This window comes from Sphingobium naphthae, assembly GCF_043589935.1.
Classification (GTDB): Bacteria; Pseudomonadota; Alphaproteobacteria; order Sphingomonadales; family Sphingomonadaceae; genus Sphingobium; species Sphingobium naphthae_A.
In genome coordinates this window covers 1-112,949 of the sequence record NZ_CP171456.1, presented here as the reverse complement: position 1 = coordinate 112,949, position 112,949 = coordinate 1, and the positions used below count along the sequence as shown (strand labels likewise).

Annotated in this window: 106 protein-coding genes and 9 pseudogenes (1 of these 115 running past the window's edge); 38 read left to right on the top strand and 77 right to left on the bottom strand. The window is 63.0% G+C overall.

Annotated features, from left to right (window positions below):
• From ACGGKE_RS17765 to ACGGKE_RS17665, 21 genes and pseudogenes are all read right to left on the bottom strand, one after another.
• On the bottom strand, positions 1–699 hold the 5' portion of the coding sequence (locus tag ACGGKE_RS17765; RefSeq protein ID WP_004212781.1) for a type IV toxin-antitoxin system AbiEi family antitoxin. The gene continues 162 nt to the left of window position 1, outside the view; the window shows 699 of its 861 coding nt (coding positions 1–699); it begins with the start codon at positions 697–699; the stop codon falls past the left edge of the window.
• Between the two features lie 115 nt (positions 700–814).
• A complete protein-coding gene (locus ACGGKE_RS17760) occupies positions 815–1,744 on the bottom strand; it encodes an LPD7 domain-containing protein (protein WP_004212779.1) in 930 nt (309 codons plus the stop codon).
• Positions 1,734–3,731: a type IV secretory system conjugative DNA transfer family protein gene (locus ACGGKE_RS17755; protein WP_394443266.1), complete on the bottom strand. Its 1,998-nt coding sequence runs from the start codon at positions 3,729–3,731 to the stop codon at positions 1,734–1,736. Before ACGGKE_RS17755 ends, ACGGKE_RS17760 begins: the two co-directional genes overlap by 11 nt.
• Complete coding sequence (gene virB11, locus ACGGKE_RS17750) at positions 3,697–4,701, bottom strand: P-type DNA transfer ATPase VirB11 (RefSeq protein WP_137405247.1); 1,005 nt, start codon at positions 4,699–4,701, stop codon at positions 3,697–3,699. Before virB11 ends, ACGGKE_RS17755 begins: the two co-directional genes overlap by 35 nt.
• Complete coding sequence (gene virB10, locus ACGGKE_RS17745; RefSeq protein ID WP_394443154.1) at positions 4,698–5,936, bottom strand: type IV secretion system protein VirB10; 1,239 nt, start codon at positions 5,934–5,936, stop codon at positions 4,698–4,700. Before virB10 ends, virB11 begins: the two co-directional genes overlap by 4 nt.
• A gap of 5 nt (positions 5,937–5,941) precedes the next feature.
• On the bottom strand, positions 5,942–6,772 hold the full coding sequence (gene virB9 / locus ACGGKE_RS17740) for a P-type conjugative transfer protein VirB9 (protein ID WP_037512078.1): 831 nt from the start codon (positions 6,770–6,772) through the stop codon (positions 5,942–5,944).
• Positions 6,773–6,795: 23 nt separating this feature from the next.
• Positions 6,796–7,485 carry a virB8 family protein gene (locus tag ACGGKE_RS17735; protein WP_004212771.1) on the bottom strand — a complete coding sequence of 230 codons (690 nt, stop codon included), beginning with the start codon at positions 7,483–7,485 and terminating at the stop codon, positions 6,796–6,798.
• 2 nt (positions 7,486–7,487) lie between these two features.
• Positions 7,488–7,805, bottom strand: coding sequence for a hypothetical protein (locus tag ACGGKE_RS17730; RefSeq protein WP_004212769.1), 318 nt, complete (start codon positions 7,803–7,805; stop codon positions 7,488–7,490).
• Positions 7,806–7,825: 20 nt separating this feature from the next.
• Positions 7,826–8,770, bottom strand: a complete 945-nt coding sequence (locus ACGGKE_RS17725; protein WP_004212767.1) for a type IV secretion system protein — start codon at positions 8,768–8,770, stop codon at positions 7,826–7,828.
• Positions 8,770–9,015 (bottom strand): EexN family lipoprotein, encoded by a 246-nt coding sequence (locus tag ACGGKE_RS17720; protein WP_080604529.1) that lies wholly within the window; start codon positions 9,013–9,015, stop codon positions 8,770–8,772. Before ACGGKE_RS17720 ends, ACGGKE_RS17725 begins: the two co-directional genes overlap by 1 nt.
• The gene (locus tag ACGGKE_RS17715) at positions 9,012–9,722 is read right to left on the bottom strand and encodes a type IV secretion system protein (RefSeq protein ID WP_004212766.1); all 711 of its coding nucleotides are present in this window, start codon (positions 9,720–9,722) and stop codon (positions 9,012–9,014) included. Before ACGGKE_RS17715 ends, ACGGKE_RS17720 begins: the two co-directional genes overlap by 4 nt.
• A 4-nt stretch (positions 9,723–9,726) precedes the next feature.
• The gene (locus ACGGKE_RS17710) at positions 9,727–12,138 is read right to left on the bottom strand and encodes a VirB4 family type IV secretion/conjugal transfer ATPase (RefSeq protein ID WP_037512064.1); all 2,412 of its coding nucleotides are present in this window, start codon (positions 12,136–12,138) and stop codon (positions 9,727–9,729) included.
• Positions 12,131–12,469, bottom strand: coding sequence for a type IV secretion system protein VirB3 (locus ACGGKE_RS17705; protein ID WP_004212763.1), 339 nt, complete (start codon positions 12,467–12,469; stop codon positions 12,131–12,133). The genes ACGGKE_RS17710 and ACGGKE_RS17705 overlap by 8 nt, the downstream gene beginning before the upstream one ends.
• A gap of 7 nt (positions 12,470–12,476) precedes the next feature.
• On the bottom strand, positions 12,477–12,818 hold the full coding sequence (locus ACGGKE_RS17700; RefSeq protein WP_004212761.1) for a TrbC/VirB2 family protein: 342 nt from the start codon (positions 12,816–12,818) through the stop codon (positions 12,477–12,479).
• Positions 12,815–13,483 carry a lytic transglycosylase domain-containing protein gene (locus tag ACGGKE_RS17695; RefSeq protein ID WP_004212760.1) on the bottom strand — a complete coding sequence of 223 codons (669 nt, stop codon included), beginning with the start codon at positions 13,481–13,483 and terminating at the stop codon, positions 12,815–12,817. The genes ACGGKE_RS17700 and ACGGKE_RS17695 overlap by 4 nt, the downstream gene beginning before the upstream one ends.
• Positions 13,480–13,842, bottom strand: a complete 363-nt coding sequence (locus tag ACGGKE_RS17690) for a hypothetical protein (RefSeq protein ID WP_004212759.1) — start codon at positions 13,840–13,842, stop codon at positions 13,480–13,482. The genes ACGGKE_RS17695 and ACGGKE_RS17690 overlap by 4 nt, the downstream gene beginning before the upstream one ends.
• A gap of 374 nt (positions 13,843–14,216) precedes the next feature.
• Positions 14,217–14,975 carry an autoinducer binding domain-containing protein gene (locus ACGGKE_RS17685; RefSeq protein WP_004212758.1) on the bottom strand — a complete coding sequence of 253 codons (759 nt, stop codon included), beginning with the start codon at positions 14,973–14,975 and terminating at the stop codon, positions 14,217–14,219.
• A 348-nt stretch (positions 14,976–15,323) separates the two neighbouring features.
• On the bottom strand, positions 15,324–16,172 hold the full coding sequence (locus tag ACGGKE_RS17680; RefSeq protein WP_394443147.1) for a quinate/shikimate dehydrogenase (pyrroloquinoline-quinone) domain protein: 849 nt from the start codon (positions 16,170–16,172) through the stop codon (positions 15,324–15,326).
• 180 nt (positions 16,173–16,352) lie between these two features.
• Positions 16,353–16,418 (bottom strand): annotated as a pseudogene (locus ACGGKE_RS17675) (hypothetical protein); the annotation flags it as partial.
• 215 nt (positions 16,419–16,633) lie between these two features.
• Positions 16,634–17,011 carry an autoinducer binding domain-containing protein gene (locus tag ACGGKE_RS17670; protein ID WP_230588645.1) on the bottom strand — a complete coding sequence of 126 codons (378 nt, stop codon included), beginning with the start codon at positions 17,009–17,011 and terminating at the stop codon, positions 16,634–16,636.
• A gap of 13 nt (positions 17,012–17,024) precedes the next feature.
• The gene (locus ACGGKE_RS17665) at positions 17,025–17,786 is read right to left on the bottom strand and encodes a LuxR family transcriptional regulator (RefSeq protein WP_070157583.1); all 762 of its coding nucleotides are present in this window, start codon (positions 17,784–17,786) and stop codon (positions 17,025–17,027) included.
• 221 nt (positions 17,787–18,007) lie between these two features.
• Between ACGGKE_RS17665 and ACGGKE_RS17660 the strand changes: the two genes are divergently transcribed.
• Positions 18,008–18,577, top strand: a complete 570-nt coding sequence (locus ACGGKE_RS17660) for a hypothetical protein (protein WP_004212754.1) — start codon at positions 18,008–18,010, stop codon at positions 18,575–18,577.
• 109 nt (positions 18,578–18,686) lie between these two features.
• Here the strand turns inward: ACGGKE_RS17660 and ACGGKE_RS17655 are convergent, their stop codons facing one another.
• Together ACGGKE_RS17655 and ACGGKE_RS17650 are read right to left on the bottom strand one after the other, a co-directional pair.
• Complete coding sequence (locus ACGGKE_RS17655; protein ID WP_004212753.1) at positions 18,687–19,367, bottom strand: isoprenylcysteine carboxylmethyltransferase family protein; 681 nt, start codon at positions 19,365–19,367, stop codon at positions 18,687–18,689.
• Positions 19,364–19,627 carry a DUF2933 domain-containing protein gene (locus ACGGKE_RS17650; RefSeq protein WP_066861581.1) on the bottom strand — a complete coding sequence of 88 codons (264 nt, stop codon included), beginning with the start codon at positions 19,625–19,627 and terminating at the stop codon, positions 19,364–19,366. The genes ACGGKE_RS17655 and ACGGKE_RS17650 overlap by 4 nt, the downstream gene beginning before the upstream one ends.
• A gap of 252 nt (positions 19,628–19,879) precedes the next feature.
• Between ACGGKE_RS17650 and ACGGKE_RS17645 the strand changes: the two are divergent.
• The 4 genes and pseudogenes from ACGGKE_RS17645 to ACGGKE_RS17630 all read left to right on the top strand — a co-directional run bounded on the left by ACGGKE_RS17645 (position 19,880) and on the right by ACGGKE_RS17630 (position 24,965).
• Positions 19,880–21,327, top strand: a pseudogene (locus ACGGKE_RS17645) (MBL fold metallo-hydrolase RNA specificity domain-containing protein).
• On the top strand, positions 21,324–22,862 hold the full coding sequence (locus tag ACGGKE_RS17640; RefSeq protein ID WP_394443143.1) for a thymidine phosphorylase family protein: 1,539 nt from the start codon (positions 21,324–21,326) through the stop codon (positions 22,860–22,862). Before ACGGKE_RS17645 ends, ACGGKE_RS17640 begins: the two are co-directional and overlap by 4 nt.
• Positions 22,859–23,767: a ribose-phosphate pyrophosphokinase gene (locus ACGGKE_RS17635; RefSeq protein ID WP_004212748.1), complete on the top strand. Its 909-nt coding sequence runs from the start codon at positions 22,859–22,861 to the stop codon at positions 23,765–23,767. The genes ACGGKE_RS17640 and ACGGKE_RS17635 overlap by 4 nt, the downstream gene beginning before the upstream one ends.
• Positions 23,768–24,329: 562 nt before the next feature.
• The gene (locus ACGGKE_RS17630; protein WP_137405242.1) at positions 24,330–24,965 is read left to right on the top strand and encodes a response regulator transcription factor; all 636 of its coding nucleotides are present in this window, start codon (positions 24,330–24,332) and stop codon (positions 24,963–24,965) included.
• Positions 24,966–24,991: 26 nt separating this feature from the next.
• Here the strand turns inward: ACGGKE_RS17630 and cueR are convergent, their stop codons facing one another.
• The 4 genes from cueR to copC form a co-directional block, all read right to left on the bottom strand.
• Positions 24,992–25,390 carry a Cu(I)-responsive transcriptional regulator gene (gene cueR / locus ACGGKE_RS17625; protein ID WP_004212744.1) on the bottom strand — a complete coding sequence of 133 codons (399 nt, stop codon included), beginning with the start codon at positions 25,388–25,390 and terminating at the stop codon, positions 24,992–24,994.
• A complete protein-coding gene (locus ACGGKE_RS17620) occupies positions 25,387–27,744 on the bottom strand; it encodes a heavy metal translocating P-type ATPase (protein ID WP_394443264.1) in 2,358 nt (785 codons plus the stop codon). The genes cueR and ACGGKE_RS17620 overlap by 4 nt, the downstream gene beginning before the upstream one ends.
• A 395-nt stretch (positions 27,745–28,139) precedes the next feature.
• Positions 28,140–29,084: a copper homeostasis membrane protein CopD gene (gene copD / locus ACGGKE_RS17615; RefSeq protein WP_020820523.1), complete on the bottom strand. Its 945-nt coding sequence runs from the start codon at positions 29,082–29,084 to the stop codon at positions 28,140–28,142.
• 4 nt (positions 29,085–29,088) lie between these two features.
• On the bottom strand, positions 29,089–29,466 hold the full coding sequence (gene copC, locus ACGGKE_RS17610) for a copper homeostasis periplasmic binding protein CopC (protein WP_007683372.1): 378 nt from the start codon (positions 29,464–29,466) through the stop codon (positions 29,089–29,091).
• A gap of 133 nt (positions 29,467–29,599) precedes the next feature.
• Between copC and ACGGKE_RS17605 the strand changes: the two genes are divergently transcribed.
• The 9 genes from ACGGKE_RS17605 to ACGGKE_RS17565 all read left to right on the top strand — a co-directional run bounded on the left by ACGGKE_RS17605 (position 29,600) and on the right by ACGGKE_RS17565 (position 37,276).
• The gene (locus tag ACGGKE_RS17605; protein ID WP_004212738.1) at positions 29,600–29,872 is read left to right on the top strand and encodes a hypothetical protein; all 273 of its coding nucleotides are present in this window, start codon (positions 29,600–29,602) and stop codon (positions 29,870–29,872) included.
• Positions 29,872–30,312 carry a periplasmic heavy metal sensor gene (locus ACGGKE_RS17600; protein ID WP_007683368.1) on the top strand — a complete coding sequence of 147 codons (441 nt, stop codon included), beginning with the start codon at positions 29,872–29,874 and terminating at the stop codon, positions 30,310–30,312. Before ACGGKE_RS17605 ends, ACGGKE_RS17600 begins: the two co-directional genes overlap by 1 nt.
• Entirely contained in the window at positions 30,309–30,875 is a 567-nt protein-coding gene (locus ACGGKE_RS17595; RefSeq protein ID WP_007683367.1) for an RNA polymerase sigma factor, read from the top strand. Before ACGGKE_RS17600 ends, ACGGKE_RS17595 begins: the two co-directional genes overlap by 4 nt.
• Before the next feature lie 66 nt (positions 30,876–30,941).
• Positions 30,942–32,867 (top strand): copper resistance system multicopper oxidase, encoded by a 1,926-nt coding sequence (locus tag ACGGKE_RS17590; RefSeq protein WP_007683365.1) that lies wholly within the window; start codon positions 30,942–30,944, stop codon positions 32,865–32,867.
• Positions 32,867–34,015 carry a copper resistance protein B gene (locus tag ACGGKE_RS17585; RefSeq protein WP_020820521.1) on the top strand — a complete coding sequence of 383 codons (1,149 nt, stop codon included), beginning with the start codon at positions 32,867–32,869 and terminating at the stop codon, positions 34,013–34,015. The genes ACGGKE_RS17590 and ACGGKE_RS17585 overlap by 1 nt, the downstream gene beginning before the upstream one ends.
• Before the next feature lie 90 nt (positions 34,016–34,105).
• Positions 34,106–34,579 carry a DUF305 domain-containing protein gene (locus tag ACGGKE_RS17580; protein ID WP_004212732.1) on the top strand — a complete coding sequence of 158 codons (474 nt, stop codon included), beginning with the start codon at positions 34,106–34,108 and terminating at the stop codon, positions 34,577–34,579.
• Positions 34,580–34,638: 59 nt separating this feature from the next.
• Positions 34,639–36,174, top strand: a complete 1,536-nt coding sequence (locus ACGGKE_RS17575; protein ID WP_394443257.1) for a PAS domain S-box protein — start codon at positions 34,639–34,641, stop codon at positions 36,172–36,174.
• Positions 36,164–36,787, top strand: coding sequence for a response regulator transcription factor (locus tag ACGGKE_RS17570; protein WP_007683357.1), 624 nt, complete (start codon positions 36,164–36,166; stop codon positions 36,785–36,787). The genes ACGGKE_RS17575 and ACGGKE_RS17570 overlap by 11 nt, the downstream gene beginning before the upstream one ends.
• Positions 36,788–36,868: 81 nt before the next feature.
• Entirely contained in the window at positions 36,869–37,276 is a 408-nt protein-coding gene (locus ACGGKE_RS17565; protein WP_007683354.1) for a response regulator, read from the top strand.
• 62 nt (positions 37,277–37,338) lie between these two features.
• On the opposite strand, the gene ACGGKE_RS17560 is transcribed toward ACGGKE_RS17565, so the two are convergent.
• The 3 genes from ACGGKE_RS17560 to ACGGKE_RS17550 form a co-directional block, all read right to left on the bottom strand.
• Positions 37,339–37,488, bottom strand: a complete 150-nt coding sequence (locus ACGGKE_RS17560) for a CorA family divalent cation transporter (RefSeq protein WP_226948521.1) — start codon at positions 37,486–37,488, stop codon at positions 37,339–37,341.
• Between the two features lie 27 nt (positions 37,489–37,515).
• Positions 37,516–38,001: a hypothetical protein gene (locus ACGGKE_RS17555; RefSeq protein ID WP_394443254.1), complete on the bottom strand. Its 486-nt coding sequence runs from the start codon at positions 37,999–38,001 to the stop codon at positions 37,516–37,518.
• 250 nt (positions 38,002–38,251) lie between these two features.
• Positions 38,252–39,082, bottom strand: coding sequence for an SDR family oxidoreductase (locus ACGGKE_RS17550; protein ID WP_037479754.1), 831 nt, complete (start codon positions 39,080–39,082; stop codon positions 38,252–38,254).
• 69 nt (positions 39,083–39,151) lie between these two features.
• Here ACGGKE_RS17550 and ACGGKE_RS17545 point away from each other — a divergent pair, with 69 nt between their 5' ends.
• From ACGGKE_RS17545 to istB (ACGGKE_RS17530), 4 genes and pseudogenes are all read left to right on the top strand, one after another.
• A complete protein-coding gene (locus tag ACGGKE_RS17545; protein WP_015449258.1) occupies positions 39,152–39,718 on the top strand; it encodes a TetR family transcriptional regulator in 567 nt (188 codons plus the stop codon).
• Between the two features lie 738 nt (positions 39,719–40,456).
• A pseudogene (locus ACGGKE_RS17540) lies at positions 40,457–42,583 on the top strand (TonB-dependent receptor plug domain-containing protein); the annotation flags it as partial.
• Positions 42,584–42,693: 110 nt separating this feature from the next.
• Complete coding sequence (gene istA, locus ACGGKE_RS17535) at positions 42,694–44,208, top strand: IS21 family transposase (RefSeq protein ID WP_394436753.1); 1,515 nt, start codon at positions 42,694–42,696, stop codon at positions 44,206–44,208.
• Positions 44,195–44,923 carry an IS21-like element helper ATPase IstB gene (gene istB / locus ACGGKE_RS17530; RefSeq protein ID WP_037482228.1) on the top strand — a complete coding sequence of 243 codons (729 nt, stop codon included), beginning with the start codon at positions 44,195–44,197 and terminating at the stop codon, positions 44,921–44,923. The genes istA (ACGGKE_RS17535) and istB (ACGGKE_RS17530) overlap by 14 nt, the downstream gene beginning before the upstream one ends.
• A gap of 173 nt (positions 44,924–45,096) precedes the next feature.
• On the opposite strand, the pseudogene ACGGKE_RS17525 reads toward istB (ACGGKE_RS17530), so the two are convergent.
• The 6 genes and pseudogenes from ACGGKE_RS17525 to ACGGKE_RS17500 all read right to left on the bottom strand — a co-directional run.
• Positions 45,097–45,321: pseudogene (locus ACGGKE_RS17525) on the bottom strand (TetR/AcrR family transcriptional regulator); the annotation flags it as partial.
• 108 nt (positions 45,322–45,429) lie between these two features.
• Positions 45,430–47,919, bottom strand: a complete 2,490-nt coding sequence (locus ACGGKE_RS17520) for a heavy metal translocating P-type ATPase (protein WP_066861548.1) — start codon at positions 47,917–47,919, stop codon at positions 45,430–45,432.
• A 41-nt stretch (positions 47,920–47,960) separates the two neighbouring features.
• A complete protein-coding gene (locus ACGGKE_RS17515; protein ID WP_035219816.1) occupies positions 47,961–49,727 on the bottom strand; it encodes an oleate hydratase in 1,767 nt (588 codons plus the stop codon).
• A 27-nt stretch (positions 49,728–49,754) separates the two neighbouring features.
• Entirely contained in the window at positions 49,755–50,621 is an 867-nt protein-coding gene (locus tag ACGGKE_RS17510; protein WP_394443249.1) for a 3-hydroxyacyl-CoA dehydrogenase, read from the bottom strand.
• Complete coding sequence (locus ACGGKE_RS17505) at positions 50,618–51,046, bottom strand: thioesterase family protein (protein ID WP_066861610.1); 429 nt, start codon at positions 51,044–51,046, stop codon at positions 50,618–50,620. Before ACGGKE_RS17505 ends, ACGGKE_RS17510 begins: the two co-directional genes overlap by 4 nt.
• A gap of 65 nt (positions 51,047–51,111) precedes the next feature.
• A complete protein-coding gene (locus ACGGKE_RS17500) occupies positions 51,112–51,735 on the bottom strand; it encodes a TetR/AcrR family transcriptional regulator (RefSeq protein ID WP_017503240.1) in 624 nt (207 codons plus the stop codon).
• Between the two features lie 155 nt (positions 51,736–51,890).
• Between ACGGKE_RS17500 and ACGGKE_RS17495 the strand changes: the two genes are divergently transcribed.
• The 7 genes from ACGGKE_RS17495 to ACGGKE_RS17465 all read left to right on the top strand — a co-directional run bounded on the left by ACGGKE_RS17495 (position 51,891) and on the right by ACGGKE_RS17465 (position 56,929).
• A complete protein-coding gene (locus ACGGKE_RS17495) occupies positions 51,891–52,979 on the top strand; it encodes a catalase family protein (protein ID WP_026109628.1) in 1,089 nt (362 codons plus the stop codon).
• A gap of 40 nt (positions 52,980–53,019) precedes the next feature.
• On the top strand, positions 53,020–53,631 hold the full coding sequence (locus ACGGKE_RS17490) for a hypothetical protein (RefSeq protein ID WP_017503242.1): 612 nt from the start codon (positions 53,020–53,022) through the stop codon (positions 53,629–53,631).
• 3 nt (positions 53,632–53,634) lie between these two features.
• On the top strand, positions 53,635–55,002 hold the full coding sequence (locus ACGGKE_RS17485) for a Dyp-type peroxidase (protein WP_066861545.1): 1,368 nt from the start codon (positions 53,635–53,637) through the stop codon (positions 55,000–55,002).
• Positions 55,003–55,126: 124 nt separating this feature from the next.
• Positions 55,127–55,465, top strand: a complete 339-nt coding sequence (locus tag ACGGKE_RS17480; protein ID WP_017503244.1) for a hypothetical protein — start codon at positions 55,127–55,129, stop codon at positions 55,463–55,465.
• A 22-nt stretch (positions 55,466–55,487) separates the two neighbouring features.
• On the top strand, positions 55,488–55,829 hold the full coding sequence (locus tag ACGGKE_RS17475; protein ID WP_394443245.1) for a hypothetical protein: 342 nt from the start codon (positions 55,488–55,490) through the stop codon (positions 55,827–55,829).
• Between the two features lie 20 nt (positions 55,830–55,849).
• Positions 55,850–56,284 carry a hypothetical protein gene (locus ACGGKE_RS17470; protein WP_232313827.1) on the top strand — a complete coding sequence of 145 codons (435 nt, stop codon included), beginning with the start codon at positions 55,850–55,852 and terminating at the stop codon, positions 56,282–56,284.
• Positions 56,285–56,395: 111 nt separating this feature from the next.
• A complete protein-coding gene (locus tag ACGGKE_RS17465; RefSeq protein ID WP_084439161.1) occupies positions 56,396–56,929 on the top strand; it encodes an SMI1/KNR4 family protein in 534 nt (177 codons plus the stop codon).
• 62 nt (positions 56,930–56,991) lie between these two features.
• Here ACGGKE_RS17465 and ACGGKE_RS17460 read toward each other — a convergent pair whose 3' ends face one another.
• From ACGGKE_RS17460 to ACGGKE_RS17435, 6 genes and pseudogenes are all read right to left on the bottom strand, one after another.
• Positions 56,992–57,327 carry a BrnA antitoxin family protein gene (locus tag ACGGKE_RS17460; RefSeq protein ID WP_004206995.1) on the bottom strand — a complete coding sequence of 112 codons (336 nt, stop codon included), beginning with the start codon at positions 57,325–57,327 and terminating at the stop codon, positions 56,992–56,994.
• Positions 57,308–57,602: pseudogene (locus ACGGKE_RS17455) on the bottom strand (BrnT family toxin). Before ACGGKE_RS17455 ends, ACGGKE_RS17460 begins: the two are co-directional and overlap by 20 nt.
• A 27-nt stretch (positions 57,603–57,629) precedes the next feature.
• Positions 57,630–58,217, bottom strand: a complete 588-nt coding sequence (locus tag ACGGKE_RS17450) for a recombinase family protein (protein ID WP_394443242.1) — start codon at positions 58,215–58,217, stop codon at positions 57,630–57,632.
• Between the two features lie 429 nt (positions 58,218–58,646).
• On the bottom strand, positions 58,647–59,048 hold the full coding sequence (locus ACGGKE_RS17445; RefSeq protein ID WP_066861607.1) for a DUF2147 domain-containing protein: 402 nt from the start codon (positions 59,046–59,048) through the stop codon (positions 58,647–58,649).
• A 12-nt stretch (positions 59,049–59,060) separates the two neighbouring features.
• Entirely contained in the window at positions 59,061–60,638 is a 1,578-nt protein-coding gene (locus ACGGKE_RS17440) for a GMC family oxidoreductase (RefSeq protein WP_066861536.1), read from the bottom strand.
• A gap of 4 nt (positions 60,639–60,642) precedes the next feature.
• The gene (locus ACGGKE_RS17435) at positions 60,643–62,016 is read right to left on the bottom strand and encodes an aldehyde dehydrogenase family protein (RefSeq protein WP_277788685.1); all 1,374 of its coding nucleotides are present in this window, start codon (positions 62,014–62,016) and stop codon (positions 60,643–60,645) included.
• A gap of 146 nt (positions 62,017–62,162) precedes the next feature.
• Here ACGGKE_RS17435 and ACGGKE_RS17430 point away from each other — a divergent pair, with 146 nt between their 5' ends.
• Positions 62,163–63,122 (top strand): hypothetical protein, encoded by a 960-nt coding sequence (locus ACGGKE_RS17430; RefSeq protein WP_394443238.1) that lies wholly within the window; start codon positions 62,163–62,165, stop codon positions 63,120–63,122.
• On the opposite strand, the pseudogene istB (ACGGKE_RS17425) reads toward ACGGKE_RS17430, so the two are convergent.
• The 3 genes and pseudogenes from istB (ACGGKE_RS17425) to ACGGKE_RS17415 all read right to left on the bottom strand — a co-directional run bounded on the left by istB (ACGGKE_RS17425) (position 63,023) and on the right by ACGGKE_RS17415 (position 66,320).
• Positions 63,023–63,762 (bottom strand): annotated as a pseudogene (gene istB / locus ACGGKE_RS17425) (IS21-like element helper ATPase IstB). The gene ACGGKE_RS17430 and the pseudogene istB (ACGGKE_RS17425) sit on opposite strands and share 100 nt — an antisense overlap.
• Positions 63,763–63,773: 11 nt before the next feature.
• Complete coding sequence (gene istA / locus ACGGKE_RS17420) at positions 63,774–65,303, bottom strand: IS21 family transposase (RefSeq protein ID WP_084439160.1); 1,530 nt, start codon at positions 65,301–65,303, stop codon at positions 63,774–63,776.
• A 117-nt stretch (positions 65,304–65,420) separates the two neighbouring features.
• Complete coding sequence (locus ACGGKE_RS17415) at positions 65,421–66,320, bottom strand: alpha/beta hydrolase family protein (protein WP_394443236.1); 900 nt, start codon at positions 66,318–66,320, stop codon at positions 65,421–65,423.
• Positions 66,321–66,730: 410 nt separating this feature from the next.
• On the opposite strand from ACGGKE_RS17415, the gene ACGGKE_RS17410 reads away from it, so the two are divergent.
• Positions 66,731–67,902, top strand: a protein-coding gene (locus ACGGKE_RS17410; protein WP_394438958.1) for an IS3 family transposase whose coding sequence is annotated in 2 segments (ribosomal slippage) — positions 66,731–66,995 and positions 66,995–67,902 — 1,173 coding nt in all. Because the reading frame shifts where the segments join, the coding sequence is not laid out codon by codon here.
• Positions 67,903–67,920: 18 nt separating this feature from the next.
• Here ACGGKE_RS17410 and acpP read toward each other — a convergent pair.
• The 9 genes from acpP to ACGGKE_RS17365 form a co-directional block, all read right to left on the bottom strand.
• Positions 67,921–68,157: an acyl carrier protein gene (acpP, locus tag ACGGKE_RS17405; RefSeq protein WP_394443234.1), complete on the bottom strand. Its 237-nt coding sequence runs from the start codon at positions 68,155–68,157 to the stop codon at positions 67,921–67,923.
• A 102-nt stretch (positions 68,158–68,259) separates the two neighbouring features.
• Positions 68,260–68,559 carry a polyhydroxyalkanoic acid system family protein gene (locus ACGGKE_RS17400; protein ID WP_004206980.1) on the bottom strand — a complete coding sequence of 100 codons (300 nt, stop codon included), beginning with the start codon at positions 68,557–68,559 and terminating at the stop codon, positions 68,260–68,262.
• Positions 68,560–68,573: 14 nt separating this feature from the next.
• Complete coding sequence (locus tag ACGGKE_RS17395; protein ID WP_004206979.1) at positions 68,574–68,999, bottom strand: PaaI family thioesterase; 426 nt, start codon at positions 68,997–68,999, stop codon at positions 68,574–68,576.
• Between the two features lie 8 nt (positions 69,000–69,007).
• Entirely contained in the window at positions 69,008–69,934 is a 927-nt protein-coding gene (locus tag ACGGKE_RS17390) for an electron transfer flavoprotein subunit alpha/FixB family protein (protein WP_004206978.1), read from the bottom strand.
• A gap of 115 nt (positions 69,935–70,049) precedes the next feature.
• Positions 70,050–70,793 carry an electron transfer flavoprotein subunit beta/FixA family protein gene (locus ACGGKE_RS17385; RefSeq protein ID WP_004206977.1) on the bottom strand — a complete coding sequence of 248 codons (744 nt, stop codon included), beginning with the start codon at positions 70,791–70,793 and terminating at the stop codon, positions 70,050–70,052.
• A 9-nt stretch (positions 70,794–70,802) separates the two neighbouring features.
• Positions 70,803–71,711 (bottom strand): nitronate monooxygenase family protein, encoded by a 909-nt coding sequence (locus ACGGKE_RS17380; protein WP_017503706.1) that lies wholly within the window; start codon positions 71,709–71,711, stop codon positions 70,803–70,805.
• Complete coding sequence (locus ACGGKE_RS17375) at positions 71,708–73,498, bottom strand: acyl-CoA dehydrogenase C-terminal domain-containing protein (RefSeq protein WP_017503705.1); 1,791 nt, start codon at positions 73,496–73,498, stop codon at positions 71,708–71,710. The genes ACGGKE_RS17380 and ACGGKE_RS17375 overlap by 4 nt, the downstream gene beginning before the upstream one ends.
• 45 nt (positions 73,499–73,543) lie before the next feature.
• Entirely contained in the window at positions 73,544–75,895 is a 2,352-nt protein-coding gene (locus tag ACGGKE_RS17370; RefSeq protein WP_394443229.1) for a 3-hydroxyacyl-CoA dehydrogenase NAD-binding domain-containing protein, read from the bottom strand.
• Positions 75,892–77,028, bottom strand: a complete 1,137-nt coding sequence (locus ACGGKE_RS17365; RefSeq protein WP_004206969.1) for a thiolase family protein — start codon at positions 77,026–77,028, stop codon at positions 75,892–75,894. Before ACGGKE_RS17365 ends, ACGGKE_RS17370 begins: the two co-directional genes overlap by 4 nt.
• 282 nt (positions 77,029–77,310) lie before the next feature.
• On the opposite strand from ACGGKE_RS17365, the gene ACGGKE_RS17360 reads away from it, so the two are divergent.
• From ACGGKE_RS17360 to ACGGKE_RS17340, 5 genes are all read left to right on the top strand, one after another.
• Positions 77,311–77,955 (top strand): DUF3422 family protein, encoded by a 645-nt coding sequence (locus tag ACGGKE_RS17360; protein WP_004206967.1) that lies wholly within the window; start codon positions 77,311–77,313, stop codon positions 77,953–77,955.
• 211 nt (positions 77,956–78,166) lie between these two features.
• Complete coding sequence (locus tag ACGGKE_RS17355) at positions 78,167–78,571, top strand: DUF2147 domain-containing protein (RefSeq protein ID WP_026109759.1); 405 nt, start codon at positions 78,167–78,169, stop codon at positions 78,569–78,571.
• Between the two features lie 32 nt (positions 78,572–78,603).
• Positions 78,604–79,911 carry an OmpP1/FadL family transporter gene (locus ACGGKE_RS17350; RefSeq protein ID WP_036526777.1) on the top strand — a complete coding sequence of 436 codons (1,308 nt, stop codon included), beginning with the start codon at positions 78,604–78,606 and terminating at the stop codon, positions 79,909–79,911.
• Complete coding sequence (locus ACGGKE_RS17345; RefSeq protein ID WP_376747075.1) at positions 79,911–81,587, top strand: long-chain fatty acid--CoA ligase; 1,677 nt, start codon at positions 79,911–79,913, stop codon at positions 81,585–81,587. Before ACGGKE_RS17350 ends, ACGGKE_RS17345 begins: the two co-directional genes overlap by 1 nt.
• 81 nt (positions 81,588–81,668) lie before the next feature.
• Positions 81,669–82,139: a MerR family DNA-binding transcriptional regulator gene (locus ACGGKE_RS17340; protein ID WP_017503287.1), complete on the top strand. Its 471-nt coding sequence runs from the start codon at positions 81,669–81,671 to the stop codon at positions 82,137–82,139.
• A 68-nt stretch (positions 82,140–82,207) separates the two neighbouring features.
• Here the strand turns inward: ACGGKE_RS17340 and ACGGKE_RS17335 are convergent.
• Both ACGGKE_RS17335 and ACGGKE_RS17330 read right to left on the bottom strand, forming a co-directional pair.
• Positions 82,208–82,405 (bottom strand): annotated as a pseudogene (locus tag ACGGKE_RS17335) (hypothetical protein); the annotation flags it as partial.
• 62 nt (positions 82,406–82,467) lie between these two features.
• Positions 82,468–83,220, bottom strand: coding sequence for a DUF6796 family protein (locus tag ACGGKE_RS17330; RefSeq protein ID WP_394443225.1), 753 nt, complete (start codon positions 83,218–83,220; stop codon positions 82,468–82,470).
• An 86-nt stretch (positions 83,221–83,306) separates the two neighbouring features.
• Here ACGGKE_RS17330 and ACGGKE_RS17325 point away from each other — a divergent pair.
• Positions 83,307–83,435 (top strand): annotated as a pseudogene (locus ACGGKE_RS17325) (IS110 family transposase); the annotation flags it as partial.
• Between the two features lie 404 nt (positions 83,436–83,839).
• Here ACGGKE_RS17325 and hmpA read toward each other — a convergent pair.
• From hmpA to istA (ACGGKE_RS17295), 6 genes are all read right to left on the bottom strand, one after another.
• Positions 83,840–85,051 (bottom strand): NO-inducible flavohemoprotein, encoded by a 1,212-nt coding sequence (gene hmpA, locus ACGGKE_RS17320; RefSeq protein WP_394443223.1) that lies wholly within the window; start codon positions 85,049–85,051, stop codon positions 83,840–83,842.
• 39 nt (positions 85,052–85,090) lie between these two features.
• Complete coding sequence (locus tag ACGGKE_RS17315) at positions 85,091–85,366, bottom strand: DUF1971 domain-containing protein (protein WP_004206958.1); 276 nt, start codon at positions 85,364–85,366, stop codon at positions 85,091–85,093.
• The gene (locus tag ACGGKE_RS17310; protein WP_017503290.1) at positions 85,359–85,838 is read right to left on the bottom strand and encodes a group III truncated hemoglobin; all 480 of its coding nucleotides are present in this window, start codon (positions 85,836–85,838) and stop codon (positions 85,359–85,361) included. The genes ACGGKE_RS17315 and ACGGKE_RS17310 overlap by 8 nt, the downstream gene beginning before the upstream one ends.
• A 319-nt stretch (positions 85,839–86,157) precedes the next feature.
• On the bottom strand, positions 86,158–87,360 hold the full coding sequence (locus tag ACGGKE_RS17305) for a tyrosine-type recombinase/integrase (RefSeq protein WP_037522307.1): 1,203 nt from the start codon (positions 87,358–87,360) through the stop codon (positions 86,158–86,160).
• Positions 87,361–87,472: 112 nt separating this feature from the next.
• Positions 87,473–88,252 carry an IS21-like element helper ATPase IstB gene (gene istB / locus ACGGKE_RS17300; RefSeq protein WP_228222948.1) on the bottom strand — a complete coding sequence of 260 codons (780 nt, stop codon included), beginning with the start codon at positions 88,250–88,252 and terminating at the stop codon, positions 87,473–87,475.
• Complete coding sequence (gene istA / locus ACGGKE_RS17295; protein WP_394443260.1) at positions 88,242–89,762, bottom strand: IS21 family transposase; 1,521 nt, start codon at positions 89,760–89,762, stop codon at positions 88,242–88,244. Before istA (ACGGKE_RS17295) ends, istB (ACGGKE_RS17300) begins: the two co-directional genes overlap by 11 nt.
• Before the next feature lie 384 nt (positions 89,763–90,146).
• On the opposite strand from istA (ACGGKE_RS17295), the gene ACGGKE_RS17290 reads away from it, so the two are divergent.
• On the top strand, positions 90,147–90,404 hold the full coding sequence (locus ACGGKE_RS17290; RefSeq protein ID WP_394443219.1) for a hypothetical protein: 258 nt from the start codon (positions 90,147–90,149) through the stop codon (positions 90,402–90,404).
• Between the two features lie 212 nt (positions 90,405–90,616).
• Here the strand turns inward: ACGGKE_RS17290 and ACGGKE_RS17285 are convergent, their stop codons facing one another.
• The 10 genes from ACGGKE_RS17285 to ACGGKE_RS17240 form a co-directional block, all read right to left on the bottom strand.
• Positions 90,617–91,846: an NnrS family protein gene (locus ACGGKE_RS17285; RefSeq protein WP_394443217.1), complete on the bottom strand. Its 1,230-nt coding sequence runs from the start codon at positions 91,844–91,846 to the stop codon at positions 90,617–90,619.
• Between the two features lie 564 nt (positions 91,847–92,410).
• A complete protein-coding gene (gene ccoS, locus ACGGKE_RS17280) occupies positions 92,411–92,569 on the bottom strand; it encodes a cbb3-type cytochrome oxidase assembly protein CcoS (protein ID WP_394443215.1) in 159 nt (52 codons plus the stop codon).
• Positions 92,566–94,683: a heavy metal translocating P-type ATPase gene (locus ACGGKE_RS17275; protein WP_394443213.1), complete on the bottom strand. Its 2,118-nt coding sequence runs from the start codon at positions 94,681–94,683 to the stop codon at positions 92,566–92,568. Before ACGGKE_RS17275 ends, ccoS begins: the two co-directional genes overlap by 4 nt.
• Complete coding sequence (locus tag ACGGKE_RS17270; RefSeq protein WP_394443211.1) at positions 94,680–95,123, bottom strand: FixH family protein; 444 nt, start codon at positions 95,121–95,123, stop codon at positions 94,680–94,682. The genes ACGGKE_RS17275 and ACGGKE_RS17270 overlap by 4 nt, the downstream gene beginning before the upstream one ends.
• Positions 95,120–96,661, bottom strand: a complete 1,542-nt coding sequence (locus tag ACGGKE_RS17265) for a 4Fe-4S dicluster domain-containing protein (RefSeq protein WP_394443209.1) — start codon at positions 96,659–96,661, stop codon at positions 95,120–95,122. Before ACGGKE_RS17265 ends, ACGGKE_RS17270 begins: the two co-directional genes overlap by 4 nt.
• Entirely contained in the window at positions 96,648–97,610 is a 963-nt protein-coding gene (gene ccoP, locus ACGGKE_RS17260) for a cytochrome-c oxidase, cbb3-type subunit III (protein ID WP_394443207.1), read from the bottom strand. The genes ACGGKE_RS17265 and ccoP overlap by 14 nt, the downstream gene beginning before the upstream one ends.
• Positions 97,600–97,755: a cbb3-type cytochrome oxidase subunit 3 gene (locus tag ACGGKE_RS17255; protein WP_394443205.1), complete on the bottom strand. Its 156-nt coding sequence runs from the start codon at positions 97,753–97,755 to the stop codon at positions 97,600–97,602. Before ACGGKE_RS17255 ends, ccoP begins: the two co-directional genes overlap by 11 nt.
• Complete coding sequence (ccoO, locus tag ACGGKE_RS17250; protein WP_394443203.1) at positions 97,752–98,489, bottom strand: cytochrome-c oxidase, cbb3-type subunit II; 738 nt, start codon at positions 98,487–98,489, stop codon at positions 97,752–97,754. Before ccoO ends, ACGGKE_RS17255 begins: the two co-directional genes overlap by 4 nt.
• A gap of 13 nt (positions 98,490–98,502) precedes the next feature.
• A complete protein-coding gene (gene ccoN, locus ACGGKE_RS17245; protein WP_394443201.1) occupies positions 98,503–100,164 on the bottom strand; it encodes a cytochrome-c oxidase, cbb3-type subunit I in 1,662 nt (553 codons plus the stop codon).
• 31 nt (positions 100,165–100,195) lie between these two features.
• Positions 100,196–100,495, bottom strand: coding sequence for a hypothetical protein (locus tag ACGGKE_RS17240; RefSeq protein WP_394443199.1), 300 nt, complete (start codon positions 100,493–100,495; stop codon positions 100,196–100,198).
• 624 nt (positions 100,496–101,119) lie between these two features.
• On the opposite strand from ACGGKE_RS17240, the gene ACGGKE_RS17235 reads away from it, so the two are divergent.
• Positions 101,120–101,746 carry an OmpW family protein gene (locus tag ACGGKE_RS17235; RefSeq protein WP_394443197.1) on the top strand — a complete coding sequence of 209 codons (627 nt, stop codon included), beginning with the start codon at positions 101,120–101,122 and terminating at the stop codon, positions 101,744–101,746.
• A gap of 1,127 nt (positions 101,747–102,873) precedes the next feature.
• On the opposite strand, the gene ACGGKE_RS17230 is transcribed toward ACGGKE_RS17235, so the two are convergent.
• Positions 102,874–103,695, bottom strand: coding sequence for a universal stress protein (locus ACGGKE_RS17230; protein ID WP_394443195.1), 822 nt, complete (start codon positions 103,693–103,695; stop codon positions 102,874–102,876).
• Positions 103,696–104,113: 418 nt separating this feature from the next.
• On the opposite strand from ACGGKE_RS17230, the pseudogene ACGGKE_RS17225 reads away from it, so the two are divergent.
• Positions 104,114–106,851, top strand: a pseudogene (locus tag ACGGKE_RS17225) (cation-transporting P-type ATPase).
• Positions 106,852–106,917: 66 nt separating this feature from the next.
• Positions 106,918–107,112, top strand: coding sequence for a hypothetical protein (locus tag ACGGKE_RS17220; RefSeq protein ID WP_394443193.1), 195 nt, complete (start codon positions 106,918–106,920; stop codon positions 107,110–107,112).
• Here ACGGKE_RS17220 and ACGGKE_RS17215 read toward each other — a convergent pair whose 3' ends face one another.
• Complete coding sequence (locus ACGGKE_RS17215; RefSeq protein ID WP_394443191.1) at positions 107,113–108,324, bottom strand: tyrosine-type recombinase/integrase; 1,212 nt, start codon at positions 108,322–108,324, stop codon at positions 107,113–107,115.
• Position 108,325: 1 nt separating this feature from the next.
• Complete coding sequence (locus ACGGKE_RS17210; protein ID WP_394443189.1) at positions 108,326–109,576, bottom strand: hypothetical protein; 1,251 nt, start codon at positions 109,574–109,576, stop codon at positions 108,326–108,328.
• Between the two features lie 382 nt (positions 109,577–109,958).
• On the opposite strand from ACGGKE_RS17210, the gene ACGGKE_RS17205 reads away from it, so the two are divergent.
• Complete coding sequence (locus tag ACGGKE_RS17205; protein WP_230588552.1) at positions 109,959–110,666, top strand: hypothetical protein; 708 nt, start codon at positions 109,959–109,961, stop codon at positions 110,664–110,666.
• Here the strand turns inward: ACGGKE_RS17205 and ACGGKE_RS17200 are convergent.
• Both ACGGKE_RS17200 and ACGGKE_RS17195 read right to left on the bottom strand, forming a co-directional pair.
• Positions 110,660–111,700, bottom strand: coding sequence for a ParB/RepB/Spo0J family partition protein (locus ACGGKE_RS17200; RefSeq protein WP_004212859.1), 1,041 nt, complete (start codon positions 111,698–111,700; stop codon positions 110,660–110,662). The two genes, ACGGKE_RS17205 and ACGGKE_RS17200, sit on opposite strands and share 7 nt — an antisense overlap.
• 46 nt (positions 111,701–111,746) lie before the next feature.
• Entirely contained in the window at positions 111,747–112,949 is a 1,203-nt protein-coding gene (locus ACGGKE_RS17195; protein WP_004212858.1) for an AAA family ATPase, read from the bottom strand.

The following is a 112,949-nucleotide window of genomic DNA, read 5'->3' as shown; positions in this document are numbered from 1 at the left end:
GAAGAACAGGAACAGTCGCTTGGCCCTGATACTCGTGCAGCTTTTCAGCAGGTCCGTCACCAGCCGGGGACGAAGGGTCGTGAGGTTCTCGAAGATCTTGTCGGCATGGTCGAAGGTAAGGCTCGCAGGCACATCGTCCATCAGCTCGATCGTCGCACGCTCGGCGCTGGCGACGCGGAGGAAATGATCCCAGGCTTCGCTGGCCTGTGGCGAGGCCGCCACATCGCCGAGCCGCGTAGTGCCGAGATCGAGGCGGTGCCAGTCGATGCCGAGGTCCGACGCCTCGAACAGCGTGCGTCGGTGCATCACGAGCTGGGCGTTGGTGGACAAGGTCGCGAGCCAGGAAGGGGCTGCATGGTCCGGGTCGTAGAGATGGACCGTCCGTTCCCCGCCGAGCCGGGCGAAATGCCCGAGACCATGGAGCTCGAGAGCGGTTATGCCGCCCACATAGAGTTCGCCGGCTGCGGTCCGCTGCGCCGACATCACTGCCATGTCCCATCGCAGCGATGCTGCGGCACCTTGTGTCGTCGTGCGCCGATAGACCCGGGGCGCGACGCGCTCGAGCCACCCGCGCCGAACATAATCATGGACCGATGTGCGGGCGACGCCCTGCGCCTGCAACCACGCCGAATCCACGAGCAGACCCGGCGGCAACGCCGTGAGAAGCTGGTTCAGAGTCTGGCGCCTTTGTCCGTCCATACCGAACAAATTGCCGTATTTCTGAACCGCTGACAAGGATCAGTTTATAATATCGCGATTTCGTTCGCTTCAGACGAACAGAATGCGCGATTGATGAACCAATCGATACGCAGCGTCAGCGGGCCCGATTGCGTTCCGGCGGTTTATGCTCGCGGCCAGGCCGTACTGTCGCGCCGCGCGCGGGCGCCGCGGCAGGCTCCACGCTTCGCTGCACCGACGGACCCCGATCCCGGACTTCGGCAGGCTTTATGGTGCGCCCCGCTGCGACATGCGCCTGAAGCTGCGCCCGGGCGACCCCCATGACCCGCATGATCGCCTCGGGATTGTCGAACAGGGTGCGCTGCACGACCGCTTCCATGACCCGCAACTGGCTGTCGATCGCGCGATCGTTCGGCAGGCTCCGGTCTGATCCGCGCGGCGGCGCGCGATCCGCCTGACCCTGCGTCGACGACCGGCGGGCCGGCGCGGGGTCTCTGCTCTCGGCGGCATCCCGCGACGTTATCGGCGCGATGCTGTTCTTGCTCGCCTCGCCGCGCACGCGATCAAGCTCCTGCAGGTCGCGCTCATTGGGCTTATAGCCCCGGACTTCGAGGCCGTTTCGCGAAGCCTCGAGCCAGGCTGCCCGACGAAAGGTCTCGGATCCGGTGATATGGATGCGGTCCCATCCACGATGCTGCGCGATCGCCACCATGTCCTTGACGACTTCCTGGCTCTCATTGGCCGTCAGCAGCCGCCGTCCCTGATCGCGAAACGCGGGATCCTTCGCGTCGGCCGAGGTGAAATAGGCCGGATCGCCCGACCATTTCGCCTTGTCGGCATAATAGCGTTTGCGCACTGCCTCGGGCAGATCGCCCGCTACGACCGACGGGGCCGTAGGCGCCTGCCTGGCATCCGCCTTGACGGGAGGTGTCGGGGCAATCGCAATCTCGGGTTCGACAGGGTCCGACCGATCTTTGGTGCCGACCGCCTTGCTCACCGTCTTGTCGTCGATCGCGATGCCGTTTGTTCGGCGCCGCGGCGCGCTCGCCTTGCTCTCAGCGGCCATGATGCTGCCTGCCGTCTGCTAATGTATCCGCCATCTCCTGATCCTCCTCGGGTTCGACCGCCGCGCGCGCCGCCATCGCCATGACGAAGGCCAGCGCGGCTTCTTCGTCGCCCGGCGCCGGCAATTCCTCCAATTCGCCAAGCACGAGCATGTCGTCGGTTATCTCGACCGTGCCCGACAGTTCGTCGGCGCTCAACATTCTGGTCACGACAGGCTCCTTTTCAGCAGGCGGGGCAGATGGGTGCAGAGCGGCGCGCTTGGCTTCGATCGCTTGGGCGAGCACATCCGAGCCCGCGCCGATGATCGCCGCCGCCACGGGTTTGGGCGTCGGCAGGCGAACGAGGCGGGGCGCAACCTTTGGCGGGTCGCAAATCCGATCGGTGAACCGGCGCGACCGGAAAAATTCGATCTTGCGGCCGCGGACTGGCGGAATGCCGCCCCGCAGAAGCAGCAGATCGCCCTTGGGCATCTGCATCAGTTCCTGAGGCATCATCAGCGCGCGGCGCTGGTCGCTCTCCGAAATGCTGCGATTGGCGAGCATCCCGTGGATCGTGCGGCTCTTCGATTTCACGTTCATCGTGAAAAAACCGAGCCGCTCGGACAGTTCATTGGCGACCTTCAGCTCCTTTGGCGTGAAGACCACTTCAAGGCCGCAGTTTGCGATGATCTCATCGGTGACGTCTGGGCCGTAGAGCGCGCGTGGCTGCGAACGGCTCTGGATCACGGGCAGCAGGCGCAGGCCATAGCCTGCCACATAGGAGAAAGCCGACGCTATGACGGGGGCCTTGCCGAGCCGGGCGAACTCATCGAGCAAGACCAGCACTGGCACGTTCCCGCCCGTCGCCGGCAACTCTCGCGTGTTGAGGTCGATCAGCTGCTGGAGGAAGAGATTATAGACCGGCGCGATGCGGTCGATATTGTCCGGCGACACCCCAAGATAGATCGACATGCGCTCCCGGCGAACCTGCCGCAGATCAAAATCGGTCTCCGAGGTCGCGGCATCGACGAACGGGTTGAGCCACAGGTTCAGTTTGGACGTGATCGTCTGCTTGATCCCGGAAAAAGTATTGTCGGACGCGGAGGTGAAATCGCTCAGGGCCGACACACAGGCCTGGCTCAGCCGCTGCCCGCGCTGCTGCGCCTCTTCGACCACCTTGGGCAATTCGACCTTCGGGTCGCCAGTCGTCATGCGGCGGTAGATCTCGCCGATCGTGAAGGGCAAGGCAGGATTGGCGGCGACAAGCGCCCCGACGCCGACAAAGGCGGCGCGCGCTGCCTCGGCCCAGAACGGATCCGCCTTCTCAGGCGACGGGAACAGCATCCCGCCGATCTTCTGGAGTTCGTTGACGACGTCTATGTCGTCGAGCCGATCAATATAGCTCAGCGGATTGTAGCGCGCGGTGCGGCCTTCGGGGTCGAGAGGATCGAACAGGTGGACCGTCTGACCGTGCCGCGCCCGAAAGCCGGCGGTGATCTCCCAATTCTCGCGCTTCACATCGAGCACGACCACGGAGTCTGCCCAGCTGAGCAGATTGGGAATGACGACACCGACACCCTTGCCGGCCCGGGTCGGGGCTTCGAGCAGGACATGCTCGGTCCCGCCGAACACCAGATAGCGACCGCCTTTCTGGCCGACGATGATGCCCGACTTTGCGCGGAGCTGCTCGCGCCTGATCTCGCTTTCGCGCGCAAAGCGCGCCTCACCGTGCAGGGATCGACCGCGCTTGAGAATGACGAGCAGGATGATGAAGGCGATCGCACCGCTCACCATCGCGCCGCGCTGCAGCCAAAGATGGAGAAGCGGGTCGGCGCGATAATACCACAGCCACGACGGCAGTGCCGTCACCTGCATGTTCGGTCCGATCTGCTTCAGCCCGATCAGCGCCACCAATATCGCGCAAAGCGCGCATGCGAGCGCCGCTCCCAACAGAGTGCCGCCGACAAGCGCGACCTTAGTGAGAGGACTGGCTTGCGACAGCCGGGTCAAAATGCACCTCCTCGACTTCGAATTTTCCGTCTCGCTTGCGGGTCTGGACGACGACATCGACCAGCATGCGCAGCAGCCCGCGAATGTCGTCGCGCGCCAGATCGCAACCGCCTTCGGATTCCTTGACGAGCAGGGTCAGCTGCTCGAACGCGCCCATCGCGGACCCAGCGTGGACCGTCGTGATCGAACCTGGGTGACCTGAGTTGACATTGCGCAGGTAGAAGAAGGCGGTGCCGTCACGCAGTTCCTGCAGCAGGATGCGATCGGGGCGCATGCGCAATGCGCTCTCGAGAAGCTGCTTGGGTCCGACCTTGGCCAGCCCCTGTCGCTCGCTCGAATAGACCATGTGGACGACATTGCGGTGGTCGACGACAAGCTCGCGTGTGTCCTCGATCGTCAGCAGACGCTCGTCGCGCGGGATGAGCTGGATCAGCGCCTTGGCAAAGGTGGTCTTCCCCGATCCGGTCGCGCCGCTCACCAGGATATTCTTGCGCGCCGCCACCGCGGTTCTGAAGAAAGCCGGCCAGTCGCCGGCGTCCCGCATCGCGACCATCTTCGCGTCGACGTCGGTCAGACCCCGCGCTGCGGCGCGCGTGCCGGCGAACAGGCCGGCCTGGGCAAGCTGGTCGACTGCAAGGTTCACCCGCGATGGCTTGCGGATGGTGAAGGAGGGCGATCCCGTTGGAGTGACCGAGGGGATCACGATCTGGCAGCGTTCGCCGCCGGGCAGGATCGTCGAGCAGATCGGCGTCTCGGCATTGATGTCCTGGCGCGTGAAGCTGGCCGCCGCGACAGCCAGCGTCGCCAGCCACTCGCTGTCGAGTTCGGCGACATCATGCCAATGCCAGCCGCGATGATCCTCGATGCCGACCTCACCCGGCCGGTTGATGACGAGCTCGGTCACCTCGGCAGGCTCCAGCAGCGGCATGATCGGATTGAGAAAATGCCGGAGGACCGCCGTGTCGCTCATTTCTCGCGCCGCAGCTCGAGATTGTAGACGTCCGCGAAATTCAAATCCTTGGCGACGAAGATGCCGACTTCCTCGCCCTGGTTCTTCTTGAGCACGGGTCGGATGTTGATGCTGTTCTGAAGGGCGATGCTCGCGCCTTCGCTCGGCGCCCGCGTGGTGTTGTTGAAATTATTGTTGCCATTGGCGACCGCCTGGCCGGCGATATAGGCGCCATCGTCGACCAGCGAGAGCAGGAGCGCGCTGCCGAACCGTGCCCAGAAGAAGGTATCGACCGAGCCTGCGATCCCGGCCCGGCCCAATGCGTCCGAACCTGGCGATGCGAGGTCGATGCGCACCCCTTGCGGTGTGACCGCGCGGGTCCACAGCACGAACAGGCGGTTCTGACCTTGCTGGATCCCGCCATGATATTCGCCGACGACCTTGGTGCCCTTTTCCATGAGGACGACGCGCCCATTCTCGGAATAGACATCGCGCGGGATAAGGCACGATGTGTAGCCGGGCTGGGCGGAATTCATCGCTGTCTGAAGAACGCACGGGATCAAGGTGCCGGCGGTGACGAGATAGTTGCGATTAGGCAGCATCGAGGCGCGTGCCTCGCCGATTGGCGAACTTTGCCGAAGCGCATCCAGTGCATTGGGCGCGCCGCGCTGTGGCTGGCCGTCGACATCCTCCCCGGGCGCCATAAGAGAACCCGGCCTGCCACTGCCAGTACCGTCCGGTGCCGACGTCGCGAGCCCCTGGGATCGCCCGCCATAGGCAATCAGTGTCGAGCGCCGGGCCTGTTCGGCGATGTTCTGACGATTGTTCTGCGCCGAAGGCGCAGGCGTAGCGCCAGGCTGCATCGCCGGCACGATCTGCCCGTCGGATCCGACCACCTGGCCATCCGGCCCGGGGTTGAGGACCGGCGCATTGGGATCGGACTGCGGGGCGCCAAGAGGCTTGGGTCGCGCCGCGACCGCGTCATAGGCGACAGTTTCGCGTGCCGACAGGTCCGTGCGCTTGGCGGTGGCTTCGGGCTTCGCCATCAGGTTGGCCGCCGGTTTCCCGCTCGGGCCTGAATTGACCCACAAGATACCGAGCACCATCGCGGTGCCGGCGAAGATTAGCGCGGTGTTGCGCTTCGCCGGCGTCATGCCGCCGATGGGATCGATACCCCGGTCGCGCAGGATCTCGTCGCGCTCGGGCGTAGGATCTCCAGTGATCGGGCGGCGATCGTCCGACGCGGTTTCGTCCATCGCGCTCACTCCTTCGGGTCCTGTACGGTGCGGTCGACATGCGACGATGCCGTGTTGGTGCCGGCGTCGAGACCATAGGGTGTCGGCGCCTGGTTATAGATGCACAGCACCTCGCGATTGCGCCGCAGCCGGAGCTGGGTCGCCACGAGGTGAACGACCACGAATTCATCGCGGACGTCGAACGGGACGAGCGTTTCCGACCCATCCGGGCGCACCATGTAGATGGCGGGAATTTCATGATTGCCCGGGAAGCGGAGCACCGTGAACTTGCCGTTGTCCGAGATCTCGGAGGGCTGCAGCGCGCTTGAGCCCTGGACCTTGTAGTTGAGATTGCGCGGACCTTCGATGACGCCGTGGTCGAGTGCGCCGCGCACTGCGCTTGCCTGCATCGCAGCGACGCGCTGGGCTTCCTGCGCGGCTTGCATCCGGGCTGCGCGTTCCGCCTCATCGCGGGGATAGCGGAAGCGCACCTGGAAGAAGGCATCCGAACTTGCGCTGCTGATCGCGCCGCGCCGGGTGGTCAGCTCGAACGCATAGTTGCGCAGTTCTCCGCCGTGGTTGGTGGTGACGATGAGGTTGGTGGGGCCAGCGCGCTCGCGCGGCTTGAGAAAGAGGATATGTCCGGCAACGGCCACTTCCCATGACACGGTGTCGCCAAGGGCCACATGCTCGATCGTCTCGCCGTCGCCGAGCACGATCTGGGTCGCCGTGCGGAAGGTGCCGACAATCCGGTAGACCTGCGTCTCCTGATAATCGACGAATTTGACCCGCGGGTCGGCCGGTCCGCCGCGAGGTGTGTCCTCGGCCAGAGCGGGCTGGGCACCGAGGAGGCACATTGCTGCAAGGGTCAGGAGCCGCTTCACCGGACCACCTCCGGATCGGCTCGATAATTCTCGACCTGGAAGCCGAGCGGATTGCGATAGCGATCGCCCTCCGCCATCGGGGCATTGGTGTAGCGAAAGGTGATGGTCGCGATCCAGTCGCTGTTCTGGATGTTCGTGTCGGTCTGGACCGTGCGGGTGAACCGGACATTGGCGACGCGGTCGTTGATGAAGCTGATGTTGCGAACACGGGCCTGGACCGTCGCTCCCTTGCCCCATGTCACCTGCGGACTCGACGGGTTGTCGTCGTTGAAAAACCGGCCCCAGCGCTGCTGTTCACCCGGCTCGGACAGGATCGCCACCGCCCGGAAATTCTCTTCGGCCGCCGCCGGCAGCCAGCTCTCGCGTGCCCGGACATATTGTGCGAGGAAGAATTTAGTGACGGCTTCGTCGTAGCGCATCGGCTGCTGGGTGAGGGCCGTCTGCACATCGACCGCGCCCGTCGTCTGGTTGACCCGGATGATATAGGGCATGACCGTCTTGAGCGGCGCGAGGCCTGCCAGCGCCAGTGCCTCGGCCGTGCATGCCAGCAATGCGAGGACGGCGACGCCCCAGGCGATCCGTTCCGAGCGCAGCGACTTGCGCTGACGATCCTGGTCCCATGAGCGTGCATGGCCGAAATAGAGTTCGGCGTCGCTTGCTGGCACGCCCTCGCTTTGACGCCGCATGATCAACAGCTCCCATAAGTGGTGGTCTGATCTCGCGACGAAATCTTGTCGGGCGGCGGCGCGGAGGCTGGGACCGGCGGTGGCGGCGATCCACCGGCCGGCGGTTTGACCTGCGGCACCGGGGGCGGGGCAGGGGGCGCGACGACCGCTGGGACAGGCGAGCCGGGCAGCACGCTGCCGTAGACATTGGCGTCGCGTAGATGCCTGCCGTTGCAGATTGGCAGCTTCTTGGGTCCCGACGCGCCATGTGTGGCCATCGGTGCGACAGCGGCGAGGAGCGCGACGCCCTGGAGGATGCGTGTCGTCAGCGGTTTGGACATTGGCGTATTCCTCATGATCATCATGCGCGGCTCACCGTGCCGCCGCGTTGCGCGGCACGTTCGAGATTGCGGCTGTTTCGGGAGATTCGGCGCTGCTGGAAGGGCGCGGCCATGGTGCTCCACGCCGAACCCGCGAATGCGCCGACACCTGCGGCCGCGCCGCCGGCTATGCCGGTCGCGATCGACGGCGCCTGGAAAAAGAAGATCGTGCCGAGGAAGATATAGACGGCGAACATGATTGCGCCGAGTGCCGCATCGGCCACACCTTCTGAGGAGGTTATGGCGAGTGCGCCGAGATCGGTAATCAGCGCCGTAATTGCGATGATCACTGCCATCAGAACGATGTAGTTAAAAGCCTGCCCCAGCCATCCATGGAAGAAGCGGCGTGTTGTTTCGAATAGAGATAGGGCGATAAATATCGGCCCAAGCGCAACGATGATCGCAAGCGCAACCTTGGCGAATACGGTGATGGAAAACCCAATCGCAGCCGATAGACCGGCCAAAGCCTTCAGGCCTAGACTTAGGGTATAGAGTACAAGTTTATATGGATTAATGTCACTGTATGTCGCGGCTTCGGTCTCAATCCGCGCAATGATCGCATCAGCCTGACCATAATAATCATCAAAGACGTTTCCGACACTGGTCACTGTACGCCCCGCGAGGGCTTGCGAAATAGCGTCGGGCATCCCGTGGAAGAGGGGGTTTGTAATCCATTCCGAATACGCCACGGTCGTGGCCGCGAGGTATAGCAGGCAGAGCTTCACCATTCGGTAGAAGAGTTCGCCCCATGGCTCGCTCACGATCCCGCGCATGACCATGTAGCCGAACAGGGCGATATAGATGACTAGCCCGAGCGCCAGCGGGCCGCGCACGACCTCGATGACGTTGGTCAGGCGCTCGTTGAGGAACAGATCGAGCTTGCCGTCGATGCTAACATAGAGCGTCGTGAAGAGACCGTCCTCCATTACCGAACGTCCGATTTTCCTGGACGAGGCGATAGCGAACGTAGCTTCAAGTCCAAGGTTCTCACGCTTTGAGCGTTCGAGCACTCCTGAGGGTCGGGATGGGTCCCATCTGCGCAACTTTTCAGCACTTCGGCGAGTTCTTCAGGATGCGACTTCAAATATTCCTTTCCCCTTGGAGGCTGCTGGCACGCGAGGAGCAGCATAGGCAGCGACAAGACTACCAAGACGGATGCAAGGGGCTTCATGGCTTGAGGCTCCCGAGCTTTGACGCCAGAATTCTTTCGCTTTCCTGTTGCGACCGAATGTCTTGTTCGGCTCGCTGTCGCATCGCTAGCGCTTGAAGCTGGACGGAATCATTCTGGATATGCGCATTCTCGACACCGACGCGGGCCTGGATATCCATCACATCCTTGGCGTCGGACGCTGAATCGAGCGAAGTGCGCAGCTCCTCCAGACCGGCCGTACGCTGAGCGGTCACACCATAGGCTGCCTCGGCAATAGCCGCATCCCGCGATGCCAGATCCCCATTGCGCAAAATGGTGTCACGGCCGGAGCGCTCGTAAGCGGTCGCATCCGGCCGTAAATCGGGGAGATCGACCCGGTTGGCCGAACGGATGCGGTTGGCCGAGCTGGCAAGACTGCCCAAGCCGCTCATATCCGACGACATCAATCGCTGAATGTCGCGAGCCTCGCTCGGCAGAAGATGCCGGACAGCGTCGGTGCTGAGCGAACTGGCAATCTTGTTGACGTTGGTCAGCTTGTTGACGCTGTCGAACATATCGGTCGCCTGCGCGATCTGCGCCTTGCCCTGCTCGATCATCGCGAGCGTGTTCTTCACGGTCGAAAGGGTCTGGAGGAAGGTGTTGGAATCGTAGACGGGGATGCCCTGAGCGCTGGCCGGGGTGCTCAGCGCCAGCAAACCGCCAATCGCGAGGATCGAAAAAGCTCTCATCTTTCTATCCTTTCCTTCTGTTCGCGGTCGCCCGCTGCTCGTGAAAAATGGGCAACCAACGCGCCGGATCGTCACCATGTTCGCGGCGCACTGCGTCAAGAATTCCAACCGTCGCCGTGGTGCCGGAGAGCACCGCAAGCTCGTCACCAAGACCGGCGAGATCAAGCTCGACGACGATCGAGTCATGGCCTTGTTTGATGAGGAAGCGCCGGCTCTCGGGGATCAGATCGCTGCGGATCAGCTTGAACTCGGCGCGGGTGAGGCCGAGGCCATCGATATAGTCGGACTCCCGGCCATAGGGGTTGGGCAGCAGGATCTTGGTCGCGACCTGTTCCATGATGCTGTGGGAAATGTCGGAGCGCAGCGCGTCGGCCGGGCTTTGCGTGCCGAACACCAGAAAGGCGTTCTGCTTACGGTAGGTTTTCAGACCATCCTGCGCGAACGCGCGGAAGGCTTCATCGCCGAGCGCTTTCCAGAATTCGTCGATGTCGATCACCAGTCTGCGGCCGTCGAGCAGCGCGTCGATGCGGTGGAACATATACATCATGAGCGGCGTGCGGATCTCGGCATTGTCGAGGAAATCAGTCATGTCGAAGCCGATGAACCGCGCTTCGAGCGTCAGTTCGTCTGCGTTATTGTCGAACACCCAGCCCAACGCGCCGCCGCGCGCCCATTTCTCGAGACGCGCGCCGATGCCCTCGGGATCGCGCTGCCCCAGCAATTGCCGCAAGGCGAGGATCGATCGCTCTTCGGGGGGCAATCGGCCGATCGATAGGATGCCATCGTCGATCATGCGCTCCTGCATGACACCGAGCTGGCCACCAACGGGCGTGACCAGTTGGCGTATCAGTCGACCAAGGAACGTGATGTTGCCCGGTGACTGATCGAGCGCACGCAGGGGCGCGAAGCCGGTCGGCACGCCATTGCGCAGGGCAAGATAGGTGCCGCCCGATGCGCGTACATAGATTTCCGCGCCCCGGTCCTTGTCGATAAAGATCTGCTGGGCGCCGGTCTTCTCGAGCTGCGCCATCAGGAAATTCTGCACCACGGTCTTACCGCCACCCGACGGGCCGATGATCAGCGTGTGGCCGAGATCGTTGACGTGGAAATTGAAATAATAGGGCGACTGGGCTGCGGTCTTCATCAGTGCGATCGCAGCGCCCCAATGATTGCCATCGGCCCGACCGGCAGGGAAGGTGTGGAAGGGTGACAGGGCGGCGAAGTTGCGCGACGTGATGGCGGCAGGTCGGGCGCGCCAGGCAAAATTTCCCGGCAACTGCGACCAGAAGGCGGCCTCCAGCGCTGGTCCCTCGCGTGCTGAAACCAGGCCGGCATCGGCCAGCGCGGCGCGCGCCGTCGAGAGATTTTCGGCGAGCCGCTTCTGGTCTTCGCTGAACACGGCGAGCGAGAAGTGATGCTCGCCCAGCACGAACCGATTGCTCTGCAGATCATCGGCGGCATCGGCGAGCTCGAGCGCCTGGCTCGCTGCCGCATCTTCGGTCGATGCCATCTGGTTCTGGCGCCTGCGCAGTCGCTCGGACGCACGCGCCTTGCCCATGAACGCGAAGGACTGGGTGACGACGAACGCGAAATCCTGCGAGAGAAGCGCGTTGACCTGCCCCGGTCGCGTCATGGCCGGATATTCGCGGATACCGAACAGGCCGACGAAGCGGCTATCGGCATGGGCGCGAACCTCGACCGTCTCGCGGCCGAAGATCACCCTTTCGCCGTAGATCGCCGATCCCAGATGACCACGAACAAGCGGGACGCGCGTCGCGCGCCCCATCATGACGAGTTCCAGCACCTCGAGCGGCTGCGAGAACATGAGGCCGCGATGTTCGTACAAACCCAGTCGCTGTGGCCTGCAACGCGCGAGCAGCTTCTCTATATCGCGCGCCTTGTCCTCGAAACGAACGAGCTCGTCCTCGTCGACCTCGGTTCCCTCTTTGCGGGCACTGGACAGGCGACGCAGCAAGACCCCTGTGCGGTCGGCCGAGCCAACGGACGGGCGCATCACCAGCGTCAGATAGAGCTCGTTGACGAACATGCGCTTAGCGGTGACCCGCGCGCGATATTTGGCATCGAGATCGGCGGCGAACGTAGAGCGAAACTCGCCCTCGGGATAGTCGGTGACCGGGCGGCGCACGATATGCGTCCAGATCGCGAGACGATCGTCGGCGATGTTGCGCAACGTCCCGTTGAGCTTCTCATGCCAGTCGTTCAGCTGAGCGGGATCGGCTGTCTCGAAGGCGATGCCGTCCAGCCTGAACATCATCATCAGGTCGCGCCCGTCGAGCGCGATCACCTGCGCATCGACGTGCCGCGCATAAGGCAGATAGCGCGCAGGATCCGCCTCGTTCTTGAGGATGCGCCACGGAGTACGCGCCGCATCGCGCGAGAAGGCACGACTAGCCATGCAGAAAGCCCTTTCGGCGTGCGCCCTGAGTGGGGAGGGGAGAGTAGGAACTGCCACCCCACCAACCGCGGTTGCGGCATCGCGCCTTCGTCATCGTCCAAAGCCACAGCAGCCGGAAGGCATTGGCGTCGTGGCGGACGATCAGGCGGGCGATCGCAAGAAACGCGCCTGCGAGTGCCAAAGCGTAGAGCGGATTGCCGCTTATGATGAGGGTCAGGCAGGATGCGAGTGCGATAGGCAGCGACGCTTCGATCGGAACGCCCATCCACATCGTCGGCCGCGTCACTGCCAGGAAGAGCGTTTCTTCACGCAGCTTGTCGTCGTTGACCATGATGGCCTCACGCACCGCCGGTGATGGTGTCGACGATCCACTGCGCGCTGAACACGATGAAGATGCCGACGATGACGGTGACGAGAAGACCGAGGCTGGCGCGGCCAGTGAAGAACATGAAGCCCACGATGACCACCGCGATCACCGCGATCGTCTTCGCAAACGTGCCGGTCAGCCAGGTCTTGATGTTGTCCGCCATGGAGGTGATGCCGTCGGCGGCCTGCGCATAGGCCGGGTCTGTCAGCACAAGCGAGACGAGAACCGCCGCTAAAAGCAGCGTGAAATACTGGGAGAATGATCGCGCAGACGCGGAGTGCGCAGCAGCAGGCAAGGGCGGTGTGGCGATCATTCGGGCTGTCCTTTCAATGGGGCGGTTTGAGACGAGCCGAACACCATCAGCGTCGCAGTTTGCGCGACGGCCGAGGTGTTCCAGCTTTGATCGGGTGGATCCGCTACTGGCGAGGGGGTAGGAGCCGGGCTCTGTGCCGCTTTCGCTATCGGCGCGTCTGCCATGGCAATGCCTGCACGTTGCCGGATTTGCGGTATGATGCTGCTCGACGAGGCGTAGACCTTGCCGACATAGCCATTGGCAAAACCCTTCCAGCGGTTGCCGGTATTATACATGGACATGGCCGTGGCGATCGCATCCTCGGTGGAGCGGCTGGACTTCGCCACACTGGTGTAATTCTCGGCGAGCACGCGTGCCGATGCGGCGAGGTTTCGGCACGGTTCGAAAGCGTCCTCGATCGACAGGTTCAACGGCTTGAGATTCGCGCTGTTGATCTGGCCAAGGCCGAGATCGATATTGTAGCCGCGCGCGATCAGCGACCGGGCGGACGCGATGGCCGACGCGCGATCGGACACCTTCGGCGCCGCGACGCCCTTGGCGTTCACGCCGATGGCATAGGGATCGAAATGACTTTCGGTGTAAACCAGCGAGACGAGAGTTTCTGCCGCGACCGTGGGCGCGCATTGCCGCGCGAGCGCGACCACGGCTGCAAGCTCGAGCATCATCGGGGCGTCGTTCCCGGTTCGATGGCGGCTTGGGGCAAGCGCTCTATATTGGCGAGCGAGTAGGTCGTCTGGCGGCCGTCGGCGAAGGTCATGACCACGCGGCGTCGCGTCGCCGAGTTGCGATCATAGACCTTGGTCTTGGCAACGCCCCCGCCAGAGCAGCCGGGGAATGAACCGCCCAGGGCAAGTCGTTCCCAGAGCTTCACCATTGGCGGGACGCAAGCACCATATTGCGTCGCCCCGCCGGGGTTTGAGAGGCAAAGCAACACCTGGCAGCCCAGATCATTGGCCTGCGCTGGTGTTGCGGGCATGCACAGTGCCATGGCGGATGCGATGATGGCGTGACGCCTATGCAGCATGCTTGCCTCCATGCCGCTGTCAGTGCAGGGCAAGGACAGCGGCTTATTTGAATGAAAGTCGCGCTACTTTTGAGCCGTTTAGCGCCGTTTGACGCAATCCCCCCACTTAGGGGGAACGAGGTGGCACCTGGCTCTGGTTCATCCGACGGACTGTAGGAAAGCCACAAGGCCGCGCACGACGCATGCCCAGTTGGACCTGACTTTATCGACAGCAGAATTGAGCATTCCGACGAGGGTGAGGGGCCTTCGTCGGCGTAATCATTCAGATGTGGGGGACGCGATGATAGAGGACAGTTACTGCTCGATCAGTCGAGCATCGCTCGCGGCTTCTCGGTGATGACGAGGGGGTAGTGTTCGGGTTGCGACGCTACTGGTTACAGCATTGCGTCGATATTGAGATGCCCGTCTCGCACCGCGCGCAGCACAAGCTGGGTCCGCCGCCGCACACCATAGCGCCGCCGTGCGCCCTCGACATATTCATGCACAGTGTCGCGGCTGAGCCCGAGTATCTGGGCTGCCTCCCAATCGCTTTTACCCTGTCCGACGAGCGCGATGCAGTCGATCTGTCGGGGGCTGAGCGGCACCGGTTCATAGCTCAGACGCTCCTCTCCGAGGATCGCGCGACCGCGATCAAAAGCGATCGTGCCGATCAAGCGGGCGGCAAGAGCATCCTCTCCCGAAATTTCGTCATCGTTTGCGCGTGCAACAGAGAAAAGCGCGTCGGGCTCATCAGCCATGCGGATCGGCATAGTGAAGCCCTGGCGCAGCCCGTGATCGCGCCCCTTTGCCAATGTAGCAATCTGGCGGGTGCTGGGATCGATGAATTCCCCGATCTGGTTCCAGTTCAGCCCGGACGGCGTTTTGCCCACGGCAGCGTGGACCGGATCATCGAGGTAGAGCCTGGTCTCGATCACTTCGTCGAGCCATTTGACAGGATATGTCGTCAGCATCAGCGCATTCTTGCTGCGTTGTACCAGATCGACATTATGCAGGAGGGCAAACCAGCGGAAACCAAAGTCCCTGACAATTGCGTCCACGAGGTTTGAAAGTTGGTCGAGCGTTGTCGCCAGTTTTGAACTCTGCTCGAAGGCGCCGATAGTCGCCAAGCGGCCGATGTCGCGCGTGCCCTGCATGAATTCAGGCTCGACGGACGGATAGACGACGTCTAGCCCAAAATCGGTGAGTTTACTGATATTTGCGATCAGATGCGTGCTGCCTGAGATATTGTGGTGTCAGTCAGGCGATCCGGAAATAGGCTCTCCCTTTCTGAAACAAACAAGCAACACGCGGCGTATTTTTCTGCTGGCTCAGCCACCGCGCTGGAAGCCTGCGTTGGGCCACCAGCCTTGGAGATCCCGGCAGGTTTCACCATCCCCAGCCGTTGACCCTCAACCGGTTCGATAATAACAATTATGTTAAATAAATCAATATGTTAGGTCTGCGGCGGCAATGGCTTTTGCCGCCGCAGACCTTCAAGTGCCTCAGTCCGGCAGCTTGTAGGCGATGACAAGGTCACCGCGGTCAAGCGATTGCCGCGCGCCGCCCGCCGTCACAACGACATATTGCTTCTTCGTCTTTGGAGAGACGAAGGTCATCGGCGTTGCCTGTCCACCAACGGGCATCCGCTTCGCCAGCAGCTCCTTGCCGGTGCGCACGTCGATCGCCCGCAGGTAATAGTCGGTGGTCCCGGTGTAGAAGATCAGGCCCGATCCGGTGGTCAGTGCGCCCGACAGCGTCGGCGTTCCGATCGGGATACGCAGATGCGTCTTGATGCCAAGCGGACCTGTGTCCTGGGTCGTGCCCAAGGGCTTTTGCCAGACGATCGCGCGCGTCTTGAGATCGATATCGATCGCGGTCATGGTCCCGAACGGAGGATTCTGACACGGCACGCCAAGCGGCGACATAAACCCGGTGAGAAGCGCACCGTAGGGCGCACCGGCTTGCGGGTTGATCCCGTCGTGTCCCGCACCACCTTCGACCTTCGGCTCACCCAGGATGCGGTCGGTTTCCGCTCTGGGAACAAGACGCAGGATTTGCGCAAGGCGGATGTCATTCACGATCAGATAGTCGTTGGTGCGATTGACGCTGGCCGACCCCCAATTCATGCCGCCGTAGAAGCCCGGCCACTGCAGCGTGCCTTCGAGCGACGGCGGTGTCATGTCACCTTCATAGCGCAGCTTGCGGAAAGCAACGCGACACCAGAGCTGGTCGAACATGCTCACGCCCCACATCCGGCGCTCGCTCAGAGGATCAGCACCAATGACAGGCATGCCAGTCGAATAAGGCTGGGTCGGCGAATAGCGCTCGCCGGGGATCGAACCCTTGGGCACGCGACGCTCCTCGACCGGCGCTACCGGTCGGCCGGTACGCCGATCGAGGACGAAGATCTGGCCGCGCTTGGTGACCTGGATCAGCGCAGGCGTGGTGCCGCCCTTTCCGTTCGGAATATCGTAAAGCGTAGGCTGAGCGGGGACGTCATAGTCCCAAAGATCATGATGCGTGGTCTGGAAGGCCCACCGTTCACGACCCGTCTTGAGATCGAGAGCAACGACGGAGGACGAACGCGCGTCCTCGATCGCAGTCCGCTCGCCACCCCAGAAGTCCGGCGTGCTGTTGCCCGTCGGCAGGTAGATCAGCCCGAGCTGTTCATCGACCGCTGGTGAGGCCCAGACGTTCGGCGTGCCGCGAGTGTAGGTCTGTCCTTCGGGCGGCTCGCCAGTAATGTTGGGATTGCCAATGTCCGAACGGCAGACTTCGGCTCGTCGCCTAGGATGTTCTCAGTATTTCCAGCTTAGCGTTGTCTGGCGAACAAATCTTGAGGTGAGGCCTCGTAGGCTTCTGCCAGGATCGAGCGATCGGCGGCCGTCAGAGAGATGATCGACTGAACCGCCGACCAGGCAAAGCCCACATTGGTGCGATGGCTGGCGCGGTGGATCGGGTCGCTCGCATAGAGGCGTCTCGCCTGGAAGCGCTCCACCCAGTCTTGCGGATAGTCGACGATGTGGACCGAGCGAACCGCAGGCTTCAGGTCGACATGATGGACCAGGGCATAGTGCCGAAAGCCCATGGCCTTCGTGATTTCGGCCATCAGGTCAGACAAGGCCGTAGCGTCCTTGATCGCGCCAGCGACAGCGCAGAAATCCTGAACTTGCCCAAGCCCGATCATCATATGGCCGGCGAGATCAGAGCAGCGCTTCCATGTTGAGATGACCATCGCGAACCGCGCGCAGCACCAGCTGCGTGCGTCGTCGCACGCCATAACGCCTGCGGGCCGATTCAACATATTCGTGCACGGTGTCGCGGCTGAGGCCGAGGATCTGGCCGATCTCCCAGTCGCTTTTGCCTTGCGCGACGAGCGCGATGCATTCGACCTGGCGAGGGCTGAGAGGGACGCAGGCCAATGGCCCTGCCCTTTCGCCAAGCAGCTCGCGCGCCCGATCATAAGCGACCGAGCCGAGCAGACGGGCGGTCAGAACCTCCTCTGCGCTGAGCGGCTCGTCGCGCGATCGGGCGGCGGTAAAGATCGCCTCGGGTTCCCCCGGGGTCCGGATTGGCAAACTGTAGCCGGACGCAAGGTCATGGTCCCTGGCGCGGTCGAGGATGCTTCGCTGGCGCGGCGTGAGCTCCAGCACGTCGCCGATCCGGTCCCAGGCGAGCCCTGACGGGGTGCGAGCGCAGGCCGCATGGAACGGATCTTCGAGATAATGGCGTTCTTCGAGAACTTCCTCGAGCCAGGCCGATGGATAGGTTGTGAGGAACAGGCTTTGCTCGCCTCCGCGCCGAAGGTCGATATTGTGAAGCAGCGTGAACCAGCGGAAGCCAAGATCGCGCACGGCGGCATCGATCGTGCCATGTAAATCGCCAAGGGTTTCAGCACGCTGACAGTCCGCCGCAAAGCGCGTGAGATCATCAAGGCGGCCGCAGTCTTTTATCCTGTTCGCCATAGGCGACGGAAGCTCGTCCGCGAGGAGACGGCTCGTCCAGACCTAAGCGGCGAGCGCCATGATTATCAGGATGAGTTGAGAACGATTCGCAACAATCTACGATTAGAATGGATCGCCTATGACACTTTATCCGCCGGCAAAGTGTCATAGCTGACAACCCGTCTGCGGCCGCCGATTTGGGATTCACATTGATCCTGCTTTGTGCTTGATTCCATCATGTTATGTTTCATGCAGGCAAGCCTCTTGAACCCTCCATTGGCTGTGATGTCGCGGCCGTGCTCGAGACGCTGGCGACCGTATCGAGCCGGCCCCGTTATGCCTTCATGCTGCTCAACCTGATCGCCCAGGTGGCGGGGCCAGATGGAAGCGCCGGTCCCTGGGTCAGGCGGAACGATGGGCTCGTTTCCCTGCGCGATTGGCTATGCGACGCATTGACCCCGATGGCCCAGCGTGGTCCGCGCAGCATTACGCTGGCCGAGCGGGTCGAGAGCGACCTCGCTAGAAACGGACTGCTCCCCGGCGATCTGGAGAAAAGGCGCGGCGTGATCGCGGAGGAAATGCGGGCACGCATTCGCACAGCCGGCAAGAGTAATCTCAGTCGCGCCGTTTCCGAACTGGTGAATGCAGGCCTGCTCCGCCGACATTATCAGGGCTATCGCGTCGACCATCGGAACCGTGGCGGCCAGCGCCACGCCGTCTATACCTTGATCGGCGATGCTCTGCGTCTAGTGCCGGGCATCAGCTCCACACCGAATCTGCCCGTGCAAGGCGAACTTGCCCTCCCAAGATGATTGCGCAGTCGAACCGGGGTTGCTGCAGTAGTGTGCTGTGAGGTCGGGTAACGATGTCCGAATAATAAGGCCAGTCAGAACGTCAGCATTGACCTTGCCGGCAATTACATCAGCCATTCCCGTCAAAGGATCGCCATGGCCTTCTTCGACGCGAATGGATTGTCAGATTCGGAATGAAGCCGGGCACGCGAGCCATATAATCGCGGTAAACCTCGCCGAAGCTGGCTAGCGCCTCCTTTTCCTCATGCCGAGCCAGCCGAATATACATCACGACGAGCACCGGAAACATAGCAAGGGTCAAAAGGGTCGGCCATTGTAGCAAAAAGCCGAGCATGACGAGAATGAAGCCGACATATTGCGGGTGCCGGATCCGGGCATAAATCCCAGTAAGGGCCAATTGGTGTTTGCGCTGACTCAAGTGAAGGGCCGTCCATGCAACCGAGATCAGCCAGTAACCCACGCCGATCAGCACAAAGCTGGCGATGTGGAATGGACCGTAATGGGGATTAACTCGCCAGCCGAACATCATCTCCAGGAGATGTCCAGCATCGTGGCTCCACCAGTCGACAGCGGGGAAATACGACTGGAGCCACCCCGAAAGCACGAAGATCGTGAGCGGGAAGCCATACATTTCCGCGAAGAGCGCTATGATGAAAGCGCTGAACGCCCCCAAACTGCGCCAGTCTCGTTTAGTTGCCGGCTTGAAGAAGCTGAACGCAAAGAGGATGAAAACGGCGGCGTTAACCAGCGCGAGCCCCCACAGACCATAGCCATAGTCGGCGTGCGTCATCGCGACTCTCCTTCGATGCGGCCGTTGGGATTGGCCGGTAAGCCGGCGGGTGCCTGACCGGGCTCATGGCCATGCTGATGCCCACCATGGCCGCGGTGCATGAACAGGTGCATGAGCGGGCAGGCGAGCAGGATGAGATAGGGCAGCACACCCAGGAAGTGCGCGGTATACTCGTTGAGGAGGAAGAAGCTAGCGACGAGCAGGAAGCCGATCAGAACGATCTTGCCGCGCTTGCGCATGCGATGGTCATGTTCGCCCATATGCCGTCCTCTTCTGGTCAACGTCCGGGCAGCATAGGCTCGAGTCCAAGGAGCAAGGTATAAGTAGAGACCGAAGTCCCCCGGGCATCGCGCAGGCATGGGTAAGGCGATCGATGGGATCGGCCATCGGCGTTCGGGCGACGCAGCTGTCGGGGAGCAGCAGTCGTGCTGCGGATTTTGCGTATAGGCGTGCGGCGTCCGCGAACCAATGCTGCGCTCACGAACATAATCGTGAGAGGCAGGCCCGCGTCCATGCAAAAGAGAAAGAAACGGCACCATTCCCGCGTGACCATCTTCGAGCGTGAAGCAAGGATCGATCTGGCCAAGCGCCCGGCCGATGTCTCGGCGTTGCCTTTCTCGGCGCATCGGGAACGGTCACAGGGTCGCGTTATCTGGTGGACGATGGTGAAACTCAGATCGTGGTCGATTCCGGCCTGTTTTAGGGACCCAGGGATCTGCGCCGCCTTAATTGGGCATCGATCCCACCCGAAGTCGCGGATGTCGGCCAGGTGCTGCTGACCCACGCCCATCTCGATCACTCGGGCGCACTACCGCGCATGGCGCGCCTGGGCTGGGACGGGACCGTCCTTGCCACGCGGGCGACCGCGGCCCTGTGCGAGCTCCTTCTTCCCGACAGCGGCCATCTGCAGGAAAAGGATGCGGAGTTCGCCAACCAGCACGGCTTCTCCAGGCACCAGCCGGCGCTGCCCCTCTACACCCAGGCCGACGCGCGTCTGGCATTGCAGCTCTTCCGCCCGATCGAGTTCGGAGCGTGGCATGCAGTCACGGACGGCATCAGGGTGCGCTACCATCGCGCCGGCCACATCCTCGGCGCGGCGTCGATCGAGATCGACTGGAAGGGGCGGACAATCCTCTTCTCAGGCGACATCGGCCGTTACGGCGATGCGGTGATGAAGGATCCCGAGCCGCCCGCGCGCGCCGACTATGTCCTAGTGGAATCGACCTATGGCGATCGGCGCCACGAGCAGGTCGATCCGACAAAGACGCTTGGAGATCATGTCGAACGATGCGTCGAGAGAGGCGGGACGGTGGTGATTCCGGCCTTCGCCGTGGGACGGGTTCAGTCGCTTCTCTATCATTTCTCGCGTCTGCGCGCGCAGGGACGCCTCCGCGACATCCCGATCTTCCTCGACAGCCCGATGGCGATCAACGCGAGCGGGCTGATGTGCGATTTCATGGACGAGCATCGCCTGGCCCGCGCCGAGTGCGAAGCGGCGTGCAGCGTCGCGCACTATGTGCGCGAAGTGGAGGAATCCAAGGAACTCACCGCCAACCCCGCTCCCAAGGTCATCATCTCGGCCAGTGGAATGGCAACGGGCGGCCGCGTGCTCCACCATCTCAAGCGCTTCGCGCCGGATGGGAAGAACCTCATCCTCTTCTCAGGCTTCCAGGCGGCGGGCACCCGCGGCGCCGCCATGATCGGGGGCGCCCGGACGATCAAGATCCACGGCGAGTATATCCCGGTCGAAGCCGATGTCGCCAACCTGACGATGCTTTCGGCGCATGCCGACAGCGACGAGCTCATGCGCTGGCTCGGGTCGCTGCAAGAGCCCCCGCGCCATGTCTATGTCACGCATGGCGAGCCGACCGGCGCCCAGGTCCTGGCGAAGCGTGTCTCGGAGGATCTGGGCTGGGCATGCAGCGTACCGGCGCTGGGTAGCTGGGGCATGCTCGCGTGAAGCCCGGGATCATCGAGGACGCCGAAGTAGAGCCTGTCGCGACGACGCTGCGGGCACACCGCCTCGGCCTGTCGGCTGCCGGAGGTGATCTGATCGCGGTCATGCGCCAAGACTGTCCCGTCTGCCGCTCGGAAGGTCTCGCGTCGCGCGCGCAGGTCGCGCTGCACGCCGGCGGGCGGGAAATCGTCGTCTCGCTGCTGCACAGTTCCGCGGAGGCTCCAGCGCCCGGCGAGATCGGCCTGTCCGAATCCGCATGGCGGCGGCTCGGCGTCAGCGAGGGCGATCCGGTCGAGATCGCGCACGCCCAGCCTCTCGCCTCGCTCGCCGAAGTGCGTCGGCGCATCTATGGCAATCGTCTCAGTGAAGGGGCTTTTTCAGCGATCATGACCGACATCGCCGAGCGACGCTATAGCGATGTCCATCTCTCGGCGTTCATCACGGCATGCTCAGCGGTCCCGCTCGATACGGACGAAACGATCAGCCTGACCAGGGCGATGGTCGATGTCGGCGAGCGATTGCAGTGGTCCGGAGCGGTCATCGTCGACAAGCATAGCGTCGGTGGATTGCCGGGCAATCGCACCACGCCGATCATCGTCTCGATCATGGCCGCGGAGGGCCTGATCATGCCCAAGACATCGTCGCGGGCGATCACCTCGCCGGCCGGCACGGCGGACACGATGGAGGTGCTTGCACCTGTCGACCTCGACGTTTCCGCCATCCGCAAGGTGGTCGAGCGCGAAGGCGGCTGCATCGCCTGGGGCGGCGCCGTCAATCTCAGCCCGGCCGACGATGTGATCATCGGCGTTGAACGAGTGCTCGATATCGATGCCGTAGGGCAGATGGTCGCCTCGGTGCTGTCCAAGAAAATCGCGGCCGGTGCGACCCATCTGGTCATCGATATCCCGGTCGGGCCGACCGCCAAGGTACGCGGAACCGATGCCGCCGATACGCTCGAGCGCGCGCTGAGCTCGGTCGCCCAAGCCTTCGGGCTTCGCACGCGCGTGATGCGCGGCCCCGGCGCGGAGCCGATCGGACGGGGCATCGGCCCGGCGCTCGAGGCGCAGGATATCCTTGCCGTCCTCCAGGGGCAGCCGGGCGCCGAGGATCTCGCCCACCGGGCCTGCGAGCTGGCGGGAGGACTGCTTGAGCTCGCTGACGCGGCCCCGGCCGGCGAAGGCTATGCGCGTGCGCGGGCGTGTCTCGAAAGCGGCGGGGCCTGGGCCAAGTTCCAACGTATCTGCGAAGCGCAGGGCGGCATGCGGGCTCCACCGGTCGCCCGGTTTCAGCAGGATATGATCGCTCCCTATAGCGGCCGCCTGGTGAGTATCGACAATCGCAAGCTCGCGACGGTCGCGAAGCTCGCCGGCGCGCCGGTGGCCAAGGCCGCTGGCGTCGCTCTGCAGTGTCGGCTGAACCAGATGGTGGATGCCGGGGCTCCCTTGTGTAGCATTCATGCCGAGAGCCCGGGCGAGCTCGACTATGCGGCGGCCTATGCCGTGAGCGACAGGCCGATCTTCGGGATTGAAGCGCTATGAACCGTCCCGTCCTGTTCGCGCTGCCTGGCAGCGAGGCCCTGGCACAGCCGCTATCCGCCGCGCTCGATGCAGAGGTCGGCACGATCGAGCATCGTCAGTTTCCTGACGGGGAAACCTATCTCAGGGTCGGAAACGACGTCAGCGACCGCGAGGTCATCCTGCTGTCCAGTCTCGATCATCCGGACGCCAAACTGTTGCCGCTGCTGTTCGCAGCCGACACCGCGCGCGATCTTGGCGCTCGCAGGATCGGGCTCGTCGCCCCTTACCTCGCTTACATGCGCCAGGACATACGCTTCCATGCCGGCGAGGCGGTGACGTCGCGAACCTTTGCTGCGATCCTGTCTCGCCATCTCGACTGGCTGGTGACGGTCGATCCGCATCTCCATCGCTACCATGAATTGTCGGAAATCTACCGCATCCCAACCCAGGTTGTTCATGCCGCGCCGTTTTTGGCCTCGTGGATCAAGCGCAATGTCGCTCGCCCGCTGATCATCGGTCCGGACCTGGAAAGCGAACAGTGGGTCTCGCAGGTGGCGGCCGATGCCGATGCTCCGTTTCTCGTGTGCGAGAAAATCCGATCCGGCGACCGTCACGTCACCATCTCGATTCCGAATGCCCCAGCGTTTCTCGATCGCCAGCCGGTGCTGGTCGACGATATCGCCTCATCCGGTCGGACCCTCACCGAGGCGGCGCGCCAACTGGTCGGCATGGGGTTCGCGCGACCGGATTGCGTGGTCGTGCATCCGCTTTTTGCCGGCGATGCAGCGCAGGTTCTGGGTGGGCTTGTCGAAAGGATCGTCAGCACGAACGCGGTTGCACATGCGTCGAATGATATAGACGTCATGCCAGCGATCGCGGAGGCCGTTCGCCACCGGATTGAATGGCGTGCTGCGCGTCAGTTCTAAGACGGAAATGAACGCCCGGCAAACGCTGTGCGCGTCCTCATCCATTGACCCTAAACGAGTCCGAACCAATCTCCTGAGATCTCCCTTTCGGAGAAAATCGCGGCAGGGAAGGAGGATATGTCGTGTCGCACACACGCTCGTTCATCGATCCCCTCGACGTTGCTGGGCACCTGAAGCTTGAGCCCGAAGTAAAGCGCGCCACCCTGCTATCCTGGGCGTCCGATCGCGCAGCCGTCAAGGGCCAACCCGCCCCCCTCGCCCGCCGGGCGCCAGTAACCCGCTGCCGGTCGACGATGTGATGGAAGCGTAGCGATGGCTCGATCGCGCCGAGGGCGGCGCGGGCAACTCGCATGCATCGTCCGGAGCAGAGACCCGGCAATGAGCCGCAGCGACCGCGGCATTGGTGTGAGCGGAGTAGCCGAACCCTCACAGTTTCGCTGTCCTTCGCCGTTTTGCCTCGCCAAATTTTTACTCTTGACCTGGGACCATAGTCGAACGTGCAGAGAAGTATCCCTTGAAGCGCTGCCCTCGCGGCACTGCGTATTGATCGATCTCGGGGGCTATGGGGAACAAGCGCGTCGTGCATATCGTCGATGACGAAGAGACAATACGAAAAGCACTAAGTTTCACGTTGCGGACCGCAGGGTTTGCCGTAGAAGCCTACGCTTCGGGGCCGGAGTTTCTGTTGAGCGCAGAGGACGCCGAGAAAGGCTGCGTGGTTCTCGACATGCACATGCCCGACACGGACGGCCTGCAGGTTCAGGCGGAGCTGACGCGACGCGGTATCGACATGCCCGTCGTGGTGCTGACGGGCAATGGCGATCCTACGCTCGCCGTACAGGCGATGAAGGCGGGCGCTGCCGACTTTCTCGCCAAACCGGTCGAGAAGGCCGCATTGCTCGGCGCGATCGACCGCGGCTTCAGCTGGCTTGAGAGTATAGCCCGTCGTGCCTCCGAACAGGCCGACGCTCTTTCGAAAGCCGCGAGACTGACGCAGCGCGAACGGGCCGTTCTGAGAGGAATTTCGCGAGGCTATCCAAATAGCCTTATCGCAGATGAACTCGGCGTCACGTCGCACACGGTCGAGCTGCATCGGGCCAGTCTGATGATCAAACTCAACGCGCAAAGCCTGCCCGACCTGTTGCGGATCGCTTTCGCCGTCGACCTGCACGAATCGACCGAAAACGGGCACCCCTAAAATTCTCGGCCGTGCGATGCCGGATGCTATGCGGATCGGGCCGCGGCCAGTTCGGCGATGATCGGACAATCCGGCCGCTCGTCGCCTTGGCAGCGCTCGGCCAGGTCGATTAGCGTGTCGCGCAGCGCCGTCAACGCCTCGGCTTTGCGCTGAAACTCATCGGCGCGGGCAAGGGCAAGCCGCTTCACCTCCGCGCTGGCACGGCCGGTATTGGCCCAAAGGCTGAGCAACGTGCGGATCTCCTCGATCGGGAAGCCGAGATCGCGGGCATTGGCGATAAACCGGAGGCGATGGAGGTCGCGCTCGCCATAGTCACGATAGCCAGCACCCCGACGCGCCGGCGCCGGGATGAGGCCGATCTTTTCATAATGGCGGATCATCCGCTCAGAGACGCCGCTCTGCCGTGACGTCTCGCCGATGTTCACAGTGCTTTCCGGTTGAGGCGCAGCGCGTTGGTGACCACGCTCACCGAAGAGAGCGCCATCGCCGCCGCCGCGATAATGGGCGAGAGCAGAATACCGAACAGCGGATAGAGCGCACCCGCCGCTACGGGCACGCCCGCGACATTGTAGATGAAGGCGAAGACGAGATTCTGGCGGATGTTCGACATGGTCGCTTGGCTGAGCCGCCGCGCCCGGACGATGCCAGTCAGGTCGCCCTTGAGCAGCGTGACGCCAGCGCTCTCGATCGCGACGTCGGTGCCGGAACCCATGGCGATGCCGACGTCGGCGGCGGCCAACGCGGGGGCGTCGTTGACACCGTCGCCGGCCATGGCGACGACCCGCCCCTCGCGCTTGAACCTGGCGACCACGGCGCTCTTCTGATCGGGCAGCACCTCGGCTTCGACCTCGTCGATGCCCAGGCGTCGGGCGACCGCTTCCGCGGTCGTGCGGTTGTCGCCGGTCAGCATGACCACGCGAATGCCCTCCGCCTTGAGCGCGGCGAGCGCTTCTGGTGTCGTGGCCTTCACCGGATCGGCGATCGCGAAGGCGCCGCCGACTGTGCCGTCGACCCCGATGAAGATCGCGGTGGCGCCATCCCGGCGCAGCGCGTCGGCCTGGCTGGCGAGCGCATCGGTCGCAACCCCTTTGTCGGCAAGGAACTGCGCATTGCCGAGGACGATGCGCCGCCCTTCGACCGTGCCGAGCGCGCCGCGCCCGGTCGGCGAGTCGAAGTCGATGACGTCGCTCGTGACGATGCCGCGATCCTTCGCGGCCTCGACGATTGCCAACGCGAGCGGATGCTCGGACGCCCGCTCGACCGAGGCGGCAAGACGCAGCAGCTCGGCTTCGTCGAAGCCGGGCGCCGGCACGACCTGGGTGACGGCAGGCCGGCCTTCGGTCAGCGTGCCTGTCTTGTCGACGACGAGAGTGTCGACCTTCTCCATATGCTCGAGTGCTTCGGCATTTTTGATGAGGACACCGAGCCCGGCGCCGCGGCCGACCCCGACCATGATCGACATCGGCGTTGCGAGCCCCAGTGCGCAGGGACAGGCGATGATCAGCACGGCGACCGCCGCCACCAGCCCATAGGCGAAGCGCGGCTCGGGACCCCAGATGCCCCAGGCGATGAACGCGACGGCCGCGACCGCGATGACCACGGGCACAAACCAGCCCGACACCTGATCGGCCATGCGCTGGATCGGCGCGCGCGAGCGCTGCGCCTCAGCGACCATATGGACGATGCGTGCGAGCATGGTATCGCGGCCGACCTTGTCGGCGACGATCACCAGCGCACCGGTCTGGTTGAGCGTGCCGCCGATCACTGTGTCGGCCTTTGCCTTGGTGACGGGCATGGATTCGCCGGTGACCATCGACTCGTCGAGCGAGGAGCGGCCGTCCTCGACTACGCCGTCGACCGGCACCTTCTCGCCCGGCCGCACCCGCAGGCGGTCGCCCACCGCAACCAGATCAAGGCTGATTTCCTCTTCGTTCCCATCAGAACCGATCCGGCGCGCGGTCTTTGGTGCAAGGTTGAGCAGCGCCTTGATCGCGCCCGAGGTGCGTTCCCGCGCGCGCAGTTCGAGCATCTGGCCGAGCAGCACGAGGACGGTGATCACCGCGGCCGCCTCGAAATAGACGGCAACCATGCCGTCCTCGCCGCGGAAGGCCGGCGGGAACAGCTGAGGCGCGAGCGTCGCGATGACGCTGTAGATCCAGGCGACCCCGGTCCCCATCGCGATCAGGGTGAACATGTTGAAGTTGCGGGTCTTGAGCGAGGCCCAGCCACGCTCGAAGAACGGCCAGCCCGCCCACAGCACGACGGGTGTCGCCAGCACGAACTGGATCCATACCGAGATAGACATCGGCACGAGGCGATGGATCGCGGGAAAGACATGCGCGCCCATCTCGAGGAACAGCACCGGGAGAGCCAGCACGAGGCCGACCCAGAAGCGCCGCGTGAAATCGACTAGCTCGTGGCTGGGGCCGCTGTCGGCGGTCACGGTCGCGGGTTCGAGCGCCATGCCGCAGATCGGACAGGACCCGGGATGGTCCTGGCGGATCTCGGGATGCATCGGGCAGGTCCAGATCGTGCCTTCGGGCGCCGCGACCGGCGGCGTCGGCGGGCCGAGATAGCGCTCGGGATCGGCGATGAATTTGGTCCGGCAGCCCGCGCTGCAGAAATGATAGCTTTCACCGCTATGCTCGGCGTGATGCGCCGTGGTCGCCGGGTCGACGGTCATGCCGCAGACCGGGTCCTTGACGCCGGTCGCCGCTTTAGCGGTGCCGTGGCCGCCGCAGCAACCGCCGCCATGCGCCGCTCCATGTGTCTCGTTCATCGCCTCGCTCCTTTCGACGCCTGACGATCTAGGGTCTGACACCGTGTCAGGGTCAATACGTAATCGCCTAAGTGGCCAAATCGGCGGGCCCGTTCGCTTGGCCGCCATCAGGCCGGGGAGCACGCCGTCGGCATTGGGCTGGGTATCGTCGATGCCATCGAGCCCGCTGCACGGTCAGGCGGAAGGCGAGCCGCATGAGACCCGTGCTGGCGGCCATAATCGGCGATTACCAGGCGCCAATCCGGGCGCAGCATGGCAAGCATGGCGGCACGCCACCGCTTCTCCCGCGCCCACAGGCGGATCGCGCGATCATAGTCTTTCGTCGATCCAGTCCCGCGCGGCGGGGTGTACGATTGCATTGGCTTCTCCCAACGCGAGGCGTTCGAAACGATAAACTACATCGACATGGGTGGCGACAGTGTCCCCAGCCAGGCGACCAGCCCGAGAATGACGATCGCAAGACCGCCTTCGACGACGAGGCTCGCGCGCAGCAGCGCCTGCGCCCGTGGCGCGTCCTCTTCCTCGATCGCCTGCGCAAGTGCCGGGGTCAGGCGATAACGGTTGAGCGCGGCCAGGCCCAGCATGCCGGCGAAGAGCAGCAGCTTGGCGATGAGCAGCAGGCCGTAGGTCGACTGCCCGAGAGACGCGATGTTGCCCGGGCCGACCAGGAACCAGCCGTTCACCGTCCCGGTCAGGATCAGCAGGGCGACGATGATCGTGCCGACGAGGGAGAAGCCCCGCAGCGCTTCCTCGGCGAGCATGACCCGGTCCATGTCTTCAGTGGCGAGATCATCGGTTGCGAGCCTGGTAAGAACCAGCGCAAGGAATGCGGCAAGCGCGCCGACCCAGGCGCCCGCGGCGAGCAGATGGATGAGATCGGCCCCCAGTTGCAGCCAGCCCGCCTCGCCTTCGCCGGCCGCGCCATGCCCGCTCCAGGCGAGGGTCGCGAGTGCGACCGCGCCTGCCAGAGTGGAGGCGATGAAGGCAGGACGGGATTGCCGGCGATAGAAGGGGATGGAGAGCAGAAGAACGAGGAGCGCGACGAGGCGCGCCTTCAGCGCCGTTCCCATGGACGTGCCGTTGAACAGCTCTGCGACCATGGAAAGATCAGGCTGGGTGAGCGGCAGCCCGGTCATGGCCGCTGCCTGCAACGCGAACCCCAGCGCCGACAGCAGGAGGGCGAGACAGGCGAGACCGGCCACCATTGCTACCATCGGCAGATGCCGCTGTACCATCCGGCCGCCGCCGGGCGCATAGAGCGCGAACAGCGGCAGGCCGAACAACAGGCCGAGATCGACGTAGAGCGCCCAGCGGACGGCGACGAGTGCCACGTCGTTCATGGCGTCACTTGACGGTAAAGGCGAGATTGCCCTGGATGCGGTGCGTGTCGGTCGAGACGACGTGCCAGGCGACCTGATAGCTGCCCGCCATGAGCGGCTTGGCGAGCGTCAGCACGAGCGTCTTGTCGCCTTCGACGGACGTCTTGAAGCCGGTTACCGCCATGCGGTGGTTGGGCATGCCGGGCATGCCGGTCATCACGATCTCGGCGCCCGACAGCTTCGGCATCAGACCTTCACTGAAGGTGAGCGTGATACGCGAAGGCGCCGAGACGCTGGCGTTCGCGGCGGGCGTCGAGGACACAAGCTTGGGATGCGCGTAGGCCGGAGCAGAAACACTCAGGCCGACGGCGGCGATAACTGCGAGAGGCGAAAAGAAACGCATTGGAACATTCTCCTGTAGATCCCATGAGACAATACGCAGCCCGAGCCCCCACCCCTCGCAATTATTCTTTTCAATCTACAGCAAGGGTTCCTGGACCATCGTGCGTATTGAAGGATGAAGACGGAGAAGCACCATGGATGAACTTGACCACCTGCTCTCGCGGTTGCGCGATGCGCCTCTCGATCCCAGGCTCGGCGGCCTGGAAAGCCGGGTCATGGCGGAAATAGCGCGCATCCGGGCCATACCAAGCCTTGGCGCTATGACGTTCGGCATCGCGGCCGCAACCGCGCTGTTCATCGGAATTGCCGGCTCGGCAGTTCCGACACGGTCTGCTGATGCCAAACCGCTATCGCCCTTCGATGCTCGGCTCGCGCTTGCGCCCTCGACGCTGCTGAGCTCGCAGTGATGCGCGACCGCCGCCGGCTCCTGCTCCTCGTCCTGGTGACCTTCGCCGCGGCGATCGCTGGCGTTGTCATTGGCCGCGTCTATGTGGTTCCAGTGCGCCCGGTCGAAAATGAGCTGCACGAGCTGCTCCATCGCGATCTGAAGCTGAATTCAGCGCAACACAGCCGACTCGAGACAATCGAGAAGAACTACGCGATCCGGCGTCAAGCGCTGGAGGCCGAATTGCGCGCCGACAATGCGCGTCTCGCGGAAGCGATCGAAGCGGAGCATGGCTATGGCCCGCAAGTCGCAACTGCGGTGGATCGCTCGCACCAGGCCATGGGCGCGCTGCAGAAAGAAACACTTGAGCATATCTTCGCGATGCGGGCCGTGCTGCGCCCGGATCAGACGGACAAATTCGACGACGCCGTGGTGAAAGCGCTGACGGCCAAATCCGAATGACCGCGTGCCTCCCCGACTGCTCGGACGGGGAGCTCGCGGCTCTGGCGCTTGGAGGCCGGCAAGCGGCCTATGGCGAGCTGGTCCGCCGGCATCAAGGTTGGGTTCACCGGCTCGTGCGCAGCCATGTCGGATCTATGGATGAGGCATTGGATGTCACCCAGGCGAGCTTCGTCGCGGCCTTTGCCGCACTCAACCGCTATGACGTAACCCGACCCTTCCAGGTCTGGATGTCCCGGATTGTCATCAACAAATGCCATGACTGGCGGCGTCGGCGAGCGGTTCGAAATTTCTTTGCCCTAGCCCTACCGCTCGGCGAGGCGGACGGCGTCGCCGACGACGCACCGCTGCCCGATCAGGCGATCGGGGCCGAACAGCAGCTCGCGCAAGCAATGAAAGCGATTGCTGCCCTGCCGTCTTCCCTCAAGGACACGCTTATTTTGCGTACGATCGACGAGAAATCGGAAGCTGAAACCGCCGAAATTCTCGGGATCAGCCAGAAGGCGGTCGAAACGCGCCTCTATCGAGCTAGGGCACGCCTTTCGGAAATATTAAAGAAAGTTTGAGGGGGATGAGGCCATGCTGCGTATTCCCAATAGGTACGCCCTCTTTCTTAAAGCTGAGACAACCGAATGATTTCTGCTCTCGACCGCCGCCAGTTCCTCCGCGGCGCGGCCCTCGCCGGCGGCGGCGCAGCATTGTCAGCCTGGCTGCCGGCCTGGGCGCAGACGATCTCGCCGGGGATGCGACCGACGCTGCCGACCGTGTCGGGCGAAGACATTACGCTCACCATCGCCCGGCAGTCGATGACCATCGACGGGCGCAAGTTCCGGGCAATCGGCCTCAACGGCACGGTCCCCGCCCCGCTGATCCGGCTGCGCGAGGGCCAGCGCGTGCGGCTCAACGTCATCAATCAGCTGGAGGAGGACAGCTCGATCCACTGGCACGGGCTGATCCTGCCGGCCAATATGGACGGTGTGCCGGGCGTGTCTTTTCCGGGCATCAAGCCGGGCTCGAACTACCTTTACCAGTTCTCCGTCGTGCAAAGCGGCACCTACTGGTACCACAGCCATTCAGGCCTGCAGGAACAGGAAGGCCATTACGGCCCGATCATCATCGATCCCGCCGGTGCCGATCCGGTCGCCTATGACCGCGAGCATGTCATCGTGCTCGCCGATCACAGCGCGCTCTCGCCGCAGGCGATCTTCCGGCGCCTCAAGGTCAACCCCGGCCATTTCAATTTCCAGCGCCAGACCCTGGCCGGGCTCCTGTCGGGCAAGGATCAGCCGCTCAAGGACCGGCTCGACTGGGGCCAGATGCGGATGGACCCGGCCGACATCTCCGATGTGACCGGATCCACCTACACCTATCTCGTCAACGGCCATGGTCCGATGGACAACTGGACCGCGCTCTTCACCCCGGGCGAACGGGTGCGGCTGCGGGTCATCAATGCGTCGGCGATGACCACCTTCAACGTCCGCATCCCCGGCCTGCCGCTGACCATCGTCCAGGCCGACGGGCAGAATGTGGTGCCGGTCACCGTCGACGAGTTCCAGGTTGGTGTTGCCGAGACCTACGACGTCGTTGTCAGCCCAGGCGATGACAAGGCCTACACCCTTGTCGGCGAGGCGATCGACCGCTCGGGCATGGCGCGTGCCACGCTCGCGCCGCGCGCCGGCATGGCCGGCGAGGTTCCCCCCTTACGCAAACGGCCGCTCGCCGACATGAAGGACATGGGCATGGACATGTCCTCGATGCCGGGCATGGAAGGCATGGACATGTCGGGCGGCGCTATGCGGGGCGTCGATCCGACGGCCGAGAAGAACGCGTCCGCGCGCCTCGCGACCGGCGCGGCGGCAGCGATGGCGACCATGGACAATAGCGCCATGGCAGGCATGGATCATTCGGGGATGGATCATTCCGCGATGAGCGGGATGGACCACGGCGCGATGGGCGCCGATGGCCAGATGGCGGGCATGGACCATGGCGGGCACGCGATGGGGTCGATGAAGATGCGAGACTTCTCGAACGCGCCGCAGGTGAAGCGCGACCCGAGCGTCCAGACCATCTCGCCGATGCCCGTCGACCGCACCGGCGAGCCCGGCCAGGGCCTCGCCGACGTCGGCCACAAGGTGCTTGTCTACAGGGACCTGATGGCGCTCGATCGCAATCCGGACGTGCGCGCGCCGAGCCGCAGCATCGACATTCACCTCACCGGCAACATGGAGCGGTTCATGTGGTCGTTCGACGGCGAAAAAATGTCGGACCATCACGAGCCGATCCCCTTCATCGAAGGCGAGCGGGTGCGCGTCAATCTCATCAACGACACGATGATGGGGCATCCGATCCATATTCACGGGCATTTTTTCGAGCTGGTGACGGGGCATGGCGATCATGCGCCACGCAAGCATACGGTAATCGTCCAGCCCGGCGGCAAGGTGACCTGGGACTTCACCGCCGACGCGGTCGGCGACTGGGCCTTCCACTGTCATCTCCTCTACCACATGCATGCCGGGATGATGCGGGTCGTGAGCGTCCGTCCGAAGGGAGACGCGTAATGACCCGCATCCTCACGCCGCTGGTGAGCGCGATCGCCCTTTTCGCTGCCGCGCCCGCCTTTGCCCAGGATCATTCAATGCACGGCATGCCCGGCATGGCGCCGCCGGGCGAGGTGCCGCCGGCGCAGGAGAAGAAGAAGGACAAGGCCGCCGCCAGGCCGCGCGCTCAGACACCAGCGCCAGACGCCACCTCGGCGATGGACCATTCGCAGCACCAGGCCAGTCCTGCGCCGCAGGGAGATGCGGCCGGTCAGCCGCAACCCGCGTCTCCCGCGATGCCGGACATGCCGGGCATGGACCACTCCCAGCATCAGGACGGCGCGATGCCGGACATGCCCGGGATGGACCATTCGCAGCATGGCCAGACCGCCATGCCCGGCATGCAAATGACCGGCACGGCGCTTCCGGCCGGCAATGCGCCCCCGCCGCCTCCCCCCAGCGACCACTTCGCCGATCGTGATTTTCCCGGCGCCGAGATGGCGCGCTCACGCGACATCATGATGAAGGACAGCGGCGGCAACAATTTCGGGCAGGTGCTGCTCAACCTGTTCGAGTATCAAGCGCATAGCGGTCGCGATGGCTATCGCTGGGATGGCGAAGGCTTTTACGGCGGCGATATCAACCGGCTCTGGCTCAAGAGCGAGGGCGAAGGCGAGTTCGGCCGCGGCATCGACAGCGCGGAGGTGCAGGTGCTCTATAGCCGGGCCATCGACCCCTATTTCAATCTTCAGGGCGGTATCCGCCAGGACTTCGGCCGCGGGCCCGACCGCACTTACGCGACGGTCGGCGTCGAGGGCCTGGCTCCCGGCATGTTCGAAGTCGAAGGCGCGCTGTTCCTCTCGACCAAGGGCGATGTTCTGGGCCGGGTCGAGGGCTATTACGACCAGCGCATTACCCAGCGCCTGATCTTGCAGCCGCGCGCCGAGGTCAATTTCGCCGCGCAGGATATTCCGGAGAACGACATCGGTTCGGGGCTGGTCAACATAGAGCTCGGCGCGCGCCTGCGCTATGAGTTCAGCCGCCAGTTCGCACCCTATATCGGCGTCTCTTATCTGCGCAAAGCCGGCGACACGGCGCGGCTGTCGAGGCTTGCCGGCGAGGACGTCCATGCGACCAGCTTCGTCGCCGGCGTTCGCTTCTGGTTTTAGCATCAGGACGGCTGATGGCGGGGGCGAACAGGAGAGCGGGGCGTTACACTCATACCAAGGTCGGCCGGCGCCGAGCGAAGGAGATACGCCATGGACCATTCGTCCCACATGAACACCCGGAAGATGGGCGCCTATTGGAGCCTTGCCGTTCAGACCGTCATCAGCGGCGTCATCATGTATCTGGTGATGTTCGTCATGATCGACGGGCTCGACAGCTTCTACAACAACCTCAACATGCTCTACATGACGCTGATGATGGTCGCGCCGATGGTGGTGCTGATGATCGTCGCCATGCGGCACATGTTCGCGTCGAAAGCCGCCAACATCGCGCTGATCGCCGCGTCGCTGGTCGCCTTCTTCGGCAGCTTTGCGCTCATCCGCACCCAGACCACGATCGGCGACACGGCCTTTCTGCGCTCGATGATCCCGCATCATTCCGGGGCGATCCTGATGTGCCAGGAAGCAAAGCTCAGCGATCCGGAAGTCATCCGGCTTTGCGAAGCGATCAAGCGCTCGCAGCGGCAGGAAATCGACGAGATGAAGGCCATACTCGCGCGGCGCTGAGTGGCACGGTCGGGCTACGCCCGGATCCGTGCGCCCGGCCAGGCCCGTGAGCCGGGACGATGGTCGACACGAGGCGCGGGCCGGACGAGATTGCCAGCGACGTAGCGCGGCTTGCGCCGCTGTTCCTGCGACAGGCTGGCGGCCACGTCCTGACGCTGCTCGATCCTGCCGGGATCGTGCTGAGCTATAATGAAGAAGGCGAGCGTGCCGAATGCTGGCCCCTCGATCGCGTCCTGGGACAGCCCCATGACCTGTTCTACCCGCCCGACGAGATTGCGGCCGGCCGCCCGTGCGCAGACCTGGCGGCCGCCCTTCACGAAGGCACGCTGGAGCGCGAAGCGTGGCGGGTCTGCGAGAACGGCGCGGAATATCTCGCGCGCCTGACGATCAGCGCCCTGTTCGAAGGCGACGCACATCGAGGCTTTGCCTGCATCAGTCGCGATGTCACCGACGAGGCGGCGGTCCGGGCGTCAATCGAGACCCGCGAGCAGCATCTCCAGTCGATCCTGGCGACCGTCCCCGATGCGATGATCATCATCGACGAGACCGGCGCCATCACGTCGTTCAGCGCGGCCGCCCAACGCCTGTTCGGCTATTCGGAAACCGAGCTCGTCGGCCGCAACGTCTCCTGCCTGATGCCCCAGCCCGATCGCGACCGGCACGACGAATATATCGCGCATTATCTCCAGACCGGCGAGCGCCGGATCATCGGCCTCGGCCGCGTCGTGGTCGGCCAGCGCCGCGACTGCTCGACCTTCCCGATGCAGCTGTCGGTTGGCGAGGCCGGTGAAGACGGGCAGCGGTTGTTCACCGGCTTCATCCGGGATCTCACCGCCAAGGAGCAGGATGAGCTCAGGCTCAAGGAACTGCAGGCAGAGCTGGTCCATGTCTCCCGGCTGAGCGCGATGGGCACGATGGCCTCGACCCTCGCGCATGAGCTCAACCAGCCGCTTGCCGCGGTCGCGCTCTATCTCGAGACGATCCGCGACATGCTCGACGAGCGGGACGACGAACCCTTCGTGTCGCTACGGTCGGTGATGGATGATGCGGCACAGGAAACGCTGCGGGCCGGCCATATCGTCCGGCGCCTGCGCGATTTCGTCGCCCGCGGCGAGGTCGACAAGAGCCTCCACGAGCTGCCGCGGGTCATCGCCGAGGCGAGCCAGCTCGCGCTGGTCGACGCCCGCGAGCGCGGCATCCGCAGCTTCTTTGCAGTCGATCCCGCCGCGACGCCGGTCCTCGTCGACAGGGTGCAGATCCAGCAGGTGCTGGTCAACCTGATGCGCAATGCCATCGAGGCGATGGCGGAGTGTCCGGTTCGCGACCTCAAGGTGGCGACCAGGTTGCGCCCTGACGGGCTGATCGAGGTGACCGTGGCGGATACCGGCCCCGGCATCGCCGACGAGGTCCGGGAGCAGCTCTTCACGGCGTTCAAGTCGACAAAGGCCGACGGCATGGGCCTCGGCCTTTCGATCTGCCGGACCATCATCGAAGCGCATGGGGGCCGTATCTGGATGGAGCGCCCCGTCCGCGGCGGCGCGCGCTTTCATTTTACCTTGATCCATGCGCGGGCGGAGGAGGAACATGGGGGATAGACGCGTCATCCATCTGGTCGACGACGAGGAGAGCATCCGCAAGGCGGCGAGCTTTGCGCTCAAGACCGCGGGCTACGACGTCGTGACCTATGCCTCGGGCGTGGAGTTTCTCAAGGAGGCGAAGTCGGCGGCCGTCGGCTGCGTCATCCTCGACGTGCGCATGCCCGAGATGGACGGTCTCGAGGTTCAGGCCGCCATGGCAGCACGCGGGGTCAATATGCCGGTCATCGTCCTGACCGGCCATGGCGACGTGTCGGTTGCGGTGCAGGCCATGAAAGGCGGCGCGGTCGACTTTCTCGAGAAGCCCTTCGAGAAAGCCGCCCTGCTCGGCGCCGTCAGCCGCGCGTTCGCGCGTCTCGACGATGTCGACTTTCGCACTCTGGAAACCTCTGAAGCCGGCGTGCGGGTCGCTGCACTGACGCCCCGGGAGCGTGAAGTGCTGGAAGGGCTGGCGAACGGCCTGCCCAATAAGACGATCGCCTATGACCTGGGCTGTTCATCGCGAACGGTCGAGGTCCATCGCGCGAGCCTGATGGCCAAGCTCGAGGTCCGCAATTTGTCCGAAGCCCTGCGGATCGCCTTTGCCGCGGGCATGGGCCGCAAGCCGAAGTGACTGCGACCTCTACGTAGCGACGGGACGAGGCGCGATATGCGATCGATGGTGCAATCGTCACACGGGTGTCCGCTTCTCGCAATGCCATCGGTCCGTTCCACTCAGCATGATGGCAGATACACCATCCTCGTCTCCGACGACGATCCCGGCGTGCGGCGTGGCCTCCAGCTGCTGCTGAGATCGCGCGGCTATGCCGTGTGGGGATATACGACCGGCCACGCGCTGTTGGCCGACCCCCGCGCGAAGGAGGCAGACTGCGTCATCCTCGACTATCGCATGCCCGACATCGACGGATTCGCGATGCTGCGTCACCTTCGCGAGATCGGATGGTCGGGACGCGCCATCATGATCTCAGGCTTTCACGACACGCTGCTGGCCTGGCGGGCCGCCGAGGCGGGCTTCGATCACGTTCTCGCAAAGCCTTTGATCGGCAGGGCTTTGCTCGATGCGTTGGACCGGCACCGCGCCGAGGTTCTGCGAAAGCATTGAGTTATGGCGGCCGGCCCCCGGCAGCCTCAGCCCGGCGCGATGTGGAAAGCCAATCTGCGCCGTCAAAGCCAGTGGCTACGTTTGAACCGGATGTAGAGCCCAATGCAGACCGCAGCGATGACGCCGAGGATGACGAAATATCCCCATTGCGTCTTCAGTTCGGGCATATTCTCGAAATTCATGCCGTAGATTCCGGCAATCGCGGTAGGCACCGCGAGGATCGCATCCCGGGCGGCAAGCTAACGGGTGATCGCACCTTGGCGCTGCTGTTCGAGCAGGTGACTCGCCTCGAACACCGAGATCAGGATGTCGCGGATGCCGGTGATGGCGCTCTCAACCCTGAGCATGTGATCGTCGAGCTTCGAAATCTGGTGGCCGTTGTCGGCACCTTCCATGGCAAGCGGATGAAGGCCGTAATTCCCGGCGATGTCGGCAAGTTCTGTTTCGCTGGGCTGGGACATTTTGATCCACACGAAGTCATCCTTGCCGACGTGCTCGCACGCCGGATCGATCAGGGTCGCCGGCCGTAGCCGTTTGCCATTGTGACAAAGAACGGCGGCGGCGACCGGAAGCCGTGTGCCTCGCCTATTGAGACGCGCGCACAAACACTCGTCATTCTTCAAGCCCAATCGCAGGAAGAAGAAGGCGGCGCGCAGCAATTCGAGCGAGAGCTTATAGAAAATGCGGCGGAGCGTTGGGTTTCGCAGAAGGGCGCTCCCGTTCATGACGCGCGTGGCTGGGCGGCGCGCTGCCACATCAAGGGCACGCGACTGCGAAGGTCTGCGCACCCTTGATTGGCGACCGCGAGGGTTTTCCTCTCTTGCGATGGTACCAAGCGATTGCCCGTGTGGCGCCTCTGCAATCGTGTCGGATGACTATACCTAAGTATCGGATAACGGCGCTGACGACAGGGTTGCCGGGCCCCGGTGAGGCGCGTCGCACCGCGCGGAGACGAAAGCTGGAAGACGGAAAAGCTCAACTGTCGAAAGCGACCGAGCGCGCGAGCGCTTCCTGGGACTGCAGAAAGGCGAGCCGCGATTGCAGCGCCGCCTGGACAACGCCGAAAGCGTCACCCCCCAGAGTCACGCGCAGCGGCGGATGGTCGCTGGTTGCGACATCAACGATCGCTTGCGCGATCTTTTGCGGGTCGAGCGTGTAGAGCTCGTTTCCGGCGGTCTCGAACATCTTGCGGATATGGCCGGCGGGCGTATCGCGATACGCGGCGATCTCGCTGGCGAATTGCAGATTGTGGCTGAAGCTGGTGCGCGCCCCGCCCGGCTCGATCAGTGTCACGAACAGGTTGAAGGGTTCAAGCTCCTGGCGGAGGCATTCGCTGAAGCCCTCCAGGCCCCATTTGGCCACATGATAGAGACTGCTCGTCGGAAGCGAGCCCTGACCACTAGCGCTGGAGATCTGGATGATCCGGCCGCTCCCGCGCAGCCGCATGGCGGGGACAAAGGCGCGGGTGATGTGGATGGGCGCCATGAGATTGAGCGCGATCTGGCCTTCGACCTCGGCGTCCGACATCTCTTCGGTGGCGCCGATCACGCCGCCGCCGGCGTTGTTGACCAGAATATCGACGGGTCGACGCGCCTGCGCCCGGGCCACGACCGCAGCAATATCGTCCTTGACCGTGACGTCGAGCGCTTCGACGCGCAGCTGGCTCGGATATTTCGCCGCGAGATCATCGAGGCTTTCGGGCTTGCGGGCCGTCGCGGTAAGGTCGTCGCCAGCGGCCAGGATCAGTTCGGCCAGATGGCGGCCGATACCGCTGGACGCGCCCGTGAGAAACCAGTGATTGGACATATGTTACTCCATATATTACCAACTGGTAGGTAACTTGAAACCTGGAATGCGTCAATGCTTGGAGGTGTGATGAAGCAACGAACCCGGCGGAATGCCGCACAGAGCCGCGAGACGCTCCTGGCTGCAGCGACCGAGGAGTTCGCGTCCCATGGGCTGGCGGGCGCGCGGATCGACCGGATTGCGCAGGCGGCGGGTATCAGCAAGCCGATGCTCTACACCTATTTCGGGGACAAGGAGGCGCTCTTCGATGCCGCGCTGACGCAGGAAGTGATGGACGCGGCGCAGGCCGATCGCTTCGATCCCAATGATCTTGAGGGTTATGCGGGGCGCACCTATGACTTGCTGGTCGAACGCCCGCGCCTGTGGAGGCTGCTGACCTGGCATCATTTGGAGCGTGGCCAGGATGTTCTGATGCTCCCGGCCGGCGAGGTCCTTCTCGGGGAGAAGCTGGACGGGATCGCAGCGGCGCAGGCCGAGGGGCGGATCGTCGCCGACTTCACGCCCCTGGATGTCGTCCGGCTTGTCGCCGCCCTCACCCAGCTCTGGTGCATGACCGGAGCTGCACGCGACGCTGCCGAGCACGCGGCGCGCCGGGCGACGATCATGCGGGCGGTGGGGCGACTGCTGCGCGTGTGATCGTGCGAGGCGCGAGCTGCACGCCCGCGCGCCGACCGGGACACAGCAAGCATTTTTCGCAACCTGCCGTACTGCCCAGCGGCAAAATCAGGGCGGCTCATGCACAAGCCGGCCCGTCGGCTCCGCGGATGCGATCGACGTTCGAGGACTGCGCCGCCACTGCCGAACCGGATTGGATCATCGCCAAGTGACCCAGTGGCTGCGCGACGATCTCAGGTCGCCGGACTCGTCGCACGACGTTTCGTCAGGAGTCGTTTCATCTGCCTCAAAAGGCGAACCTGCGGCTCAATCCGGAAGAAGGCGCGACACATCCAGGAAACGAGGATCAAATGCGGTCCGCATCGGTATTACTTTCCCTGGCGCGTGCAAGCTCAGCAAAGGACTAATGTTCCCGGAGCATCTCTAGCGCTATACCTAGGTATATCACGCCGACACCAATAACATGTGATCATGCCGCTTCGCATTCTTGCCGGCCAAATGTCCCGATCATCAAATCGAAGCGTGCGAGGCTGTATTACGATATGATATTCTATCTCCTATCTCAGCAGCTTTGCAAATGATTGCTCGCAAAAATATCTCTTCAGTCATGAGGGTTCGACGTCTGGCGTGCGCATTATAGCTATATCTATATCTAAATTTCACGAGAATAAGGTATTGGAAAAACAGGAAAAATACTGTTGACCTGTATATACAACTGATGTTGTCTGTGGCTGTTCTAAAACGTCAGGGGGATTGCACATGACCATCAGGATGGCCCTGCTCGGCAGCGCCGCCATCGTCGCGGGCTACGCCGCGCCGGCTCTCGCTCAGGCCGATCCGACACCGCAGCCAAAAGCACAAGTCCTGGGGGATGACAGCGACATCGTCGTTACCGGCTCACGAATCCGTCGGCAGGATCTGGCCGGGGTTGGACCGGCCACCGTGGTCACCGCCGAGCAGATCCAAAATACCGGCATCGTCAATATCGAAACCGCCTTGCAGCGTTTGCCGGCCAATGCCGGCTTCGCGGGCAACCAGACATCGGCCTACTGGACCAACAACGGTTATGGCACTGCTCAGGTCAATCTGCGCGGCCTCGGCATCAAGCGCACACTCGTGCTCCTCAACGGCCGACGCCTCGTCGCGGGCGGCACCGGCGCCAATTCCTCACCCGATCTCAACATGATCCCGGTCGTGGCGCTGGCACGCACCGATGTCCTCAAGGATGGCGCGTCCGCTATCTACGGGGCCGATGCCATGGCCGGCGTGGTCAACCTTGTCACGCGCACCGATTATGAAGGCCTGGGTCTCAGCGTCCGACAAGGCATTACCGAGCGCGGCGACGGCTCCGATCTCACCGCGGACCTACTTTGGGGCATTCGCAACGATCGTGGCGGGTTCATGGCAGCAGTCACCTACCAGAAGACCAGCGCCGTCAACATGGCCTCGCGTGCGCCCTGCTCGCTCGCTGAAACGACGCCGGGCTCGCTGAGCTGCGTCAACAGCGCCTCGACGATCGGCGGACGCGCGGTGCTGCCCAACGGCCAACAGATCAACTTCAACCAGGTACCCGGAGGGAACGGGAACTTCTACGAGCCTTACAGTCCCGCCAAGCACAACTTCAACTCGAACCCGTTTCTCAATGCGGTCAGCCCAGTCGAGCGCGTCAGCACGGCCTTCTTCGCGGACTATGCGCTGACCGACGGTATCCAGGCGTTCGGCGAGTTCCTCTATACGTTCCGCAAGTCGAATCAGATCGCGACACCCGGCACGCTGCGCAATCTCTCGATACCAGCCAGCAATCCGACCAATCCGACCGGCCAGAACCTGGTCCTGGCCCAGCGCCGCCTCGCCGAACCCGGCGCGCGCCACTTCTTCCAGGAGACCGATACCTGGCAAGGCACCTTCGGGCTGCGCGGCAAGCTGGCGAACGACTGGGCCTGGGAAGTCGCGGGCAGCTTCGGGCGTAACACGGCCGTCGACGGCTCGACCAACATCGCCAATCTCGAGCGCGTCGCGAACACGCTCGACAGGAGCAAATGCTCCAGCACGGCGGGCGCGGCCATCCCCTGCGGTGACTATCTTGGGTTCGGAGACCTGACACCTCAGGTTCTGGATTATATTCTGTTCACCTCGCGCGATCGCGGAGGCAACGAACTCGGCACGGTCACGGCTGACCTCAACGGCGATCTCTTCTCCCTTCCAGCCGGCGCGGTGTCCTTCGCCACCGGCGTGGTCTATCGGCGCGAAAAAGGCTGGCGCGATCCCGACCCGTTGACGGTGCTCGGCGTGGCGAACGTCAATCAGCAGGATCCTATTTCGGGCTCGAGCACCGCCAAGGAAGCCTATCTCGAGCTATCGGTGCCGGTGCTTGCCAACACAGCTTTCGCCAAGGCGCTCACGCTCGATGGCGCAGTCCGCTACTCAAACTATAATCTCTTCGGGAGCGACTGGAATTACAAGCTCAGTGCCGACTGGGTAGTCAATGACAGCATCCGTCTGCGCGGCACTTATGGGACGGGCTTTCGCATTCCCAACGTGCCGGAGCTTTTCGGCGGCGTCTCGGAAGGCAATCTGACCACGACCGATCCCTGCTCGCGCTACACCTCCAGCGGCAACGTGACCTTGATCGCCAATTGTCAGGCGTCCGGTGTGCCGGCCAACTATACGCAGCTCGGCACCACGATCCTCACCACAGTGGGCGGTAACCAGAGCCTTCGGCCCGAAAGCTCCACGACCTGGACCGTTGGTACGGTGATATCGCCGCGCGGCATCATCCCAGGGTTGTCGCTGACGGCAGACTGGTTCGACATCAAGATCAAGGACGCGATCCGGGCCATTCCCGGCTCGACCAAGCTCGCAGTCTGCTATGCGAGCCAGAACCTGTGGATCGGCGTGCAAAAAGGACCCCGTTAGCGGGGTGATCGGCGTCTAAAAGGGACCCCTCATTTCGATAGCTTACACAGCCGCGTGGAAGTTCATGCGGCGAGATCGGGATGTTGGTTTTGGAGACAGTGGTTCGTATCCGGCGTGAGTATGCCGGCGGGAAGGCGATCAAGGCGATCGCGCGTGATCTGCATGTGTCGCGGAAGGTAATCCGCAAGGCGATCCGGGCGCCGGAAGGCGCATTTGATTATCGACGCAAGGTTCAGCCGCTGCCGCGGATCGGTCCGTTTCAGGATCGGCTGGATGTGCTGCTGGAAGAGAACGAGGTACGGGGCCGACGTGACCGGCTTCGGATGACCCGTATCCACGACCTTCTGGTGCGTGAGGGTTTCGAGGGCTCTTACGATGCCGTGCGCCGCTATGCGGCGCGGTGGAAGATCGAGCGGCGCAGGGATGTCGGCGACGGGACGACGGCCTTCATTCCGATGCTGTTCCAGCCCGGCGAGGCCTACCAGTTCGATTGGAGCCACGAGGATGTCGAGATCGCCGGCAAGCCGATGCGGGTAAAGGTCGCGCACATGAGGCTGTGCGCATCGCGGGCTGTGTATGTCCGGGCCTATCCACGCGAGACCCAGGAGATGCTGTTCGACGCGCATGCGCGCGGCTTTGCCTTCTTCGGCGGCGTGCCCCGGCGCGGCATCTACGATAATATGAAGACGGCGGTGACGAGCGTGTTCACCGGCAAGGACCGGGTGTTCAACCGGCGGTTCCTGATCATGGCCGACCATTATATGGTCGAGCCCACGGCCTGCTCGCCGGCGGCGGGATGGGAGAAGGGTCAGGTCGAGAACCAGGTGCAGACGATCCGGGGACGCTTCTTCCAGCCCCGTCTGCGGTTCGCCAGCCTCGAGGAGCTCAATGGCTGGCTGGAAGCTGAGTGCCGACGCTGGGCCGAACGGCAGGCCCATCCTGAGCAGGGCGACCAGACCGTGGCGCAGATGCTGGAGATGGAACGTCCTGCATTACAGTCGATGCTGGGGCCGTTCGACGGCTTCAACGAGAGCGAGCACGGCGTGTCGGGCACCTGCCTGATCAGCTACGATCGCAACCGTTACTCGGTCCTCTCGACGGTGGCGCGGCGCACGGTGCAGGTTCGGGCCTATGCCGACCGCATTGTCGTGCGATGCGGCGATGAGGTCGTCGCTGAGCATCCCCGCTTCTTCGGGCGGAACCGCACCATCTATGATCCCTGGCACTATCTGCCGGTGCTGGCCCGCAAGCCCGGCGCTTTACGCAACGGCGCACCCTTCCAGGACTGGGAACTGCCGCCGGCGCTCGCCCGGTTGCGACGCAAGCTGGGCAACGGCGATGATGCCGATCGGCGGTTCGTGCGCGTGCTGGCGGCCGTGCTGACCGATGGCCTGGAACTCGTCGAAGCCGCCGTGCGGGAGGCACTGGCAACCGGCACGGCGAGCGACGACTTGATCCTCAATATCCTGGCACGGCGCCGCGAACCGCCGCGACCGCTGACGATCGTCACGTCGGAGGACAATGCCCTGCGGCATCCGCCGATCGCCGACTGTTCCCGTTACGACCAACTGAGGAACTTCCATGCAGCGGCATGACATGATCGACGCGATGCGCGGGCTCGGACTCAAGGGGATGGCCGGCGCGTTCGATGAGGCCGTCACCACAGGGCTTCAGCGCCAGCGCACGACGATGGAGATACTGACCGATCTGCTGCGTGCGGAGGCAACGCACCGCCACGCCGCCTCGATCCGATACCGGATGGCGGCCGCCAAGCTACCGGTGGTGAAGGACATTGATGCCTTCCACTTCGAGGGGACGCCGATCAACGAGGGGCTGGTCCGTTCGCTGCACGGCGGGGCGTTCCTGCCCGCACGGCGCAATGTCGTCCTGGTCGGTGGCACCGGCACCGGCAAAACCCATCTGGCCATCGCCATCACCGCCAATGTCGTCCGCGCTGGAGCGCGGGGGCGTTACTTCAACACCGTGGATCTGGTGACCCGCCTCGAAGAGGAAGCCCGGATCGGAAAAAGCGGCGCGCTTGCCGCCCAGCTCTCTCGCCTCGACCTCGTCGTGCTCGATGAGCTTGGCTATCTTCCCTTCGCCCGTTCAGGCGGGCAGTTGCTGTTCCATCTGGTCAGCAAACTTTACGAGCAAACCAGCGTCATCATCACGACCAACCTGGCGTTCGGGGAATGGCCGACGGTGTTCGGCGACCCCAAGATGACCACCGCTCTCCTCGATCGCGTCACCCACCATTGCGACATCATCGAGACCGGCAATGACAGCTGGCGCTTCAAGAACCGAAACTGATCCCCCGCCGCACGCCGGGATTAAGATGCTTTGCGCTGCGCGCGCCTCCGGTCGGGCTCCGCCCTCCCTACGCCGCGCGCAGCGCAAGGCGCGTTCCTCGACCGTCGTGGCATCCTTGAAAGGGGGTCCCTTTTGCGCGCCGATCGGGGGTCCCGTTTGCACGCCGATTGACAGCGAAGCGCCTCGAAATGCGCCGCGCATTCGCCCATGCCGTAGCGCCGCACCGCCGCGCAATAGAGCTGCCACTTGTCGCCGAAGGCCGCGTAGAGGCTCTGCCGCCCGATGCCCATGGCGTCCACGAGCATCTGCGCCGAACTGCCCTCATACCCATGCTCGCTGAACACGGCGATCGCACCGTCCAGGGCAGCATCCGTATCGAATTCTCGAGGTCTTGCCATAAGCCATGTATAGCGCTTCTGGAACGATCATTCAAGTATGGCGGCTCGGTTTTGCTTTCAGCACAATTTGCGGGTGGCAGTGGCCGTTAGGTGAGGATCGCCCGATCGTCAGATCTTCAAGGCGCGCAATCGCAGCGAATTGCCAATGACGCTGACGGACGACAGCGCCATCGCCGCCGCAGCGATGATCGGCGACAGCAGCAGTCCAAACGTGGGATAGAGCGCCCCCGCCGCGATCGGCACGCCTGCCGCATTGTAGATGAAAGCGAAGGCGAGGTTCTGGCGGATGTTGGCCATCGTCGCCTGCGACAGGCGTCGCGCGCGGACAATGCCGGTGAGATCGCCCTTGAGCAGCGTTACCCCCGCGCTCTCGATGGCAACGTCGGTCCCTGATCCCATGGCTATGCCGACATCAGCGGCGGCGAGCGCCGGCGCGTCATTTACGCCGTCACCCGCCATGGCCACCACCTTGCCCTGCGCCTTCAGGCGCTCGACCACCGCCGCCTTCTGGTCCGGCAGCACATCGGCCTCGACCTCATCAATGCCGAGCTTTCTGGCGACGGCTTCGGCCGTGGTGCGATTGTCGCCGGTCAGCATGACGATGCGGATGCCTTCGGCATGCAGGGCCTTCAGTGCCTCAGGCGTGGTCGCCTTGATCGGGTCGGCGATGGCGAAGATGCCGCCGATGGCATTGCCTATCCCGATATAGATCGCCGTCGCACCGTCGCGGCGCAACTCATCCGCCTGCCCGGCGAGCGACGCCGTATCGATCCCATGCTCGGCGAGAAAGGCGGTGCTGCCGAGCACCACTTGCCGTCCCTCGATCACGCCGACCGCGCCCTTACCGGTCGGCGAGTCGAAATCGGCGACATTGGGGATGGCGATCTTTCGTTCCTCGGCAGCCGCCACGATCGCGCGCGCAAGCGGATGCTCCGAGGCTTTTTCAACACCTGCCGCCAGCCGCAGGATGATCTCCTCGACAAATCCCGGCGCCGCGACGATCCGGGTCACCGCCGGTTTGCCTTCGGTAAGCGTCCCGGTCTTGTCGACCACCAGAGTATCGATCTTCTCCATCCGCTCGAGCGCCTCCGCGTTCTTGATCAGAACGCCGGCGGCCGCCCCCTTGCCGATACCGACCATGATCGACATCGGCGTCGCAAGCCCGAGCGCGCAGGGGCAGGCAATGATCAGCACGGAAACGGCCGCGATCAGGCCATGCGCCAGACGCGGCTCTAGCCCCCATACACCCCAGGCCGCGAAGGCGAGCAGCGCTACGGCGATGACGACCGGCACGAACCAGCCCGACACCTGATCAGCCATGCGCTGGATCGGCGCACGCGAGCGCTGGGCATCCGCGACCATCTGGACGATGCGAGCCAGCATCGTGTCGCGCCCGACTTTTTCCGCCCGGATGACGAGCGCGCCGGTCTGATTCAGCGTACCTCCTACGACCGCTTCGCCGACTACGCGCGTCACCGGCATGGATTCGCCGGTCACCATCGATTCATCGATCGATGAGCGCCCCTGCTCGACCACGCCATCCACCGGCACGGTTTCCCCGGGCCGGACCCTGAGCCGCTCGCCGATCGCAATCGCCTCGACCGGCACATCTTCTTCCACACCGTCTGCCCCGATGCGTCGTGCGGTCTTCGGCGCGAGATTGAGAAGCGCGCGGATCGCGCCGGACGTCTGTTCCCGGGCGCGCAACTCCATAACCTGACCAAGCAGCACCAGCACGGTGATGACGGCGGCCGCCTCATAATAGACCGCGACCGCGCCATCAGCGTCACGGAAAGCCTGCGGGAAGAGCTGCGGCGCGAATGTCGCGACGATGCTGTATCCCCAGGCGACGCCGGTCCCCATCGCGATCAGCGTGAACATGTTGAGGCTGCGGTTGACGATCGACGCCCAGCCACGCGCGAAGAACGGCCATCCGGCCCACAGCACCACCGGCGTCGCCAGGGCGAACTGGATCCAGATCGAGATGTGCATCGGCACCAGATGGTGCAGCGCCGGGATCAGGTGGCCGCCCATCTCCAGCAGGAACACGGGCAAGGCGAGCGCGAGGCCGATCCAGAAGCGCCTGGTCATATCGGCAAGTTCGGGACTGGGTCCGGCATCCGCCGCCGCGATCAGCGGCTCCAGCGCCATGCCGCAGATCGGACAACTGCCCGGCGCGTCCCGGCGGATTTCCGGATGCATCGGGCAGGTCCAGATCGTGCCCTCCGTTACGGCTGCCGTTAACGCCGCAACGGGGTGATGCTCATGGCGATCAAGTCTATGGGTGTGGCTAGGGTGGGAATGATCGCCATGGGTAGCAGCACCCTCATGGTGCGGCTCGGCATGCGCTACCCGTGCTGCATAATGCACGGGGTCGGCGTCGAACTTCGCCTTACAGCCGGCCGAGCAGAAGGCGTAACGCTCGCCTTCATACTCAGCCTTGTGAGCGGTCCTGGCGGGATCGACCACCATGCCACAGACCGGATCATGGTCGACGTGACCGGACGGCGTTTCGCCGTCCGGCTCATGATGGTGATGATGGCCGTGCGCCCCAGTCACCTCGGCGGCGCGTTCGCTCTTCTGATCGTCGTCGGCCATTCATCACCTTTCACACGCCGCGCGTGCCTTCCGGTCTTTGTTCACTCCTCGATCAGATGGAACTCTTCGAGCAGCTTGGCGATCTCTGTGCCTTCGAGCTTCTTCATCAGCAGCTTGCGCAGGAAGGCCGGTCCGGGAAGATCGATGCCCTTGCCGTCCCGCAGCGGACCGATCGCAGCAAGAAGTGTACGAATATCATAGGTCGAGTTGAAGACCTCCGGCACGCCGCGCTCGACATTCATCAGCGTGTAGACGGCCTCCATCGGGGTTCTCACCGAATATTCCGTGGTGAAGATGCAGTCCCGCTGCTTCGATTCCGCGAACTGGCCGATGAAGGCGAAGTTGACCGCGCCCTCCGGCACCACGTCCGGCCGGTCACCCGCCTGGCGCGGCATGAAGAAGGCGGTAATATAGGGCATCATCGTGGGAACGGTGCTGGCGCCGGATGCCGCGAGTTCGGGAATGTCCTCGACCGGCACGCCGAGGTGATAGAGCCATTCCTGGGTGATCTCCTCACCGGTGCATTCCTGCATCGGCTTCTTCACGAAGTCGCCGGGGCAATCGACAAAGAGCGCGTAGAACCAGGCGATCATCTGATCTTTGGGCTGCTTCTTGAAATGCGGCTGGCGATGAACCGTCCAGCTCAGCAGCCACGCCGAGTCCTTCACCGTGACGATACCGGCGGAGACGATCTTGCCGGTAAAGGGGTTCCGCTTGGTGATCTTCTCGACATAGGCCGGAATGCGGGCGTCGAGGGCGGTGATGGAGGCGGAGGCCCATTTCGTCTCCGGGATATGGGCGCCGAACACGTCGGGGCGGCCGAAGGCCGGATCCTTCGCGGCGATGCGGCGCCACAGGTCCCAGGCCGGCGCCGGTCCTTCATTGAGCTTCGCCGGCGTCCTGTGGTCGCCATTGTCGGAATTCTCGGTCAGCGAGCCGATCGTGATGAAGACGAGATCGTCTGGCCCGAGATCGACGCCGCCTTCGACGCCGCGCTCTTTCCAGTGAATGCGGGTCGCTTGCTTGCGGCCGGGCTGGATGTCGAAATCGACATCGGTGACCTCGACGCCGTAGCGGAACGTGACGCCGTGATCGGTCAGCCACTTCACCAGCGGCAGGACCATCGATTCATACTGGTTATAGCGGTTGAACTTGAGCGAGGAGAAGTCGGCGAGACTGCCGATATGATGGATGAAGCGGTGCAGGTAGAGCTTCATCTCCAGCGCGGAATGCCATTCCTCGAAGGCGAACATGGTGCGCCAGTAGAGCCAGAAATTGCTTTTGAGGAAGTCTTCGCCGAAGACCTCGTTGATACGCTTGTTCTCCATCTCCTCGCGCGTCGCGAGGAAGACCGAGAGCAGGTCCTTCTGGGCCTTGTCGTTTAGCGTCAACAGCGCTTTGTCGGGCACGTCCTGGCCCTGGTTCTGCGTCGTGCGCTGGAGCGAAAAGTTGGGATCGTCCTTGTTGAGCCGGTAGAACTCGTCGAGCACGCTGGCGTCCTCGATCTCCAGCGAGGGGATCGAGCGATAAAGGTCCCACAGGCACTCGAAATGTTCTTCCATTTCGCGGCCGCCGCGAATGACGAAGCCCTTTTCGGGCACGTCCAGACCATCGAGCGCGCCACCAGGGATTTCCAGCTCTTCAAGGATGGTGATGCGGTCGCCGGAAACGCCGCCGTCGCGGATCAGGAAGGCCGCGCCGGCAAGCCCCGCCAGCCCCGAACCGACAAACCAGGCCGTCTTCTTGTCGGCGCCCTCGGGCTTGCGGGGACGCACGAAGGCTTCATAGTTTCCGCTGCTATAGTGCATGGCGAACTCCTGTTCTTCTTGTTGGGATCAGTCTGCGGAGGGCTTGTAGCTGTAGAAGCCTTCGCCCGAGGCGATGCCGAGCCTGCCCTTGTCGATGTAGTTTTCCTTCAGCCAGGCGGCGAGCGACTGAGCATGCTCGTCGCCATGCGAGAGGATGTTGTAGGGGGTGTTCAATCCGATGATGTCGTAGATCTGGAACGGCCCCATCGGCGCGCCGGTGGCGATCCGCCAGACCTTGTCGACATCTTCCGGCTCGGCATAGCCGCCGGCCGCCAGATCGGCGGCCGCGTTCAGGAGCGGCACCAAAAGCGAATTGAGGACGTAACCCGCTTTCTCCTTGCGCAACGGGATCGGCACCATGCCGATGGCGGAGGCGAAGGCGATCAGGGCATCGAACACGGCCGGATCGGTGTCGTCCGTGCCCATCACCTCGGCGGTGTTGAACTTCCAGATGCTGTTGGCGAAGTGCAGCGCCAGAAACCGGTCCGGTCGGCCGGTGTAAGCCTTCAGGTCGCTCGGCAGCAGGGTCGAGCTATTGGTGGCGAAGATCGTCCTGTCCGGCGCGAGCCCCGCCAGTTTCTCGTAGAGCGCCTGCTTGATCGAAAGAACCTCCGGAACCGCCTCGATCACGAGGTCCGCGTCCGCGACGGCCGCGCCGAGATCGCTCAGCAGAGCGATCCGCTTGAGCGCCCCGGCCGCCTTGCCGCCAGCCGCGCCCGACACCTCGTTCGTGTAGGTTTCGACGAGCGCCGCCAGCCGTGCGCGCGCCTGTTCGAGCGCTTCCTCGCTGATGTCGTAGGCGACAACATCGAAGCCGCTATAGGCCGTCTGGAAGGCGATCTGGCTCCCGAGGACTCCCGTGCCGAGAACCGCCACTTTCCTGATATCGCTCATCCAATTTCCTTCTGCGCGGTATCGTCACTTAGAAACGGAGCCGCCACCTCCACCGGGACGCGGGCCAGCTTGCCGGTTTCCCGATCGACCAGGGCCCATTGGGTCAGCGAGGCGACGATCGTCCGGCCGTCTTCGGCATGGAATTCGACACATCGTGCATAGCGGGCACCCCGCGGCGCTCGGATGACCCAGGTGATCGCACTGACCTCGTCTCCCGCCCGGACATTGCCGCGATAGTCGACCTCATGGCGCAGCACGACCGCGACGAACCGGTCGCGATCCTGCGGCCGCGCGGCCGTCAGCCAATGCGCCACCGACACATCCTGAATCCAGGTCACCCAGACCGCATTGTTGACATGGCCGAGTTCGTCGATGTCGGCGTCCCGGGCGCGGAAGCGGATATGGAAGCGCCGATGCTCATCCACCTCGCCGACGAGTGGGTGTCCGTGCTCATCGCAGCCGATGCGTCGACGATCTGACACGATCCCGCTCACGAATACGCCTGCTCCTCATGCGACGAACCCAGTCCTGCCATGGCGCGGAAGAAGCCGACGAGCATCTCGTCGCGCGGCATGGCGCCTTCGACATCGCCCTGCACCGCCAGTCCCATCCAGACCGCGTAAAGACCGATACCGGTCTGCATCGGCGGCAAGGCCGGACGAAGTGCGAAGCGTTGCGTCAGATCGGCGACGAGCTCACCGAACATCCGATAGCAGGCCGCCTTGCCCTCCCGGTGCCGCTCGGCGAAAGCCGGATCGCGCCGGGCATGGAGCTGCAATTCGATCGAGAGCAGTGACCATTGTGCCTCGTCGGCCAACTTCGCGAGCCGCGCGGCCAGCACCTGCAGCGTCGCCTCGATATCGTCGCCGGAGCAGTGCGCGACCAGGTCGCGAAGCAGTGTGACCTCGTCCTGGATATGGCTTTGCAGGATCTCGACCAGCAGATCATCCTTGCTGGCGAAGTTCGAGTAGAAGGCGCCCTGCGAATGCCCTGCGGCGCTGCAGATGTTGCGAATCGACATGGCAGAGACCCCCTCCTCGATAATCGAGGAATGCGCGGCCGCGATCAGCCGGTCCCGCGTCTGGCGCTGCGTGTCCTTGCGCGTAAGCGGCATGGGTTCGTTCTCCAACCAACGGGCGAGACGTGCGAAACCTTTTCGGAGGTTCCGCGTTCTCAGTGAGACCAGATATCAACTGATATCCGAAATCAACGGCGATTTCGACCCGAAATCGTTCCTGGGCAACGAAATCTCAGTGTGAAGGAGCGCTCTTGGCTCAAACCTACATTGGCTATTCTCCGGACGTGGAGGTTCTCGGCAAGGACGAGGAGCGGCTGACCGCCGAGATCCTTGAGATCATGGCGAATACCAACCGCAAGGCGTTCGAACGCCACCGCCATGCGGTGCGCGACGCCCATGCCAAGAGCCACGGGTTCCTCAAGGGCGAACTCGTCGTACCGGAACTGCCGGAGCATCTGCGTCAGGGGCTTTTCGCTCGCCCGGCCACCTATTCCATGGTGATCCGCCTCTCATCAGCGCCGGGTGACATTCACTCCGACACGATTCCCGCCCCGCGCGGCATGGCGATCAAGGTGATCGGCGTCGAAGGCGAGCGGCTTCTCCCCGAAGACCAGGGCCAAAACCAGGATTTCCTGCTCGTCAACATCCCGACCTTGAGCTTCGGCACGATCGGTAAATATCGCCAGCTCATCAGCCTTCTGGAGAAGAATGCCCAGAACCCGGTCTTTCTCCAGCGAGCGATGGCTGGGGTGGCGCGCGGCGTGGAAGCTGCGGTCGAAGCGGTCGGCGTCGAGCCCGGCGCCACGCTGCGCGGTCTCGCGCGCGACAACGACCATCTGCTTGGCGAGACCTATCACTCGATGGCGGCGATCCGTTTTGGCGATTACATCGCCAAGATCAGCGCCGCGCCGCTTTCCGACAATGTCCGCGCGCTCACCGGCAAGGACGTCGGCACGGTGGAGGATGCCACCATGCGCGATCTGGTTGTCGAGCATTTCCGCGACCAAGGTGCTGAGTATCAACTGCGCGCCCAACTTTGCGCTGATCTCGACAAGATGCCTGTCGAGGACGCGGCGGTGCTCTGGCCCGAAGAGCTGTCGCCACACCAGCCGATCGCCACGCTGCGCATCCCGCCGCAGGACGCCTATTCGCCGGCGCGGCGGGTCTATGGCGATGACGTGCTGTCGTTCAATCCCTGGCACGGTATCCGCGATCATCAGCCGCTCGGATCGATCATGCGGGTGCGCATCGCCGCCTATGAGCGATCCACCCGCTACCGCCATGAGATGAACGCCCAGCCTCGTGTCGAGCCGACAAACATCGACGCCATCCCGGACTGACGCACCGATCGTCACACGCAATCACGAAAGGAGGCCAGCCATGGCCGAAACCGAAGACACCCCGCAGATCGACGAAACCCGCCTTCAAGCCATCCGGCGGCGGATCGAGGAAGTGGCCGGCGACGCGCCGCAGCTCGCCAAGCTCGCCCTTGAGCAGATGGTGACGAAGCACAATCCCGACCTCAAGGGCACGGCGGGCTCGGCTGGCCGTGTCGGCGCCCAGTCCGGCAATGTCTCCGAGCTCACAGCCATCGCAAACTTGAAGCCAGGCGGCGCGGACCGGCTGAAACGCATCTTCGGGCTGGTGAACGGCAATTTCGATGGCGCGCAGAAGGTCGGCACGCTCCACAATATGCGGTTCGTGTTCTTCGACAACGACACACGCATCCTGTTCGCCACCGCCTATGACGGCGACTGGGACACCTATATCAACGACTTCGCCACCAAGATCCCCGACCTGATGGACCTGCTTTTCGCTTCGGTCGAAGGTTGGCCTGGCATCGCAAGCCCCAAGGTCAAGGATTTCATCGCCGAGCATCAGATCACCGCTGCCGGCTGGTTCGTCGCCAACCCGCAGGTGACCGTCGTCGACGTGCGCCGCCTTCAGCGGATGGAGCATGCGGTCAACGAATTCCTGGACAAGGTGGGCTGAGCCATGGCGATCCTTCAGAAACTGAAAGAGCGCTTCCGGCGCGACAGCGTTACGCTCGATCTGCACGACATTCAGGCGCTGATCCTGCGAAGCCGGCCCGAGCCTTATGTCGGTATCCACGCCATGCTCCATTTCGACGAGGCGGAGGGCGCGCGCGATCTTCTCGGCCGGCTCGCGCCCCATATCGCATCTGCCGACAACTGGAGCGAGGATCTTGATTTCTGGATCGGGGCCGCACTCAGCTTCGAGGGGCTGAAGGCGCTCGGCGTTCCCGAAGCGCAGCTCAAGACATTCCCGCTCCCCTTCCAGCAGGGCATGGCCGCACGCGCGGAGCAGCTTCGCGACTTCGGGCCCAACGCGCCTCAAAACTGGGAAGAGGTGTTCAAGCCCGGCAACTGCCATCTCGCGCTGACTATCTACGCCGTGGATGATGCTGCGCTCGATAAGGCGCTGGCGACGGCGCGCACCGAACTCGACCGGAGCAGCGGCGTGACCCTGCTCGGCGAGCATCGTTTCGGCGCGCCGGATGGCGCGAAAAACCCGTTCGGTTTCCGGGATTCGATCTCCCAGCCCGCCGTCGAGGGTAGCGGCGTCGATCCGCTGCCGGGCGAGGAGCGCCCGATCAAGGCGGGCGAGTTCATTCTTGGATATGAAAGCGAGAACGGCCAACCGCTTGGCATGCCCGAGCCCGCCGGGCTGGGCAAGAACGGCACCTTCGTCGTTATGCGCAAGTACAACAGCCGGGTCGGCTGTTTTAACGCCTTCCTCAAGGCGCATGGCGAGACGCCGGAGGAACGCGAGCTATTAGCCGCCAAGATGTTCGGTCGCTGGCGTTCCGGCGCGCCCTTGACGCTGTCGCCCGATCACGACGATCCCGACCTCGGCGCCGACCCGCAGCGCAACAACGACTTCAGCTTCAAGGATGACCCCAAAGGTCGCGTTGTGCCGCTTGGCTGCCATATGCGCCGGCTCAATCCCCGCGACTCCGAGTTGACGCTGCTCACCGACGTCAACATCCACAGGATCATCCGTCGTTCCTCGACCTTCGGGCCGGTCTATTCCGAGGATGTCACGCCGCAGGACGATAAGAAAGGCGATCGCGGCCTGTTCTTCATCTTCATCAGCGCGCGTGCCTATGACACGATCGAGTTCATGCAGCAGGAATGGATCAATCGCGGGAATTTCGTCGACCTTGGCGAAGAGCGCGATCCAATCGTCGGCCTGCATGAGGAGGACGGTCGGTTCACCATCCCGCAGGCGCCTGCGCGCAAGCGCATCGACGGTGTGCAGACTTTCAATGTCATGAAGGGAGGCGAATATCTGTTCATGCCAAGCCTATCGGCGCTTAAGTGGTTGGCAGAACGACGCTAAAGCTATTCACCTGATTGTCGGTTGAGATTTGAAGTGTGCAGAGTGACCCGGAAAGTGCGGGGCTGTGCGGAAGGTTAAGTGAGTGGGAGTTGAGTTTCGGCAAGGCTGGGGATGGTTGGTCCTTGTGGCGCTTACGATTTCGACGACCGGCGATGAAATCACGTTGCTGACGTTGATGTTCCGCACTGCCGAGAACGCATCCGGCTATGCGGTGCCGACGCTGCTGACCGCGGAGCTGCTACCCGGTCTGATCGCCGCACCCTGGGCGGGCCGCTTGATCGACCGCCGGGAGGCGGCCCGCATTCTGGTCATGGTGTCAGTTCTGCAAGCGGGCGTGATAGCATTTATCGCCTATTATCCCATGTTCACGCTCGCCGGGGCCGCGCTGTTGAGCGTGCTGTTCACGATCAGCAGCGCCGCAACATTCGCGTTGATTCCAGTGCTGGCGAGCGGCTTGGAATGACCTCGCACTCGCCAATTCCCTTATGGAAATGGTTCGCAGCCTTGGAATGCTCGCTGGTCCAGTCGCTGGGGGCGTACTGGTGGGATGGATCGGATCGCGCAATGCGCTTTTAGCCGATGCCGCCAGTTTTTCCCTTTTGGCCCTCGTCGTGATGGCGAGCAGGCTTCGCCGCAAGCCACAACGGGTCGATCAGGAGGAAGAGACCCTGTTCGTGGACTACCTGCCGCTGCTCCGCAATCGACGGTTGATGGTGGTTACGGGTGCGCTCAGCCTCGAAGTGTTTGCGACCGCCATAGCCGACGTTGCTTTCGTGTTTCTCGTGATGGTGACGCTGGGAGCGGGCCGACCGCGTTTGGAATGCTGACGGCACTATGGGCGGTTGGGATGTTGATCGGCGCTGGGCTGGCCGAAAGGGTTATTGGCCATAGGGTCGGACTGGCGGCGTTCGGCACGGCCGCTGTCATGGGCGCGACCATGCTGTGGATCGGCCTTGCGCCGATCGGGCTGGCAATCGTTGCCGTCGCCTTCATCCTAGGCGGCGGCGCAAACAGCATCCACAACGTCGCTGTCCGAACCTTGTTCCAGTCGGAATGCCCGCCCGCCGATCATGGCAAGGTCGCCGCGATCTATGGTGCGGTGACACGCACCGCCGTAATCGGCGGCTATGTTGCTGGCGGCTGCTTTTTTGTGCCGAATGATGCGCCAACCGCCTATCTCGTGGGCGGCCTGCTGGGCGTTGTCGCGGGCTTAGTCGGATGGCGGATATTCAATCGTAGATGGAGCGCAGCACCAATCAAAGCATCGACGCGCCAAGATTGACCTGATTGTCGTGCCCATCCGCTAACGGCTATACCAATCAGGTGGCGTGATTGAGGCGCGGTGCGGAACGGACACGATAGCGACGCCCTAATGATGTAAGGCAGAAAATATATGACCTTTCAGTTTGATCCATCATTCGATGCAGAATCACTCCACATGCCGGGAGATTCTTTGATCGAATTAGACCAGATAGAGAGTTCATTAAGAATATTGCTGCCGTCTGAGCTTCGTGATTTATTTATTGAATTCGGATCAGCGATAGTTTTCAATAATGATGTTGAATTTCCTGCGGAAAAATGCGCCTATTCCGATGATTCAGGAAGAATTGGCGTTTCAGTTATATATGGCCCTGTTGACGGAAGCTTAGGAATAATTCGCATAAACGAACAATTATCCATGCAGATTCCAAAAACATCTGTGGTTTTTGCGGAAATCGGTCTGGGTAATATGCTGTTAATTGACAGAATTGATGGAAAGATATCCGTATGGCTGCACGATGAAGCTCTGCCTTCTAGGGCGATAACCCCCGTATACGACAGCTTTCATGACTTTATCGATGCACTGGTAGCCTTCGATCCTCCTCCCCTGCCCAGTTTAAAGGAATTGGGATTGGACTTGAAAGCGATGGGGATAGAAGAGGAGTAGCTAGAGGTTACGGTTCGGCGCTGACGGAAACCACACGATAACCGATAGCCTAACTATCTAAATTAACGTGGCTTTTCCTGCCTTCTGGCGGTCGCCAGCATCTCACGGCGAAGTATGGCGTTCATGCGGGCTTGGTAGCCCTTACCCTGCGATTTGAGCCAGGCGAGCACATCAGCATCAAGGCGTGCCGTCACCTGCTGCTTGATGGGCTTATAGAAGCGCCCACGCTGCCCGTTCCGCCAGAAATCCTCTGTCAGCGCCGGAGAGTCGCTATAGTCGATCCCGCTATCCGGCATCGCCTGCAGGGCATCCAGTTCGGCCTGTTGCGCTTCGGTCAACGGCGGCAGATTGTCCGGATCGAGTTGGAAACGGACGGTATCAGCGTCTTTCTTCTTCATAACGTCGCCTTTCCGTTCGATCGGCCTTTCGAGCCGAAATCCACATACTCGCCGTCATCGTCTTGCTCGACGACAGTGTGGGCCACGAGGAGGAGCAGATGCCCTTCCACGAGGCCCAAGGTTTGCCATCGTCGCTCGCCACCTTCGATCCGATCCTGATCGCTCAGCGCGAAAGGATCTGTGAACGCACGAGTAGCGATCGCAAAGCTGACGCCGTGCTTCTTCAGATTGCTCTCGGCTTTGGCCGGGTGCCAGGAGAAGCGCATGGATGGCATTACGGAAATATAATTATGTTTTTGTCGTTACGCAAGGCGCGGCGGTTTGAGCCATCCGGCCCGCGCGAGCGTATCTGCGAGGGTCGATCGGGGCACGTTGAACGTGCGGCTGATCGACGACTTGCTAGCGCCACCGGCAAGGGCGGCGGTGATCTGATCGAGCTTTTCCGCATCGATCGTTCGCGGGCGGCCACCGTAGCGCCCGCGCCGTCTGGCGGCCGCAAGGCCTGCCATGATGCGCTCGCGCGTCAATGCCCGTTCATGCTGGGCCAGCGCGCCGAACAGCGAAAACAGCAGCTCGCCATGCGGCGTTCCCGTGTCCATCTGCTCGGTCAATGACCGGAATGACACGTCACGCTCCCTGAGATCGGTCAGGATCGACAGCAAATGCGGCAGGGAGCGGCCGAGCCGATCCAGTTTCCACACGACCAGCGTATCGCCGGCTGCGAGATATTCGAGGCAGGCCCGCAGGCTCGCCCGGTCCTCGCGAGCGCCGGATGCCTTGTCGGAATAGAGATGCCGGCTATCGACGCCGGCTGCGATCAGCGCATCGCGCTGAAGATCGACCGATTGCCGGTCATCTGTGGAAGAGACGCGCATGTAGCCTATAAGCATGTCGGAAAACCCCTGATAGCTTGTTGTGGGACAGTCCTCCTTTCCGGCAGAGTTTATCGGACGCTACGGATTTTGGGCGTGCGTAGATTGCTGGAATTTCCGGGGGGATGCCTGCTAGCGGCGGAATGTGTCGTCGGGCGCATCAGGCGGGGCGCTTATCGTGTGATTTCCATTAGGTTAATCTGTTCGTGCAGCCGCTGCCGCAGCGGACCGTCTTCTGGCCGCGACGATCAATAACGGATTATCCGCCTGCTTACGCTGACCAAGTCGCATGCCCGTCGCCGAATTGATCCCGTGGCGGCTGCACACATCGCTGTCGCCATGCCCGCTTCCTGCTCCGCGCCTCTTCAATTTATCGTAGAAGCTTTTGATGTGTCTTATTAAAATCCTTGGCTTGCCGCTCTCGGTCAGACGATGATTGGACGGATTTCAGTTCACTTTCGTCCATATCTGCGATTTGCACATGATCCGCCCTGTCAGGCACCCCTTTCCCTCCATCCGCCGATCGTCGAGCGTGGTGATTGTTCCAGAGAAGGTTTGGCCGATGTCGGGTACAAAAACACTGCCGCGCCACACGCCCTTCTTTTCAGGAACAAAATCGCGAAACAGGATCAGACCTACCAGATCGTTTGTCCCGCCGCGCCGCGCATCCGCCTTGGCTTTGTCACTTGCCCAGACCACGACCCCGCACATTCTGCTTCCGCACGGCTGGGCTCGCACATGTACGCTGTCCTGCGGATTCTTCCACACTCCGAAAGAAGCGCGCTGTGCCTCGACGGACGCAGATGTTGCAAGTAGCAGCATGGCTGCCAATACGAAACTGAACCTCATCGCCATTCTTCCTCAAGGCCGGATCATCATTTGCGCGACATTTTCCGCGATCGCCATGGTAGGCGCGTTAGTGTTGCCCGACACGATCGACGGCATGATCGATGCATCGACCACGCGCAAACCGTCAATGCCACGTACACGGGCTGCCGGATCGACCACGGATGCCGAGTCACTGCCCATGCGGCATGTTCCTACCGGATGATAGATTGTTTCAGCGCGCGCGCGGATGTCGTCGATCAGAGCCTCGTCGGTCTGGACCGCGGGTCCCGGTCGCACCTCCTCGCGCAAGTGACGGGCGAGCGCCGGCGCATGAAGGAGCTTGCGGGCTAGCTTCGCGCCATTCAGCAAGACGCCCACATCATCGGGATGACTGAGATAATTGCCCTCTATGCGCGGATGAGCCGTGGGATCGGCGATCTTGAGCCCGATCCTGCCGCGGCTCTTCGGTAGAAGGTCGCAGACATGCACGGTCATTCCGTAGCCGAAGGCTGTCTTGCGGCCATGGTCACGCAGGATCGCCGGCAGGAAATGGAATTGAAGATTGGGCCGCTCCCGGCCGGCGTCGGATTTGAGGAAAGCGCCGCCCTCCGAGGCATTTGACGTCAATTCGCCTTCATGATGAAGGAAATAGCTCCATGCGCCGCGTATCGCACGAGGCAGGAAACTGGGCGCCACTCCAAATCCTTCGCGATCGGCCGTGGTTGCCACAGCCGTATAGTCGAGGTGATCGGCGAGATTGGCTCCGACTTCGGGCGCATCCAGAACGATCTCTATGCCATGCTGCCTGAGTTCGCTCGCCGGGCCGACGCCCGACAGCATCAGAATCTGCGGCGAATTGACCGCGCCAGCCGAAAGGATCACCTCTCCACCGGGGCGCAGCAGCAGGTCCCGGCCGCCGACGCGGACCCCGATGGCGCGACGGTCCTTGAACAGTATCCGTTCGACGAGGCCGTTCGTTTCGATGGCGAGATTCTTGCGCGAGCGAGCCGGATCGAGAAACGCTCGCGCCGTGCTGAACCGTTGCCCGTCTTTCTGGGTCACCTGATAGACACCAAAGCCTTCCTGGCTCACGCCATTGAAGTCGGGATTTCGCGGGTAGTGCAGTTCCACCCCAGCTTCGACGAAGTCTTCCGTAAGTGGGTTCACTCGCCCAAGATTGGAGACGCAAAGTGGCCCGGCATTGCCATGATGCTCGTCGTGGATAGCCTGATTGTTTTCGAGCGCGATAAAAAGCTCGCGCATGCGCGGCCAGTCCCAGTCAGCTCCGGCGGCCGCCCCCCAGCCCTCATAGTCCGCCCGATCGCCGCGAATGTAGACCATTGCATTGATCGAGTTGCTGCCACCCAGCGTCTTGCCGCGCGGCCAATAGAGCCGCCGGTTGTTAAGGTGAGGCTCGACTTCGGTCTCACAGTTCCAGTTCACCCATCCCGTGCGGGCAATGACGCTGACGCCAAGCGGCATGTGAATGAAGGGATTGCGATCGCGCGGCCCCGCCTCGATGAGGCAGACAGCTTTATCCGAATCAGCAGAAAGGCGGTTGGCCATGACGCAGCCGGCCGAGCCGCCGCCAATGATGATATAGTCGTACATGGATTTACCCCAGAAAGCGTTTGGCAAGTCGGATCAGACGCGCTGCCCGGCCCGAATAGGGAGGAAAGACGAGAGGCAGAGCGGAGAAGCGGTTCTGGAGAACGGCGCGCTCATGACTGAAAGTCCGGAACCCGTGATGGCCATGTGCCGCCCCGATCCCGGAATTGTTCACACCGCCGAACGGCAGATGATCGTGGACGTATTGGACGATGGTAAGGTTGACGCCTGCACTGCCGGAAGTCGTGGCCGCCAGGATATGATCCACTCTCGCCCGGTCACGATCGAACACATAAAGCGCCAGCGGCTTGGGTCTTGCGTTGATCCGACCGATCACGGTTTCAATGTCATCATAGGTCAGGACCGGCAGGACGGGACCGAATATCTCCTCATGGTCGATCGCCGCCTCGGGAGCGATCGCCTCCAGCACTGTGGGCGCCAGCGCCCTTCCCTGCCTTTCGCCGCCGACAATGATCCGCCCGCCCGTGGCCAGGGCATCCGCAATCAGGCCCCCCAGTCTGTCCGCATGGCGATCATTGACGATCCTTGCGAGATAGGGGCTCGTCATGCCCGAACCATAAGCGGCGGCGATCCGGCGGCGCAGCGCTTCCACGAACCGGTCGCGGATCGAAGCGTGGACGAACACATGATCGGGCGCGATGCAGGTTTGACCGGCATTGGAGAATTTGCCGAAGGCGATCCAACTGGCGGCCGTCTCTATGTCGGCATCCGGTCCCACGATCGTGGGCGACTTGCCACCCAGTTCCAGCGTAACGGAGGTCAGGTGGCGGGAGGCTGCCTGCATTACGACTTTCCCGACCTCGGGGCTGCCGGTGAAGAAGATATGATCGAAGGGCAGCGCGAGCAGGGCCTGAGACATCTCCTTCCCGCCGAGGGCGACGGTAACCAAGTCTGGCGGAAATGTGTCGGCGATCAGCCGCGCGATGACGCCCGAGGTAGCAGGTGTCATCTCCGAAGGCTTCAGGATAGCGCTGTTGCCGGCAGCAAGGCAGGAGACAAGCGGCCCCAGGCAGAGATTGAATGGGTAATTCCAGGGCGCGATGATAAGGCACACGCCGCGTGGCTGCGGCACGATCCGTCCGGCCGTGCCGAAACCGATCAATGTCGGTCCGACATGGACTGGCCGCATCCATCGGCGCAGATTACGACGGCTGTGGCGGATTTCCTGCATGACCGGAAGAATTTCCGTCAGAAACACTTCGGCCTCCGGCTTGCCGAAGTCGGTCGCCATGGCCTGGACGATCTCCCCTTCGAACTTTCGTATGGCAGCCGCGAGTCGCGCCAGCGCAGCGCGTCTTTCAGCAAGGCCAAAGCGCATCCGGCGCTCGTCCGACATTGCCTTTTGCGCGGTGAAGAGCATTTCCACCGGGCGGCCATCACAGGGTTCCTGCGAAATCGAATGGCTCTCTTCAATCATTTCATTATCGTCGAAAACATGACCTTCGCGCGAGTCTTACGAGCGCAAAAGCAATAGGGAACTACACGAGCATGTAGTATCGACCCGACATGGGCCTGGGAACCGAATGGACTCCAACGCTGCTTTCGCGACTGGCGGAAACGGCACTTCGCCGTGTGGAATTGACCGCGCGCGTCAGCCTGCTGCGCGCACCTTGCGGCTACGGCAAATCGGCGACGCTCGCGGCCGGTTGGAAGGAGGCGGCGGACACTGGTCGCCCGGCGCTTTGGGCAAGTCTTGCAAGCGACGACACAAAGAAGGGCACCCTGCGTCGCCTCGCCTTTCAGGCCGGAACCGCCGCGGACATCGAGTCCATTCTCCAATGGATATGGCATCAGGACAGGCCCGGGATTATTTGCCTCGATGATGTTCAGGAAGCGCCGCATCTCGAAACGCTGACAAGAGACATGATGGATGCTCTTCCCGATGATTGGCGAGCGGTCCTTGCAACCTCCGCCCCCTGGGGATTTGGCGTCCTCAACGCTGACTGGCAGGAAGTCGGCCCCGATGCCCTGGCCTGCCGCGCCCAGGATCTGAAGGAATTGATCCGGCTCCCTTCAGCCCTCGACCGGATCATATCGGACACACAGGGTTGGCCCGCATTGTGCCGCATCGCGGGCCGTGTATCCCACCGGATGCAGCCACTGCATTTATGGCCCGAGATCACCTGTTATCTCGATCAGATGGTGTTGGCACCCTTATCGCCCGCTCTGCGCACATGGCTGAAAAAGGCGGCATTAATCGCTCCCCTCGATGCCGAAAGCCACGATTTTGCCCTGCGCGTGCCGATTCCGATGAAGCCGCCCCTCGTTTCCGAGATGATTGCGCCCCTTCGTTCCGAGATGATGTCGCCCCCCCGGAGACAGGGCCGTGCTGGCTACGTCTGTTGTTATTTCGTTCGTGCCGGCCGTCAAGCCTCTGAAGGGGATTTGACCCGGCGCATGCTGTCACCGTCGAGGTCCAGGCGGTGGGCGTTGTGGACGAGCCTGTCGAGGATGGCGTCGGCATAGGTCGGATCGCCGATCACCTCGTGCCACGCCGCGATCGGCAGCTGGCTGGTGACCATCGTCGAGCGACGGCCATAACGCTCTTCTAGGATTTCGAGGAGGTCGTAGCGGGCATGAGCATCGAGTGGCTCAAGCCCCCAGTCATCAAGAATCAGGAGCTGAACGCTGCCGAGCTTGGCCAGGATGCGGGCGTAGCGTCCGTCGCCGCGTGCCAACGCCAGGCTGGCGAACAGCTTGGGCACCCGCTGATACAGCACCGAACGGTCGTCGCGGCAGGCCTTATGGCCTAGCGCGCAGGCCGCCATGATTTCCCGACGCCAGTCGGGCCGCAGATGACGAGATTGTCGCGAGCGGCGATCCAGTCACCAGCGACGAGCTTGAGGAACAGTCCCCGGTCGAGACCTCGATGGCTGCGATAATCGACATCCTCGGGGGTTGCCTGATGGCGCAGCTTGGCGAACCGCAGCCGGGCGGCCAGCTTGCGGTCGTGGCGGAAGCTCCATTCGCGGTCGAGCAGCAGCGCCAGCCATTCGGGATGGGTGAGCCGCTCGGCTTCGGCATTGGCGGCCAGTTCGTCGAACGCCCTGGCCATGCCAGCCAGCCCCATTGCGTTCAGCCGGTCGAGAGTGGGATGTTGAAGCATCATGATCTCCTTCAGTGATAGTAGCGGGAACCCCGGATATTCGGGTGGGTGATCGTCCGATCGTCGCGCGCCTGCCGGGGCGCGGGCGCCTGATCGAGCCGGTTGTCGAGGATCGATCGGACCGATCCATAGGTGCGTGCGCCGATATCGAGCGCCCGGCTGCACGCCGCTTCGACCCGTTCGCGGCCGAAGCCCTTCACCAGGCGCACGATGCCCAGGCAGGCCCGGAAGCCCTGCTCGGGATGCGGGCGATCGGTCAGGATTTTCTCGCACAGCAGGGCGGCACAGGGGCCGATCGCGGCCGCCTCGGTGGCGATGCGTTCGATCGTCCAGTCGGCGAAGCGCCGGTGCGATGACGGCATATGCTCGGATATCGTCGTGTGCCGGCCATTGCCGGAGCCGCGCATATGGGCGGCGATCCGTTCACCCTTGTGGAACAGTTCGATCGTACGCGCGGTGATCCGCGCCTCGACCGGCTCGCGCGCGAAGCGATACGGGACCGAGTAATAATGGCGCTCGATCTCGACATGATAATCGAGACCAGCGCGCCGCCGCCGCCATTCGGCGAAGACATAGGGTTCCAGCGGCAGAGCTTTCAGCGCAGGCCTGTCGATGGCCTCGAACAGCTGGCGCCGGGTCTGGCCCACGCGGCGCATGATACGGCGGTCATTGAGGTCGGCGAGCAGGTCGCCGATCGCGGCGTTGAGTTCGGTCAGGCTATAGAAGATCCGATGCCGAAGGCGCCCGAACAGCCAGCGCTCGACGATCAGCACGCAGGCCTCCACCTTGGCCTTGTCGCGTGGGCGGCGCGGACGGGTCGGCAGCACCGCGCTGTCGTAATGTGCCGCCATCTCGGCATAGCTGCGGTTGACCTGTGGATCGTAAAGGCAGGCCTTGATCACCGCGACCTTGGCATTGTCCGGCACGAACAGGGCAGGCGCGCCGCCGAAGGCTTCCAGCGCCCGCACGTGCGCCGCGATCCAGTCGGGCAGCGTCTCGGTCCAGCTCGCCTCGGCATAGGACAGGCTCGATGCACCCAACACCGCCACGAAGATGTGCGCGTCGCGGATTTCGCCGGTCAGCCGGTCGACCACGACAGCCACCTTGTCGCCCGCATAGTCGACGAACAGCTTCTCGCCGGCGGCGTGGGTCTGCCGCATCGTGACCGGCAGCTTCGCCGCCCAGCCACGATAGAGATCGCAGAACCGGCTGTAGCGATAACCTTCCGGATGCTGAGCGATATATTCGTCCCACACGATCTGCAGCGTCACATGCTTGCGCTTCAACTCGCGATGGATCGCTGCCCAGTCCGGTTCAGGGCAGCGGCGATGGCCGGTCTTGGTGCCAGCCGCGCGGTAAAGCGCCGCCTCCAGAACGGCATCGCTGACATCCGCGCCCAGCGGCCAAGCCAGACCCGCGACCGCTGCCCGCCTCAGCGTCTCGCGCACCGTCGAGGGCGCGGCGCCCACCCGATACGAAATCGCCTTGTGACCCAGCCCCTGCTCAAACCGGTACCGTAAAATCTCGCGAACCCGTCGCATACTCAATCGCTCCGCCGACATCGGCTCCCTCCCTCGGACAACCCAAAGGAAGCAAACCTAATCCCAGCAGCGGACCTTCATCGTCATCCCCGCCAAGGGGGCGACATCATCTCGGAATCAGGGGGCGAGTAATTCTCGGAACAGGGGGGCGGCATCATTTCGGAATGAGGGGGCGGCTTCCCTCGGAATCAGCACATTCTCCAGGGTGATCACCGTCGCCTTATCGCCGGCCGACTGTGCGGCTGCTGCATAGGCTTGCGCGGCTGAAGGCTCCAGCACGACGGAAGCGACCATGAATTGAGGCACGGCCAGAGGCAGCCATCCGATCGGATTTGCCTGACGGTAGCGGCCCGCCTGTGCGTCAGGAGCGCCCCCGAACAGGTTGACGAAGATCGGGCGGCCGCAAATATCCTTGTCGAACCCGTACAGGGTTCGCAGGTCGCCTGGGCCGTCGATGGCGACCGCGGCGGAAACCTTCAGTGGATCAGCGCCGCGGACCTCGCTGTCGGCAGGCAATCTGGGACGGGCCGCCAGCCACAGGGCAGCGTGGGCGCCGGCAGAATGTCCCACCGTCACCACATGCTTCAGGTCCAGAGGCTGGGTTCGTGCCAGCACCCTCAAGTGATCGAGCGCCGCTCCCCAATCCTGGAAGGTCCCAGGCCACCCGCCGCGGGTTTCACCAACCTGTCGATACTCTATATTCCATGTCGCCACGCCCTTGTCCGTCAAGGCGCTCGCCAACGGCGCCGTGCCTGCCAGTGTCTCATAGCCTTTGGTCCAGCAGCCACCGTGAATGACCATGACGACGGGAAACGGGCCAGGACCTGCAGGCAAGCGCAGTTCACCGATCTGCAGAGGATCAGGACCATAGGCCTCGACGAGCGTCGGAGCGGTGACGGGAAGGGCGTGGAGTTGGGGCGGTCCGATCAGCGCATGTTGGTTATCCGACGGCGTCTGCGCCCAAGCGGTGCTCGTGACAATCAAGACTGTAGCCAGGCCTAATGAACGGTATCGCATGATCTACCTCTTTCATGCATCTTCCCGCTCCGACGTTACCAGCCAGTTCGTCAAATGTGAGAAGACAGCAATTCGTCATTAGATAACATGGTTCGCTATATTCTTTTCGGAAACACCATTCCGTCATCGAGTGGGCAAAGCGATAGATGAAATCCCGTTTCTGGCGCAAAGCATATTGCGGCTATGCGCGATCACGGTAGCCTTGATCATGGAAGTGATACGTCAGGCGACCAAAGAGCTATCTAGATTTCATTGTCGTCGTGAATTGCGGTTTCAGAGGATCGTGGGTTTTATCTCACTTGGCTATCCATGCTTCGACCAGCTTGACCGCATCCTCTACTGTTTTGAGGTGGTGCCGGAAATTCGGACAGGGTGTTAAGCTGGTCCCGACCTGATGGATTGGTACGGGAATGAAGACGACGAGGAAGCGTTACAGCGCGGATTTCAAGGCGAAGGTGGCATTGGAGGCGATCCGGGGCGAGCTGACGCTGGCTGAACTGGCCACGAAGCACGGCGTGCACCACACGATGATCGCGTCGTGGAAGCGCCAGGCCATCGAGGGGATGGCGAACACCTTCTCCGGAGGCGGGGATGCGGCCAAGGCCGCCAGCGAGAGCGAGGTGGAAAAGCTGCATGCGAAGATCGGGCAACTGGTCGTGGAGCGGGATTTTTTAGCGAAAGCCTTCGGTCGATGAGCGTGGACCGGAGGCGGGCGATGGTCGAACCTGCTGACCATCGCCTATCGATCTCGGCACAGTGCCGCCTGCTGCGTATCAGCCGCTCGTCGTATTACTACGCGCCGGTGCCGGAAACGGACGAGACGCTGGCGCTGATGACGGTGATCGACGAGACGTTCATGGAGTGTCCATGGTACGGCAGCCGTCAGATGGCGCGACACCTTCGGCGCGCTGGCCATGAGGTTGGGCGGCGACGGGTGCGGCGCCTGATGGCGAAGATGGGCCTGTCGCCGATCTACCAGCGGCCGCGCACGAGCGATCCGCACCCGCAGCACCGGGTCTATCCATACCTGCTGCGCAAGCTGGCGATCGAGCGACCCAACCATGTCTGGTGCGCCGACGTGACGTACATCCCGATGCGCCGCGGCTTCCTTTACCTGGTGGCGATCATGGACTGGGCGAGCCGCAAGGTGCTGGCGTGGCGGCTGTCGAACACGATGGACGCGGGCTTCTGCGTCGCCGCCTTGGAAGAAGCCTTGGCCCGATTCGGCAAGCCCGAGATCTTCAACACTGACCAAGGCAGCCAGTTTACTTCGCTAGGCTTTACCAGCGTGCTGCGCGACGCCGAGATCCGCATCAGCATGGATGGCCGGGGGCGGTGGATGGACAACGTCTTCATCGAGCGGCTTTGGCGGTCTCTGAAGTACGAGTGTGTCTATCTCCATGCCTTCGAAACCGGCTCCGAGCTGCGGGCTGGCCTTGGCCGGTGGATCACCTATTACAACACCCAGCGCCCACACTCGGGCCTGGCCGGGAGAACCCCGCTCGAGGCCTATCGACGGATCGGGCAATCAGATCATGGGGGGCATGCCCCCCATGATCTGATGATCAAACAGGCGGCATGAACGACAACCGGGATTAGCTTAACTCAGCCGCCAAACTGTCCAAGAAGGCGGGACCACCTCAGTTTTGACCTCACCGGCGGCTTCATCCGGGATAGTGAGTCCGAATTCGTCTTCAAGCGCCATCACAACTTCCAGCACATCGAGACTATCCACGCCGATGTCATCGTAGAAAGACGAAGCAAGGGCAATCTGATCCGGATAGACGCCGAGCTGACGGCTAATGATCCTGAAAACTCGGGGAGCGATTTCTTCCATCACAAAGCCCTCGCGCGGACACTATCGGCTAGGAAACAGGGCAGATTCTCGTAAACTCAATCATCGCAGAGCAACGATATTGTCCTGCGGCCAGTAAATTCATCATGCCTTGCTGAGCATTTTCTCGGCGCTCGTTTTCACAAAATCCGAAATCTGTCCTGACATCATTTTGAGGAACAGCGGTACGCTGACGTCGCCGCGAATCTCGCTATCCTCAATGTCGAGTTGCACCGGGATATTCTGCCCCATCGCCCCGATGACCAAGTGTAGTGCGTAGTCCGATACCCACTCGGAACTGAGCGAACCGCCTCCCGGGATATGCGCTGCCAGCTTGGGCAGGCCGGCCTCGATCCTGCTCTTCGCTTCGATTTTACCAAGGCTGTGCGGGATAACGACTTCCATATCTTCTTTCCTGTTCAGGCCGCCCGATCGACGAGCAGCAAGGTCGATGTCGCGGAGGCATAGAGTTTGCCGGCCATGTCGATCAGACGCGCCTCGGTATGCGCCACCCTCTTGCCCATCGACACCACCTGGCCGATTGCACGGACCATCCCGACCCTGTCGGTCAAGGGCGCATGATAGGCGACCTTGAGTTCGAGCGTGACGCAGTTGATGGGCACTTGGGCCGCGGAGTTCGCCGCGATGCCGCAGGCCGAATCCAGCAGCGTCGCGGCATAGCCACCATGGGCGATGCCCATGAAATTGTAGGTCTGCGAGGTGGGCGTCGCGACAAAGACGACCTTCCCCTCCTCCGCCTCAAGCAGATCGATGTCGAACAGGTCCATCATGGGCGGCCGGGTGCCGGCCGCCATGAACTGTTCGATCTCTTCCAGACCGGTCATCGCTTACCTCAAAGCTTTTCGGTCAGTTCAGGAACGATCTTGAAGAGGTCGCCGACCAGGCCGATATCGGCGACCTGGAAGATGGGCGCGTCCTCATCCTTGTTGATCGCGATGATGGTCTTGCTATCCTTCATGCCAGCAAGGTGCTGAATCGCACCCGATATGCCGACGGCGACATAGACTTCCGGCGCCACGATCTTGCCGGTCTGGCCGACCTGAAAATCGTTGGGCGCATAGCCAGCATCGACCGCTGCGCGGCTTGCGCCCACACCCGCGCCCAGCTTGTCGGCCAGCGGATCGATCACGCCATGAAACTGCCCGGCCGAGCCCAGCGCTCGCCCGCCCGAGACGATGATTTTGGCCGAGGTGAGTTCCGGGCGCTCGGACTGGGCGATCTCGGCACCCACGAAGCTGGAAAGTCCCGCATCCGTGCCCGTCGCAGCCTCGATACTGGCCGAGCCACCCTCGCGGGCCGCCTTCTCGAAGGCTGTGCCACGCACCGTGATAACCTTCTTTGCATCAGACGACTGGACCGTCGCGATCGCATTTCCCGCGTAGATGGGACGCGTGAACGTGTCAGCGCTTTCCACCGACAGGATGTCGCTGACCTGCATCACATCAAGCAAGGCCGCCACGCGCGGCGCGATGTTCTTGCCATTCGAAGTGGAAGGCGCAACGAACGCGTCATAGCCGCGCATCAGGTCCGCGACGGCCGGCGCGACATTCTCGGGCAAAGCGTGTTTGAACGCCGCATCGTCGAACGTTACGACTTTGGCGACACCCGCGACCTTCGCAGCAGCCTCGGCCACGCCGCCGATGCCCGCACCGGCAACCAGCAGATGGACCTCACCAAGTTTGGCAGCGGCGGTGACGGCCGATAGCGTCGCATCCTTGACCGACGCATTGTCATGTTCAACCCAGACGAGCGTATTCATAACTTATTCTCCGAGAAATCCGCCCCCGCTTCATCTCTGTGCGCACAGGATGAAGCGGGGTGCGCCGTCACTTGCATGGGAGAGGTTCGGCAAGTTCGGCGCGTTTGAAAGTTTATCAAATCGCCATTTCCTTGAGCCTGGCGACCAATTCATCGACGTCGGCCACCTTGATGCCCGCCGAGCGCTTGGGGGGTTCGGTCACCTTGAGCGTCTTGAGGCGCGAGGCGATCTCAACACCGAGATCGGCCGGCGTCTTCGTCGCCAGCGGCTTGGATTTGGCCTTCATGATATTGGGCAGGCTCGCATAGCGCGGTTCGTTGAGACGCAGATCGGTCGTCACGATCGCCGGCAGTTTGAGGCTTACGGTCTCCAGACCGCCATCCACCTCACGGGTCACCGCGACAGTCTCGCCCGATACTTCGACCTTGCTGGCGAATGTGCCCTGCCCCCAACCGAGAAGGGCTGCCAGCATCTGGCCGGTCTGATTGGCATCATCGTCGATGGCCTGCTTGCCGAGGATCACCAGGCCCGGAGCCTCCTCGGTGGCGATGGCCTTCAGGATCTTGGCGACGGCGAGCGGCTCGACCTCATCGTCAGTCTGGACGAGGATCGCGCGGTCGGCCCCCATGGCGAGCGCGGTGCGCAGCGTTTCCTGCGCCTTGGCGACGCCGATCGACACCACCACGATTTCGGTCGCGACTCCCTTTTCCTTGAGGCGGATAGCCTCTTCGACGGCGATCTCGTCGAACGGGTTCATCGACATTTTCACGTTCGCCAAATCGACGCCCGTCCCATCCGCCTTCACGCGCGGTTTCACATTATAATCGATAACCCGCTTGACGGGCACAAGCACCTTCATGGATCAATCCTACTCTGATTGTAATGCCGCCTGATATTCGGCAATGAGTCTCTCACAGATGGATCGGGCCGGTTGGACGGCAGTGGTAGCGCCGACACCGTGGCCTGCCGACCAGATCGTCTTCCAGGCCTTGGCCTCCTCCGAAACCGAAAGCGCGCCATGTGGCTCAGGGAGAGTCGCGGCTTCCAGCGAGGGCCGGAGAAAATTGGCCCCGACGCCGGTGACCCGGTCCGTATAGACGATATCCGCTGGTCCGGCCCCGATCACCATGTCTTTCTGTGCCGGCGAGGCGAGACTCTCTTCCGACGCGATGAAGTGGGATCCGATATAGGCAAGATCGGCCCCCATCATCTGCGCGGCCGCGATCTGGTGGCCGCGCGTGATGGCGCCGGAAAGCGCCAGCGGCCCCTGGAAGAAGCGCCGTATCTCGTCAACCAGTGCGAACGGGCTCATCGTGCCGGCATGTCCCCCCGCGCCGGCAGCGACCGCGATCAGACCGTCGACGCCAGCTTCGAGCGCCTTTTCCGCATGACGCACGTTCGTCACGTCGTGAAAGACCAGCCCGCCATAGCCCTGAACCACCTGGACAAGATCCGCGATGGCGCCGAGCGAGGTGATGACCAATGGCACATGGTGCCGAACGATCAGTTCCAGATCGGCGTCGAGCCTCGGATTGCTCTTATGGACGATGAGGTTGACGCCGAAGGGCGCCGCTCCCGGCATGGGAGCCAGCCGCTCCTCGATTTCATCCAGCCATTCACCGAAACCTTGACTGGTGCGCTGGTTGAGCGCCGGGAAAGTACCAAGCAGTCCCGCCTCGCAGCAACTGACGACAAGGTCCGGTCCCGACACAAGGAACATCGGCGCAACGATGGCTGGAATGGCCAGCCGCTTTTCGAGGCTTGCCGGAAGCGTCAAAACACGTCGTCTTCCAGCGCCATCAGCGACTTCTTGCCCGCCTTGATCGCCAGGAAGCTGGCGGTCGCCTGAGGCAGGATACGCTCGAAGAAGAACGTCGCCGTCTTGATCTTGGCATCGTAGAAGCGCTTGTCCTCGCTGCCGAAGAAGAGCTGCAAGCCTGCGATCTTGGTCGCCTTGGCAAAGCAATAGCCCATGGCCACCAGGCCCATCAGACGCAGATAGTCCGCCGACGCCGCGCCCGCCTCTTCGGGATCCTTGAGCGCCCGCTGCGCGACCGTGGCCGTCGAAAGCTGCAGCGCCCCGAACGCCTTGGCGAGCGCCTCGATCATCGGCTTCATCGGTCCGTCGACGTTGTTTTCCTCGATGAAAGCCGACACCGGATGGAAGAAGCTGCGCAGATAGCGGCCCATATGGGCGCCGAGCTTGCGGCCGACGAGATCGAGCGCCTGAACGCCGTTCGTCCCCTCATAGATCATGGTGATCCGGGCATCACGGGCATATTGCTCGACGCCGCTTTCGCGGATGTAGCCGTGGCCGCCATAGCATTGGACAGCGAGGTTCGCACTGTCGAACGCAAGGTCGGTGAAGAGCGCTTTGACGACGGGGGTCATGAGCGCGATGAAGTCACTCGCACGCTGGCGCACTTCGGGTTCGGGAGAATGTTTTTCCGCGTCCAGCGCGCGCGAGACCCAGGCCGAGAGCGCCCGGCATCCCTCATTATAAGCCCGCATCGTCATCAACATGCGGCGAACATCGGGGTGAACGATGATCGGATCGGCTGCCTGATCGGGATATTTGGGTCCCGAGAGCGCCCGACCCTGAATACGATCTTTCGCATACCAGGCCGCCGCCTGATACGCCGCCTCGCCCACACCCAGGCCCTGGATGCCGACGGAGACACGCTCCGTGTTCATCATCGTGAACATGGCGGCCATGCCCTTGCCAGGCTCACCGACGATCCAGCCGATCGAATCATCGAAGTTCATCTGGCACGTCGCCGACGCCTTGAGACCCATCTTGTGCTCGATCGCGGCGCAGGCGACGCCGTTCGATTGACCGGGAGTACCGTCCTCCCTGGGCAGATATTTGGGGACGAGAAACAAGCTGATGCCCTTCACGCCCTTGGGGGCGTCGGGCAGGCGGGCGAGCACGAGATGGATGATATTCTCGGTCAGGTCATGCTCACCGGCGGAGATGAAGATCTTGGAGCCGGTGACCTTGTAGCTGCCATCGCCCTGCGGGACCGCGCGGCTGCGCAGGAGCCCGAGATCGGTACCGCAATGAGGCTCGGTCAGGCACATCGTGCCGGACCACTGGCCGCTCACCATCTTGGGCAGGTAGGCCTGCTTGAGCGCGTCACTGCCATGGCCCTCGATCGCAGTGGTGGCACCATGGGTGAGGCCCGGGTAGAGGCCGAAGGAGAGGTTGGACGAGCAGATCATCTCCTCGACCAGCTTGTTGACCGCTTCCGGCAGCCCCTGCCCACCCCATTCCGGATCGGATGCGAGCGCGGTCCAGCCACCTTCGGCGAACTGCTTATAGGCTTCGGGGAACCCCGCCGGCGTCCGCACGACGCCGTTTTCCAGATGACACCCCTCCTCGTCGCCCGACCGGTTGATCGGCAACAGGACGTCGCGACAGAAGCGCGCCGCCTCCTCGAGGATCGCATCGGTGAGATCCGGTGTGAACTCCGACAGCGCGGGAATATCCCCGAAGCCGTCATCGGCATGGAGTTCGTTGAGCACGAAGCGCATGTCGCGCAACGGGGCGTCATAGACTTGCATATTTATATCTCCTGACCGGTCGGCCATCCGGCCGCCGGCCGCCAATCAGTTACGCAGCGGCTTGCCGGTGACGAGCATCTGCTCGACGCGCGCCTGGGTCCGCGGGTCGCGCACCAGTTGCATGAAGGCCTTGCGCTCGAGCGCCAGCAGATCCTCTTCGGTCACGATGTCGATGAGATCCTTCTCGCCGCCCGTCAGGACGTCGGCGAGCGCGCCGGATACGACACCATCGTAAGATGTGGCGAGGCCACGGGCCTGGAAGCCTTCGACAGCCATCGAAAGAGCGGACTTGCCTCCCGCGCCAGGCAAGCGGAATTCCGGAGCCACAGGCGGTTTGTAACCGTCGGCCAGTTCCAGTGCCTTCGCCTTGGCGTCCGCCAGCAGACGGTCCCGGTTCATCGTAATGCCGTCCGAGGGACGCAGGAAGCCATGCTCCTTCGCCTCGGCGGCCGACTTTGCCACAGTGGCTGTCGATACCGTCTCGAAGACCTTGGCTACGGCCGGCATCGGCCCCTTGGGCATGCCGGGACTGGAGCGCCAGCGATCGATCATTTCACCGCATCCGCCCCAGCCAGGGATCAGACCCACGCCGCACTCGACCAGACCCACATAGCTTTCGGCATGGGCCTGCACGGCATCACTGTTGAGCAGGATCTCGCAACCACCGCCCAACGCCATGCCGGCCGGCGCGCTCACGACCGGGAACGGCGCATATTTGAGCGCCTTGTAGGCCTGCTGCCCGCCCGCGACGAGCTTTTCGATCTCGCCCCATGCCGCGATGTTCAGCGCGAACAGGGCAAGGCCGAGATTGGCGCCAGCAGAGAAATTGCTGCCCTCATTATAGACGACGAGCGCCTTGAACTTGTCCTGCACGACCGGGATCGCCTGACCGATCAGCTTCATCACATCGCCGTCGAGCGCGTTCATCTTGCCGGTGAACTCAAGGCAGGCAACGCCGTCGCCGACATCCCAGAGTGCCGCCGAGCCATTTTTGAGGATCGGCTGGCTATGAAGCTTGATGTCTTCCAGCAGCAGCACGCCCTCGGGCCGCACGACATCATGATAGTCGCCGGCGGCATCGAGATATTGCCGACGGCCGTCCTGCACCCGGTAGAATGGCCGATCTCCGGCTACCTTGAGGATCGCGGGAACATCCCGCCCCTCGGCCGCCAGCCGTTCGGCGAGCTTGCCCGGCCCGAGGCGATCGATCAGTTCGAACGGCCCGAACTTCCAGTTGTAGCCGAGCTTCATCGCGTCATCGATGCCGACGATGTTGTCCGCAGCTTCACCGACCAGACTCGCGGCATAGGAAAGAACCTTGCCGAGAATTTCCCAGGCATAGGCGCCGACCTTGCCGGGCGCAGCAACCAATGCTGCCAGGTCCTTCTCGGCCCGGCCCGGCAAGGAAGCCGGCTTCACCGATACGCGATATTCGCCGGTCGCGAGATCGAGCGCTTTCTTGGTCTTCGTCGCCTTGTCGAACGCGTAGAAACCGCCCTTGCCCTTCCGCCCGGTAAAGCCTTCCGCGATCATCCTGTCGACGAGCGGCATCGGCCTCACCGTGTCGAAATAGGCGTCACCTGCCGGCAGCGTCGAGGACAGGCTCTTCGTGAGCAGCGGCATGAGGTCGACGCCAACGAGATCGACAAGGCCGAAAATGCCGGTCTTGGGCACGCCCATCGGCTTTCCGCCGATCTGGTCGGCTTCCTCCACCGTCAGCCGCTGGTCCATCGCGGCATTGATCGCGACGGCCAGCCAGTAGGTACCGATGCGATTGGCGATGAAGCCCGGCGTGTCCCGCGCCGGCACGATGCGCTTGCCGAGCTTTCGATCGACGAAATCCGAGACGCGCCTCGCCACAGCCGTATCAGTGTCGGGGCCGGTCACGATTTCGATGAGCCGCATGTAGCGCGGCGGATTGAAGAAATGGGTGATCAGGAAGTCCTGTTTGAACTGATCGTCCCGCCCCTCGACCAGATGGCCAAGCGGAATCGTCGAGGTATTGGACGATACCGCCGTGCCCGGACGCTTGAGCTGCTCGAGCTTGGCGTAGAGCGCCTGCTTGATGTCGAGCCGTTCGACGATCGCCTCGACGATCCAGTCGCATTCGGCCACCCGCTCGAGATGGTCGTCGATATTGCCCGTTTCAACGAGCTTCGCCGCAGCCTTCGACATGAAGGGCGCCGGATCGGTCTTCAGCATCTTCGCGACCGCACCCTTCGCCACGGCGTCACGATCGCCGCCCTCCTTGGGCACGATATCGAGCAGCAGCACCGGCACGCCGGCATTGGCGACCTGCGCTGCGATGCCGGCGCCCATGACGCCTGCGCCGATCACGCAGACCTTTTTGATGGTTTCCGGCGGGGCGCCGACTGGCTTGATGGCCTGCTCGCTCATTCCGCCGCCTCCAGCACGGTGGCGATGCCCTGACCGCCGCCGATGCACTGGGTGGCAAGCGCATAGCTGCCGCCTTCGCGCTTCAGCAGAGCCGCGGCCTTGCCCACGATCCGCGCACCGGTCGCCCCCAGAGGGTGGCCTATCGCGATGGCGCCGCCGTCCAGATTGACCTTCGACTGGTCAAGCCCCAGGTCGCTGATGCAGGCCAGTGACTGGCTCGCAAAGGCTTCGTTGAGCTCGACAACGTCAAGCTGGTCCACACTGAGCCCCGCCCGCTGCAGCGCCTTGCGCGAGGCCTCGACCGGTCCGATGCCCATGATCTCCGGCTGGCAGCCAGAGACAGCAACCGACTTGATGCGGGCAAGGATCGGCAGTCCATGCGCGCGCGCATAATCCTCGCTCGTGACCAGGATTGCGCTTGCGCCATCGGTCAGCGGCGAGGACGTTCCCGCCGTTACCGTGCCGTCCTGGCTGAAGGCCGGCTTCAGCCCGGCGAGGGTTTCCGTCGTCGTGCCGGCACGCGGCGTGCCATCCTTGTCGACCACGCCCGCCTTGGTCGTGATCGGCACGATCTCGGCCTCGAGCTTGCCGGCCGCGATAGCCGCGGCCGCCTTGTCCTGACTGGCGACCGCAAAGGCTTCCTGCTGGGCACGGGTGATCTGATATTTGGTCGCGACATTCTCCGCCGTGTCGCCCATGCCCATATAGGCGGCGCTCTTCTTCGCGAGCTCGGGGTTCGGCAGCGGATTGAACCCCATCATCGGCACGCGGCTCATCGACTCCACGCCCGCGCAGATGAAGGCCTCGCCGGCGCCAAGCTGAATCTGGCCCGCAGCGATGTGGACCGAGCTCATCGACGATCCGCAGAAGCGATTAACGGTCATGCCGCCGACAGAGAGCGGCAGGTCGGCGAGAAGACCGATAAGGCGCGCGATGTTGAAGCCCTGCTCGCCTTCAGGAAAAGCGCAGCCCAGCACGATATCCTCGATATCTTCGGCCTTCACGCCGGTCTGCTGAATCAGTCCGCGAATGACCTGAGCGGCCAGATCGTCAGGGCGGACGCGCGCCAGCGCGCCCTTGCCTGCCAGGTGAAAGGGGGACCGGGCATAGCCCGCAACAACCACATTACGCATCGATGATAGCCTCTCCAGGGAATCGGACATCTGATTACCTAATGGTGCGTGAAATGACGTTTACGTCAACTAAAATCTTTGGCACTCTTCTCACGCCGTCGAGGGAATCGTCATGCACCGGTTCCCGGGAGGCTTGATATCGGAGGTCTTGGCGGAGGAACGTACGGATGCTCGCCAGTGAAAAACCGCGCACTCTCATCCCGGCGATGATGCTCGCGCCCGTCTTATCGACGGCTGCGCCTCTCCCCAAGCGCCACTGCACCTGTTTTCGAAGGCGCACACATGCGATTTTCTGAGCATCCCCTCCGGCGTCAGATCGTCGGCGAAATGCATCTGCGCCGTTTTCCTGCACTCGAATTGCCCGCCATGGCATTTCAGACGGTTCGCCTGGTCGATGAGAATGACCGGGAGAAGGAATGGCTGATCCTGGAGCAGCGATGTGCCTCTGGACTCGATCGCAACCTGCGCCACCTGGAAACGGAGTGGTCCGCCAACGGGCGGCTGGCCTGGGAAAGGCACAGTGAAGCGGTCACCACGACGCTAACGTCAACCTCGGTCAGCGCGGACGCGCAGTTCTGGTCTGCTCCCGACGTCGGCCCCTTCAGTGATACCTTGCAGTGGATGGAAACGCTGCCGGGCCTGGTCATCCGCGCAACCCACATCGTCGTTGTGGCGAACGATAGCTACGCCGAGCCGGTTGTCGATCGGGCCGACTTCCATCCGGGCCATCTCGTCTCCTGCATCATCGGGGATAGCGTCCGGATCTGGAGCGACTTTCGCATTCACGCCGGCGGCTACGGGCGCCTGGTCGTTGCCGCGAACGGGGCGGCTGACGGCGAAGTGTCGCGTTCCATCCAGCGCATTCAGGAACTGGGCAATTATCGCAATCTTTCCTTGCTTGAAGGCACGCACAGATCAATAGCTTGACGGCGTCACACACGAACACGCCCGAACCCTGACGACGGGGCCAGCAGCGCCTGACCCCTCCAATTCGCACACAACCTAATAGGCATTTTGATGACGCATTGAGCTATTGACTTACCTATATGTCATCGAGATGGTTATGGGACGCTGATTTGCCGCATATTGGCTCCAGACGTGAAACAGACGGTCGCCTGAAGGCGCGCGGAGAGGAACAATGTCGATCATTCTGACACTACTGGCTTCGAGCACTGCATTGCCCGCCGACACCGTTGTCGGTCGCTGGCAAACCGAGAGCCGTCATGGCGTCGTGGAAATCACCCGCTGCGGGCAATCGATCTGCGGTGCCTTGATCAGTTCCGACGGGATCAAAGCCAACCCCGAACTACGTGACGAAAAGAACAAGACCGCTGCGTTGCGCGGTCGTCCGCTTCGTGGATTGCAGATTCTGCAGGGTTTTACGTGGAAGTCGGGCAGTTGGTCGGGTGGTTCCATCTACAACGCTGAGGATGGCGGTACATACAGCGCGACGGTCACGTTAGCCGATCGGGATCATTTGCGCCTCAAGGGCTGCATCGTCTGGCCCCTGTGCAAGACGCAGACATGGACGCGCCTCCGATAAGCACGAGGAATTTGACAATCACGAAAGGGGAGATGGGCGTGGCAGGCAAAAATTGGAAAGTTGGGATCGCAACATCGGCCGTGGCGGCTGGATTGCTCGCGCCGCAAGCCGCGAGCGCGCAGGCCTTTTACCTTCAGGAACAATCGTCCAGAGGTGCCGGACGAGCCTTTTCGGGCGAGGTCGCCGACCAGGGCGTACAGTCCCTCTGGTGGAATCCGGCTGCGATCGCAGGCATGGAAGGAGTCGATGCCCACCAGGCCGTAAGCGTAATCCTTCCCAAAGGGTCGGTTGACAATGTCAACACGCTCATTGTCCGTCCCGGGCAGTCGGCTGCGGCTGTAGGCGGGAGCCAACGCTCTCGTGATCCGATCAATAATGGCGTACTACCCTCCGGCGCGATAGCCGTCGGCCTGACATCACGGCTCGCTTTGGGGCTGACCGTCGCCTCCCCTTATAGCTTCACAACCAATTATGATGCCGACAGCTGGGCACGGTATAGCGCCGACAAGACCAAGCTGCGAACATACGACATCCAGCCATCGATCGCCTACCTCGTTACGCCAAATCTCAGCATCGGCGCCGCGCTTAATATCGAATATGCCGACGCATCATTGTCCAACTATCTGCCGAACCTATCGCCTCTTCTCGCCGACGGCCACCAGGAGCTGAAAGGCAATGGTTGGGATCTTGGCTGGTCGGCCGGGCTGCAATATCGCGCCGGCCCCATGCAACTGGGCGCCAGCTACAAGTCGAGCGTGAAGCATAATCTCGACGGTTCGGTGACGACGACCGGTCTTCTTGGTCCGCTCGCCGGGCAAAACAGCGTAGTGAATGCAAACGCCACGTTCGAGACCCCCTGGCAGGCGATCTTCGGAGCGCGCGTGGCGGTGTCGCCCAAGGTCACCCTCAACGGTCAGGTGACCCGCATGGGTTGGTCGAAATTCGACGCTATCCGGCTCGGCGCGCCGCTCAACGTTTCAATCCCGGAAAATTACCGGGACACTTGGAGCTTCGCAGGCGGCATCGATTACGCGGTCACACCAGCCTGGACCGTTCGTGCCGGCGTTCAACACGCCCAGACCCCGACGCGCAACGGCAATCGGGACGCTCGAGTGCCTGACAGCAACCGTTGGAATTTCGCTGCCGGCACAAGCTATGCCGTGTCTTCCCGGTTCACGCTCGATGCGGGCGCAGCGTATATTACGTTCAAGGATACGACTATTGATCGCACGACAGCGGCCTATGCCGGCACGGCCGTGCAGACGCCGATCCTGATGGACGGCAAGCTCGAGGACGCGCACGCCGTCGTGCTGTCGCTCGGCGGACGTTTCCACTTCTGATGCTGGAGATCGCCATGCCCCAGCCCGCCATCAGCGCCTTCCCGTCGATACCGGAACCGGCAATTCCGCCACGGCTCCTGACCGACCTCCTCGACAATGCGTTGAACCTTTATCCCGAACGCGTCGCCATCGACTTTCTCGGGCGAACCTGGACTTATGCGCAGGTGGGGCAACTCGTTCGCCGTGCAGCACGTGGATTGCAGGATCAGGGGCTGCGCAAGGGCGATCGGTTCGGCCTGTGCCTGCCGAACTGCCCCTATTTCGCGATATTGTACTTCGCGGCGCTGCGCGTGGGTGCGATCGTGGTCAACTTCAACCCGCTCTACACGGAGCGCGAACTGGAGCATCAGATCCGGGACTCGGGAACGCGCATGATGGCGGTACCGGACGTCCGGATAATCCACGAGAAAGTGCAAGCCGTCGCGCCACGTGCCGGGCTGGACAAGATCGTGTTGTGCGGCATGAGGGATATGCTGCCCTGGCTGCAAGGCCTGGGCTTTGCGCTATTCAAGCGAAAAGACCACGCGCGGATACTCGACGAAGGCCTTCATGTCCGGCTCAAGGCGCTTCTCGCCCATGATGCCGAACCTGACGCGGTAGAACGTCACCCTGATGATGTCGCGGTCCTTCAATATACCGGAGGCACAACCGGCGTGCCCAAGGGCGCAATGCTGACCCACGCCAACCTCACGGCGAACAGCGCCCAGATGGTGGTGCATGTGGGAGGACTTCGCCCGCAGCAGGAGAGAACTCTCGGCGTCCTGCCCATGTTTCACGTCTTCGCACTCACGACGGTGCTCAACTTCTCAGTCGAAATCGGCGCCGAAATCGTCCTGCTGCCACGGTTTGAGATGAAGCAGGTTCTCAACACGATGAAGCGCAAGCCGCCGACACAGTTCTTCGGCGTGCCTACGATCTATGTTGCCCTGAACGCGCTTCCGGACGACGAGATACCCGATCTCTCGGCCGTGCGCGCCTGTATATCCGGCGGCGCACCGCTCCCGCTCGAGGTACGCGAGGAGTTCGAGGCACGCACGCGTGCCAGGGTCGTGGAAGGATATGGGCTCTCCGAAACCGCCCCGATCATCGCCTGCAACCCGTTGTTTGGGACGGTGAAGGACAATAGCTGCGGCCCAAGTTTCCCCGGCACCATCATCGAGATCCGAGATCCGGAGAATCCCTCGCGGGTTCTTCCCCAGGGAGAACGCGGAGAAGTGTGCGCCCGCGGCCCTCAGGTGATGAAGGGCTATTGGCAGCGCCCTGCAGAAACCAGTGCTGTCTTCGTCGATGGCGCGCTACGAACCGGCGATATCGGCTATTTTGATGAGCATGGCTATCTCTTCCTCGTCGACCGCATCAAGGACATCATCTTCTGTGGCGGATATAATGTATATCCCCGGATCATCGAGGATGCGGCCTACCAGCACCCGGCGGTAAAGGAGGCGATCGCAATCGCGATTCCTGACGCCTACAGAGGTCAATCTCCCAAGTTGTTCATCGCGCTGCACGAGGGATCGAACCTGACCGTCGATGAACTCAAGGTCTTTCTGCAGGATCGCCTCAGCAAGATCGAGATGCCCAAGGCCTTCGCATTCCGGGACAGCCTGCCCAAGACGTTGATCGGCAAACTTTCGAAGAAGGATTTGATCGAGGAGGAGAACAAAAAGCTCGCCTGAGCCTCTATCCCCTGTCAAGCTACGAGGCTTATGCGCTTGAGTGGTAGGGTAGCCGTGATTGGAGGACAGGGAGTGGATGGCATGGGGAACTCGCTCCACCTCGCCGAGGACGATGAAACGCTTAAGGACGCGGATCGCGACAACCCCACGCACAAGGGGAGAACCCGCGCAAAGGATGCGGATTTACAAGTGTACGGCATCCAGGATGTCGCTCAGGAACTCGGACTGACACTTCGCACGCTACGCTTCTACGAAAAGGAGGGGCTTATCGCCCCTCAACGGGTAGGCAGTACCCGGGCATATTCCAGGCGTGAGATCGGACGCATACAGCTGATTTTGCGCGGCAAACGCCTTGGCTTCTCCATCAAGGAAATCAAGGAGTTTCTCGATCTCTACGATGCCGATCCCGAGCATAAGGAGCAAATGGAGCGATTGATTGCCCGCATCCGGGAAAGGTTGGTCGACTTGAAGACGCAGCGCTCTGCGCTCGACCTGACAATCGACGAGCTTACAACCATCGAAGTGGAAGCGATGGCAAAGTTGCAGCGATAATTTGGTCATCCCATTCTCTAACCGAGCGGTAACGCTTGATCGCGGCGCCCCCGATCCAATCAAGCCGTCAAGCGACGAGCGCCGCGCCGATCGCTAAGGCCGCCCCAGAACCGCGCCATGATCATCCAGGCGATGCCCGACGCGGTCATCGCCCCGCCGACCTGCCATGGCTCGAGGCCAAGCACGCGCGCGATGGGGCCCGCGAGCGCCACGAACGACATCATCGCCATCGAGCAGACGAAGGTCTCGAACATCAGTGGCTTCATGCTGAAAGCGCCTGATGCTTCCTCCCCCACTTGTTCGTCGCCTGTCGCTGTCGCAGCTTCGGTCATGCTGCTTCGTCCCGTGATGCGACCGGCGAACGGCCACCATTCCAGAGCAGCGCCGTCGAGACGGCATAGACAACGAGCCAGCCGAGGTTGAACGCGGCGCCGTCAAGCCAGGTGTGCGCCGGCTCGGGCAGGATGCGCGCGATCAGCATGCCGATCGCGACCAGCGAGACGGGATTGGCCAGCGCTGCGAACCAGCGTGGCCAGGGGGTGCGGCCCAGCGCGATGACGATCCCGAGGAGCAGCAGCGCCAGGCCCAGCGTCACGATCGGCATCAACCAGGCGATGAGCAGGACATGGTAGAAGTGCTGGCCGAGATCGAGCAGCGCGCCATGGGCCGCGGCCGGCGTTTCGGGGATCGTCTTGTAGGCCATGCCGACATAGTAGAAGCCCGCATGGCCGAGCGGAGACCAGGCGTTGCCGGCGACCAGCAGGACGAAGGTCAGCCAGCGCCACCAGCCCATCGCCGGACGCAGCCCTTCGAGCAGATGCCAGCAGCCCGCGAGATAGAAGACGATGCCGGCATCGGCCACCAGCGCGCCCGCGGCGAGCCGCGCCTCGGAGGATGGAAGCATCAGCGCGACACCGTCGAACTGGATGCGATCGGCATAGGTCTTCAGGATCAGCGGATAGTCGTCGGGACTTGCCCTAGCCCCGATGATCAGCGCGTCGCCGAGCGTCCAGAGGATCGCGCCGATCACGCCCGCGATACCGCAGAGACGAAGAAGCGGGAGCCGCTGGATATCCGTCATAGGCTTGTCCTTGCTTCGGCGCGGGATCGATCGACGAGACGCATGATCTCCTGGGCGATCAGCTCGGGCTGGCTGAACGGAACCATTGCCAGCGCTACCGTCGCCTGGCGGCCACGGGCAAGCCTCAGCCCAAGGTGACCACCGCGATCGCGCGTGAACTGTTCGGCTATGCCTGGGACATCGCCCGTCGGGTGTCGCCGGCGATAGCCGGCTGATCCACCCACGACATTAACGAGAGGAGGCGCCAGCGCACCAACTGCATAGCCTTGGCCGACGTGCCGCGGGCACCCGACTGTGATGGGCAATCCACGGTGTACGGTGGGGCAGGTTCGTCCGACGCCCGAACTTATACGGAGGATAGGCCCAGCGACGGATACGGGTAGTGCGGTAATCAACCCGCGGATGAGAGCATGATCAATCGTCGTCGATCAGGCGCCCGCGGCACACCCGCCAAGGTCAATGCGACCGCTGGTCTCGAGGCCAGCGAAGGAGTAAACTCGGCCAGCGTCTCGGATGGCAGTCATGAGAGCGTATATCTGTGCCCGTTTTATGTGACGCCCCCGACATGGCGGTTTGAGTAGACGCGGAGAAGGGCGATGTCGCCCTTCTCCGCGCTCAGTCAGGCGGCGAGCAATTCGTCCGCCGGACCGAAGAATTCGTAATGAATGCGGTCGGATGGGACGCCAGCCAGCGACAAGGTCGAGACGGCGTGCCGCAGAAACGGGCGTGGTCCGCAGATATAGTAATCGGCCTCACCTACAGGCGTGTTGGCGACCAGCCATTCATCGGTAATGATGCCGGCGACGTCATAATCCCGTCCTGCGACTTCATCTTCGAGCGGGGTCTGATGAAAATCGGTGACGGTGATTGACTTGCCCCGCCCAGCGACAGCGCGAACATGATCACGCATTGCGTGGGTATCGCGGTCATGAGTTCCGTGGACATAGTGCACGGGGACTCCCGCCTCGCCCTCAGCAAGCGTTTCGAGCATGGCCACCATCGGGGTCAGCCCCACGCCGCCCGACAGGAGGATCACCGGGCGTTCGACATGCGCTGCCAGGAAGAGTTCGCCTGCAGGCGCGGCAACTTTGAGCACCGTGCCCGGCTTGGCTTCATCATGAAGCCAGCCTGACGCAAGACCAAGCGGCTCACGCTTGACCGAAATGCGATAGGTTTCGCCGTTGGAGGCTGCTGAAATCGAATAGTTGCGCTTGACTGGCGGATGTCCCGGAATTTCAAGCCAGAAGGTCAGATATTGCCCGGGCTTGTGCCGCATGACGGCCCCGCCATCAACGGGGCGCAGAACGAAGGAATTGATGACGCTGCTCTCACGCACGACGTCCTCGACGCGAAAATCGCGCCAGCCATTCCATCCGCCGGTCGCATCCTTCTGTTCTGAGTAGACTCGCTGCTCGCGGGCGATCAGGATGTTGGCCAGGAACCAGTAGGCTTCGCCCCAGGCAGCGAGAATCTCATCGGTGGCCGCATCCCCCAGCACCGCCTTGATCGCCCCCAGGAGCGCCTCGGCAACGTGCGGATAATGTTCGGGCAGAATTTGCAGGCCGACATGCTTCTGCGCGATCCGCTCGACCGCCGGGGCAAGCGCACCGAGATTTTCGATGTTGCTCGCATAGGCGAGAATGGCGCCGGTCAGCGCCCGCGGCTGCGAACCGGCATCACCATGGTGCGATTGGTTGAAAAGGTCGCGAATGTTCGGGTTCTGGAACATCCGGGAATACATCTCGTTCACGATGTCGAGGCCATGCGCTTCGAGCGCGGGGACGGTCGCCTTGACGAGCGCAATGGTCTGATCGCTGAGGGGCTGCGTCATCAACTTCTCCTTTTTGAATGCGTTGAAAATCCCGGAATGTCAGAGCTTGGGAATGTGATCGTAAAAATCCACCTGCATCTTCATCGGCCCTGTCGGCGTTACGAAATGCGGTTGCTGAGGGAGAATCAAGCCAGGCTGGTCAGGCGTCAGGACGATCTCCGAAGGTGGCTCGAGGTAGGTTAGCCGGAGTTCGCCCTCCAAAACCCGGATCACGCCCCAAACACCAGCCTTCGTGTCATGTCGCGCGCGCAAGGCAGCCGGCAGAGTGTCCTGGTTGAACACCGGCGTGGAACGGTAAGGCAAGATTTCAGCCATGGGTTTGCCCTGGTCGCTCGATGGCATCCTTACGTTCCGCGTTGGCGACCGATGCAGCACTCCGTTCCTCCAGTTGGAAGAACATCGCCAGTTGCAGGCTCTCGGCGATGCGCCGCGCCTTCGCTTGTAGCGCCGCTGCCGCTTCGGGCGTCATCCTGTCATTGGTCGTTTGAACCCAGAGTGCGAGCCAGCGCTCGAACAGCGCGGGCGTTATCCTGGCCTTATGCTTCAAATGGGCCGGCACCGGTTGCCCCTTGTATCGGCCACTGGTGAGCATGACGGAGGACCAGAACGCAGTCAGCTTCCCAAGATGCTCCGGCCAGTCATCGATCGCATCGTTGAAAATCGGCCCAAGCGCGGGATCGGCGCGGACCCGCGCGTAAAATTCCTCCACCAAAGGAGTCAGCTCTTCTTCTCTGATTTTCGAGACACCGTCCACGACTCGCGCTCCAATCATGTATATATAATACATCGATCATGATTGCGCATAAACGCAAGGCTAGCGCATATTTCCAGGTCGTCGGTCGCGGCGATGTACACAGCCTGAGAAACTGCTCAGCCCCGCTAGTTTAGCCTTGAATCCGAAACACGAAGGCATAGCATCAGCCAGCGACCCGAAGGAGTCTCGGTGAGACGTAGACACCTTTCCTTGCCCGCCCGTCAAAAGACGGGCGGGTTTTCTTTTCCGATTCCGTAGGACATTCGCTGGAACGCTAATCCGCGTGATCTGGCGCACTCGGAATTTTCAAACACCGTCACAAATACCTAATTGTGCGCAGCTCAAGATCTAATCACCCGATTTTCGCGATCAAGCGGCCGGCGGCACCCTGCTCTGCCGCCAGATTGCGATTATAGGCGAGCGGCATCCGGGGACTCTTCCAGCGTAGCGCATCCATGATCCCCGCCAGATCCTCGCCGCTCGCAAACAGATCCTGGTTCAAGCCCACCCGCGTCGAATGCGCGCTCACGCCCTTGAGCAACTGCGCCAGATCATCGGCGGTGAGGTCGCTCAGCGCGCCCTTGTCGAAGGCGCGCCGGATCATTGCCCGCCAGATCGGCCCGATCGAACCCGGGTGCAACGCCCCCTCTCCCACATCATATTCGGTGCGCGCCGGCACCGCCGACTTCGGCAATGTCTTGCGCAGATCCCAGCTTTCGCGGCCAGAAATCGTCTCGATCCGCCGCCCCTTGACCGCGGCCCGCGCCTTGTAGCGGCGCACCTGCACCCGGCGAAACAGCGGTCCCTCCTCGATGTCGGCAGCCGCAGTCCAGGCGGCGATCGCCCGCACCGAGCGCGGGCTGAGGAACGCGGTCGCGCCCTTTCCCTCCTGATCGCCCTTGCTGCGCGAAATCGTCAGCAGCCGCGCCTCGGGATCGATGGCGTCCACAATGTGCTCGACCTCGACCGCGACCAGCTCGGAGGCGCGCAAGCCCGTGTCGTAGGCGACCGACAGCAAAGCCCGATTCCTGAGCCCCGGCAAATCATCCGCGCAGGCCTCAAGCAGCCCCCGCACATTAAGCCCCCGGGGTGCGTCCCGCTCGACATTGCGCACCGGCCCCTTGAACCGCAGCGGCCGCGCCTGGGCTTGCGTGCTGCCCTTCTCCCGGCGGATCGCGCGGAGCCGCAGCTTGACCAGCTCGGCCTGGGTGGGATCCTTGATGTCGAGCAGCTGGTGGATCTTGGCGATCGACGCCTTGTAGCGACCGAGCGAGGCGGGTTTCGCCCCCTGCCCTGCCCGGGCATCGAGATAGTCGGCGACCGTCTCGGGAGTCGCCGGCGAGGTCACGCGCCCGTTTCGGCGGCACCAATGGTCGAACGCCTCGATGTCGCTGGCAAGCGCGCGCAGGGAATGCGGCGAGGATGCCGCCTGATAGGCGGCGATCAGCTCGGCGTTGATCGTGATTGGCGATCGACAGTTCAGCTTGGTCACCTCCCAGGCGAGGTCGACGGCCTGTCGGCCTCGCCGGCTGCTGATGGGCGCTGGGAGGCTCATCTGGACAGCGCGACAATCTGGTCTGTTGATTGCTACTGAGATGTGACCCGGGGTTTCCATTGAGAAGTGACCCTGGTGGGTACGGGTTATGTGCTGCCGATGACCGGCAGGTTCAAGATGCTGGCTTCTCCTTTCTGGTTTTGGGCGCAGCGGTGCTGGCGCGGAAGCGGAAGCTATCGTTTCCGGTCTCCAGGATGTGGCAGTGGTGGGTAAGCCGATCGAGCAGCGCGGTTGTCATCTTGGCATCGCCGAACACGCCGGACCATTCGCTGAAGCTCAGATTGGTGGTGATGACGACGCTGGTGCGCTCGTACAGCTTGCTGAGCAGGTGGAAGAGCATGGCGCCGCCTGATGGGCTGAAGGGCAGGTAGCCCAGCTCATCGAGGATGAGCAGGTCGAGGCGTAGCAGGCGTTCTGCCAGTTGGCCGGACCGGTTCAAGGTCTTTTCCTGCTCAAGCGCATTGACGAGATCGACCGTGGAGAAGAAGCGGGCCTTCTTGCGGTGATGTTCGACAGCCTGGACGCCCAGCGCCGTTGCGATATGGCTTTTGCCGGTTCCGGGCCCGCCGATCAGCACGACGTTGTCGGCGTTTTCCATGAAGTCGCCCTGGTGAAGCTGACGCACTAGTGCTTCATTGATCTCGCTGGCGGCAAAATCAAAGCCAGCCAGATCCTTGTAGGCCGGGAAGCGGGCCGCCTTGATCTGATAGGCGATGGACCTGACCTCCCGCTCGGCCATTTCTGCTTTCAGGAGCCCAGCCAACATCGGCAAGGCAGCATCGAAGGCAGGCGCGCCCTGCTGGATCAGTTCGTCGGCGGCCTGAGCCATGCCGAACATCTTGAGGCTGCGCAGCATGACGATGACCGCAGCGCTGGCAGGGTCATGACGCATGGCGGATCTCCCTCAGCCTGTCATAGCGAACGACATTGGCCTCGGGCTCCTGCGTCAGACGCAGTGCCTGAGGCGCATCGATCGGCGCTGCTGGAGGCGCCTTGCCATCGATCAGTCGGTGCAACACGTTGAGAACGTGGGTCTTGGTGGCGACACCAGCTTCCAGGGCTAACTCAACCGCCCTCAGGACAGCCTGCTCGTCGTGATGAAGAACCAGGGACAGGATCTCGACCATCTCTCGGTCGCCGCCTGGGCGCTTGAGCAGATGGCCCTGTAACTCCCGAAAGGCCTCGGGCATCTCGAGAAAGGGTGCACCATTGCGCAGGGCGCCGGGCTTGCGCTGGATCACCGCCAGATAATGCCGCCAGTCATAGATTGTGCGTCCCGGCTTGTTATGAGAACGATCGATAAGCCGGGCATGTTCGCATACGATCTGGCCTTCGGCCGCTATGACAAGACGATCCGGGTAAATCCTCAGGCTGACCGGACGGTTCGCGAACGAAGCAGGCACCGAATAGCGGTTGCGGTCGAAGGCGATAAGACAAGTTGGCGATACGCGCTTGATCTGCTCGACAAAGCCATCGAAGGGCCGGCCCAGCGGCATCAGGCAGGGCGCTTCCTCGGCATGCACATCGGCCACAGTGCCGGGCATGGCGCCATGCTGGATCTCGCTCCATTGGGCGATGCATTGAGCTTCCAGCCAAGCGTTCAGTTCAGCCAGACCAGGGAAGCTGGGCATCGGTTGCCACAACCGGCGCCGGGCATCCTGGACATTCTTCTCGACCTGACCCTTCTCCCAGCCAGAAGCCGGATTGCAGAAATCCGTCTCGAAAAGATAATGGCTGGCCATTGCAGCGAACCTGGCATTGACCTGCCGCGCCTTCCCCGTCCCGATCTTGTCGACAGCGGTCCTCATGTTGTCGAAGATGCCGCGCTGCGGCACACCACCCAGCACCCGGAATGCCTGCGTCAGCGCGTCGAACAGCATCTCATGGGTTTGAAGCAGATAGGCTCGCACGATGAAGGCGCGACTATGCGCGAGTTTGGTATGAGCGACCTGCAGTTTCGTCACTTTGCCGTCCAGCACGGCATAATCCTCGCTCCAGTCGAACTGGAAGGCCTCGCCAGGCTGGAAAGCCAAAGGAACGAACGTCCCGCGTCCGCTGGTCTGCTGTTCATACTGAAGCTCGGTCCGCCATCGGCGGGCAAAGGCGGCCACCCGGTTATAGGAGCCATCGTAACCCAGCTCCACCAGATCCACATAGAGTTGCTTGGCGGTCCGCTTCTGCTTGCGGGATTTCTTGGATTCCACCCGCAGCCAAGCCGACAGCTTGTCCGCGAAGGGATCGAGTTTGCTGGGGCGCACCGGAACCCTGAAACTGGGCTCCACCGCATCGGAACGCAGGTATTTGCGAATGGTATTGCGCGATAGGCCGGTCCGTCGCTTGATCTCCCGAATGGAAATCTCCTGCCGGAAATGCCATCGGCGGATCACACTGAGTAAGTCCATGTTGATCACTCCGAGACCCTCCGACTGACAGCCGGAGGGGAGGGAAACATGGGTCAATTCTCAGTGGAAACTTATAGCGCCCCCGGGTCACATCTCAGTGGCAATCAACACCCAATGCTCAGATCGCGCCGGATCGGTTCAGATCCTCCTTGCGCGCCGTCCGCCCCCTATCTCACACGCGTTGTCGAACGCTTAACTCCAAATTTATCGCGAACTGCACCAGTTGAACGCCTTCAGGCTTCCCCCTTTTATAACGGGCGGCCGAGAGACAACACCGAATGTTCCGGTCGCTTGGGCCGGCACATGGTTTGAAGGTATCTGTCTTCGCCATACCGAAGGCAACTGATCTTCGAGGTAGACAGAGCTGTGCTAGCGACGGTTTTGATGATCGCCTTTGATGGAGAAGAGTTGATCATGATCCAAGACAACGACGATTCAGCCAGGGCCGCGCTGATCCGGTTCGTGGACGAGCGATGGACCCGCAGCTTCGGAGACATGCCTCTTCCACTCGATGATGATGAGCGCGTGCGCCGGTTCTTCGTCGGCGAGAACGACAGCTACGTTATCGCCGAAGCGGATCTGAGCAACGCGGCCAAGGCGTGGGAGCGTCTTGTGGCCCAGCGCCCCGAAGACCCACGTTGAGCCCCAGGCGAAGTCTATCGATCCCTCTGCAGGGTCAGGGACCACCCTAACGAATGGCGAGTTGCGAGTCCTTGATGATTCACCGCTCCATGAAGCATCGCCCGATCTGACACGCGACTTCAGCCGTCGGGATCGGGCCCGCAGGTGCTCCTTCTCCTGGAAACAATCACCGTCCTCGGCGCGGCGAAAGGCAGCCGCTGCCGGTTCTGATCCTATCCCTGCGGATTATCGACCCTGGCGGAAAACAGCATCGGTCCATAGGCCGCGAGGAACAGCAACAAGGCGCCGCCCCAGCAGAGCGCCGCCGCCTCCATACCCAATGTGTAGTCCACCAGGCCGAGCGGCGCCACGACGCGCAGCACGGCCCCGACAGTGATGAGGATATAGGCAAGCACTGTCGGGCTTCCTGCCTTCAAAGCGTGGCCGGTATGTCCGAGGGTCGCCCGCGACATCACCGCCAGGATCATCGTCGCCATTGCACCCGCCGTCAGCGCGTGGATCGCGGCCGAACGGAAAGCGAGCGCTCCAAGCCCATATCCTCCAACCAGCAACAGCCCGGCCGGAACCCAGAGATATCCGACATGGAGGATGAGCACGAGCGGATCGCGCGACGTGCGCCAGCCGCGCCACCGTGCAAGGCGGATCATTTGCAGCAATCCCGCGCCGATCAGCGCCCATGCGCCGACGCGCGCGTCGGGCGCTGCGACCCAGACCATAAGAGCGAGGGCCGTGATTCCGATCACGCCCAGATCGAAGCGGGTCGGCTGACCCGGCAGCCCCCCCTCGATCCCCTGCTTTGTCATCCAGTTACGCGTAAAGGACGGTATGATGCGACCGCCGATGAGCGAAATCATCAGCACCACGAGCGAAACCGCCGCTCGCCATCCAAGATCGGGGTCGCCGATCAGCCCGGCGCCAGCCGCATGGTCGAGCGCATTGGCGACACCGAACAGCAGAACCAGACCGACAACTGGAAGATTTCGGTTCTTTGCGGCGATCACCTCGCAACCAGCCACCGTGGCCAGCACGCCATAGAAGGCGACGTCCAATACTGCCGCAGCGAGCGCGCCTAAGTGTTGCGAAAACAGAAGGGCTGGCCGGCCCACAAGCCAAAGGCCAGCAAGCGCGGCGAGCGGTTTCCCCGCGATGGGAAGCCGCCCTGTCCAGTTGGGAATGGCGGTCAGCAGAAAGCCCGCCACCACCGCGCCAACGAAGCCAAACAGCATCTCGTGCCGATGCCAGGCGAGGGGGTCCAGAGTCGAGGGAAGCACGAAGACACCGGCAAGCGTGCACAGCCATATCGTCAGCGCGACCACCGCCCAGAGCGGACCCATGAAGAAGAACGGCCGGAACGCGCCGCGCAGGAAGGGCGACGACACGGCCATTCGCGCGCGCCGCAGCGCGAGGATTCGCTCGGCTCTGGTGGTTGCCGCTTCGTTCATAGCCGTCTTGTCTCCGGGCATGCTCAAGGCACGACGACGGTCACCTTTCACACGATATCCTCAAGCGGACATCCGCAATGATCCGGAGGCAGGAAGGGTATCCCGCTAAGCAAGCCTATAGCTGACCGCGATCTTCGCTTCATTCGCGTATCGCCGGATACGGCTCGGGTGTCCGGATTGGAGATCTGCCGCGCCGGCATTCGCCAAGTACTCGCCTACATTACAGCGGTTTGCGCGCAGCCTTCGCTCGCGCCGGGATGCTCAGCAATCGCGCACGCTCCATGTCAGCGCTGATGCTGACCCGGGCCGATCCCCCGGCGGTCTGTTGATCGGTCGGTCAGTCCGGGCAGAATGATCGCTTGCGCGAGCCGCCCGCGTGGCATGCCACGAGACAGCATGGTTCGCCTGGGGCGGGTTGCGGCCGATCGGGACGCACGGGGATGTTGACTGTCCTTGCCGATCCGTCGGCGCTGCACAGCTGCACTCTCAAGGTGCGGGCTGCCGGCACCGCACCCTGCAGCGCGGAAGGTGCCATGGCGAGCATGGCAAGAGCCGCGGCCGTTCTCATGGCGTCCCTTTCTCCTCGTCGTCATCGATGAGGATGCGGTTGGCCGCGCCGTCCAGGTCATCATATTGGCCGCTTCGCATCGACCAGAAGAATGCCGCGAGACCCAGCAGTCCCAAAAACAGGGCCACAGGAATGAGGAAGGAGAGCCCCGTCACTGCGCCGCCTTCCGCAAGCGAAGCGAGTTTCCGACCACAAGAATCGACGAAAGCGACATGGCGAGCGCAGCGACCAGCGGCGTTACAAGCCCGGCGACTGCCAGCGGAACCGCGAGGACATTATAACCAATCGCCAACACGAAATTCTGCCGGACCACCCGCATTGTCCGCCGCGCCGCCCTCACAGCCGCCGGGACCGCAGCCAGAGAATCTCCCAGAAAGACAAGATCCGCCGCGCTCTGCCCGACATCCGACGCCGAGGAGGGGGCGATCGACACGTGCGCGGCATTGAGCGCGGGACCGTCGTTGAGGCCATCGCCCAGCATCAGCACCCGACGTCCAGCTGACGAGAGCGATGTGATCGCCTCAAGCTTACCTTCCGGGTCGCGCTCACCGCGCCCGGCGATGCGAAGCCGCGCGGCAAGGCGCTGCACGCGCCGGTCATGGTCACCCGAGACGATGGTGGGCTCAAGGCCCAGCGCCTGCAGGCGGCATACCGCCGTCTCGGCGTCCGGACGCAGTGCGTCCTCGAAGCGCAGCAGCCGTATGGCTCCATCCCCCAGGCGAAACGCGGTGGTGAGCGCATGATAGCCGGTTCGCCCGTCGAGGGGCTGGTCACCGGCCTCGTCGATGCGACCCAGCATGGCGCGCCCACCTTCGGCAAGACCGGCGATACCGACGCCTGGCAGCTCTTCGATATCCATCACCTCGGCGGCATCGACCCCGTCCAGTGCCGTCGCCAGGGCTCGGGCCAGCGGATGGCGGCTCGCGCGCGCGAGGGCAAGCGCGACTGGCGCTTCCGTCCTCGACAATCCGCCATCGTCAATCAGCCGGGGCCGTCCGAGAGTCAGCGTACCGGTCTTGTCGAGCAGCGCGATATCGGCTTCGGCCAATCGCTCGAGCGCGGCGCCGTCGCGGATGAGCACGCCGCGGCGCATCAGCGACCCTGCCGCGACGACCTGGGCCACAGGCACTGCAAGGCCCAGCGCGCAAGGGCAAGTAATGATGAGAACCGCGACCGCGATCAGCACCGCCTGGTGCAAGCCCGCACCGGCGACCAGCCAGCCGACGAACGACAGCGCCGCAAGAAGGTGGACCGCCGGCGCATAGAAGCGCGCCGCACGGTCGGCGAGCCGAATGTAGCGGGACTTGGCTCCACTCGCCGCTTCCATCAGCCGGGCAATGCCGGCAATCGCCGTCGCCTCGCCCGCCTTCGTGACCTTGACGGTGAGCGGCGCGCCGAGATTGATCGTCCCTGCGAGCACCGCATCGCCTAGGGACACGTCCTCGGCTGCGCTTTCGCCGGTGACGAGCGCGCGGTCGACGTTCGACGTTCCCGATAGAACCACGCCATCGGCGGCGAAGACTTCGCCGGCCGCGACAAGCAAGGTCATGCCGGGCGCGATCTCATCCGCATCGCGCCACGCGCTCGTGCCGTCCTTGGCGAGGACAAGCCCGCGCGGCGCTCTCTGCCTTTGCAGGGCGGCGACACCGTCCTCGGCGCGAACGCGCATGACGCTGTCGAGAAATCGGCCGGCAAGAAGGAAGAACAGCAGCATGACCGCGCCATCGAAATAGGCGTGGGGTCCGCCGATGATGGTTTCGTAGAGGCTCACTGCGCAGGCGAGGGTCACGCCGATGCTGATCGGCACGTCCATGTTCGTGCGGCCATGGCGGAGCGCCGCCCACGCGCTGCGGAAAAACGGGCGGCCGGCATAGACGACGGTCGGCAGGGCGATCAGCGCCGACAGCCAGTGGAAAAGCTCGCGCGTCGCGCCTTCCGCCCCCGACCAGATGCTGACCGACAGGAGCATGATGTTCATCGCCGAGAAGCCGGCGACGCCGAGCGCCAGGCCCAGCTGTCGGCTCTCGGGCGCGCTGCGCGTTTCCTCGTCGCCGAGAAGGCGCTCGGCCGGAAAGCCGATGCGGCCAATGATGTCGCGCAGCCGCTCTTCGTCGAGCGCATCCGAGTGGGCGACCGCGACTCGGCGCTTGGTGAAGTTGACGCGGGCGCTGATAACGCCGTCCGTGCGCGCGAGACCTCCCTCGAGCTTGGCGATGCAGCCCGCGCAATGCAGCCCCGGCACGCTGAACGTGCTGGTGAGCGCGGTCACGCCGCGACGTCCCGCAGATAGCGGGCCTGATTGCCCCCGCTCCGCAGCTCGACCCGGAGCTGCCACCGGCCGGGCGGCAGCGGCTCGGTCGAGCGCCAATGCCCCGCTGCGATCTTCTCGAAGCGCAGCTGCCGGTCGGGCGCGCGGCCGAGCGGGTGATGGGCGAGAGCAGTCACCACGCCATTGTGCGGCGAAGCGGTGACCTCCACCCGCCGGGACGCGGACAACTTCAGATCGAGCGACCAGCCGAGCGCCTCCTGCGCGCGCGCTTCGGCCAGCCACCCGTTGAAGCGCTGGCTGGCCACATAGGAGTTGTCGACCACGGTGCCGCCGAAAGTGGACACCGCATACCGCGCCATGATGAAATTGACCGCGATGATCGTGCCGAACATGCCGAGCATGACGATGAGCATATGCCGGCCGGTGAACTCCCGCTTCATCGGTCGCCCTCCGGTCCTTCGAACACGGTCGTTTCCCGATCGCTCGCGCCCGCCGGCTCGTTCGCGCGAATGGCGAAGGCGAACTCATGGCGCGGGCGGGCCGGTGCGGCGACATAGACCCGCGTCTTGCGCGCCTGGTCGGGACCGATCGCGATCGTAAGGCTCTGCGCGGCAGCGGCGCGGGACTGCGCGTCGGTCCAGATCCGCGCGTCGGCCAGACCCTCGGTCGTCAGCCTGATCGTCCGCGGCCGCGTCTCCATGTTGCGGATGTTGATGGTATAGGCGTTGCGGACCATGCCGTCGGACAGCTGAACCCATATCGGATTGCGTTCCTGCCGGATGCTGAGATCGAGCCGGGTGCGCGAACCCAGGGTGAACAGCAGCGCCAGACCGATCGCACCCCAGAGAGTGAAGTAGGCGAGCGTGCGCGGCCGAAGCAGCCGCTTGAGCGGCGGCTCGGGCTCGCCGCCGTTGCCCGCGATGAGCTCGTCAGCAACGGTCGAATAGCCGATCAGCTTCTTGGGCCGGCCGATCTTTTCCATGATGTCGTCGCAGGCGTCGATGCACAGCCCGCAGGTGATGCAGCCGATCTGGGGGCCGTTGCGGATGTCGATGCCGGTCGGGCAGACCGCGACGCAGGCGTTGCAGTCGATGCAGTCGCCGATGACTCGCGGATTGTTGTCGGGGTTTGAAGCGAGCGCGACGAGCGACGGCAGCCCGTACTGCGCCTGGGCGCCAAGCTCGCCATCGGGCTGATGAACCGCGGGACCAGCGCGCTTGATGCCGTGGGTGCGCGGCTCGCCCCGCCATGCCTTGTAGGTGACAGCCAGCGACTTCTCGTCGAGCATCGCGCCCTGGATCCGCGGCCACGGACAGCCATAGATACAGAACTGCTCGCGCATCAGGCCGCCAAGGACATAGGTGGTCGCGGTCAGGAGCCCGATGGTGAACCAGGCCTGGTAAGGCGCCTCGAGCGTCCAGAGCTGTTGGGCCAAGGTCGGCGCGTCGGCGAAATAGAAAATCCAGGCGCCGCCAGTCGCCACCGCGATCAATAACCAGATCGCATGCTTGGTCACGCGCTTGCCGATCTTCGCCGGTCCCCAGGGCGCCTTCTCGAGGCGCAGCTGTGCATTGCGATCACCCTCGATGGCGCGTTCGACGTGCTGAAACAGATCGGTCCAGACCGTCTGGGGGCAGGCATAGCCGCACCAGGCGCGGCCGACCGCCGAAGTGACGAGGAACAGGCCGATCCCCGCCATGATCAGCAGGCCGGCGACATAATAGAATTCGTGGGGCCAGATTTCGATCGAGAACATGTAAAAGCGGCGATTGGCGATGTCGATCAGCACCGCCTGATCTGGCGCATAGGGTCCGCGATCCCAGCGCAGCCATGGCGTCACATAGTAGATCGTCAGCGTGACGGCCATGACCAGCCACTTGAAGCGCCGGAATGGGCCGTCGATCGCCTTGGGAAAGACCTTCTTGCGCTTCTCGAAGAACTGCTGCTTCGGGCCGGTCAGATCGTCAGGGCTGGACATTGCTCTTGGCCGGTTGGACAGCCGCCGGCGAGGCCGTGGCTTGCGGTGCTGTCGGGGCGGGCGGGGTGGGAAGGAAATCTTCGCCGCCACCCAGGGAATGGACATAGGCCGCCAGCATCTTCAGCGTGACAGGGTCCAGCCGTGCGCCCCAGGCCGGCATCACGCCATAGCGCGAGTTCGTGACTGTCCGGGCGATCGTTTCACGGTCACCGCCATACATCCAGATGGCGTCGGTAAGATTGGGCGCGCCTACCTTGCGGTCACCCGTTCCGGTCGGGCCATGACAGACCGCGCAATTGTCGGCGAACAGCTTGCCGCCGCGCTGCGCGGCGGCGCTCGCCTTCTCCTGGCGCGAGATCACCCGCACGAAGCTGACAACGTCCTCAACCTGCTCGGGCGTCAGGATGCCATCACGGCCGAAAGCCGGCATTTGCGACATGCGGGTCTCGTCGTGCCCGGGCTGACGAATACCATGGACGAGCGTCGTGTGGATTTGTTTGATGTCGCCGCCCCACAGCCAGTCGTCGTCGTTGAGGTTGGGATAACCCGGGCTGCCGGCAGCGCCCGAGCCGTGGCACTGGACGCAGTGCACCTTGAAGGCGGCGCGGCCGCCCTCCACGGCGGCCTGCATCAGCCGCGAATCATCCTGGAGGCGCTCGATGGGGATCTGCGAGAGCGCCAGCTGCAACGGGGCCTTGCGGACGCGCTCGGCCTCCTCCTCGCCTTCGAGCTGCGCCCGGCTCGACCAGCCGAGAAGGCCTTGGGTAGCTGAATTGACGAGCGGCCATGCGGGGTAGAGCACCGTATAGGCGATGCCCCAGATGATCGTCGCATAGAGCGTCCACAGCCACCAGCGCGGCATCGGCGTGTCGAGCTCTTCGATCCCGTCCCACTCGTGTCCGACAGTCGGCGTGCCGGTCGCGTCGTCGATCCGTTGTTCAGCCATCATCTTCCTCCAGGATCGAGCGGGCGGCACGCTCGTTTGCAGCGCGCGAGCCCTTGCGAAAGGTCCAGCCGGTCAGCACCAGAAACACGATGCCCATCAGCACCAGGCCCCAGCTGTCGGCGAAATGACGCAGCGCGTCGTAGTTCATCGGCGCTGCTCCTGCGCCGCCGCGGCGTTGGTATCCACCAGCGTGCCCAGCATCTGCAGATAGGCGACAAGCGCGTCCATCTCGGTCAGCCGCGAGGGGTCTCCGTCGAAATCGCGGACCTGCGACTTGGGATAGCGCTTGGCCAGCTCCGCGGCGTCTCCATCGGGCTCGGCCTGCAGCTTGAGATCGGCCTCGGCCGCTTCGATCATCTCCTTGGAATAGGGAACACCCACCTTGCCGAGCGCGCCGAGCTTGCCCGCGATGGTCTTCGCGTCGAGTTCGGTGTCGGCGAGGAAGGCATAGGACGGCATGATCGATTCCGGCACGACCGACCGGGGATCCTTCATATGCTGGACATGCCATTCGTCGGAGTACCGGCCGCCCACCCGGGCAAGATCCGGCCCGGTGCGCTTCGAGCCCCATTGGAACGGATGGTCATACATCGATTCCGCCGCGAGGCTGTAGTGACCATAGCGCTCGACCTCGTCCCGGAAGGGGCGGATCATCTGGCTGTGGCAGGAGTAGCATCCCTCGCGCACGTAGATGTCGCGCCCCGCCTGCTCGAGCGGCGTATAGGGGCGCACACCCTCGACCTTCTCGACCGTCGAGTCGATCCAGAATAGCGGCGCGATCTCGACGATGCCGCCGATCGCGACGACGATGAAGGCGAAGATGCCGAGTAGCGTGACGTTGCGCTCCAGCTTCTTGTGCTGGGTGGCGAGCTGCGATGACATGAACAGGTCCCCCTTATTCGGCCGGTGCCGCGGCCGGGACGATCGGCCGGTCGGCAGCAGGGTTATAGCTCGCGGTCGATAGCGGCGCCTCGTCGCGCAGGCGGCCGATGATCGTCATCCACACGTTGAAGACCATGATCAGCGCACCGGTGAGATAGAGGAGCCCGCCCAGCACCCGGATCGCGTAGTAGGGCTTCATGGCCGCGACGATCTCGGCAAAGGCGTAGACCAGATAGCCGTCCGAGCCATATTCGCGGGCCATCAGACCCTGGGTGATCCCGGCGACCCAGAGCGCGGCCGCGTAAAGCACGATGCCGAGCGTCGCGAGCCAGAAGTGCCAGTTGATCATGCGCAGCGAGTAGAGCCGGCTGCGGCCCCAGAGGCGCGGCGTCAGATAGTAGATGGCCGCGAAGGTGATCATGCCGTTCCAGCCGAGCGCGCCGGAATGCACATGCCCGATCGTCCACTCCGTATAGTGCGACAGCGAATTGACCGCCTTGATCGACAGCATCGGCCCTTCGAAGGTCGCCATGCCGTAGAAGGCGAGCGCGAAGACCATCATGCGGATGATCGGGTCGGTGCGGATCTTGTCCCAGGCGCCGTTGAGCGTCATCAACCCGTTGATCATGCCGCCCCAGCTCGGCATCCACAGCACCACCGAGAACACCATGCCGAGCGTCTGCGCCCAGTCGGGCAGGGCCGTGTAGTGGAGATGGTGCGGACCCGCCCAGATGTAGAGGAAGATCAGCGACCAGAAGTGGATGATCGAGAGACGATAGGAATAGATCGGTCGCTCGGCCTGCTTGGGCACGAAATAGTACATCATTGCGAGGAAGCCGGCGGTCAGGAAGAATCCGACGGCATTATGCCCATACCACCATTGGGTCAGCGCATCCTGGACACCCGCGAAGGCCGAATAGCTTTTCGAACCGAACAGGCTCGCGGGCATCGCCAGGTTGTTGACGATGTGCAGCATGGCGATGGTGATGATGAAGGACAGATAGAACCAGTTCGCGACGTAGATGTGCGGCTCGCTGCGCTTGACCAGCGTGCCGACGAAAACGGCGAAATAGGCGACCCAGACGATGGTCAGCCACAGGTCGATATACCACTCGGGTTCGGCATATTCGCGGCTTGCGGTGACGCCCATCAGATAACCGGTGGCGGCGAGGACAATGAACAGCTGGTAACCCCAGAACACCAGCCGCGCGAGCGCGGGAAAGGCGAGGCGAGCGCGGCAGGTGCGCTGGACGACATAGAAGCTGGTCGCGATGAGCGCGTTCCCGCCGAAGGCGAAGATCACGGCCGAGGTGTGCAGCGGCCGCAGCCGCCCGAAGCTGAACCATGGCTCGAAGTTCAGCATCGGGAAGACCATCTGGGTGGCGATGACTACGCCCACCAGGAAGCCGGCGACACCCCAGAACAACGTCGCGATCACGCCCAGGCGGATAAGATCATCGTCATAGCGGGTGACGTCGGGCATCGTGGCCGGCTTGAACCCCGAAAGCACCTGGAAGTCGGCCTTCACCATCGTGACCCAGGCGACCAGCAGCGCGGCCGCGCAGATGATCGCCATATGCACGGCAAAGCCCTGGTCCAGCGCGAGTGCGCTCGCGAACAGCGCAAGCAGCGCGACCACGAACCAGGCGCCCACCTTGAAGAGAAGTTCGTCCATAATGTCCTCGCCGTCCTTGTCTCGGGTCGCCTCAGGGGTGCGCCGCGTAGGGGTCTGTCTGTGTCTCGGAAGACCCGATCGTGCGGGTCGCGACAAGCGCGAAAAGGCCGAGCGCGCCGGCGGTCGCGAGCAGATTGATCACCAGCACGAGGCGCACCGTGCCGCGGCGCGCCGAGGGCCTGCGCTTGGGTCCCGGCGCAATCTCGTTGCGGGGTGTGTCGCTGAGTCGCGCGACATCGCGCGCGCGAAGCAGCAACCAGACGCCGCTCGCGACCGCCACGATACCGAAGAGCGCGATAATCGCCCCCCACATTCCGATCGGCAGGCTCATGACCAAGGCTCCTTTGCCAGCGTTGCGGGTTCCCGCCCCCCGCCAGGTAACCCGGGATACGACTCCATCGACCGCGAGGTCCCCAGCAGTGCAGCCATGCCTGCGCGCGGCGACATTAATGTTGCGCGGACATCCGGAACTGGCGGCTGGAACATCTTGGACCCTCATCAGCCCGCGCGGACAACATTGCCTGCGCAGTATCGCGTTTCAGGGCCCCTCCCGAGCACCGCCGGTGATGGGCGCACGAATGCGGCAGCAAGCGACCGTTTCTTGTTCCCAGTCGTCTCGAGCGCCCGGCGGGCTCTAGCGGGAGTGGAGCCGGCAGACTTGTTTCAAATCAATATGACTCGAAGAAGTTTTAAATCAACACTTCCGTTCAAGCAGTTGCCCTTTTGCGTCATGTGGCGTTCGCGGCTCGCCTAATCGCCTCATCGCGCCGACACTCGTATCCGTAATTTCCCCAAGGTCACAACTTGCGCGTGATCAAAACGCAGCGCCGGCACGAGGCGCATAAGCCCCAACGTGCCGCAAGCTCCTTGTCCGCGCAGGGCGGACACTGCGGCACTGCCATGAGGGACCATGCGCATTCTATCGATACTTACCGCCATTGCGACCGCTACCGCGATGACCACGCCCGCGCTCGCCGAGGAGGACGGCCGCTGGCAAGTGAAACTGCTCGGCACCGGCGTCCTGCCCAGCGGCAAGATCGACGAGGTCAGGACCGACCAGATCGGGCTGCCGGCAGGCAGCCAGACCAGGGCGAACGACAATGTCGTGCCGACACTGGCCGTCGAATACTATGCGACGCCCCGGATCTCGATCGAGACGATCTGCTGCCTGACCCAGCATCACGTGAACGGCGCGGGCCCGATCGCAGGCGCGCGCATCGTCGATCATGTGCTCATCCTCCCGGCTACGGTGACGCTGAAGTACCATCTCAACGCGGGACCGATCCGGCCCTATGTCGGCGTCGGACCGAGCCTGTTCCTGATCTTCGGCGAGAAGCCTGGTGCGGGCGCGAGGGCGCTCGGCGCGGCCAAGGCGCGGATGAACAACGAGCTCGGCGTCGCGCTGCAGGGCGGCGTCGATATCCCGATCGGCGGGAATGGTCTGGGGCTCAGTCTTGACGCCAAGAAGTACTTCATCGGCACGACACTGCACGTCGAGAACGCTGCCGGCACCGAGGTGCTGACGACCAAGCACAAACTCGATCCATGGGTCGTGAGCGGCGGCGTCTACATGCGCTTCTGAGGCGGTGGCCACTGCTGTATGGCGGCTTGCCAGCTAGACTCTGCCCCGCTTGGCAAAGCGGGGGAGAATGACGAACCTGGATGATCCGGCTGTTCTCCTAGTCCCGCCGATAACAGGATCGAGCTTGCCGTTGCGCGCCGCCTTGGTGAGGTCGTGCGCAAAACTGTCGAGCGCGTCATACCGATCCTCCGCTGACGCCGTGGCGGCTGTTTGCCCATCGCACGGCGTTGATCGCATGATTGCCGAGATCCGCCGTTTGCTGCCGCTACCTGAGACGCGCGCAGTCTGGCGAGGCCGCGCCGGTTTTCCGGTGCGGCCGCAGCATCGCCGCCGCGGCGCAAATGAGGCCGCTTGCCATCCCCTCGCTTGTCCTCAAGCAGCGCTTGGAGGTTATATTTGGAGCTGATGATTCGGCCGAATTGCGACGATTTGGGCCGAGTGGAGGAAGCTCTCGGCGCGATAGGTGAACTTTTCGAGGTTCATAGGTTAGGCTCTTGCTGCAACGTCGCACGCTGACAACGTCAACTTCGATGTCGCCCGCTTCGATGAGTTGATCGACCGAGCCGTCGCGATGCGCGGCCGCGCCCGCACGCGGGCCCAGAGCGCCGGCGCCGATCTCTCACAGCTTCCCGAACCGGCGCTTTGGGATCTCGGTGGGACAACCCAAGAGCCCGCGGCTACTGCACCCTTGGCCACAATCCTGCATGGACCGCGACGGACCCTCGATCATGGGCTTGCGCGACCTCATCCTCTATTGCTTGAAGGGTACAGCAGTCCACGCCGAGCACGGGCCGGGACTCCGAAAAAAGGATCGCGCGGGAAGCGCGGAGTTTCACCACCTCGCCTCCGACTCCGTGGACATCGACTCAGGACTGAATCGCTGCAGACCGGCGCGCTCAACCCAAGGTGATGGAGTTGCTCGATGCCGAGAACACCGGCCGCTTCGGCCACCCCGAAAGCACCCACGTGCGCATGAGCGCCAAAGTCCATCCAACGGAGCGAGAGGCCGCGACTACCACTTTGACCCCCCTCGCCCCCCGGTCACATCCCGGAGCAGACGGGCAATAGTCACCGTCATCCGACCACGGACAGCCTGTTCCATAAACGAAAAGGGCGGCCTTGGTTCTCTAAGATCCGCGCACCATCAGCACATCGACATCAACCGATTCCAACAGGGCTTCTGCCTGGCTGCCGATTGTCGCATGGACGAAACCGCCATGTCCATGCGTGCCCAGCACGAGCAAGTCGGCACCAGTCCGGGTGAGCTGGCGCGCGACCACGCTCCCGGTTTCACCTTCATCAATCATCGCTTCGACTCGCACCGCTATGTCTGGCGTGATCTCTTGGTGGGCGAGAAAGGCATTGAGACCTTCTTGGGCCTCGGCACGAACATACTGCTTGACGTCATCCGATTTGAGCCAAGCTTGATAGGGAACATGGAAAGCATGGGTCACTGTAATCGGAATATGGGGAAACAATCGAGCAGCAGCAAGCAATGCCGTGCGGGAGCAATCGGAACAGTCGGTCGCCACCAGCAACCGGCGATAATTGTGCTTTGGCCTCCGCCTCACGATTAGCACCGGGGCTGTGGCGTTGCGAATGATGTGATCTACAGCAGTTCCAAGGACAAAATCGCCAATGCTGTTGTAGCGAGCAACGCCAGTGGCGATGAGATCGCTGCCACGTTCAGATGCGATTGAGGCAAGCGTCTTTGGTGCTGATCCCGATCGGATCACCAGTTCTGCTCCAGCCACCTGTTCCGGCAGGTCGGCCTTCAGTGCCTCGATAATCGCAGTTTCGTCGACAGGGTTCTTGCGCGTGCCCTCGAGAACATGCGCGATAACCAGCTCGCCCTTACGTTCAGCCGCGATCCTTGCAGCCCGATCAAGCGGGCGATCGGACCGGGCGGTGAAATCGCTTGCAAGCAACACCTCAAAGGGCTTGGTCACATCTGCTCCTTTTTCCTGCCGTCCCAATAAGCGGCTGCCGCACAAACGCTAAGTCACGGCAACATGAGACCGAACTCGCCGCCCACTATGGATAAGGCAATAGGGGTTTCACATCCGCAAACCTACGCAGTTGGTCAGCCCCTACCGACCTGCAATGAGCGTAACCGTGTCAGGACAAACATTGATTCCGAAGAATAGCATCAACTAGGCTCAGACACGCTGATCGATGTCCAGAAAGGGTCATATGAACCGCCAATTCCTCCCGGTGAACAGACCTCACCAAGCTCCTCAAAGTCGGCTAGGCAGGTGTGCGCTCGTGGATCAAGCACAGTAATATGCTGCAAGAACCGCACAAAAGGAGCGAGGCCGCATGCGCAATGCGGCATCCATACCGCCGATCCTCGCGGCAGCGTCGCGCATGACCGGCGGCCCATCGTCCGGGCCAGCCGTCGCGTGGCATGCCGTCACCTCTGATGCAGCTATTGACGCCCTTCAGACGAACGTTGACGGGCTCTCCGAGCACGAAGCGGAACGCCGCCTGGAAACCTATGGACCGAACCGCCTTCCCGAAGGGCCCCGCCGTAGCGCCCTGACCAGATTCCTGCTGCAGTTTCACAATCTGCTCATCTATGTCCTTCTGGGGGCGGGCGTGTTAGCCGCGGCGATAGGCCATGGGACGGACGCGCTGGTTATCTGCGCAGTTGTCCTCATCAACGCGATCATCGGCTTCATTCAGGAAGGGCGTGCTGAGACCGCCCTAGACGCCATCCGGCGATGATTGATCCAAGCGCCTCCGTCCTTCGGGACGGTCGCCGTACAACAATTGCTGCGGACAATGTTGTGCCGGGCGACATCGTACTTCTCGAGGCCGGCGACCGCGTGCCCGCGGACATGCGTCTAGCCAAGGCGCGCAATCTCAGGGTGGATGAGGCGATCCTCACCGGAGAATCCGTCCCCGTCGACAAGGCTGTAAAGCCTGTCGCCGCTGAAGCGGCGCTTGGCGACCGCTTCCCGATGGCATTCTCCGGCACATTCGTCACCGCCGGCCAGGGGGTTGGAGTTGTCGTAGCGACAGGGGCGAGCACTGAACTGGGGCGCATCAGTTCCATGATCGCCGCGGTGGAGCGGCTTGCTACGCCGCTTGTCCGGCAGATGGACCAGTTCGCGCGGCAGGTCACTGTCGCCGTACTCGGCGTCTCTGTCCTCGTCTTCACCTATGCCGTGCTGGTGCAGGCCTATGGCCTTGACGATGCCTTCATGGCTGTCGTCGGACTGGCCGTCGCGGCTATCCCGGAAGGTCTTCCCGCCGTGATGACCATTACTCTCGCGGTAGGAGTTCAGCGCATGGCGCGCCGGAACGCCATCATTCGGCGCCTGCCCGCCGTCGAGACCCTGGGCTCGGTTTCGGTAATCTGTTCGGACAAGACCGGCACGCTTACTCGCAACGAGATGATGGTGAGTGCCGTCCTCACCGCCGACCAGACGATCGCGGTAGAAGGCTCGGGGTACAAGCCGGCGGGCAAATTCAGCATCGGAGCAGGTGAGCCTCTCGATCCTGCTGCCGATCCCGTCCTCGAGGAACTCACGCTCGCCGCACTCCTCTGCAACGACGCCAGTCTGCGGCAACTCGGCGAGAATTGGACGGTTGACGGTGATCCTATGGAAGGAGCTTTGGTCTCGCTCGCCATTAAAGCCGGGCACAATGGCGCGGCCGCCAGGGTCAACTTCCCTCGTCTTGATGAGATCCCGTTCGATTCCCGCCATCGGTACATGGCAACACTCCATGCGCGCGATGGTCATGTGCCCCATGCCTACATTAAGGGCGCTCCGGAGCGCATCCTCGGGATGTGCGGCCATATCGCTATACTGGACGGCGAACGCCGGCTCGACTCCGACATCTGGCACGGACACGTCGAGCAGCTCGCGGCTAACGGCCTGCGCGTCATTGCGCTCGCCCGTCTCGCCATGAAGGACGGTCAGCGTGAGATCGCGCCGCCCGATGTCGAGAACGGACTTACACTGCTGGGCTTGGTGGGGTTGATCGATCCACCGCGGCCGGAGTCAATTGTTGCAATCGCCGAATGCAAGGCCGCCGGCATCCGGATAAAGATGATCACCGGAGACCATGCTGCGACGGCGCGCGCAATCGCCATCCAGCTTGGACTTGCCGACGATCCAAGAGCCGTGACCGGTCAGGAGCTCGATGCGCTGGAGGATGCCGGGTTCCAGCAGAGCGCCTACGAGGCGACCGTTTTCGCCCGTACCAGCCCCGAACACAAGCTGCGGCTGGTCGAAACCCTGCAGGCCGACGGCGCCGTGATCGCAATGACAGGCGACGGAGTGAACGACGCGCCGGCACTGAAGCGTGCCGATGTTGGCATCGCCATGGGCGGCAAGGGAACGGAAGCCGCCAAGGAAGCGAGCGAAATGGTTCTTGCCGACGACAATTTCGCCTCGATCGTTGCGGCCGTCCGCGAGGGCCGAACCGTCTACGACAATTAGACCAAGGTGATCTCTTGGACACTGCCGACCAATGGCGGCGAGGCCTTCACCATCATCCTTGCCATCCTGCTCGGCCTCACGCTGCCCGTGACGCCAGTTCAGATCCTTTGGATCAATATGATCACAGCCGGCGCCCTCGGCCTGACCCTCGCATTCGAGCCGACGGAGCCGGGAGCCATGCGCCGGCCTGCACGTCCCGCTAACCAGAGAATCCTGTCGGGCCGGCTGCTGTGGCGAATCATGTTCGTCTCTGCGCTGATGGTCGCTGGCACTTTCGGCATCTACACCTGGGCAACCGGGCGGGGCCTGCCACTCGATACGGCGCGGACAATGGCCGTAAATACAATCGTCGTGATGGAGATCTTCTATCTTTTTAGCGTGCGCTATGTCCACGGCACGTCACTGACGTGGCAGGGCGTGCTCGGAACACGCGCAGTCCTCATCGGCGTGGCGACCGTCGTCGTTGCGCAACTCGCGTTCACCTATCTCCCGCCGATGCAAGCGGTCTTTGCAACTCGCGCTGTATCCCTGGGCGACGGCATTGCCATCATATTGGTCGGGGTCGCGTTATTGGTCATTGTCGAAACCGAGAAATTGATCGCAGACTTCGCCGGAACGAGAAAAGAACAGGGAACCGGCAACGCCCGCGATTGACGATGGCGCTCGGCTACATCCAGCTTTCATGTCTCCGACAGCGGCCCACCGCCTAAACTCGCCCCGATGGCAGAGCTCTGGACGAAGATCGCTGGATGCACCGATAAGTCGACTGGCAATGCCGCCTCGACCGGCCGGCCCGGTCGATGTCTCCGCGAGAGCCAGGCCAAGGAAGTCGACCGCATCGCACCTGAAGATGCGAGCACCGCGTTGCTCGACATTCGCCTTTCGGCTGACGCGCTGCAGGCTCATTTCGCTTGATCACCCAATCTTGGCTATGAGCCGGCCCGCGGCTCCCTGCTCCGCTGCAAGATTCCGGTTGTAAGCGAGCGGCATCCGGGGCGACTTCCAGCGCAGCGCGTCCATGATCCCGGCGAGATCCTCGCCGCTGGCGAACATATCCTGGTTGAGCCCCACCCGGGTCGAATGCGCGCTCACCCCCTTGAGCAATCGCGCCAGATCGTCAGCGGTCAGATCGGGCAGCGCCCCCCGATCGAAGGCGCGCCGGATGATCGCCCGCCAGATCGGACCGATCGAGCCCGGGTGCAGCGCCGCTTCCCCAACATCGTACTCCACCCGCGCCGGCACCGCCGGTCTGGCAAGGGTCTTGCGCAAATCCCAGGTCTCGCGCCCTGAGATGCTGTCGATCCTTCGTCCCGGCACCGCTTTTCGCGCCTTGTAGCGCCGTACTTGCACGCGGCGGAACAGTGGTCCGGAGGACATCTCGGCCGCTTCCGTCCAGGCCGCGATCGCCCGCGCGGAGCGTGGACTGAGGAACGCGGTGGCCCCCTGCCCTTCCTGGTCGGTCTTGCTACGCGGAATGGCGAGCAACCGCGCCTCCGGATCGAGCGCCTCGAGGATATCCTCGACCGCGATCACGACCAGTTCGGAGGCCCGTAGGCCGGTGTCATAGGCCGTCGACAGCAGCGCCCGATCACGCAGTCCCGGCAAATCGTCGCCGCAGGTCTCCAGCAGGGCCCGCACGTTGAGCCCGCGAGGACTTTCGCGCTCGACGTCGCGAACCGCCCCCTTGAACCGCAGCGGCCGCGCCTGGGCCTGCGCGGTCCCTTTCTCGCGGCGGATCGCGCGCAGCCGCAGCTTGACCAGTTCGGCCTGGGTCGGGTCCTTCAGCTCCAGGAGCTGATGAATCTTGGCGATCGACGCCTTGTAGCGCGCCAGCGAGGCCGGCTTGCTCCCCTTCTCCGCACGGGCATCGAGATAATCGGCCACCGTTTCGGGAGTCGCCGGCAGGGTCGCACGCCCCGCGCGCCGGCACCAGAGATCGAACGCCTCAAGATCGCTCGCGAGCGCCCTGATGCTGTGCGGCGACGAAGCGGCCTGAAATGCCGCCACCAGCTCGACATTGACGGTAATCGTCGCGGCGGCCTTGAGCTTGGTGATCTCCCAGGCGAGATCCTTCGTCTCCGCTATGCTGGCGGGCCCGACGGCCGCAAAGGGAGTGGCGTCGTCCATCCTACCGCGCCAGCGCCTCGATCTGCTTGACCGTATGAGGCTCGATTCCATAGACGGCCGCCAGCCCATTGAACGCCTCGACGACAACGGCTTTGAGATATTCCGGGGCGGCCGAGGTCAGCATCGCGGCATACTCGTAGGATTCCTCGACCGCCGCGAACCCCTCGTCGCCGAAGTCGAACCGTCCCTGTGGCCACCAGCTGCCGGCAAGGCCGTTCACGCCGAGGCGCACATGGATCGGCAGTGCGCCACCATGAGCCAGCGCCAGCGCGCAGTTGCGCTCGAGGAAGTGGAGGCAGCGCTGGTAGAAATACCCGGTGGCGAGCGTCAGCCTACCGCTCTTCGGCGTGAACAGGAATCCCCCGCCAACACCCCAGAACTCGCCGGTCTTCTCGAACCACTGCGTCAGCGCGACGGTCGGGTAGACGCCCTCTTCCGCCGTTCCCGGCCAATAGACCATCGCGCCGCCCCGACACACGCCGAAGCCGAGCGAATTCGCCTTGGCGAGCAGCGCCGGATGGCCTGCGCTGTCGGCGAGCGAGCGCTTGGCGTCCGGCTTGGCGCTCCATTTGGAGGGAATGAGCCGCGCATAGCCCGCCCCGTGCGGCTTCCAGCGGACTTGGCTCGAGCCGTGCATCGGGTGGGTGACGGTCTGCGGCACGTCCGAATCGAACCACAGGTCGGGCTCACCCGGAGAATGCGGCTGCCAATGGACAGCCTCGGGGGGTGGCGAGGGCAACTGGTCTAGCGCAAGCTTGAGAAAGTCGGCGAGCCGCTTGGCTAGCTCGGTACGCACACGGCGCAGTTCCTCGCGATCGGCACCAGGAGGCAGATGAAAGGAGATCGGTCCGCGTCGCCCGCGCATATCGAACCGGAGCTTGTCGACCGTCGCCCCGTCGAACGCTGTGTTCCAGATCTGGAGCACGCGGTTCTCGCCGAGCGCCCGGTGAGCATAGCCAAGCTCGATCAGCACATTGGAATTGGCGCATGCCTTCCCATCAGCTGAGATGGCGATCGGGGTGAGGTCGCCGATGAACACCGCTGCCTCGTCGATCTTGCGCAGGATGGTGGCGACGATGTCGGGCGTGCCGGCGACGCCCTGGGTGTCAGACGTCAGGCTCGGTCGCTCGGCTTCGTCGAGGTCGGCCGAGATCATACCGATCGCCTGGTCGAGCGCCGAGCGGACAAGCTCGCGGGTCACGCGGCCGTCGAGATCGCTCTGCCATGACCAGAAAACCGTCTTTCCACGCACAACTGCCCCTGCCCGCCTCGGCGCTGCCATACCGCGACTTATAGGTACTCGTCAAACGCGCTTATGTGATAACTGCAATTATCACATGTCGATTTCCCATCAGTATCGGCTGCCTCAACTAACATGTGACTTTGGTTGAGATCACCGATAACCATATCGGATGCCGAGGCCGCCCTCCCCTGCCCCACTGCTGCTCATCGGTCGGCTCGACGGTCGTCTTTTTCGTAGTCCAGCACGCGACATTTGGCTTGGGAGAGCGCGAATGTCAGCGACCTCAACAGTTGCCGCGCTCGCGGGGCTACCGGTCGACACAAGCGACCTGCTTGCCTGGATTACAGGCCGGAGCCCTCCTCCTCGCCACTGTGAAGGCCTGAATGACCCCATGTCGGTCGCAGCACTCGTGCACTTCGTGCTGCTCGCACAGGAAGCAGAAGGTGATGCCGTGGCCAAGGCGACGCTCAACGCGCTGCGCCTGCTGCTCGACGATCGAGAGGAGGCGCAGACCTGGGGCCGCCACGACCTCGTTCTATTCGGATCGGCGTTTCGAGCGGCCAAGCGGAGGTTGGCCGAACCATATCCAGCCCCTACCCTTCTGGCGGTCGCAGAGCGCCTCCTGGAGGTCCACGCGGAGCTCGAGATCGCGCCGGTCGGCGGTCGGTCCCTAGCGACGCTGGACGGGCGCCAGCTCACCGTCGATCCCCGAACCTTCGGCACGATCTGGCTGTTGGCCTGCCATCTTCCAATGGCGCTGCTCGCCGCAGGATTTACCTCCCAGATCATCCCGTCGTTCGTGTGCCTTCCAAGATTCTTCGGCGTCACTGCGCGCGATCTTGCCGTTGATCTCGAAAAGCGCCTTGGAGACACCGCGCTGACTGGCCTGAAAGAACTTGATGCCGTTGAAAGGCTCGATGCCAACCTTCCCAAGGAGCTCGGCGTCACCCGGCGCAGTAAGCTCCCTGCCCTCATGCGCTTAGAGGCTGCCTTTCCGGGCATCCGCATCCCTGCGATCGCACGGCTTCTTAAAATCTCTCCTCAAGGAGCGGCGAAGCTTGCCAGCCGGGCGAGAGAGAGACGCGGCCACCCTTATTGAGGCCAGTGATAATCGAGAAGGTCGCGTAATGCTGCTTCGGCCTCCGCTCGACTCCCGCCGCCTTTGTGGAAGAGCGTCAGCGTCACGCCACGCCTGTCCTTTCCGTCGACGCGAAGCAGTGCCGTGCCGCCGGGGCTATGCACGACCACGGAATCCGATCCTGTCCTCTTGGGGGCTTTTGCCGGCTTGGGCTCCTTCTTGCGCGGCGCGGCCGACCCGACCACCGCTAACAGGGCGCGAATCGTCTCAGGAGCATTGGCGGGCAACCCCTCATTGCCTGCCGCGCGCGCTTCAAACAGACGACGCGCCTCGGCGAGCACACGCGAGCGATCATCGTCGGATTTCAGCACAGGCTTCAGACTGCCGATATGCGAGATCTTCAGCTCGAAAGGATCTGGGAAAGCCGCGACGACGGCTTCAGGCAATCTGGCTAGATCAAGGTAACGGCTGACCCACGCCTCGGACTGGTTCAGCCGCCTCGCCATCTCCTTCTGGCTGCCGCCATAATAGAGATCGAGCGCCTTAAGATAGTCTCGCGCTCGCTCCAGATCGCTGAGATCCTCGCGCGCCCGGTTCTCCAGATCGGAAATGCGAAACGCCTGCTCATCCGTCAGATCGCGCACTTCCACGAGGTAGCGCACCTCGGGATGATTGTTCGCCCGTAGCCAAGATACCGACCAATGGCGGCGAGCCCCGCAGATGATCTCGAAATCATAGTCCGGCTCATGAATGCGCCGAACGATCGCGGGGACCTCCTGCTTGCCCTGCGCGAGGATACTCTCGATTAGATCGTCACACCGTTCACGGCTCAGTGCGCCGTAGTCCCGATTGTGCCGTTCCCAAATCCGGCAGCGCGCCGGATCAACGAGTTCCTGCGGGTTATTCACCACCGCACCGGAAGCTAGTTCGGCCAAGCGATTGTTACGGCCGCCAAGGACCCCTACCCCCAAACGCGGACCACGCTCCTGACCTTCGGCGCTGGGCTCCACAGAGGACGCCAGATCGCCTAGAAAGCTCTTGTTCTTCGAACTCATTTTGCCCCCCTATTTGCCGAAATTGCAGGGCTGCAATTCTTGTCCATCACGCATGCCCATCCTTGCGCAAACGGCTCAGATGGCTGGGCCAGGTCTTACGAATATCAAGCTCGATCTCGGCATTCACGCCATCGAGATAGGTCAGGCAGCGATCACGCACGGTCTTGCTCGTCATCGGGCCGTCCAGTTCGTAAACGGTCATCAGACGGGCGGTAGCGTTGTCGATCTCGGCAGAGTCCTTGAGCGGCGAGCGTACCATGGCGGTTCCGTAAACCTGCCGCATCAGGTCGAGCAGGCCCTTCTGCATCGATTTGCCCTCATCCACCTTCGATGCCACGAAGCGCAGGAAGGACAGCTGCGGCGCGAGGTCGTGCGTCGAGAGTTCCTGAATGGTCTCGTCGAGCATGGCGAGAAAGGCAGCCGTCGAGGAGAAGTCCATCACGGTTGGTGGAACCGGCACCACCAGTGCGTTGGCTGCCCTGAGAACGGATAGGGAGATTGCTCCCAAGGCTGGCGGCGGATCGAGGATCACTACATCGTAGAGATCCTGCACCGAGGCGATACCCTGCGCCATTCGATCGAGCAGAGCCCCCTGCCCCCGCGCCATACGCGCCGCGAGTTCATATTCCGACTGGAAGAGACGCAGGTTGGCCGGGATCAGGTCAAGACCATCGAAATGGGTCTTGCGGATCGCATAATCGAGGGACTTGCGTTCACCCTCTCGCAGGTACGGATAGAGCGTGTCGTTCTCGTTCAAATCGAGATCCGGCACATAGCCGAAAAGGGTCGTAGCAGACGCCTGGCTGTCGCAATCAATCAGGAGGACACGATAGCCGCGGATCGCCAGATATTGCGCCAGATGGACCGACACCGTCGACTTGCCGACACCACCCTTGAAGTTCTGGACCGCGATGACAGAACACGGGTCGCTTGGATCGCGCCATGGGCGCGTGCCAAAGGCGCCACGCATGTCATTCAACTGAGCAAGCGTGTATCCCATGCGCCGACCGCTTTCTGTCCGCGGAGGTGGCACAAGACGGCCATCGCTCTCGGCCTCGCGAATCGCTCCGGTCGTCCGCCCCACCAGATCGGCGGCCTTTCCGATCTGAAACGTCGGTTCTCGCCGCTCGTCGGCGCGCGCGCTTCGGGCCGAGTTGCGCAGCTTTTCAAGGACAGAGGAAGACCGAGCAGCGAGCGACGCAACATCGAGTGTTTCCCCCATCCGCACTTCATCAATTGCGGACGCCAT

Excerpts from the sequence above, each read along its gene's own strand:
- ACGGKE_RS17760 (WP_004212779.1), bottom strand. The coding sequence starts at position 1,744 with ATGGCCGCTGAGAGCAAGGCGAGCGCGCCGCGGCGCCGAACAAACGGC.
- virB11 (WP_137405247.1), bottom strand. The coding sequence starts at position 4,701 with ATGAGCGACACGGCGGTCCTCCGGCATTTTCTCAATCCGATCATGCCG.
- virB10 (WP_394443154.1), bottom strand. The coding sequence starts at position 5,936 with ATGGACGAAACCGCGTCGGACGATCGCCGCCCGATCACTGGAGATCCT.
- virB9 (WP_037512078.1), bottom strand. The coding sequence starts at position 6,772 with ATGTGCCTCCTCGGTGCCCAGCCCGCTCTGGCCGAGGACACACCTCGC.
- ACGGKE_RS17735 (WP_004212771.1), bottom strand. The coding sequence starts at position 7,485 with ATGCGGCGTCAAAGCGAGGGCGTGCCAGCAAGCGACGCCGAACTCTAT.
- ACGGKE_RS17730 (WP_004212769.1), bottom strand. The coding sequence starts at position 7,805 with ATGTCCAAACCGCTGACGACACGCATCCTCCAGGGCGTCGCGCTCCTC.
- ACGGKE_RS17725 (WP_004212767.1), bottom strand. The coding sequence starts at position 8,770 with ATGGAGGACGGTCTCTTCACGACGCTCTATGTTAGCATCGACGGCAAG.
- ACGGKE_RS17720 (WP_080604529.1), bottom strand. The coding sequence starts at position 9,015 with ATGAAGCCCCTTGCATCCGTCTTGGTAGTCTTGTCGCTGCCTATGCTG.
- ACGGKE_RS17715 (WP_004212766.1), bottom strand. The coding sequence starts at position 9,722 with ATGAGAGCTTTTTCGATCCTCGCGATTGGCGGTTTGCTGGCGCTGAGC.
- ACGGKE_RS17710 (WP_037512064.1), bottom strand. The coding sequence starts at position 12,138 with ATGGCTAGTCGTGCCTTCTCGCGCGATGCGGCGCGTACTCCGTGGCGC.
- ACGGKE_RS17705 (WP_004212763.1), bottom strand. The coding sequence starts at position 12,469 with ATGGTCAACGACGACAAGCTGCGTGAAGAAACGCTCTTCCTGGCAGTG.
- ACGGKE_RS17700 (WP_004212761.1), bottom strand. The coding sequence starts at position 12,818 with ATGATCGCCACACCGCCCTTGCCTGCTGCTGCGCACTCCGCGTCTGCG.
- ACGGKE_RS17695 (WP_004212760.1), bottom strand. The coding sequence starts at position 13,483 with ATGATGCTCGAGCTTGCAGCCGTGGTCGCGCTCGCGCGGCAATGCGCG.
- ACGGKE_RS17690 (WP_004212759.1), bottom strand. The coding sequence starts at position 13,842 with ATGCTGCATAGGCGTCACGCCATCATCGCATCCGCCATGGCACTGTGC.
- ACGGKE_RS17685 (WP_004212758.1), bottom strand. The coding sequence starts at position 14,975 with ATGCAGGGCACGCGCGACATCGGCCGCTTGGCGACTATCGGCGCCTTC.
- ACGGKE_RS17670 (WP_230588645.1), bottom strand. The coding sequence starts at position 17,011 with ATGATGATCGGGCTTGGGCAAGTTCAGGATTTCTGCGCTGTCGCTGGC.
- ACGGKE_RS17665 (WP_070157583.1), bottom strand. The coding sequence starts at position 17,786 with ATGGCGAACAGGATAAAAGACTGCGGCCGCCTTGATGATCTCACGCGC.
- ACGGKE_RS17660 (WP_004212754.1), top strand. The coding sequence starts at position 18,008 with ATGTTTCATGCAGGCAAGCCTCTTGAACCCTCCATTGGCTGTGATGTC.
- ACGGKE_RS17655 (WP_004212753.1), bottom strand. The coding sequence starts at position 19,367 with ATGACGCACGCCGACTATGGCTATGGTCTGTGGGGGCTCGCGCTGGTT.
- ACGGKE_RS17650 (WP_066861581.1), bottom strand. The coding sequence starts at position 19,627 with ATGGGCGAACATGACCATCGCATGCGCAAGCGCGGCAAGATCGTTCTG.
- ACGGKE_RS17635 (WP_004212748.1), top strand. The coding sequence starts at position 22,859 with ATGAACCGTCCCGTCCTGTTCGCGCTGCCTGGCAGCGAGGCCCTGGCA.
- ACGGKE_RS17630 (WP_137405242.1), top strand. The coding sequence starts at position 24,330 with ATGGGGAACAAGCGCGTCGTGCATATCGTCGATGACGAAGAGACAATA.
- ACGGKE_RS17620 (WP_394443264.1), bottom strand. The coding sequence starts at position 27,744 with ATGAACGAGACACATGGAGCGGCGCATGGCGGCGGTTGCTGCGGCGGC.
- copD (WP_020820523.1), bottom strand. The coding sequence starts at position 29,084 with ATGAACGACGTGGCACTCGTCGCCGTCCGCTGGGCGCTCTACGTCGAT.
- copC (WP_007683372.1), bottom strand. The coding sequence starts at position 29,466 with ATGCGTTTCTTTTCGCCTCTCGCAGTTATCGCCGCCGTCGGCCTGAGT.
- ACGGKE_RS17605 (WP_004212738.1), top strand. The coding sequence starts at position 29,600 with ATGGATGAACTTGACCACCTGCTCTCGCGGTTGCGCGATGCGCCTCTC.
- ACGGKE_RS17600 (WP_007683368.1), top strand. The coding sequence starts at position 29,872 with ATGCGCGACCGCCGCCGGCTCCTGCTCCTCGTCCTGGTGACCTTCGCC.
- ACGGKE_RS17595 (WP_007683367.1), top strand. The coding sequence starts at position 30,309 with ATGACCGCGTGCCTCCCCGACTGCTCGGACGGGGAGCTCGCGGCTCTG.
- ACGGKE_RS17590 (WP_007683365.1), top strand. The coding sequence starts at position 30,942 with ATGATTTCTGCTCTCGACCGCCGCCAGTTCCTCCGCGGCGCGGCCCTC.
- ACGGKE_RS17585 (WP_020820521.1), top strand. The coding sequence starts at position 32,867 with ATGACCCGCATCCTCACGCCGCTGGTGAGCGCGATCGCCCTTTTCGCT.
- ACGGKE_RS17580 (WP_004212732.1), top strand. The coding sequence starts at position 34,106 with ATGGACCATTCGTCCCACATGAACACCCGGAAGATGGGCGCCTATTGG.
- ACGGKE_RS17575 (WP_394443257.1), top strand. The coding sequence starts at position 34,639 with ATGGTCGACACGAGGCGCGGGCCGGACGAGATTGCCAGCGACGTAGCG.
- ACGGKE_RS17570 (WP_007683357.1), top strand. The coding sequence starts at position 36,164 with ATGGGGGATAGACGCGTCATCCATCTGGTCGACGACGAGGAGAGCATC.
- ACGGKE_RS17565 (WP_007683354.1), top strand. The coding sequence starts at position 36,869 with ATGCCATCGGTCCGTTCCACTCAGCATGATGGCAGATACACCATCCTC.
- ACGGKE_RS17555 (WP_394443254.1), bottom strand. The coding sequence starts at position 38,001 with ATGAACGGGAGCGCCCTTCTGCGAAACCCAACGCTCCGCCGCATTTTC.
- ACGGKE_RS17550 (WP_037479754.1), bottom strand. The coding sequence starts at position 39,082 with ATGTCCAATCACTGGTTTCTCACGGGCGCGTCCAGCGGTATCGGCCGC.
- ACGGKE_RS17545 (WP_015449258.1), top strand. The coding sequence starts at position 39,152 with ATGAAGCAACGAACCCGGCGGAATGCCGCACAGAGCCGCGAGACGCTC.
- istA (WP_394436753.1), top strand. The coding sequence starts at position 42,694 with ATGTTGGTTTTGGAGACAGTGGTTCGTATCCGGCGTGAGTATGCCGGC.
- istB (WP_037482228.1), top strand. The coding sequence starts at position 44,195 with ATGCAGCGGCATGACATGATCGACGCGATGCGCGGGCTCGGACTCAAG.
- ACGGKE_RS17520 (WP_066861548.1), bottom strand. The coding sequence starts at position 47,919 with ATGGCCGACGACGATCAGAAGAGCGAACGCGCCGCCGAGGTGACTGGG.
- ACGGKE_RS17515 (WP_035219816.1), bottom strand. The coding sequence starts at position 49,727 with ATGCACTATAGCAGCGGAAACTATGAAGCCTTCGTGCGTCCCCGCAAG.
- ACGGKE_RS17510 (WP_394443249.1), bottom strand. The coding sequence starts at position 50,621 with ATGAGCGATATCAGGAAAGTGGCGGTTCTCGGCACGGGAGTCCTCGGG.
- ACGGKE_RS17500 (WP_017503240.1), bottom strand. The coding sequence starts at position 51,735 with ATGCCGCTTACGCGCAAGGACACGCAGCGCCAGACGCGGGACCGGCTG.
- ACGGKE_RS17490 (WP_017503242.1), top strand. The coding sequence starts at position 53,020 with ATGGCCGAAACCGAAGACACCCCGCAGATCGACGAAACCCGCCTTCAA.
- ACGGKE_RS17485 (WP_066861545.1), top strand. The coding sequence starts at position 53,635 with ATGGCGATCCTTCAGAAACTGAAAGAGCGCTTCCGGCGCGACAGCGTT.
- ACGGKE_RS17475 (WP_394443245.1), top strand. The coding sequence starts at position 55,488 with ATGGAAATGGTTCGCAGCCTTGGAATGCTCGCTGGTCCAGTCGCTGGG.
- ACGGKE_RS17470 (WP_232313827.1), top strand. The coding sequence starts at position 55,850 with ATGTTGATCGGCGCTGGGCTGGCCGAAAGGGTTATTGGCCATAGGGTC.
- ACGGKE_RS17465 (WP_084439161.1), top strand. The coding sequence starts at position 56,396 with ATGACCTTTCAGTTTGATCCATCATTCGATGCAGAATCACTCCACATG.
- ACGGKE_RS17460 (WP_004206995.1), bottom strand. The coding sequence starts at position 57,327 with ATGAAGAAGAAAGACGCTGATACCGTCCGTTTCCAACTCGATCCGGAC.
- ACGGKE_RS17450 (WP_394443242.1), bottom strand. The coding sequence starts at position 58,217 with ATGCTTATAGGCTACATGCGCGTCTCTTCCACAGATGACCGGCAATCG.
- ACGGKE_RS17445 (WP_066861607.1), bottom strand. The coding sequence starts at position 59,048 with ATGAGGTTCAGTTTCGTATTGGCAGCCATGCTGCTACTTGCAACATCT.
- ACGGKE_RS17440 (WP_066861536.1), bottom strand. The coding sequence starts at position 60,638 with ATGTACGACTATATCATCATTGGCGGCGGCTCGGCCGGCTGCGTCATG.
- ACGGKE_RS17435 (WP_277788685.1), bottom strand. The coding sequence starts at position 62,016 with ATGCTCTTCACCGCGCAAAAGGCAATGTCGGACGAGCGCCGGATGCGC.
- ACGGKE_RS17430 (WP_394443238.1), top strand. The coding sequence starts at position 62,163 with ATGGGCCTGGGAACCGAATGGACTCCAACGCTGCTTTCGCGACTGGCG.
- istA (WP_084439160.1), bottom strand. The coding sequence starts at position 65,303 with ATGCGACGGGTTCGCGAGATTTTACGGTACCGGTTTGAGCAGGGGCTG.
- ACGGKE_RS17415 (WP_394443236.1), bottom strand. The coding sequence starts at position 66,320 with ATGCGATACCGTTCATTAGGCCTGGCTACAGTCTTGATTGTCACGAGC.
- acpP (WP_394443234.1), bottom strand. The coding sequence starts at position 68,157 with ATGGAAGAAATCGCTCCCCGAGTTTTCAGGATCATTAGCCGTCAGCTC.
- ACGGKE_RS17400 (WP_004206980.1), bottom strand. The coding sequence starts at position 68,559 with ATGGAAGTCGTTATCCCGCACAGCCTTGGTAAAATCGAAGCGAAGAGC.
- ACGGKE_RS17395 (WP_004206979.1), bottom strand. The coding sequence starts at position 68,999 with ATGACCGGTCTGGAAGAGATCGAACAGTTCATGGCGGCCGGCACCCGG.
- ACGGKE_RS17390 (WP_004206978.1), bottom strand. The coding sequence starts at position 69,934 with ATGAATACGCTCGTCTGGGTTGAACATGACAATGCGTCGGTCAAGGAT.
- ACGGKE_RS17385 (WP_004206977.1), bottom strand. The coding sequence starts at position 70,793 with ATGAAGGTGCTTGTGCCCGTCAAGCGGGTTATCGATTATAATGTGAAA.
- ACGGKE_RS17375 (WP_017503705.1), bottom strand. The coding sequence starts at position 73,498 with ATGCAAGTCTATGACGCCCCGTTGCGCGACATGCGCTTCGTGCTCAAC.
- ACGGKE_RS17370 (WP_394443229.1), bottom strand. The coding sequence starts at position 75,895 with ATGAGCGAGCAGGCCATCAAGCCAGTCGGCGCCCCGCCGGAAACCATC.
- ACGGKE_RS17365 (WP_004206969.1), bottom strand. The coding sequence starts at position 77,028 with ATGCGTAATGTGGTTGTTGCGGGCTATGCCCGGTCCCCCTTTCACCTG.
- ACGGKE_RS17360 (WP_004206967.1), top strand. The coding sequence starts at position 77,311 with ATGCGATTTTCTGAGCATCCCCTCCGGCGTCAGATCGTCGGCGAAATG.
- ACGGKE_RS17355 (WP_026109759.1), top strand. The coding sequence starts at position 78,167 with ATGTCGATCATTCTGACACTACTGGCTTCGAGCACTGCATTGCCCGCC.
- ACGGKE_RS17350 (WP_036526777.1), top strand. The coding sequence starts at position 78,604 with ATGGGCGTGGCAGGCAAAAATTGGAAAGTTGGGATCGCAACATCGGCC.
- ACGGKE_RS17345 (WP_376747075.1), top strand. The coding sequence starts at position 79,911 with ATGCTGGAGATCGCCATGCCCCAGCCCGCCATCAGCGCCTTCCCGTCG.
- ACGGKE_RS17340 (WP_017503287.1), top strand. The coding sequence starts at position 81,669 with ATGGGGAACTCGCTCCACCTCGCCGAGGACGATGAAACGCTTAAGGAC.
- ACGGKE_RS17330 (WP_394443225.1), bottom strand. The coding sequence starts at position 83,220 with ATGACGGATATCCAGCGGCTCCCGCTTCTTCGTCTCTGCGGTATCGCG.
- hmpA (WP_394443223.1), bottom strand. The coding sequence starts at position 85,051 with ATGACGCAGCCCCTCAGCGATCAGACCATTGCGCTCGTCAAGGCGACC.
- ACGGKE_RS17315 (WP_004206958.1), bottom strand. The coding sequence starts at position 85,366 with ATGGCTGAAATCTTGCCTTACCGTTCCACGCCGGTGTTCAACCAGGAC.
- ACGGKE_RS17310 (WP_017503290.1), bottom strand. The coding sequence starts at position 85,838 with ATGTATTATATATACATGATTGGAGCGCGAGTCGTGGACGGTGTCTCG.
- ACGGKE_RS17305 (WP_037522307.1), bottom strand. The coding sequence starts at position 87,360 with ATGAGCCTCCCAGCGCCCATCAGCAGCCGGCGAGGCCGACAGGCCGTC.
- istB (WP_228222948.1), bottom strand. The coding sequence starts at position 88,252 with ATGCGTCATGACCCTGCCAGCGCTGCGGTCATCGTCATGCTGCGCAGC.
- istA (WP_394443260.1), bottom strand. The coding sequence starts at position 89,762 with ATGGACTTACTCAGTGTGATCCGCCGATGGCATTTCCGGCAGGAGATT.
- ACGGKE_RS17290 (WP_394443219.1), top strand. The coding sequence starts at position 90,147 with ATGATCGCCTTTGATGGAGAAGAGTTGATCATGATCCAAGACAACGAC.
- ACGGKE_RS17285 (WP_394443217.1), bottom strand. The coding sequence starts at position 91,846 with ATGAACGAAGCGGCAACCACCAGAGCCGAGCGAATCCTCGCGCTGCGG.
- ACGGKE_RS17270 (WP_394443211.1), bottom strand. The coding sequence starts at position 95,123 with ATGAAGCGGGAGTTCACCGGCCGGCATATGCTCATCGTCATGCTCGGC.
- ACGGKE_RS17265 (WP_394443209.1), bottom strand. The coding sequence starts at position 96,661 with ATGTCCAGCCCTGACGATCTGACCGGCCCGAAGCAGCAGTTCTTCGAG.
- ccoP (WP_394443207.1), bottom strand. The coding sequence starts at position 97,610 with ATGATGGCTGAACAACGGATCGACGACGCGACCGGCACGCCGACTGTC.
- ACGGKE_RS17255 (WP_394443205.1), bottom strand. The coding sequence starts at position 97,755 with ATGAACTACGACGCGCTGCGTCATTTCGCCGACAGCTGGGGCCTGGTG.
- ccoO (WP_394443203.1), bottom strand. The coding sequence starts at position 98,489 with ATGTCATCGCAGCTCGCCACCCAGCACAAGAAGCTGGAGCGCAACGTC.
- ccoN (WP_394443201.1), bottom strand. The coding sequence starts at position 100,164 with ATGGACGAACTTCTCTTCAAGGTGGGCGCCTGGTTCGTGGTCGCGCTG.
- ACGGKE_RS17240 (WP_394443199.1), bottom strand. The coding sequence starts at position 100,495 with ATGAGCCTGCCGATCGGAATGTGGGGGGCGATTATCGCGCTCTTCGGT.
- ACGGKE_RS17235 (WP_394443197.1), top strand. The coding sequence starts at position 101,120 with ATGACCACGCCCGCGCTCGCCGAGGAGGACGGCCGCTGGCAAGTGAAA.
- ACGGKE_RS17220 (WP_394443193.1), top strand. The coding sequence starts at position 106,918 with ATGGCAGAGCTCTGGACGAAGATCGCTGGATGCACCGATAAGTCGACT.
- ACGGKE_RS17215 (WP_394443191.1), bottom strand. The coding sequence starts at position 108,324 with ATGGACGACGCCACTCCCTTTGCGGCCGTCGGGCCCGCCAGCATAGCG.
- ACGGKE_RS17205 (WP_230588552.1), top strand. The coding sequence starts at position 109,959 with ATGTCGGTCGCAGCACTCGTGCACTTCGTGCTGCTCGCACAGGAAGCA.
- ACGGKE_RS17200 (WP_004212859.1), bottom strand. The coding sequence starts at position 111,700 with ATGAGTTCGAAGAACAAGAGCTTTCTAGGCGATCTGGCGTCCTCTGTG.
- ACGGKE_RS17195 (WP_004212858.1), bottom strand. The coding sequence starts at position 112,949 with ATGGCGTCCGCAATTGATGAAGTGCGGATGGGGGAAACACTCGATGTT.